Source organism: Robertkochia sediminum, assembly GCF_016786255.1.
GTDB classification, from domain to species: Bacteria; Bacteroidota; Bacteroidia; order Flavobacteriales; family Flavobacteriaceae; genus Robertkochia; species Robertkochia sediminum.
Map to the genome: position 1 here is coordinate 104,511 of NZ_JADMKT010000075.1, position 115,343 is coordinate 219,853.

The window sequence follows — 115,343 nt, forward strand, 5'->3', positions numbered from 1 at the left end:
TGAGGACAATTTTGAATTTCACCGTATAGACGACGGAACAGATTCCCCATTGGCCGGGGCTTGGTTCTTTACCGGAAGAAAACGCAATGGGGAAATACAGACCCGTGATCCCAATCTTCCGAGGAGAACCATGAAGATCCTCTCCAGCACCCGTTTTCAGTGGATCGCCTACAATACCGAAACCAAATCCTTTATGGGTACGGGAGGAGGCACCTATACGGCTAAGGACGGCATATATACCGAAAACATCGAATTCTTTTCCCGTGATGATTCCCGTGTGGGTGCCCAACTGGAATTTCAATACGAGATCAAAGAAGGTAACTGGCACCATTCCGGAAAGAACAGTAAGGGGGAGCCTTTATACGAGATCTGGACACGGGGCAACTAGAGACTAACTGCCCCCTTTACCCCTTTACCCCTTTACCCCTTTACCCCTTTACCCGCTTACCTGCCTACCTAACTACTAACCATTAACCGTTAACCAAAAAATATGTTTCCATCTACATTTAACTACACCGACCTCTACCAGCTCACCATGGGGCAATCGCATTTTCTCAACGGAAACAAGGACAAAACAGTAGTCTTTGATTATTTCTTCCGAAGGCTACCTTTTAAGGGGGGGTATGCCGTATTTGCGGGATTACATGAACTTCTTGAAGAACTACCGTTTATTTCCTTTACAACAGATGACCTGGAGTACCTGGAAGAACAAGGCTTTCACAAGGACTTTCTGGAATACCTCTCCCAGTTTCGCTTTCGCGGTAATATCTACAGTGTGGAAGAGGGCGACCTCATTTTCCCCAACAGTCCGATACTCATGGTCGAGGCCACAGTGATCGAAGCCCACCTTTTAGAAACCATGCTCCTCAACCTCCTCAACTTTCAAAGTCTGGTAGCCACCAAGGCACGACGCATCAGGGATGTGTCCAATGGAAAGACCATTCTTGAACTCGGACTGCGCAGAGCCCAGGGGCTGGGTGGTCATCATGCCGCTAAGGCTGCCTATTTGGGCGGATGTGACGGGACCAGTAATGTGCTGGCTTCCGACCTTTTTAACATCCCCGTTTCAGGCTCCATGGCCCATGCCTATATTCAAAGCTACGAGCAGGAGATCGATGCCTTCAGGGCCTTTGCGAATACCAATCCAAACAATTGCATTTTGCTCATCGATACCTACAATACACTGGAGCAAGGCTTACCGAATGCCATAACAGTAGCCCGGGAATTAGAGGAACATGGCCATCGCCTGCGCGCCATCCGATTAGACAGTGGTGATCTGGGATACCTCTCCAAAGCCTGCCGAAAAATGCTGGACGATGCCGGCCTCCCCTATGTCAAGATCGCGGCCTCCAACCAGATCGATGAGCACATTGTTAAGAGTCTGGAAGAACAAGAAGCGCCTATCGATATATACGGAGTAGGCACATCCCTGGTCACCGGAAAACCGGATGCCGCCCTCGATGGGGTGTATAAGATGAGCGTATTTGAAGGCGCTCCCCGAATGAAACTCTCCGAAACCCTGGTCAAGACCAGTCTACCCTTTAAAAAGCAAGTTTATCGGGCGTTTAAGGACAACCAACAAATGGCGGGTATCGATTGTATAAGCCTTTATGCCGAAGAGGCTCCCGACCGTATGTTCCATCCTTTCGAACCCCATCGCAACCTGGATCTCAGCCCTTACGAGCTCAGGCCCATGTTACATCCGGTAATGATGAAGGGAAAACCGGTGAACCGATCGGGCACCCACCTGGCGGAGATCAGAAACCGCAGTATCGAAATATTTGAGTCACTCCCCCCGGAGTACCGCCGGTTCGATTTTCCGCATGAATATAAAACAGGTATTAGTGCTAAGCTTATGGAGGGACGAGACACCCTGCTCAATCGGGTACGGAAGTAACAGGAATACCTGGCATCGTATAAACCTTAACTTCACGTTATTAAAATTAAGATTATTCGTATTTTTAGTAGTGCAAAGTCATTTGACCTGTGCAACCGTTGTTACAGCCTTTGGGACCTCAACACCTTATCTTTAACACCAACCGCAGATCAGGGGCAAGTGCTCCGGGAATGAATTGCAGTGTATTTAAAATTGATATGGAATCGAAACGAAAACTTCCTGCTACAGACATCCTTGCCCTTGATCGCACGCGCCTGGCCAATGAACGAACCTTTTTAGCGTATTTCAGAACCTTTATCGTATTGCTGAGTTCCGGGCTGGCCGTGATCAAACTCGATGTTTTGAGCGATATCAAATGGATCGGCTGGGCACTGGTCGTTATTGGCCCTGCCATGTTACTTATAGGGATCATTCGCTTTTTCTATGTCAAACGTCATCTGAAAAAAGTTTTCAATTATGAACTCTAAAGGCTTCTTACTCGTCATATTGCTTTTTACACTTAATTCGTGTAAAGAAAATACCGATCCACAGCAAAAAGTGCAACCTGCAGAACAAGCTATAGATACCCGGGAATACCTTAAAAAGGGACAACAGATCGCTATGCAAACCCAGCAAGTCCTGGGTACCACACTGAAGCAAAAGATCGCCGAAGGAGGCCCCGAAAATGCCATTGCCTTTTGTAACCTCCGGGCCCTGCCCATAACAGACAGCCTGGCCAAGGTGCACCATGCAAGAATTCGCCGGGTGACCAATAAAACCCGAAACGGGGTGAATCGTGCAAACAGCGAAGCCCTTTCGATAATGAAACGCTATAAAGATCAACTCGAAAAGGGAGAAACACTGGAGGGAGTGGTGTATGTGAAAAACGATCATATCCAAACCTATTATCCCATCATGACCGCCCACCTGTGTATGCAATGTCATGGCATCCCGGTAACCGATATCAAGGCCGGAACCATGAGTAGCATCCTGGAACGTTATCCTGCCGACAGGGCCAAAGGGTATACCCCCGGGGAACTGAGAGGCCTTTGGAGTATTCAATTTGAAAAACAACCATAATAAGCCGCTTTAGCCTATGAAAACCCTTGGACTCATCGGAGGCACTTCCTGGTACTCCACAGTAGAATACTACAAGCTTATTAACGAGATGGTAGCTGCCGAACTGGGAAGCCAGGCCAATCCCGAACTCATTATTTACAGCATTAATATCGAGATCATGCGTTCCCAGGATTGGGATCGCATTAATGAGAAATACTTGGAAGTGGCCAAACGGTTGCAGGCTGCAGGAGCCGAAGGTATCCTGATCTGCGCCAACACCCCTCATAAGGTATTCAAATACGTGCAACCCAGGATCGATATCCCAATACTTCACATTGCAAGTGCCACCGGAAAAGAAGCCGCCAAACACGGCCTGAAGACCCTGGGCCTTCTCGGCAACAAACCCACCATGACCCTGGGGTATATTCCCGAGGTTCTTGAAGAGGAATTTGGCATCAATACCATCATTCCCGAACACGGCGGCAGCATTGCTAAATCCCACTATTTTATTAGCAAGGAGCTCACCCGCGGGGAATTCACCGAAAAAGCAAAGGCATTCTACCTCGAACAGATCCGGGCGCTAAAAGAACGAGGCGCCGATGGGATCATTCTGGGATGTACTGAGCTCCCCATTTTACTGGAAGATGTAAAGGCCGACATCCCCCTACTAAAGACCACCGACCTGCATGCGCAAATGGCAGCGGAGTTTATTTTGGGAGAATAGGTGAAGCGTCTTTGTTCTTTACTCTTGGTTCTACCGTCTCCTTTAGAATTGGAAATAAATAAACGGCTGGAAGTCTGACGAGAACGCCTGGTAGCACAATACCCCTACCACCGCAACGGCCATGACCTTAACAGGCATCGGACTGCGCCCGTACAAGCCTTCCAATCCGTCTTTGGTTGCTTGTGGCAGCCAGTGGGTGATATACCCAATAAGCATCACCCAGAATACGGCGCTATAGGCAGAGAGTACTTCTCCGGCTCCGGCCCAGTCCATATTGTTCCAGATCTGATCGTAGAGCTTTCCGATCTGCTCCATGCTCTCTCCACGGAAGTAGATACGGGTAAAGGTGATAAAGATAAAGGTCACCAGGATCTTCCAGGCGTGTACAAGCCAACCGGTCTTGTTTTCCCACGGACTCACCTTTCGCCAGAACTTATATACTACGATCCCCAGGCCATTGAGTCCGCCCCAGATCACGAATTTCCAGGATGCCCCGTGCCAGAGTCCGCCAATAAGCATGGTGAGCATGAGGTTGATATTGGTATTGATATGGTTCTTGATGGTGGGCGAATACATGGCTCCGAAGACCGCCGCCCCTACAAGGGATGGGATAATGATGTAGGTATACACACTACCAAAGGCCAGCATGACCCCAAGGAGAATAATCCCCAGGATGATATAGGAGGCCTTGGTTCCCTGCCGGTTCCCTCCCAGTGGGATATACAAGTAATCCCGCAACCAGGTCGAAAGGGAAATGTGCCAGCGTTTCCAGAAATTTCCGCAGTTCTCGGCCTTATAGGGGGAGTTAAAGTTGGTGGGCAGTTTATAGCCCATAAGCAGGGCCAGGCCGATGGCGATATCGGTATACCCCGAGAAATCCCCATAGATCTGCAGGGAGTACCCGATCATAGCCATGATATTGGCAAACCCGGAATACATATCGGGAGCATCGAACACCCGATCCAGGAAATGCATGGCGATAAAATCGGCAAAGATCATTTTCTTGATGAGGCCTTTTAGTATCATAAAGCTTCCCCGGTTAAAATCATCTTTGGTGATCACGGTAGGCTTATCGATCTGGGGCACGAAGTTCTCTGCCCTTACAATAGGTCCCGCCACCAGCTGGGGGAAGAAACTCACATAGAATCCGAAATCGAGGATCGAAGCAAGAGGCTTCACCTTGCGGCGATAGATATCTACACTGTAGCTAATCGTTTGGAAGGTAAAGAAGGAGATCCCCACGGGAAGAATGATCTTATCGACCGTAAAATAGTTCACCGTGGTAAAGCTGTTACTCCATTGAGCCAGCCAGTTAAGCACCTCGTAATCGGTCTTGAACAGGTAATTAAAAGAATCGGTAAAGAAATACGCGTATTTAAAATAGGACAGCGTACTCAGGTTGATGATCACACTTAGTGTAACCAGCACCTTTCGTCTTAGCGGATCATCGCTTCGGTAGATCCCACGGCCTATAAAGAAATCGACCACAGTAGAAAAGATGAGCAAGCCCACGAACATCCCGCTGGTCTTGTAATAGAAGAACAGGGAGATCAGGAAGAGGTAGAGGTTTCGTACCCGTATCTTTTTGTACAGCAGGGAAAATATGAGGTAGATCACCCCGAAGAAGATCCAGAAATTGGCTTGGGTAAAGATGAGGGGGAAATCTTCTGTAAACGTAAAAATATCTTTTATTCTATTCACCGATAGCTTTGAAATAGGTTAGTATACTGTTCACGGGTCTTGAGGCAGATCGTTCCCATTCGGTGATAAGCGCATCGAGCAGGAGATCTGCTTTTACGCTGTATCCGGGTTGGGTAAAGTGTATGCGGTCGGCAGGCATAAGTTCCTGTTCATACCAATGGGCAGAGGCACCATAGCCACCCATCACGCGGTAAAAGTCCCAAACGGCCATTTGGTACTTTTGGCCCAGCCGGTGTATGATCTCCTGCTGTTTGGCCGTATTGCGGTTGGGGTATCTGCGTTTGTAATACGAATCGTTGGGTACGGTAAGGAGGATGGCACAATCAGGGCTGGCACGCTTGATCATAGCCATGAACTCCTCGTATTGGGCCTCGAACTTTTCCGGGTTAAAATTGGGGGTATAAGCATCATTGGTCCCAATGGAAACAATAAAGAGGTCCGGTTCATAGAGGTTGAGCTGCTCTTCAAAAAGCTCACAGCGGAAGTACGAATCGAACTTGGCTCCGTTGGCGCCGATCGATGTGTATTCAATTCCCGGCTCATCGTTCATCATTTCCAATCCCATAAGAAGGAATTCGGTATCTCTCGGGGCATGGAGCTTGCGCTCTACCACCAGGGACACCTCTTCTACATCTTCCTTAAAACGGAGCTCCAGGAATTTCCCCTGGTCGACCACCGTATCGGAAAGCACCAGGGCGGGTTCGGTCACCCTTACCTGGTAAGCATCTTCCCAGGTATTGTAAAACACACGCAGGCGATTAAAGGAATAGCGCGTATTGAGATCGTCATTCTTATAGTTGCTTTTGATCACGATGGTATCTCTCACCTTCCGGAACGCAGCGGTTACCCCCGAAAGTCCCCAGGTGGTCTTGTGGTAGCTCACCGAGCACCGATACCCTTCCCACAGGTCGTTATGGGCTTCTACACGATAATTAAGCGGATTATTGGTATGCGCCAGGTGATACGGAAATACGAATCCGCGCTGACTTGTAGCTACCTCGCTCATGTTTTGGAGGTAGGTACGCAATTTATTCGAGTAGAAATCGGCTTGTATATGCGATCCTCCGATATGCATGATATGGAGTTTAGATCGCTCTCCCTGGTACACACTGTCGAGTTTCGAAAAGAATCGGGAAAAGGCCGGTGATTCTCCGGCATAGTAAAGCATATTGGCCTCGAGATCTACGAGGTCAGGGTGTACGCGAATCAGGCTATCTAACACATAGTTCTGTGCAGCAACCATGGTTCCAAACAGCAGGATACCTGTTTGCAGTAGTTGTAGTAGTCGTTTAGGCATTATTCATCACTCATTTAAGTCCAGCGACAAGGCCGTAAAAAACAGTTCGGAGATCACCTTGGTCCCGGAGGACGAAAAGTGGGTATAATCCGATTTGGCCAGTTCCTGGTCTACCCAATGTTGCATAGCGTTGGCACCTCCCATGGCTTCGAACATGCTCCAATAGGCGATCCCATTGGTCACACATGCTTCGCGGAGCTTGTTATTAAGATAAGGAAGATGTTTATAACTTACATAATTTCCATCTTGAAGTGTCGACATATCCGACGGACCGATAAAGATCACACTGGCATCGGCTCGCATGCGTCGTACCCAGCTCACATTAGACATCACGTACTTTACATAGCGGTCTATAGCCTCTTCGGTCTTCATATAGGGCACTGAATTCCCCCCGTACTGAAATATAAACACCTTGGGATCGAGTTCCCTGATCATGGCATTGAAATTCTCGCGGTCCAGCTTTCTGAACACGGTACCTGAGGCTCCTCTCATGGCCACATTATCCAGGGCGATCCCCTTATCTCCATCAAGGGTGAGTCCGTAAAAATCGGGGCTGATCTTGGAGCGCATGACGATCTTCAGATCTTTTGGGGGTGTTTTAAGATCGATCCTGTATTTGTGGTATGAGAGATCTGCAGGGAAACTGTCCTTTTTGATCAGGCTGTCTTTTTGGTACACCTCGATGCTGAGCGGGGTTTGTGCATGCCCGTAATGCAGATCGACGTGGGTGAATTTTCGCAAACGCTTATATCGGGTAGGTGCCACAGCAACAGCGATCGATGCTTCGGTCACCTCAATGGTATCTAATGAAACGCTGTCTTTGTGTATATAGGGCGTAAATCGGGAAACAGAGGTGAAGGCCCCGTATTTTTTATGATCGAACTTCTCGTGTTTGGGATCAAAGGCAGCAAAACGCAGCCAGTTCTCTGAAGGGGTCACCTTGGCTTTAAGCTGATGATAGAGCTGCTTTACAGGCACGAACCCCGGACCCTCTCCACCGTAGATGCCTTGCAAGCGGTTACGCACATAAGCCGAGATCCTGTCGCCTTCCAACTGGGAATCGCCATAGTGAATAATACGGCAATTTCCGGAACTAAGCTGCTTTTTCAATTTGGCAATGACCTCCTGCTTGTTTGCCGGCCAGTCCATACGTTTTATCCTGGAGGTATCGATCTTGCGGTAGTCTACCACAGGCTCTTTCACCGCTTCTTCCGGTGCCTCCTCCTCGACCACCACCTGGGCGATATTGGCTACGATACTATCAATGCTTTCTGTATTGGGGTGTTCGACCTTTCCGGCCATCATGAAGGTTTCTGTGGTAGGATATTTTACGACCTGGTCAAAGACCATAAATCCGTCCTCTTCTTCACCTTCCTTCACTACATGCCCTTCGCTCAAAAAGGTAATACCGAACATGAGCAACAGGGAGGCAATTAAAAACACACTTATATTTCGGGGATTCATGGACACTCGCTATTAATATTCCGCAATTTAAAAAATTATCCTTCAGATGCCCTGTATGGCAAGGCAATTAACAGCCCGGCTTATAAACAATACGAAGAACGAAATACTTAAAGCGATCGTATACTTAATTGAAGGATCTTTGAGGTGCCCCCCTGCAAAATGATCACTTCCCTAACCATACCCGAAAACAACCTCCCTGTCACGGTAGTCCTGTCATCGCTGATGACATCAGAACACTGGTAAAAATTTCCGCTACTTATGAAACCTTGAGTCCTGATTGCATATGGGTTAGCACAGGCATATCGGCCTCCCCTACCGGAGCTTCAAACACCGGCTCCAGGGTCTCCATATCGTAATGAAACCCATAGCTGCGTTTGAGGTCGTAAAGCACCCAAGCGAGATCACTTCGCTCATTCCTGAGGCGTTTTGCCAACAGGGGTAGCACATTAAAGTCAGGTTGTATCTTGATCCATTTCCCGTGGTTTTCCTGAAAGGCATTGCATACATAGTCATAGCAGCGTTGTTCGGAGCGACTAACCATTTGGGCTGCATAGGCGATCTTCTTTACACAGGCCGCTGAAGAGGTATCGGGCTGAAAATGCTCCTCACCATAGGCGAGGGCCACATATTCCAGGATACCATTCTCTGCTCCCTTCAACTCACTCAAAAAGGCCTTATACAACTGATCACAGGCTCCGGACCCCGCCTTGAGCCGGAGCGAGCGCCAAACCCCTGATGCCTTTAACGGATCGGTCTCTATGTGGAGCGTGCAGGTAAACAACCCCGGATCAGCCTGCTCTTCCCTGGAGATCACCACATTTTGAACATCCTTTTCGAATACCGTGTATACGGCGGTTAGAAGACCTTTAAAGCTTCCGTCATAGATCAATACAGTTTTCATAATTCCGGTTTTTTAGTTTGGCGCCAACATTTTGGAAAATTTCCAACCCATGCTGCGATAATAAGGTCAGGCTTGTTATATTTACCTGATGACAATTCAAAAATAGGATTATTTCCATTAAAAAGGAATAATTCCATATTTTTATTTATATTTACCTTATGAAGTATGACCTGCCCATAGAGGTGATCCGTTTCAAAGAGATCCGGGAATCACACAATATGACCCAACAAGCTTTTGCCGAGGCATTGGGTATTAAGAACTCTACGGCCGATATCGAACGGGGTAAGAGCAAGATCTCCGGAGCCGTGGTCGCCGAGCTCCTGCATCAATTCGGGGTAAATCCGTTATGGCTTTTCGGAAAGAGTCATCGAAAGACCATAGAGCTTACGGTAAACACGGCACCTAAGGTAGTAACCGTAGACAGCACCAATGAAGACAATATCGTATTGGTCAATGTAAAAGCCGCCGCGGGATACCCGCACAATATTCAGGATGTAGACTGGTACGAAGAGTTACCGGCATTTCAATTGCCACTAAACGAATACCGCAATGCCACCTATCGCGGCTTCCAGGTACAGGGCGACAGCATGCTCCCTTCCCTCTATCCGGGTGAATGGGTCATGGGGCGTGCCGTAGAAAGCCTGAGCATGCTCGACAACCATTCCATTTGCGTGATCGTACTGCAAGACAGTGTTTTGGTGAAAAAGGTACAGAAACACCCGGAGAACGACCGTCTGTCACTAATCTCCCTCAATAAGGAATATCCACCCATAACTGTAAACGCCAACGAGATCCAGGAGATATGGAAGGTGAACAGCAAGATCAGTATGGAGATCGACCAGGAGCCCGGAAACGCCTCCCTGGAACAGATCCACCAGGCCATATCGGAGATCAAAAAGGACCTCGAAGACCTTAAAAAGTAATTTCAGATACAGATCGCTGCCACCTGAAGATCTGGGGCAACACTACAACGAACCTGAAGATCAACGGTAGCGCAATTACGAACGGGAATATTATTGTTCGAGACTATCTGCAGTGAAGGAGGCGAGTTCACCCCCTTCAAATACAGTAGTTATGGTGATCGGATTACAACACACCTCACAATCTTCAACGTACGATTCGCTTTGAGACGGATCCAGTAACATAGAGATCGTCTCCCAGCAGTACGGACATTGAAAGAAGTGCTCGATCATGTGTATCCATTTTAGAAATCGGTGTTGAGCAACTGTCCACTCACCTGCAACACGGCAAGTTCTGCAAGTTTGGCCGTATACTTGGCCTGGTTCTTATTGAGAATGGCCTGTAGCAGGTTGATCTGGGCCTGCCTGAACTCCAGAGAGGTTGCCCTTCCCAGCTTATATCGCTCCTCGGTACGGTTAAAGTTGTTCTCTGTGGTCGCCACGTTCTTCTTCTGAGCCTCATAGATGAACAAGGCATTTTTATAGGTCTCCCAGGCATTACGAATATCCCGCTCTACAGAAAGCTCTATTTGCTGTCTAGTCAATTCACGGTTCTCAAAATTGATCTTTGAATTCTTATAACGGGTTATGGTTCCGCCTCCGTCAAAAAGGTTCCACGACAGGTTGACACCTCCTGTAAGTCCTACCGAAGTATTTTCCAACAGGAACGCCAGCGGAGAGTTGTTCTGGCTTTGGTTCCACCCATACGAACCAAAGAGCCCGATGGTAGGCAGAAATCCGCTACGACTCCCCTTGATGCTGTATTCACCGATCCTTTCACCAGACTGGGCCTGTAACAATAACACATTGTTTTGTTGTGCCTCGTTAAGCATACTTTCCATAAGCAATCCGGGCACAAAGGTCACCAGGGTATCTACACGAAATTCGGTATCGAGTTCCCTGTTCATGATCAGGTTCAGGTCGCGCTTGGTATTGGTGAGGATACGCACTGCATTGATCAGGTTAATACTATCCGTATTCACATCGACCTCGGCATTCAACACATCGAGTCCGGTATTTTGACCGTATTCGAATTGGTACCTGGCACGTTCCAGCCTATCTTTTGAAATATCCAGCGCCTGCTGAAGGTTACCGACGTTCTCGGTAAGTCGCGCTACCTCATAATACACTGAAAAGAGTTGCAATACTGTATTCTCTATCGTTTCTCTGGCCTGGAGCTCGGTGAGGTTACGCTCTTCTTTTAAGGAGCGGTAATTGTACAACCTTCCCAATCCGTCAAACAGGGTGTAATTAAGATCTACCGAAGCATTGTACCGCGTGGTCTCAACCCCATCTGCCGAACGCACATCGCCGTTTGCCAGCTGTCCCTCGGTTGAAGTTCGGTTGATATTAGCCCCGGCATTTCCGGTAACTGTAGGCAGAAATCGCGAATTGAGGATGCTGGCATTATTTTCTGCGATCTCGGTATTATTCTCGGCAATAGCGATCCCCAGGTTATTGGTCAGGGTATACGCTACTGCCTCTTTCTTTTCCAGTAATTCCTGGGCTTGTACCGGTGACATCCAACATAGGGCCGGCAAAAACAATAACAGGATATTTCTAAACTTCATGTTCTTCTAACTTTTGTTCTTTAACGGCTCTCTCTACCTCTCTTGGGTTTGGCAACTCTCCCTTCTTCAACCAGAAGGTCCCCTGCTTGATCTGGTTACTCATGGTGAGTAATACAGGCAGCATGAGCAGGGTCAATACCGTAGCAATGGCAATACCAAAGGATATGGAAATAGCCATCGGCTTGAGGAATTGCGCCTGACGGCTTTTTTCAAGAAGCAGCGGAGCCAGACCTGCCACAGTCGTAAGTGACGTGAGGAAGATCGCGCGGAAACGTGACTTCCCGGCCATGAGGATGGCCTCGGCATAACTCACGCCTTCTTTTAGGTAGCTGTTAAATTTCCCTATAAGTACGAGTCCGTCGTTCACCATGATCCCTACCAGGGCAATGATCCCTAACATGGAAAGGATATTGATCGGGAAGCCCATGATCCAGTGTCCCCATGCGATACCGATAACACTGAACGGGATCATGAGGATGAGCAGGAGCGGCTGACTGTAACTTCTGAAGGTAAAGGCGATCACCACATAGATCAGGAATATGACTATAGGCACAACTTTCCATGCCGATTTTGACAACTTCCCTGCCTCACGGCTTTGTCCGCTATCATAACTTACCCTCACTGTAGAATATAGCGACTGCATTTGCGGTACGATCTCTTCCTGTACGGTAGCCAGCACTTCTGTAGCCGAATCGTTAGGATTTGCGAGATCAGCTTCGATCCTGATCTCTCTTACCCCTTCAAGGTGCTGAATGGATTCATCCCCACGTGCGATCTCATAGGTAGCGATCTCCGAAAAAGGCACTCGTTGCCCCGTAGGTGTAAGGATACGCATCTCATCGAGGTCTCGGATCGACTCACGATCGGCAAGGTCATAGCGCACCCATACACGTATCTCATCTTGTCCGCGCTGAAATCGCTGTGCCTGAGTACCGAAGAATCCGCTTCGCACCTGCCCCATGACCGACCTCAGGTCGAGCCCGAGGGCATAGGCATTATCCTTAAGGTTGATGCGGATCTCCTTGATCCCCTCAGGATCGGTATCGACCACATCCTTTACACGGGAATCCTTTTCCAGTTCCTGACGGAAGAAATCCTTGGCTGCCTTTAGTTCGGCAGTGTTATTACTAAGCAGGGAAACTGAAACCGGTTTACCCCCAAAGTTACCTCCGGAACCAAAGGTGAGGCGTTCTACCCCATACACAGGCCCTGTAGTATCGCGAAGGGCATTGGAAATAAGGAACGACTCAAAGTCACGCTCTTCCCCCGGGAGGAGATTGATGTCCAGAGAAGCCTTATTGGTTCCCGGTCCTACACGTTTTACGATATTCTCAATGACTTGTTTATTTCCCGTTTGCTTTTCAGTGAACTTTTCATTCACCTTCCATGCATTTTGCTCCACCAGGGTAATGATCGAATCGGTTACCCTCGGAGCCGTACCTTCCGGCATGAGCAGGTTTACCGATACCCGGTCACTGGCAATACTCGGGAAGAAGGTTACCCGGATAATTCCACCTCCAATAGCTCCGACAGTAAGCACCACGGCCATGATAAAGATCCCCATGGTGAGCACCTGGTGTCGCAAACAGAACTTAAGCGTTGGCCCATAGGTCTTATCGCGCATATACTCCATGATGCGATCGCCATACTTGTTGATGTTACGCATTCCCGCAAAGAACTTTTGCACCAGGGTTACCGGCTCTTTCTTGCGTTCTTCACGTTGATGAAGTGCCTTGGAGTGTGCAATATGCGAAGGAAGAATTATAAGTGCCTCGATCAGGGAGATGGTCAGGGTAATGATCACTACGGTTGAAACCTCCCCAAAGAACTCCCCGATCCTGCTGTCAAGGAAGAGGAAGGTCGAGAATGCCAGTACCGTGGTAATAATGGCAGAAACAATAGCCGGAAGCACTTCCATGGTCCCGTTGATCGCCGCTTGTACCGGACCGGCACCTTTTTCGTAATGCTGATAGATATTCTCTGCGATCACGATCCCGTCATCTACCAGGATCCCGATCACAATGATCATCCCGAAGAGGGACAATACATTGATGGTGATCCCGAACATTCCCGCAAAAACGAATAGCCCCAGAAAGGAGATGGGAAGTCCGAAAGCCACCCAAAAAGCCATTCTGGAATTCAGGAATATAGATAGGAAAAGTAACACCAGGAAGATTCCTTGGAGGGCATTCATCGCCAACAACTCGGTACGCTGATTCAGGGTGATCGACCTGTCGGCAACCACTCCCAACTGCACATTGTTGTATTTTTTATTGAAGTCCTCGATATACTCCTTCACCTTATCGGCAGTAGGGATCAGGTCTTCGCTATTTGTATTGCTTATTGAAATGTTAACTGCGAGATTCCCGTTGAAATACGAAGCATTCGGATTCTCTTCAAAACGGTCACGAACATCGGCTACATCGCGTAATCGCACATTCGACCCGTCAGACAGGGCTCGCACGACCACATTGTTGAGCTGGTCTCCGTAATAATTTCTGTTATTGGCACGGATCAGGTAGTTCTCTGAATCGGTCTTGATATTTCCTCCTGTTACGAGGAGGTTGGTTTCAGATACCGACTGCGCCACCTCGGCAAAGGTCAGGTTATAAGCCTGCAGGTCTTTCTCACGAACGGCGATCTCGATCTCTTCCCTGGGGAATCCGGTGATCTCGATCTGGGAGATCCCATCAAAGCCACGAAGATCGCGCTCTACCTGCCGGGCGATCTGTTTTAAGGTCGCCAGGGAAACATCGTCTCCACTAACGTTAAAGGTAATGGTCTCCCGAACGGCGCGTTGTTTTCCTACCACCAGGGGTTCCATTCCCGTGGGGAATCCGGGCACCTGGTCTACAGCGTTCTTTACCTCGAGCAGCATAAAGTCGATATCGTATCCCTTTACGATCTCTACAGTGATATTCCCGCCATTCTCTCTTGAGGTCGAAGTAACACGGTCGATCCCCTCGATCCCTTTCAGGTTGTCTTCGATCTTAATAATGACTCCTTCCTCGATCTCCTGGGGTGCTGCCCCCGGATAGGTTACGTTAATACTAATGATCTTCGAATCGCTCAGGGGAAAGAAAGAAGAACGAAGCGATAAGGCTCCGATCACTCCAAAAATGAGGAAGGCAAGGATCACCACATTAACCGCAACATCGTATTTAATGAAATAGGCTAATATTTTTTTCATTGTGCCACCGGATTTAAGTCAGTTTCTGCGACCTTGACCACCATCCCCGGATAAGCTCCCGGAACAGCTTTCGCCAGTACATGAGCACCGTCTTTCAGCCCTTTAACGATCACGTGCTTTTCCGAATAGAACACGGGCTTTACAGGCAGCAGTTCCAATACCGTATCCTTAACTGCAAACACGCGGGAGCGGTCTACGAGAAGTGACCTTTCTATCTGGTAGGCATCATCAACATTGCGGGCGTGGATATTAGCCTGCAGATACATACCTTCTTTGATCTCCGGCGCCGCCACCTCTACAAAGGCGGTAATGGTTTGTGTGGCCTGGTCTATTTTTCCATTTACACGAGACACCTTACCATTCCATGAGGCCGTGTTTTCCAGGTTACTGAGTTCCACCTCTTCTCCTGCTTTGAGGTAAGGTGCAAAACTTTTATTCACAGAGACTTCTACCTCATAAACGCTTGGATCGATAAACTCCCCCAAACGCTGACCGGCACGAACAAGGGTTCCCTCGTTCACCTGTACCTCGGTAAGAATACCGTCAAAAGGAGCACGAATAACGTGCTTTGATAAGCGTTGCTCTAAATTCTTCAGGTTGTAATAAGAAGCGTAAACCCCACGGCCTATGAGGAAGTTCTTTACCTGCTGCGATGCAGGCTCCGGCAATTCCGACGTCGCTTTACCCATATCAAAATTCTTGAGGTACTGCTCCCAGGCCGGGAAGGCCTCAGGATAGTCCAGCCTCAGATCAGGCAACACTCCGGTAATAAGATTTACCAGCATACTTTTTTGCGACTGTACAGAGGCTCCGAATTCTTCGTCATTAATTCTAAGAAGCACCTCTCCCTTACGGTATGACTGCCCTTCTCTGAACAATTTTGAACTCGCTACGAACACCCCCTGAACCTCAGAAAAAAGTTCGATTCGCCTTTTGGCTACGATCGTTCCGTTGGCGTTAATGATCACAGGAACTTCCCCATTCTCGACCGTATCCACATAAACGGTCTTGATCACTTTTTGTACAATTGACTTGGGCTTTTTCTTATTTTGTATCAAATAAGAAGCCCCGTATATACCGAGGGCTACCAATATGGCGCCTAACACCCCGGAAACGACTTTATGATTCATATGTAAATTAGTTGATAGTGCTGCAAAGCTATCCATATAGGCCGCTTTAACAGGTTAAAACTTTCTTAAATATGACAGGTGTTCGCAATTAATACGCGAATAAGTGCTAAAGAAAGTTTTTGAAAACAAACAACAGGAAAGCCCCCTTTATAAGACTGAACCTAAGCCTCTCCCAGCTCTTCGTTGTACATAAACCAATCTTCGGTGACGGCTTCCAGCTCCTTTTTAAGAGCATCGTAAGTTTTAAAGAAATCAGGGTCGGCAGAAAGGGCCTCATAATTCTCGGCCAGTTCTTTGTCTTTAGCCTTGATCTCTTTCTCCAGTTGTGCCATGCGACTTTCGGCCTTGCTCACCTTATTCCTGAGGGCCTTTTGTTTTTTCTGTTCCTCATAGCTCAATTTGACGGGCGCTGTTTCCGCCTTTTTTGTCACCTTGACCGGATCTCCTTTTTCTACCTGGCGGAAGTTGGCCGCCTTGCGTTGCTCCAGGAAGTCGTTGATATCGCCAATGTACTCTTTAATGGCCCCATCCTTAAACTCATACACCAGGTTGGTGAGTCCTTGCAGGAAGTCCCTGTCGTGAGACACGAGTAACAAGGTCCCTTCAAAATTATTCAAGGCCTCCTTAAGCACGTTCTTTGACTGTATATCGAGGTGATTCGTGGGCTCATCCATCACGAGCACATTAAAGGGCTCCAGCAACATCTTACATAGGGCGAGTCGGTTGCGCTCTCCCCCTGAAAGTACTTTCACCTTTTTCTCTACTTCATCCCCACGAAACAGAAAGGCACCGAGCATATCACGCACCTTGACCCTGTTCCCGTCGTTAGCAGCATCCAGCATGGTATCCAGAACGGTCTTCTCTCCATCCAGGTATTCGGCCTGGTTCTGGGCAAAATACCCGATCTGTACATTATGCCCCAATTTGAGATCACCCCCATGCTCCAGTTCTCCTACAATGATCTTTGCAAGCGTGGTCTTTCCTTGTCCGTTCTGCCCTACGAACGCCACCTTACGCTCCCGCTCCACCAGGAGATCGATATCGTTAAGCACTTCTTTGGAACCATAGTGCTTTGATACGCCTTCGGCTTCGATCACGACCTTTCCGGGACGAACCGACACCGGGAAACGCACATTCATCACCGCATTGTCTTCTTCATCGACCTCGATACGCTCGGTGCGCTCCAGTTTTTTTATGAGTGACTGCGCCATAGAGGCCTTTGTAGCCTTAGCGCGGAACTTCTCAATGAGCTTTTCGGTTTGCTGGATCTGTTTTTCCTGATTTTTTTGTGCGTTGAGTTGCATTTCGCGCATCTCCTTGCGCAGCTCCAGGTATTCAGAATACGGTTTTTTATAGTCGTAGATCTTCCCAAGAGAGATCTCGATCGTTCTGTTGGTTACATTATCGAGGAACATTTTATCGTGAGAAACAATAACTACAGCCCCCGAATAGGCCACTAAGAACTCTTCCAACCAAATAATAGATTCAATATCGAGGTGGTTGGTAGGCTCATCCAGTAGTAATACATCATTATTCTGCAATAAGAGCTTGGCAAGCTCGATACGCATACGCCAACCTCCGGAAAAGGTATCGGTAAGCTTGTCAAATTCCTCACGTTTAAATCCGAGCCCCTGTAACACCCTTTCGGTATTCCCCTGGTAGTTATACCCTCCCAGCAATTCATAGCGATGGGTATTGTCACTGAGCTCAACCATCAGATCGTGGTAGGCTTCACTCTCATAATCGGTACTTTCAGCCAGGGCTGCATTGATCTCCTCCATACGACGCTCCAGCCCCTTGATCTCTTCAAAGGCCTTATAAGCCTCTTCGAGTACGGTAAATCCTTGTTCGAAGTCGATATCCTGCCTTAGAAATCCTATGCGCACGTCCTTATCGGTTGCCAGGGTGCCCTCGTCGGGCTGCATATCACCGGAGAGCAGTTTGAGCAGGGTCGACTTCCCGGCACCGTTCTTTCCGATGAGTCCGGTGCGATCTCCCGGGCTGAGCTTAAAAGATACCTCTTCAAAAAGATATTCCCCTCCAAAGGATACCGATAGATTATGTACGTTGAGCATTTTTTGTGACTATAGTTACAGGGCACTTAGTGCTAAAGCACTAATTTTACCTAAAATTTCTGCAAATGTTAAAAAAAGGATCAAAACTATACAGCATTTTAACAGGAACTTGCCCCCGGTGCCAGCAAGAGTCCATGTATACGTATAGAAACCCTTACAACCTCATGAACACCCTGAAAATGAATGAGACCTGCTCGCATTGCAACCTGAAGTACAAGATGGAGCCTTCGTTCTTTTACGGTGCCATGTATGTGAGTTACGCTTTGGGGGTAGCCTTTGCTGTGGCTGCTTTTGTAGTTTCCTTCCTTTTTATAGGCACCGATCTGCTAACCGCCTTTATGAGTATTGTAGGTACCCTGGTGGTATTCATGCCGGTGATCATGCGTCTGGCAAGAAATATCTGGATCAATTTCTTCGTAAAGTATGAGCGGGATGCCGGAAAGGCTTAGGCCTTTTTAAACCATCGTTTTTGAAATCGCACCGCATCCATTTCTGACGGGATCTCCCCCTCATTCTCGATGTGCTCCAAAAGGATAGGCGCTGCCCAGGGCCCGATCATCACCCCTCGGCTACCAAGGCCGTTAAACACGTAAATATTCGAATGCTCCGGATGCGACCCTACCAGCGGACGCCTGTCGGCAACCGTTGGCCTGATCCCCGCCAGGTGAGCGGTGACCTTATACGGAATTTTCAGGAAGCGCTCCAGCTTCTCCAATAATTCATCTTTGGCTTCTTGTGTAGGGGCATTGGTCTTATCCTTCCACTTATAGGTTGCACCAACTTTGTATCGACTACCTCCTAAGGGCAAGAGGAACACAGCCGATTTAAGGATGTGGTCGATCTCCAGGCCGGGAATATCCACTTCAAGCACCTCTCCTTTGGTGCCGTTAAGAGGCAGGTAGTTAAAAAAGGGATTTTTATGGAGGCCAAAGCCCTCACAAAACACCACATGCTTGGCATTCAATCCGTCGTAATGCACCCCGTTCTCTGTCCACTCCAGGGCGTCGTAAGCGAAAGCCTCCTTATAGAGCCTGTGCTCCTTGTCGAGCTCCTTCATATAAGCCTCCTGCAGGAGTCCGCTATAGACCCATCCGGCATGTAGCACTTCACCAAAACCGTGATCGGCGTGTACCCCATCGATCTTACGATGGACAATGGTCGTGCACATAAAAGGGGCCAGCAGGGGCTTATCGGCGGCTTCGAACCAGTTGTTCTGCTCTTCAACCGAAACGAAGCGTCTTAGAAGCCTGAGCGGCGTATTCAGGGTTACCCCCAGACGCTTTTCGATGGCACTGTAAAAACCGGGAAGTACATCCAGCTGTTCCTTAGCCCTCCAAACAGGGGTAAAACGCTTTAAAATTACCGGATTGTACATACCGCCTCCCACGCGGGAAGATTGCTGTGAACCGTCGTCAAAGACCACAAAACTGCGTTTTCTTTTTCGCAGTTCCTCGCAGAAAGCGATCCCCGCCAATCCGCTGCCTACTACAATATAATCTACCATAGTGTAAAGTTACGAAGTTATGAGGTTATGAGGTTATGAGGTTATGAAGTTACGGGTTACGGGTTACGAGTTAAGAGTGAAAAGTGAAAAGAGATGAGAGAAGCGAGAAGGGAGATGAGCAAAGAGTAAAGAGGAAAGAAAAAAGGGAAGGCAGGAAGCGAGATGCGAGATGCGGCAAGTGGTGAAGGGTGATGAGGAAAGAAGAAAGAGGAAAGAGGAAAGAGAAAAGAAGAAAGAGAAAGGAGGAAATGGAGATGCGGGAAGAGTTACGAGTTAAGGGTGAAGAGTGAAGAGGAAAGAGAAACTAATAAAATGGACCAAAAAGAAGGAATAAAAAAACGCCCGGGGTTTCCCGGGCGTTCTCTATAATATACTGAATTGGAATCTTGGCAGTTTAGTAACTCCACATATCCTGCTCTTTGTCGCGTATACCTTCTTTGATACGCTGTGCTTCGAGCAGTTGGAAGAGAGCGTTATCAGGGATATAATCCTTGATCTTACGGTCTTCCTGAACATTTTCTTCCTTATAGATATAGGCGTTAAACCTTCTTGCATTCAGCAACTGATCGAAGGAGATCGGCCTGGAAGAGTTCTGATTGTTAAAAGCCTTAGCTTCGTGAAGAATATTTCTCACAGACGGGAACCATACCCAGAAAAGCTCAACGAGGTCGGCGCTTTCACCATCGATAAAGTTCACATCGGGAGCAACAGGTGCTATACCCAGCAGTCTGTATTTAAGTTCTCCCTGACGCTTATCGAAATACCATACCCCCTTGATTCGCCACTCCTCGATATCGGCAGCAGTGAGCTCGCGCTCATTGATGTACTCAGGTGAGATCATCTCCCCTGCGTTTAGCTGCTCGTAACCAAGATCGGTGGTATCTACCTTTTTCAAGGTTGCTTCAAGATCCTTAAGGGTTCGTTTATCTGTGAAATAAGAATCGGCATAAAGGTCAATATTCCCGAGCCTTACATTCTTCATCATTACATCATAGAGTGATCTTCTGTCTTTCCCAATACCCACGGTATCGATAGGATAATAGAATGGGAAGTTCACCCTCTCATCGAGATCTATACGCTCCCAAACGGTCTTAGACCAAAGGATGTCGCGATCGTCGACGTAACCGTATGGCAGCGGTGCGTCGTTATCGGCCTCGATCTGCTCTGCGGTCTTCACCCCAACCATCTCAGGAGTCTTGGCATTAAGCAGGTTGGCCTGCGCCATAGACGTACCCGAAATAAACAGGGCTGAAATCGTTACTATAAATCCTCTCCAATTCATAAAAAATAGTCTTTATTAGTTTGTTAACTCCACAACAACAGGAGATACTTTCTTAAGCTTATACGCTCTGTTATTGGTGATATAGGCTTCGATATCGAAGATCTGAACAGCCTCTCCACGTCCGGCACGCTTAAGCGCTGCCTTGGCACGGGCATCCAGCTTATTCCCTTTAACCTGTACTGTAGGCTGACCGGGAACTTTGAATTTGAATCCGCTAACTGCGATATTCAGGTCAAAGTCAAAATCTTCAAGCATCGCACCGATGGTAGAGATCTCCAGGTTATTACGTGGCATCTTGATCTCTCCGAACTCTCCACGAACAGTTCCTGAAGGTCTTGGAATATCCTTGATACGGAACTCACTGGTTGAAGACACTCGCTGTCCGTCAGGAAGGGTACCACTAGCAGTGATCTTAACCGAACGACCTTTCCCTGGCTTCATAGCGAAGTTACTACCTGAAACTCTTGAAAGTCCGGTTGCACTAGCAGTAACTTTATTATCAGGAATACCAGGAATCGAAATGGTCAAAGGGTTAGTTACACCACGGTAAACCACATTCATCTTATCTGCAGAGATCACAGCCGCATTAGGCTTACTGATCACAGAAAAAGTCTTGTCTACAGGAACTTCGATCTCTTTTCCGTCTTCCTTAAAGATCAACATACCTTCCAGTTTGTGATCTCCGGGACGACCGGCACTAACCATCATTTTTACCTGACCGTTAGCGAATTCGTAGTCCTTACCTTCTTCAAGCTTTCTTCCGTCAAGGGTAAGTTCTGCTCTGTCCGGAACGGTACTTTCATCTACCCTTCCAAGAACGATAGCTCCGTCGAACTTCTCACCGGCATAGTAAGCAGACTTAGGCTGCTCCAAAAGGGTTGAGTAGTTGCTGTAGGATACATCAGAAGCTAACTGACCCTGAACCATTGCAGAAAGAATATCTTCTTCAGTGGTCTTGATATCAGACTGTACATTGGTCAATTTGGTCAATGAAGCGATCAACGGGAAACCTTCGTAGTGGTAGTTCAACCAGTCGGCTTTCTTACCATCGCGCTTACGGGTTACCTTCCCTTCAGCATCTCCGGTGTTAAAACGCTCAGAAATGGTTTCAACCAGGGCAGCTTTTTGATCTGCACCTACTAAAGAATCGTTAATACTATTAACCGTAGCAATAGCCTGCATCTTGTAATTCTTAAGGAAGTCTATGAATTTTTGACCTTCTTCAGAGTAGTTATCTCCCTGGAAGAACAGTTGATCAAGATCATCTGCCTTGTCCATCACTTCATAGTTTCCGCTTTCAAGATCTTCCTCCTTCACCTTAGCAGTGATCTTGGTCTTGATCTCTTCTACGTAGTTGTAGAATTCTCCGGACATCGCATTTACTCCGTTATACTCTTCGAGCATAGCCTTGTATTTTTCCGGCTGGTCGGCAGCCTTCTGCTTTAGTCCGTTATACGCCATCTGATTACTAAGGGTGGCTTTTTCATTAGATACTTCAAGTTTTTCGTTCAAAAGACCGAAAGCCGAGAGTACCTCTTTACTCATGTTTAACGCAAGCATCGCGATGAACACCAGATACATCAGGTTGATCATCTTCTGCCGCGGTGATAGTTTTCCTCCTGCCATAACTAATTAGGATTTAAGGGTTAATAAATTACTAATTAGCTCTTGTTCATTGCAGAAAGCATTCCACCGTAAACTCCGTTCAGAGAAGAAAGGTTTTGGGCAAGAGATTCCATCTGTTCTTTAAGGGCACCGGCGTTGTTAGCCACTTCCTCGTTGATGGCAGCCTGGCGGCTTGCACTTTCGAGTTGCACCTTATAAAGACTGTTAAGCGATTCCATTTGAGCAGCTGCAAGAGATACCTCTTCGCTGTATTTTTTAGTAGAATTAAGCGCTTCAGCAGAAGGAGCAATGCTCTTGGCAGCACCTTCGAAGTTCTTGATGCTCTCACCAAGACTCGCCATAAGCTGAGAATCTACCTTAGCCTCTTTCAACATGTCGTCAAGCTTCTTAGAAAGCATCCCTTCAGCTTCCTGTACTTCAGCTCCTGCAGACTTTTTACCTCCGACTGCCTCTCCTCCGGCAAGTTCCGGGTATACGAGAGACCAATCAAGTTCATCGTCTACCGGTTCGAAGGCAGAGATCGCGAAGATCAGGGCCTCAGTGATAAGTCCGAAAGCAAGAAGAACCGCCCCGTTTACAGGTCCGATCTCCCAGTGAAGGATCTTAAACAATGCACCGAGAATTACTACCGATGCTCCCAGCCCGTAGGCCATGTTGAATAACTTTTTTTGTGATTTTGCTTGTGCCATAGTTACTAATTTTAGTTGAGTTAAGTTATATAATTTGGTGGTTTGGCTATTGGGTAACGTCAGTACCCATGTAATCCTGAACTGTTCTGAAGCCGATATAGCTTCGAGCTGAGTCCTGATACTCGTAATCTCTCGTACTTACCTGAAGGAAGTACGCAACATCCTTCCATGAACCACCGCGAATAACTCTTCGTTTGTTTTCACCATCATAGGTGTTCGGGTTCATGGTCGAAACGTATTCGTAAGAATTGGGGTCGTAAGATGAATTGGTCCACTCCGACACATTACCTGCCATATTGTACAGGTTGTAATCGTTAGGATCATAAGATTTTGCTTCTACAGTATACAATGCCTGGTCTGCAGCATAGTCACCACGAAGCGGCTTGAAGTTGGCCATAAAACATCCTCTGTCATTAAGAATGTAAGGACCTCCCCAAGGGTATGTTCCAGACTCGATACCTCCACGGGCAGCGTATTCCCACTCTGCTTCGGTTGGCAGTCTGAACTGGTTAACCGGTTGCTTACCTTTGCTTTTATTAAAGTCGTTCTTGTATTTCGATCTCCATGCACAGAATGCTTTAGCCTGGTGCCATGAAACACCTACTACAGGATACTCGCTATAAGCCTCACTCCAGAAGTAGTCGTTGTGCATAGGCTCGTTATAAGAGTAAGCGAAGTCTTTGATCCATACAGTAGTATCGGGATACACAAGGGTTTCTTCCTTACGGATAAAATCCTTACGGTTACCCTGTCCTTTTGCACGGGCTGCTGCCTGGATATCCATCCAGTTATATGCATACTTAAGTTTGGTTACATCGATAGTTCTTCTTCCGTTGTAAGTCTCGTCTTCGGGAATGTACATAGAATCCATCACCTCAGCGTAGTACTGATCAGGATAATCGCGGTTATCCCAAACGAGATCAGCCTCCTTATTTAAACGGCGGCCTCTGTAACTTTCTTCACCCATACCACCTCCGTAGTTGAAAAGCATATACTTCTCATATTCAGAAAGGTTTGTGGTATCGGCATCTTTAAAGGCGTACTCTCCGATCCCTCCGTTCCCGGGAACTTCACCTAGTTCTTCAGCGAGAATTGCCAAACGGGTACGTACGATAGAGTCTTTTACCCAATGTACGAACTGACGGTACTCACTGTTCGTGATCTCGGTTTCGTCCATATAGAAAGAACGTACAGTAACGGTTTTGGTAGGAGCATTGAGAACATTGGCTACATCATCATCAGATTTACCCATGATAAATGATCCGCCTGGTACCAGTGACATTCCGTAGGGCTTTTCGGGATGCCAGCTTTTACCGCTTACACCAACTAATTCTCCTCTGTCATTTGACCCACAACTGGCCAATAGAAATGTAACAGATGCTAATAGAAATAGCTTTTTCATATGCATTAATGAGGTTAAATTACATTCATAAATTCAGGATGGTAAACCTATCCAATAAATTCCAAAAAAACAATAATCGTACTTTTTTTGTTGTCAAAAGCCTACAAAACAAAGTGTACAAATCGCAATTTGTTATTATAGAACTTATTACACAATCATTTTCTTACAGGCTTTCCACCACCTTTCAGGGACTACGCCCTCTGTAGCGCGCAGATATTCTTCCTGCGTGCATGGTAATAACGTTTGCCTTTCAGAATTATTATGCGATTCTTGATTTTTAGGCACTTCGATCCACCATCTTCCTGAAATATTACTTTTAAAGAAAAGCATATCCATATCGTCTATGGGGACAATATACTTAGTGAAATTATCTACAGAAGCAAAAGGATAATCATTCTTTCTGATGTTTACCCCTTCTATAAAATACCAAACGAGTTGCGCTGCGAGTTGTGCCCCCTGGGAAGAAGCCTCACACTCGAACAACCCAAAACTGGTTACCTTATCACTGATACCTGCATACCTGGCTATAGCACAGATCTCCCTGCCATCAAATCCGTTCGGATTGTTATGCGGAAGCGAACCCAGGTCTGCAGCGCGTACTGCCGTAAGATCGACACTCACCAGGTCGGCATCGCGAAATACCGGCTCAACGACGGTAACATCGTGGATCACTTCCCCCAAGCGGTAGGCATCAAAGAACAAACGCTCCATAAGATCGATCTCTTCCTGGGCGTTGCAATAGGTCTGATACCCGATGTTTGAAAAGTTAAATAGATTGTTAGGCGGATTCACGATGATCTTATTCATATAGGAATCTGAAGAGATCAACTCATCGGCTTCCCCAAAATCGAATTTACTATCTACTGTAACCAGGTTCACCATTTGCTCCATGGTGTCATATGCCCTGTACATGGCATAGGTAAGATCCTGAGTTCCGCCAAAAACCACCGGAATAACTCCTCTCTTTAAAAGATCGGCAGTAATACTCGAGAGGGCAAAATAGGTATCTTCAACCGTATCTCCGGCACGGAGATCTCCGAGGTCGACGATCTTTTGCGACCAGTTCCCCATAAATAATCGGTAGAACTGCCTTCTGAATTCCTTTAACTTCAGATGATCCTCGCGTTGCACTTTGGCATTTCGAAATTCATCGACGCCTATAAGGGCCATTTTTACACCTTCCAATTCGGGCATACCCTCTTTTTCTGAATGGATCTGGATGCTGTTCCCGATCGCCTGGGGCGGCAACAGCTCATTGTGGGCAAGGACCACGCTCTCTACAGGAGAGAGAAAGTCGGTATTCATAGGTTATTTTTTAGCTTTGGTTTTTCGGGTCTTTTTCTTGGCTGGGGCTTTTTTCTCCAACAACTCCTTAGCCTGGTCAAGGGTGATCTTGGTAGGATCTACATCTTTTGAAAGCTCTACCTTAACCTTTCCTTTTATAATATTAGAACGACCCCAACGTGCCTTTTCGATACGTATCCCTTCATCTTCCCAATGCTGCACGAGCTTATCGCGCTCTTTTTGCAATTTATCTTCGATGAGGGTTTCGATATCTTCCTGGCTCAGGTTGTCGAAATCGTACTTCTTATTCACATTAATGAACATGCCATCCCATTTGATAAAAGGACCAAAACGCCCTTTCCCTTTGGTCACGTCCTTACCTTTATAGGCAGCGATAGGCGCATCGGCCTTTTGCTTGGCCCTGATAAGCTCGGCAGCGCGATCCATATCTACATCGAACACATCTTCTCCTTTATCCAGGGAAACATAACTCTTTCCGAAACGCACATAAGGCCCAAAACGCCCTACATTAACCTCTACTTCCTGCCCTTCGTAAACACCCAGTTTACGCGGCAGCTTGAACAGGTCAAGAGCTTCTTCAAGAGTGATACTATCTAAGGACTGATCGGGCAATAAGCTGGCAAACCTCGGCTTCTCTTCTTCATCAGCCGTTCCGATCTGTGCCATCGGACCAAAACGCCCTAAACGCACGCTAAGCTGACGACCACTTTCAGGGTCTACACCCAGCACGCGCTCCCCGCTCTCGCGGTCGGCATTCTCTTCAACATCCTTAACATGGGGATGGAAATCCTTATAAAAGAGCTTCATCATCTCCGTCCAGTCGGCCTGACCGGAGGCAATGTCATCAAATTGTTCTTCGACCTTAGCCGTAAAGTGATAATCCAGAATTCCGGAGAAATGATTCACCAGGAAGTCGTTCACGATAGCCCCGATATCGGTAGGCACGAGTTTCCCCTTATCAGATCCGACCATTTCGGTAAGCTTCTTCTCTACAAGCTCTCCTTTGGCGAGGGTCAATTCCTGGTATTCACGCTCCGTTCCTTCAACAGTCCCACGCTCTACATAACCACGGTTCTGAATGGTTGAAATGGTAGGCGCATAGGTAGACGGACGACCAATTCCGAGCTCCTCGAGTTTCTTCACCAGGGAAGCTTCCGTATAACGGTATGGTGGTCTTGTAAATCTTTCGGTTGCTGTTATGATGCGATCAAGCACCTTTTGCCCCTCCTTAAGTGGTGGCAGCATTCCGCTTTGCTCCTCATCTTCATCATCGGTTCCTTCGAGGTACACCTTGAGGAATCCGTCAAATTTCAATACCTCTCCATTGGCGAGGAACAATTCTTTATGGGTATTCGATTCGATCTTTACATTGGTGCGCTCCAGGCGGGCTTCACTCATTTGCGACGCAAGCGTACGCTTCCAGATCAACTCGTACAACCTGGCCTGATCGCGTTCCATACTCACTGTATGCTTACTCATATCGGTAGGCCTGATCGCCTCGTGAGCCTCCTGAGCTCCTTTCGACTTACTACTGAAGTTACGCGGATTACTATACTCCTCGCCGTAGTAACTCTCGATCTCCTTCTGTGCTGCCCCTATTGCTTCGGGCGACAGGTTCACACTATCGGTTCTCATATAGGTAATGAGTCCGGCCTCGTAAAGACGCTGTGCAAGATTCATGGTCTTGGCCACTGAGAAATACAACTTACGCGAAGCCTCCTGCTGCAAGGTAGAGGTAGTAAAGGGTGGCGCCGGGGATTTCTTCGCCGGCTTGGTATCGAGGGAAGCCACATTAAAATTGGCCCCTATATTACTTTCCAGGAAAGCCCTGGCCTCTTTGACAGAATCGAAGGTCTTACCCAGTTTTGCTTTAAACGTCTTACCATCTTCTGTAGCAAAAACTGCAGCGATCTTAAACGAAGCTTCAGGCGTAAAATCCTTGATCTCACGCTCGCGTTCCACAATGAGACGAACAGCCACAGACTGCACCCTACCCGCCGAGAGTCCGGTTTTGATCTTTCTCCATAATACCGGCGAAAGCTCATACCCCACCAAACGGTCGAGCACCCTACGGGCCTGCTGGGCATTTACAAGATTATAGTCTATGGTACGCGGATTCTCAATGGCGCGTTGAATAGCATTCTTGGTAATGGAATTAAAAACGATCCTACGGGTCTTGTCCTGCTTGAGCTTGAGCTCTTCCGCCAGGTGCCAGGCAATAGCCTCCCCCTCGCGGTCTTCATCACTTGCTAACCAAACCAGATCGGCTTTCTTCGCAAGGTCTTTTAACTTTTTAACCACCGACTTCTTATCGGAAGACACTACATATTTTGGTTTAAAATCCTTCTCCACATCTACACCCAGTTCCCTTGCCGGAAGATCGGCAATATGGCCAAAGCTCGACTCCACCTGATAGTCTTTTCCTAAAAACTTTTCGATGGTCTTCGCCTTGGCGGGTGACTCCACTATAACCAAATTTTTTGCCATAAATACGCTCTTGTTAGGTTTACAAAAGTATACAGTTTTTTTTACATCCCCGGCTCAAAGCAATTACAACGCCCCTTTCAGAGCCCTCCGGGACCTACGGTCCCGAAAAAAATAAACTTTTTATGACGGGATCTCATCCGGCTCAACAGCCTCCAAATCGTCATTTATCACACCTTTATATATATGGTATACTGTCATATACACAAAGGCACTTGTGAATAAAACACCGACACCGCATGTAAAGAAACTCACCATTTGTGATAACACGTGCGCCAGAATAATAAGGACAAAACTAACAAACCACGTCTTATTTCCTAATTTAAATGCAGCCTGAATAATTTCCGAAGGACGCAAATCCGGGTTAAATGCAAAGATCACCGCTACGAAATACAAGGGCACCCACACATAAAGAATAGGTAAAACACATAGCGCCAGACACAGTAGCGCAATAAGGATCGAAAACAAAGCAAGCACAAAGGTCTTTCTGATATACCGCCATTTCAGAAAATCAAAAAGCATCCCAACACGAAACACATCTCCATGCTCCACTGCATTAAATGAGCGGTAAAGACCGGCTTGCAATGCCATGACCAACGAATGCACCAGCAATACCCCCACCGCAATCAATCCCGCGAAAGGCAGCATCGCCACCCAGCTCATACCGTCCAGCTGAGCCCCCATATCATATCCCTGAGCTTCACCCAAGACGGCAAGGCCCACAACAGGCATATATATAATAAGGACTAAAGGAAGAACAAGTATAAAAGTCAGTAAGATATAAACAAGCCCCTGCAGCCAGGCCTTTTTAAAAAGTTCGAAAGCATTGGTAAGCACATCTCCGGGCTCCGGCACGGGAGCAGACGCAATTTTGTCAATAAGCTGATCGTAAGTCATTTTTGGTTGGTTTTAGTTCTTATAAATGTAGGGAATATTGGGGAATGGGGAATGGGGAATGGGGAATGAGGAATAGAGGGATGTGAGATGAGGGATGAGGGATGTAGGAATAAGAACAAGAAACGAAGCCAAGGTTCGAACAACTGCAATCTCCTATCTACCCGTTTACCCACACATCCCCTCTCGATACGATTGCTGCGCAATCACTCGAGGTGACGGCTTTACCCACCCATTTACCTACCTACCCATTTACCCTCCAAAGCTTTTGCGAAGGAGGGCCTACCTACCTAAAAACCCCTGCCAATTTGTCACTACATCCAAATTAATTTTATCTTTGCACCCTAATTGAACTTAAGGGGTTATGGAGAAGATCATAGACGAGAACAAGCAGGGAGATTCCCTCGTTCTCAACCAGAACAAAGACAATCAACGAAAGTTATACATAGAGAGCTACGGATGTCAGATGAATTTCTCTGATAGCGAGATCGTAGCCTCCATCCTTGCTAAGGAAGGATTTAACACCACCCAACAAATGGAGGAGGCCGACCTGGTACTGGTGAATACCTGCTCCATTCGAGAGAAGGCCGAACAAACCGTGCGCAAGCGCCTCGAACACTTCAACGCCGTTAAAAGGATCAATCCTAAAATGAAGGTTGGGGTACTCGGCTGCATGGCCGAGCGCCTGAAGAGTAAATTCCTCGAAGAAGAAAAGATCGTAGATATGGTCGTGGGACCAGACGCCTATAAGGACCTTCCCAACCTCGTTGCCGAGGTCGATGAAGGCCGCGATGCGGTGAACGTGATCCTTTCCAAGGAAGAAACCTATGGTGACGTTGCTCCCGTTCGCCTCAACAGCAACGGGGTAAGCGCCTTTGTATCGATCACCCGCGGGTGCGATAATATGTGCACCTTCTGCGTCGTACCATTTACCCGTGGCCGTGAGCGTAGTCGCGACCCGCAGAGTATCATCGAGGAGATCAACGACCTTTGGGAGCGCGGCTTCAGAGAAGTGACCCTTCTCGGGCAGAACGTCGACAGCTACCTCTGGTATGGGGGCGGACTCAAAAAGGACTTCGACAAAGCCAGCGACATGCAAAAAGCCACGGCTGTGAACTTTGCAGGACTGCTGGATATGGCCGCAACGGCGCAACCTAAAATGCGCTTCCGCTTCTCTACTTCGAATCCGCAGGACATGACCCTCGATGTGATCGAAGCCATGGCCAAGCACGACAATATTTGCAAGTACATCCACCTGCCGGTGCAGAGCGGTAGCGACCGTATCTTAAAAGCCATGAACAGGCTTCACACCCGCCAGGAGTATTTCGAGCTTATCGATAACATCAAAAGGATCATCCCGGACTGTGCCATCTCCCAGGATATGATCGCCGGTTTCCCTACCGAAACCGAAGAAGATCACCAGGACACCCTATCACTCATGGAGTATGTGAAATACGATTTCGGATTCATGTTCGCCTATTCGGAGCGCCCGGGCACCATGGCCGCAAGAAAGATGGACGACGATGTACCGGAAGATGTCAAGAAACGTCGCCTTACAGAGATCATCAATATGCAGCAAAAGCATAGCCTCTACCGCACCCAACAACACATAGGTAAGGTTGAAGAGGTGCTCATTGAAGGTCCGTCGAAAAAATCAGACGCCCACTGGATGGGCCGAAACACCCAAAACACCGTGGTGGTATTCCCTAAGGAAAACTACAAAGTGGGTGAATTCGTAAATGTAAGGATCGACGAATGCACCTCGGCTACCCTCATCGGGGAGGCTGTAGGATACAGCGACAACAACTAAACACCATACCAACACATGGAATCTGTCCAGGCCATCAAGCAGCGATTTGGCATCATCGGGAACGATATCAAGCTCAACCGCGCCATAGAGAAAGCCATCCAGGTAGCCCCCACCGACATCTCGGTACTGGTTACCGGAGAAAGCGGAGTGGGTAAGGAATCGATCCCCAAGATCATCCACGCCCTCTCCCACCGCAAGCACGGAAAATTCATTGCCGTGAACTGCGGGGCTATTCCGGAAGGAACGATCGACTCTGAGCTTTTTGGTCACGAAAAAGGCGCTTTCACCGGAGCCACACAAACCCGTAGCGGATATTTTGAAGAGGCCGACGGCGGCACCATTTTCCTCGACGAGGTGGGCGAACTCCCCCTTACCACCCAGGTGCGATTACTCAGGGTGCTTGAAAATGGTGAATTCCTGAAAGTAGGATCGTCAAAAGTTCAGCAAACCAATGTGCGTATCGTGGCGGCCACGAACATCAACATGTTCGAAGCGATCAAAAAAGAGAAGTTCAGGGAAGACCTTTACTACCGTCTCAGTACGGTAGAGATCACCCTTCCTCCCCTCAGGGACCGTAAGGACGACATCCACCTGCTCTTCAGAAAATTTGCTGCCGACTTTGCCCAGAAATACAAAATGCCGACCATACGCCTGGATGATGCTGCTGTGAATATGCTCAACGCCTACCGCTGGCCGGGGAATATTCGTCAGCTTCGAAACGTGGCCGAACAGATCTCGGTACTCGAACAAAATCGTAGCATCAACAGCAGCACCCTGGGAGGATATCTGCCCAATGCAGGCAGTAGCAACCTGCCGGCGGTGATCAATAAAGAGCAGAAGGAAAGCGATTTCAGCAGCGAAAGGGAGATCCTCTACAAGGTGCTCTTCGACATGAAAAGCGACCTGAACGACCTGAAAAAGCTCACCATGGAGCTCATGAAGGAAGGCAATAAGGAGAAGGTACAACGCGACAATGAGACCCTGATCAAAAAGATCTACGGCGGAGAAGAGATCACCGAATACCCGGAAGAAGAGACCAATGCCCTGGCCATCCTGGAGCTGGACGAACCCCAATCACAGGCAGCAGAAAGCATTCCTGCAGATACTGAAGACAAATACCATTTTGCGGAAGAGATCGAAGAAGAAGAGACCTTATCGCTACAGGACAAAGAGCTGGAGCTTATTAAAAAGGCCCTGGAACGCAACAAAGGCAAACGCAAGGCAGCAGCCCAGGAGCTAGGCATATCAGAACGTACCTTATACCGCAAGATCAAACAGTACGATTTGTAATTTTTTTTTCGTTCATTTACATCTTATCACAACCCCGATGAAAAGAATTTTTTGTTTATTTATAGTCAGCGTGATCCTCAGTGGTTGCGGCCCGTACTCCTTTACCGGGGTGAATACCACAGCCGAAACCTACCAGGTGAACTTCTTTCAGAATGTTGCTCCCATTGTTGAGCCCCAGCTGGACATCCTGTTCACCAGAACTCTGCAGGACCTGATCCTGGACCAGACCAACCTGCAGCTGGTAACTGCTAACGGCGACCTGGTATACGAGGGAGAGATCACCGAATATCGCGTTTCCCCCATGTCGGCCACAGCCGACCAAAGGGCAGCCCAAAACCGGCTAACTATTGCAGTAAGGGTACGGTTTACGAATACCGACACCCCCGAAGAAGATTTTGAGCGCAATTTCTCATTCTTCTACGACTTCCCTGCAAGCACCCAGTTACCGGCTATCCGGGATACGGCCCACGAGGAGATCTTTGAACGGATCACTCAAGACATTTTTAACGCATCATTGGCTAACTGGTAACTTATGAATATTTCCAGCTTTTCATTCTTATTACACAAACCGTCAAAGGTTACTGCCGAACACGCACAGGATCTGCAAAAGGTGATCGAGGAATTCCCGTATTTCCAGCCTGCCAGAGCCCTGCAACTAAAGGCCTTCAAAGAAGAAAAAAGCTTTAAGTACAATAACGCCCTTAAAGAAGTGGCGGCACACACCAGGGACCGTTCCATTCTTTTCGAATTCATCACTTCTAAAACCTTTATTCAGGACAAGGTAGCCAACAGGATCACTCAAATGGCGCCCGGCATGGACATCACCGAACTCGAGGTGGAGGATCTCGAAGAAGTGATCGTAAAAGACAGCAAAACAACCTTTGACTTTAACGAGGTAGACGCCGAAGCGGTCATGGACCCTGAATTGTTCAGTCCAAAGGAATCGGAGGTGAAAAACATCCAGGAACCCGCCCATGAAAAGGCTTCTGAGGTAGCAGCTATGCCCGTAACACCAGAAGAGCAACAAGAAGCTGCGTCGGTTACAGAACCACCTCAGGAAGAAACACAAGAAACTACTGAAGCAGGTCAGCAAACAACACCTGAAGCGGAGGACAAACAAGTCGAACCATCCCTCCAATTGGGAAGTCCGCTCGAATTCGACCGTTCAGAAACCCATTCCTTCAGCGAATGGCTACAGCTCTCCGGAAAACTAAAACCTATTAATAGAGAAGAAGCGAACCAGCAACCGGAAGCACCAAAAGAAGAGACTCAGGAAAACCCTGATTCCAGGGAGGCGACAACACCGGAACCCAAGGCAGAACCCGAAAAAAAGAAACCAGCCTCTTCGGGCGGCCTCAAAAAAAAACTCAGGCTGATCGATAAGTTTATCGAGAGCAATCCGAAGATCGCTCCGGTAAGCAAAGAATCGACTCCAGTACTCCCTTTGAAAGATAATTCAGCACCTCCGCATCAGCTTATGACCGAAACGCTGGCAAGGGTTTACCTGGAACAGAAGAAATACACAAAAGCGATTCAGGCTTATAAAATTTTAAGTTTGAAATATCCGGAAAAAAGTGGTTTATTTGCAGACCAAATAAAAGCGATCAAGAATTTAAAAGACAGTAATAAATAACACTATGAGTACATTTTATATTTTCATGGCACTGATTATCCTGGTAGCCTTTTTGTTGGTAATTGTGATCATGGTTCAAAACCCTAAAGGAGGCGGACTTTCTTCTTCTTTCGGCGGAGGAACCCAGGTTGTAGGAGGAGTAAAGAAAACAGGAGACTTTCTGGATAAGAGTACCTGGACCCTGGCAACTATTCTTGTTGCCCTGATCCTGCTGTCTAATATCACCCTGGTTTCTGACAATGGTGCTGAAGCTGACTCGAAGCTTCTTGAGAACACGGAGATCGAGAACACCGTACCTGAAGCCATCCCTACTGAAACACCTGCCACCACAACAGGTGAAGACACTACAGGAGGCGAATAAAAAAACACATTACATCTAAAAAATGCCAGCTTGTCATAAAGCTGGCATTTTTTTTTGCATTTTGTCAGCCCTTCGCGCTTGGCATAATTTCTGCCTGAATGGAGGGTGTAAATCACAAATGCATTCATTAACTAAAATAAAGCATATGTCTAAAGTAAACATTCAACCACTGGCAGACAGGGTTCTGGTAGAACCTCTGGAAGCAGAGACCAAAACTGCTTCGGGTATTATTATTCCTGACACCGCAAAAGAAAAACCTCAAAAAGGCGTAGTGGTGGCAGTTGGCCCCGGAACCAAGGATGAAAAAATGACTGTGAAAGTTGGAGATACCGTGCTTTACGGAAAATATTCAGGCACGGAGCTCAAGCTTGAAGGTAACGACTACCTGATGATGCGCGAGAGCGACATCCTTGCTATCGTGTAACGCAGAACCTACCAAAAAACCAAGTGTTTCACTGAAACCACAACACAAAACAAAACTCAAAAAAAATGGCAAAAGACATAAAATTCGACATCGAAGCCCGCGACGGCCTTAAAAAAGGTGTAGACGCTCTGGCTAACGCTGTAAAAGTTACCCTGGGACCAAAGGGAAGAAACGTGATCATTAGCAAATCATTCGGAGCTCCACATGTTACTAAAGACGGAGTATCTGTAGCTAAAGAGATCGAACTCGAAGACGCACTGGAGAACATGGGGGCACAAATGGTTAAGGAGGTTGCCTCTAAAACCAACGACCTAGCAGGTGATGGAACCACTACCGCAACTGTTCTTGCCCAGGCCATCGTTAAGGAAGGACTCAAGAACGTAGCTGCCGGGGCCAATCCAATGGACCTGAAAAGAGGTATCGACAAGGCAGTTGAGGCCATTGTTGCCGACCTCACCAAACAAGCTGCTGCTGTTGGAGATTCATCTGAAAAGATCAAGCAGGTAGCTGCCATCTCTGCCAACAACGATGAGACCATTGGTGACCTGATCGCCCAGGCTTTCGAAAAAGTAGGTAAAGAAGGGGTTATTACCGTAGAAGAAGCTAAAGGAACTGATACTTATGTAGACGTTGTTGAAGGAATGCAGTTTGACCGCGGATACCTTTCTCCATACTTCGTTACCGATTCGGAGAAAATGATCACCTCTTTTGACAATCCGTACATTCTTCTTTTTGACAAGAAGATCTCTAACCTTCAGGAAATTCTTCCTGTACTCGAGCCTGTAGCGCAATCCGGCCGTCCGCTATTGATCATCGCTGAAGATGTAGATGGTCAAGCGCTTGCTACCCTGGTAGTGAACAAGCTTCGCGGAGGACTGAAGATCGCTGCAGTTAAAGCTCCAGGATTCGGAGACCGCAGAAAAGCCATGCTTGAAGATATCGCCATCCTTACCGGAGGTACCGTGATCTCTGAAGAAAGAGGATTCTCCCTGGAGAACGCTTCTCTCGATATGCTGGGTACTGCAGAGACCATCACGATCGACAAGGACAATACGACCATTGTAAACGGAAACGGAGATGCCGATAACATCCAGGCTCGCGTTAACCAGATCAAAGCTCAGATCGAGTCGACCACTTCAGACTACGATCGCGAGAAACTTCAGGAGCGCCTTGCCAAACTGGCCGGAGGTGTAGCAGTACTTTATGTAGGTGCAGCGTCTGAAGTAGAAATGAAAGAAAAGAAAGACCGCGTAGACGATGCCCTTCACGCTACCAGAGCTGCTGTCGAAGAAGGTATCGTTGCAGGAGGTGGTGTTGCCCTGATCAGAGCCAAAAAGGCCTTAGACGGTGTAACCCCTGAGAATGCAGACGAAGCCACCGGAGTTCAGATCGTTGCCCGCGCCATCGAATCTCCGCTGAGAACTATCGTAGAAAACTCAGGAAATGAAGGTTCTGTAGTAGTTGCGAAGGTATACGAAGGAGAAGGTGACTTTGGATATAACGCCAAAACCGACGAGTATGTGAACATGCTTGCAGCCGGTATTATCGACCCAACAAAAGTAACCCGTATCGCTCTGGAGAACGCTGCTTCGGTTTCAGGAATGATCTTGACCACCGAGTGCTCCCTGGTAGATATCAAGGAAGACACCCCTGCTATGCCTCCAATGGGCGGCGGAGGTATGCCGGGGATGATGTAATAAACCATCACCCACATAGTATAAAAGAGCCGCAGATCGCGGCTCTTTTTTTACCCCGTAACAAAAGGGCTTCTAAGGCGTCTATTATACAGATACCAACAACAACTTGAGCCTGAAATTCATTCATATCTGCTGCTTCCTTCTCCTCTTCGGAACTAAAGTTTTCCCCGCAGAGGCCTGGCCTGCGATGATCAATTTCCCCGAAGCCGAGGTACTGTCAGAAAATACCGTACGTATCCCTTTCCATATGGCCGACCACCTCATTCTGGTTCAGGGAAGCATTAACGGAAAACAAGGGCATCTTATAATCGACACCGGCTCAAAACACCTGGTGATCAACAAAAAACACTTTAAAAAACAACCTGCACAACTAGCCAGCGGCGTGGGCTACAGCGTAAATGGCAGCATGGACCAGATCATGGCCCAGCGCATACAAAACTTTTCCTTTTCAACTTTTAAGATCCCCAATCGCATTGCAGACCGCATAGACCTGTCGCATATCGAAAAGAACAAGAAGGAAAGGATTCTGGGCATTATTGGTCATGATGTGCTATACGACTTCGAGATCTACGTCGACTTTTACCTCAACCAGATCACCTTGTTTCGCACAGACCGAAAAGGCAACCGCATAGACGAGCACCTGTTCCTGGACACCCCTGTATCTGAGACCCCCTTCGAAATACGCGGACACAGTATTATCCTGAACACCACCGTCAACAACGCCACACTTGACATGGCATTGGACACCGGTGCCGAGATCAATTTTCTGGACACTAAAGCACCAGAGGAGGTACTGGAGCGCTTCAGAGGGATCAAAAAGATCAAGATCAGAGGCATGGGGCAAAAACGATCGGAAATGATCGCCGGAAAGCTATACGGCCTGCAACTAAATAACGAGCAACCCATAGGGGTCATGCGCACCATCCTGGCAGACCTCAGTGATATGACCGAAGCCTACGGCACCCGGGTAGATGGCGTGTTAGGCTATGACTTCATCGCAATGAAACGATTATTGATCAACTATAAAAAGAAAGCCATTACATTTGTAAAACTACCACTTAGCGCAAAACGACCATGAGAAGCCTTACCCTGTTCATATTCACATGTATCCTGAGCACCTTTGCCGGCCTGGCCCAGCAAAAGGGGTATGAGATCGTGGGCGACTCGGTGATCTTCACCTTCGACCTCAACGATTACGAGCGCTACACCAATGAGACCAATGGCCAAAGAACGAGCCCCGACGACCTGGAGGTCGACGACGTTTACCTGGCCGGAGAGTTTAACGACTGGTCGAGGGAGGGATGGAAGATGACACGGATCTCTGAATCCAGGTTCAGGCTCGCAAAAGCGCTCAGCCAACTCAGCGGACGCGTTGACTGGCAGTTCAAATACCTTGTGAACAGTAGCTTTTGGGCAGAACCCGACACCTCTTTTGAGAACATAACCGCCAGTGAACAGAGTAATTTCTGGAGAAGCGTTTACAACCTCAACCTGCATACTATTGCCCCCGACCCAAACGGAAACACCACCTTCTTCCTTGAAGGCTACCATGATGCCGAACAGGTGATCTTATCAGGGAGCTTTAACAAGTGGCATCCGGAGGCGCTGGAAATGCAGAAAACTAAGGAAGGATGGACCCTAACCCTGAACCTGGCTCCGGGAACATACACCTATAAATACGTAGTAGACGATGAATGGATACACGATCCCGGAAATCCCGAAAAGACCCTTAATGAATACGGCGGAAACAACTCTGTGATCACCATAAAGGCAAGCACCTCGTTTAGTCTTTCCGGTTTCGGGAACGCAAATACGGTCTGCCTGGCCGGCTCCTTTAACAACTGGAACCCCACTTCTATCCCCATGGAAAAGAACGGAGACCAATGGAAGACATGTATTGACCTCAGGGGAGGCAAACACCATTATAAATTCATCGTAGACGGCACCTGGATCACAGACCCCAATAACGACATCAAAGAATACGATGCAGACGGCAATCTCAACTCAGTGATCATGATCAAATAGCACAGCAAGCAATGCTGTAATATCCATAAACATACATCTGTTAGAACCCCTGTCGTTTTTAGTATAATTTTCACAGGGATTTATTCCCTGATCCTGTAAATATTCGTAAATTTTCAACGTGTTTTAAGGAGCTTCAAACCAGCTTATTAACGCAACTCTAAACCTCCATACCCTCCCTATTCATGTAATGCATTTTGTCCATCACAATGTATCCACATGAGCCATAATTACTTCATATCCCTCATCACAAGGATCACCTGCCTGATCCTGATCACCCACATGGCGTTTGCGCAGGAAGAAAAGCTCGGCCACTACATCAAAGACAACCAGGTGATCTTTGTTTTTTCGGCTTCCGACTACATCCAATACCAGCGTCTTCGCAACGGCCGATTTAAATCACCCGACCGTGTACGGGTGAAGGAGGTGAGCATTTCAGGGAACTTCAACAACTGGAGCAAGGACGGCATTCCCATGGACAATATCGGCGGTGGCGTTTTCGTACTTTCCCAGCCCCTGAGCATTTTTAAAGACCAGCTCACCTGGGACTTCAAGTACCTCGTAAACGGCAAGTTCTGGGCAGAACCCGACATCTCATTTCGCGACAAGGTCGTTGCCGGGACCCACAGCAGCGGAGAACCCCGGTATTTCCTTCAACTGAACACCTTTATCCCAAACCCTATGGGCAATACACTTTTCAGGCTACCAGGGCACAAAGACGCAAAAGAGGTGATCCTGACCGGGAGTTTTAACAACTGGAACGATCACGCCCTGCCGATGGAAAACACCCAGAACGGTTGGCGGCTCGCCCTTGACCTGGAACCGGGATACCACCAATACGGCTTCATTGTAGACGGCACCTTTATTGCCGACCCCACCAACGACGAACTCATCAAGAGCGAAACCCTTGGAATGACTTCAGTATTGCGGGTCACCAAAGAAGTACGCCTGTTTCTCAATACCCATCGCAATGCCCGAAAAGTGGCCGTTGCCGGCAGCTTCAATAACTGGCAGTCCGACCTGGATTACCTGGAATGGGCCGAGGATGGCTGGGAGATCAAACTGGAACTCCCCAGCGGGAAGCACCACTATAAATTTGTGGTCGACAACTCCTGGATCACCGATCCTGCCAATCCGATACAGGAATACGACACGCGGGGCAATATCAATTCGGTGATCGTCGTTGATTAATGGTACGGAACCTACCTATACCTCAAGGTTTTTTAGAAGATATGGAGTAACTTCGCAGGCAAAGAATTTTACGCTATGAACTTAACAACACTAAAACCCGAGATCGACCGCATCATTACCGATCAGGATCGCAACACCGACGCCAAACTCACCGGCATTTGCGAGCTACTTCAAAGTAACGTAGACTACTACGACTGGGTAGGCTTTTACTTCAAGAACGGGGACAAACCTGAACTCAAGCTTCGCGCCTATGCCGGAGAACCTACCGACCACACCATCATACCATTCGGCAAGGGTATCTGCGGACAGGTAGCTGTTTCCAATGCCAATTTCGTCGTACCCGATGTAAAGGCACAGGACAACTACATTGCCTGCAGCATCCACGTAAAGGCCGAGGTGGTGATCCCGCTTTTTGTCAATGGCGAGAACATTGGTCAGATCGACATCGATTCACATACTCCAGATCCTTTCACCCCGGAAGACGAGGCGTTTTTAGAATACGTTAACGAACAGGTGGCTACCATTCTTTAATTGGCAAAATAGCCTTAGAAAAATTGCGATTTTTTTATGTCCGCCCCGGGTGGAGTAATCCATAAAAAAAATTATTTTTGCAACCTTAAACAACACCGTTAAAATGAGTGACTTAAAAAGGGCAAAATCGGCCTTAATTTCCGTTTTCAGCAAAGAAGGACTAGAACCCATCGTTAAAAAACTTGACGAACTGGGTGTAACCATTTATTCGACCGGAGGAACTGAGGCGTTCATTCGCGACCTTGGAGTCGATGTGATCGCGGTAGAAGATGTTACCAGCTACCCCTCTATTCTTGGCGGGCGTGTAAAAACACTTCACCCTAAGGTGTTCGGAGGTATCCTGAACAGACAGGACCACGAAGGCGATGTTGCTGAAATGGAGCAGTACGAGATCCCACAACTGGATATCGTCATTGTAGACCTTTACCCTTTTGAAAAGACCGTTGCCAGTGGTGCCGGAGAACAGGACATCATTGAAAAGATCGACATCGGTGGTATTTCACTCATTCGCGCTGCTGCGAAAAACTTTAAGGATGTGCTCTGTGTTTCCTCTATGGAACAATACAGCGAGGTGCTGGAGATGCTTAATGCCGGAGAAGGTAACATCGCTCTTGCAGACCGCAAGCGATTTGCCGCTAAGGCTTTCAATGTATCTTCTCACTACGATACCGCCATCTTTAACTACTTTAACCAAAGCGGTGAAGAAACCGTTCTTAAGGTAAGTCAGGACAAAGGGCAGGTGCTTCGCTACGGAGAGAATCCGCACCAGAAAGGATATTTCTACGGCGACCTGGAAGGCATGTTCGACAAGCTCCACGGAAAGGAACTTTCATACAACAACCTTCTCGATGTAGACGCTGCGGTAAACCTCATTAATGAATTCCGCAATGACGAACCTACCTTCGCTATCCTGAAACACAACAACGCCTGTGGTGTAGCTACAAGACCTACCATCAAAGAGGCTTATGTTGACGCCCTTGCCGGAGACCCTGTGTCGGCTTTTGGAGGGATCCTTATTGCCAACAAGGCCATAGACGAGGCTACGGCCGAAGAGATCCACAAGCTTTTCTGCGAGGTGGTGATCGCCCCGGCTTACGACGCCAAGGCACTGGAGATCCTCAAAGGCAAGAAGAACAGGATCATCCTTGTACAGAAAGACGTTACCCTGCCTGAGCAGTCGGTAAGAACCTGCCTGAACGGATTCCTGGTTCAGGACAAAGACCTGAAAACAGACGCCATGGAAGATCTTAAGCACGTAACCAAAGTGCAGCCGCAAGCCGAAGAGATCGAAGACCTTCTGTTCGCTTCTAAGATCTGTAAGCACACCAAGTCGAATACCATCGTTCTGGCCAAAGGAAAGCAACTCCTTGCCAGTGGTACCGGACAAACCAGCCGGGTAGATGCCCTTAGACAATCTATTGAAAAAGCCGGATCGTTCGAATTCGACCTTAAAGGAGCTGTTATGGCCAGCGACGCCTTCTTCCCTTTCCCTGATTGTGTGGAGATCGCAGACCAGGCCGGTATCACCTCTGTGATCCAACCCGGAGGGTCCATTAAAGACCAGTTGAGCATTGATTATTGCGACGCTCATCAAATGTCAATGGTATTTACGGGAACCCGCCATTTTAAACATTAATTTATTACATTTGGAAGATTAGAACATTTCCAAATTAACACCAGAATCATCCATGGGATTTTTTGATTTCTTAACCGAAGAGATTGCTATCGATCTGGGTACTGCTAATACCCTGATCATCCATAACGATAAGGTAGTAGTGGATAGCCCCTCCATTGTTGCCCGCGATCGTATTTCCGGAAAAATTATTGCTGTTGGTAAAGAAGCCAACATGATGCAGGGTAAGACCCATGAAAATATAAAGACCGTTCGTCCGCTTAAGGATGGCGTTATTGCCGATTTCGACGCTTCAGAAAAAATGATCAATATGTTCATCAAGGGCATTCCAGCCCTGAAGAAGCGCTTTTTACAACCCACTCTCCGCATGGTGATCTGTATCCCTTCAGGGATCACAGAGGTGGAGATGCGAGCGGTAAAAGAATCGGCCGAACGCGTAAACGGTAAAGAAGTATATCTGATCCACGAGCCTATGGCAGCAGCCATAGGTATCGGATTGGATATTATGCAACCCAAAGGGAACATGATCGTTGATATAGGTGGAGGTACCACTGAGATCGCCGTGATCGCCCTGGGAGGGATCGTTTGTGATAAGTCGGTAAAGATCGCGGGAGACGTATTCACCAACGACATTATCTATTACATGCGTACCCAGCACAACCTTTATGTTGGAGAAACCACTGCCGAGAATATCAAGATCGCCATTGGTGCGGCCACCGAAGACCTGGAGGTACCGCCGGAGGAGATGAGCGTTCAGGGTAGAGACCTGCTTACAGGAAAACCTAAACAAGTACAGATCTCTTACCGGGAGATCGCCAAAGCCCTCGACAAATCGATCCTCCGTATCGAAGATGCTGTAATGGAAACCCTTTCACAAACCCCGCCGGAGCTGGCTGCCGACATCTACAACACCGGGATCTACCTGGCAGGTGGAGGATCTATGCTCAGAGGACTGGACAAGCGTATTTCTCAAAAAACAGACCTTCCGGTTTACATTGCCGAAGACCCGCTACGCGCCGTGGTTAGAGGTACCGGGATCGCTCTGAAGAACATTGAAAAATACAAACCCATACTCATCAAATAGGAGAAGGCTGAAATATGCAACAGATCATCAATTTTCTAATAAGGAACAAAACCTTTATTACATATTTGGTGCTTCTGTTCATTGCCCTTGGGCTTACTTTTAACGCACATTCGTACCACAATACCAAGTTCGTAAATTCGGCCAACCGGATCACCGGAGGTGTTTACAATACCACCGATGCCATATCCGATTACTTTCACCTGAAAGAATACAACGAACAACTGGTAAAAGAGAACAGGGAACTGCGAAGCAAGCTATTCAACACCCCCGCGTCAAGCACAGAGAGAGCTCAGCTTCCGCCAGGTGACAGCCTGCAAGAACGCTTCAAGGTGTATCCGGCAACTGTGATCAAGAACTCTTATTCCAAAGAGCGCAACTACCTGCTGGTTGACCGCGGATCGAGAGACAGTGTTGGTCAGGACATGGGAGTGATCACCAGCCAGGGACTGGTAGGGATCATCGAGAACACCTCTTCCGGTTACGCCACGGTACAATCGATACTCAACACCCTTTCTGAGATCAATGCGAGCGTTAAGAACACCAATAACTTTGGCTCCCTGCGTTGGGACGGAAACGCTCCCGATGTCGTACAGCTCGTAGACATTCTAAGGGCAGCTCCAATCAAAGAAGGCGACACCATTATCACCGGCGGTATGTCGAGCATTTTCCCAAAAGGAGTACCTATCGGGACCATTCGCGACTTTACCCTCGACATCTCCGAAAACTACTACATTATTAATGTAGCCCTGTTTAACGATATGACCACCCTGGATCACGTGTATATTATTGAGAATCTCGACCGCGAAGAGATCCTGAACCTCGAAAACACCACCAATGAACAATAGTAGTCTTTCAAACGCCCTATTCTTCATCACACTTGTTTTCCTGCAGGTGACCCTCTTTAATCGCATCGATTTCTTAGGATACCTCAATCCGTTCATATACATTCTCTACCTGGTGTATCACCCATACGACAAGGAAAATCGCATTCCGTTCATCTTTACTGCTTTTCTGCTGGGACTCTGCATCGACATCTTTAGCGACAGTGGTGGCGTACACGCTGCAGCTACCCTTACCACCGCCTTCTTCAGGCCGGTCATTTTACGCTGGGCTTTCGGACTGAGCTTCGACCACCAGACCATCAAGATCGGAAAAACCACCTTCGGGCAGCGCTTTAACTATTTGATCCTTTTAATTTTAACACATCATTTGGTGCTATTCACTCTTGAGATCTTTAGTTTTGCCCACCTGGTCATTCTGCTTAAAAAAACGATCTTTTCGACCATTTTCACCTTATTGTTGTGTTTGATCTTTGTTTCGCTTTTCAGTAAAAAAAGAACATGAAGAAACTGCTGCTATCCTCCATTATCATTCTTACTGCCATTACCTACATTGGCAGGCTATCGTACCTGCAGCTCATAGATAACACCAATCAGAATCCGCTGGAAGACACCGCAATCAAAGCCGTATACGACTATCCGGAACGGGGCCATATCTACGACCGGAACGGAAAACTTTTGGTGGCCAACCAGCCGTCTTATGACGTCATGGTGATCCCCAGGGATGTCAAAACCCTGGACACGACAGAATTCTGCAAACTCCTTCGCATTAACAAGGAAGATTTTAAAAGAAAATTTAAAAAGGCCTACACCTATTCACCGAGACTCCCCTCTGTATTTGTTCCTCAACTGTCGAAACTGGAATACGCCAGACTACAGGAAAAAATGCGCAAGTACGAAGGGTTCTACATTCAGAAACGTTCCCTGAGACACTATCAGACCGATGTGGGATCCAACTTCCTGGGGTACATTAGTGAGGTGAACGACAGAGACCTGAAAAGAAATCCGTATTACCAATCGGGTGAGCTTATTGGTCGCCAGGGGGTAGAGCAACAATACGAAGAAGCGCTTCGCGGACAAAAAGGGGTGAAGTTCATTCAGAAAGACCGCTTTAACCGGGTTATCGGGCCCTACAAGAACGGTACCTTCGACACCCTTCCCGTTCAGGGTAAGGACATATACCTCACCATAGACCAGCAACTACAGGAATACGGTGAGCAACTCATGCGAAACAAACGCGGTGGTATCGTTGCCCTGGAACCGGATTCCGGAGAGATCCTCGCACTGATCTCGGCACCGAGCTACGACCCGGCCCTTTTGGTAGGGCGACAACGCTCCAGGAACTATACCCAGCTCTATTACGACTCTATCGCCAAACCGCTATACGACAGAGGTCTCATTGCGCAGTACCCTCCCGGATCGCCCTTCAAGACCCTCAATGCCCTTATAGGCCTTCAGGAAGGTGTGATCGATGAGAATACCACCTTTACCTGTTACCATGGTTACCGGTATGGAAGAAACTCCTTTATGGGCTGCCATTGTGTTTCGGGAAGCAGAAACAACCTTAACCGTGGGATCTATGAGTCTTGCAACGCCTATTTCGCCAACGTATACCGACGTACTCTGGAAAAGTATCCCGATGCCAAAACGGGATTGGCCAAATGGGAGGAACACGTGCGCAGTTTCGGACTGGGAAATTACCTGGGTTACGACCTGCCTAACGGGAAACCGGGAAAAGTACCTTCACCGGAGCTTTACGACCGGTATTACGGAGAGAACAGATGGTTTTCTACCAACACCCTGTCGAACGCCATCGGACAGGGAGAGGTGCTTACCACCCCGATACAGCTGGCCAATCTAACGGCCATTATTGCTAACAGGGGATATTACTACACACCTCACATCATCAAAGAGATCGAGAACGATACCATTGATAAATCCAAATACCTTACCCCCCATTACACCACCATTGATGCGGAACATTTTGAACCCGTGATCAAAGGAATGAACGATGTGTACAACAAGGGTACGGCCAAATGGATCAAGATCCCCGGGATCGAGATCGCCGGAAAAACAGGTACAGCAGAGAACTTCACCAAGATCGACAGTGTACGCGTACAGCTTACCGACCACTCCATATTTGTGGCCTTCGCTCCTGTTGACGACCCTAAGATCGCCCTGGCCGTATTTGTGGAGAACGGGTATTGGGGAAGTCGTTGGGCAGGAAGGATAGCCGGATTGATGATCGAAAAATACCTTAAGGATACCATAGAGAGTAAACACCTTGAAAAATATGTTCTCGAAGGTAGCCTGGAAGAAGAATATGAAAAGCCCCTGAGCGGGAAGCCCTTTAGCATAAACGACGGTGCAAAGATCATGTATCCTCCGGGATACGGCCCATATAAACCCAAATCGACCCGATCGAATGAGTAACAGACTTGACTGGTTTAGCATAATCCTATACATCCTCCTGGTGGCCATAGGGTGGCTCAATATCTATTCAGCTACCTATAGCGGAGATACCGCCTCCTCTGTGATCGACATGAGTACTATGTACGGTAAGCAAATGATATTTATCGGGGTGAGTATCGTCCTGGCCATAGTGCTGGTATCTGTAGAAGCCAAGTTTTACGAACGCTTTGCAGGGGTGATCTACCTGGTCTCCATGCTTTCTCTGCTGGGACTCTTTCTCTTTGGTAAGAACGTTAACGGTGCTACCTCCTGGTACGCTATAGGCGGCATGACCCTGCAACCCTCGGAGTTCGCTAAAGCGGCTACTGCCCTGGCTCTGGCAAAGTTCCTAAGTGACATACAAACCAATATTACCACCGATAACAAAGACCTGGTAAAGGCCATAGGGATCATGATGTTCCCGGCATTGCTCATCATTCCTCAACCCGACCCCGGAAGTGCCCTGGTATATACATCCCTGTTCTTTGTATTACACCGGGAAGGGGTCTCACCCCTCTACCTATACCTGGGCTTCATGGCCGTGGTACTCTTCGCCCTTACATTGATCTACGGACCCCTGTGGGTGATCCTGGGGATCTGCACGCTATTGGGCTTCCTGTACTATTTTATGAACCGCAAGAAAAAGCGCATTAAGCTCTATCAGCTGGCCGCGGTGATCATGGTTATGGCACTCTATTCCTATTCGGTAAACTTTATCTTTGAGAATGTATTCGAGCAACGTCACCGCGACCGTTTTAGCCTGTGGCTGCGCCTGGAAGACGACCCGGCAAAACTGGACGTGATCAGAAAGACCATTGGCTATAACACCTATCAAAGTGAGGCCGCGATAGGGTCCGGTGGGGTCTACGGAAAAGGGTTCCTTGAGGGCACCCGCACCAAAGGTGATTTCGTACCCGAACAGCACACCGATTATATTTTCAGTACCGTGGGAGAAGAATGGGGCTTTATAGGCTCTGTAGCTGTGGTGATACTTTTCACAGCACTCATCCTGCGGATCATCTTCATCTCCGAAAGACAAAAATCACCCTTCAGCAGAATGTATGGGTATGCGGCGGCAGCGATCCTTTTCTTCCACTTCGCTATCAACATTGGTATGGTGATCGGCCTGCTGCCCACCATCGGAATCCCCCTGCCCTTCTTTAGTTACGGAGGTTCGGGACTCCTCGGATTTACCATGCTGCTCTTTATTCTCCTCAAGCTCGATTCTAACCGGATCAATGAGTGGATATAGGGAGTTATGAATTTATGCGGAATTGCCAAATTGCTGAATTGCGAAATTGCGGAATTGCTGAATTGCAGTTTTGTAGAATTGCGGAATTGCAAAAACGATGGAAATACCTCATAGCCAACACATATGAACCTCTAACTCTCGACGCTCTATATTTGACTTTCAAACGGGCCTTCCAACTCCTGGTAGGGTTATAAGGAGATAAGATTAAATGGTCATGAGGTGGGGGAATTTTAAAATTCACCAATAAGCCTTCATTTATACGCTATATTTCAACCTTCCAACCCCTTCCGCCTTTACCATCTTACGGTATTCCTGCGCATCAGCTGGCACCTCACTATACTCTATTCCCTACTCCCTACTAACCACTCCCTACTAACACTACCCCAAAAAAAACGCCACGGAGGTTTCCGTGGCGTTTTTTTTATCCTTTTTCTCTTTTCTTAATTCTTCATTCCGCTGCGTTCGGCTAGCTTTCCTTGCTTGATATCACTCATTCTAAGATCTTCAAGCACATTGATAGCTTCTTCCATATACACATCGCCGGCGAGGTCTTTATACCACCGCTCGCGCTTTTTCTTCAGTACACTATCCTGCTCCATCAAGGCGATCTCGTAACTAAGAGGCTGGAACTTTAATCCGGTCTCATATTCTCCGATCTTGGTAAAGCGCTTGGCATCTTCCTCGTCTTTCTCCACATCGGCTTCGAAAGCAGCGAGGTTAAGCGGGATCACTTTTTCTTCACGACGATCCCTGATCCATTTCGCATTCTCGTCGATAAGCTTCAATTGTTCATTGGTAGCTATACGGGCTTTAGATCTAGAAACAGCTGCCTGTAGATCAACACTGGGCTCCCACTTCTCGAATGGCACCGGGTCTATCTTATCCCATGGCAGCGGATTCTCCTGATCGCGTTCACCGATAGGGCTGTACGCATACTTATCCGGAACCACCACATCGCTCTTAACGCCCTCCAGTTGGGTTGATCCCCCGTCAATACGATAGAACTTCTGGGTGGTAAGCTTCAATGCTCCTACATCACCAAAATCGTTATCTCCTCTAAGAAACTGGTTAAGGTCTATCAGGTTTTGTACGGTTCCTTTTCCATAGGTTTGACTACTTCCTATCACAATGGCTCTCTCGTAATCCTGCATGGCTGCAGCGAGAATCTCTGATGCCGAAGCAGAGAGCTCGTTCACCAGGATCACCAATGGCCCATCCCACTGAATACGGTCGTCTTCATCGGCGAGCACCTCTTTACCGCGACCTGTTGAGCGCACCTGTACCACAGGCCCCTCTTTAATGAACAATCCGGCAATATCAACAACGGTCTTAAGCGAACCACCACCATTATTTCTTAGGTCAAGCACCAATCCTTCTACCCCGCTTTCCTTGAGTCTTTCGATCTCCAAGGCCACATCGGTAGCTGCATTGCGCTCTTCATAATCGGTAAAGTCAATATAGAATTTAGGAAGATTGATCAATCCGTAACTACGTCCGTTTCTCTCGATCACAGATGACTTGGCATAGGTCTCTTCGATCTCTACCACATCACGGGTAATAGTGATCACTTCAATACTCCCATCAACACCTCTGACGGTCAATTTCACTTCTGAACCTTTTGGGCCTTTGATGAGCTTAACCGCATCGTCAAGACGCATCCCCACAACACTTACCGGTGTTTCATTTCCTTGAGCTACCTTGGTGATCACATCACCCACCTCAAGATCTTCACCTCTCCATGCCGGTCCTCCGGATATAATTTCTGTTACGCGAATATTATCGTTACGCTTTTCAAGGCGGGCACCGATCCCTTCGAACTTACCGGACATACTCATATCAAAACGGTCTTTATCTTCGGGAGCGAAATAGAAGGTATGCGGATCGAACTCCTCTACAACAGCGTTCAGGTAGATCCCGAACCAATCTTTACGTTGCAGGTCGTCGTAGATATCAAAGAACTCTGAAAAGGTCTGCTCCACATTCTCACGGGCAGTCTCTTCCAATTCAGCGATCTCGTAAGCCTCATCGGCCTCTTCTTTTTCTCTTTTAGCAGGCAGCAGTCGCTCCAGGGTGCTCAGCTTTAATTGAAGCTTCCAGCGATCCCAAAGTTCGTCGCGCGTGTTCACATAATCGAGCTTGTCGTAATCGACATCGATCGCTTCATCCTTATTAAAATCGAACGGCTCCTCGAGCACTTTCTTGTACATGACGTTTGCCTCATCCATACGCTTGAGCAAACGCTCATAGGTAAGACTAAAGAAACTCAGATCTGAGGTCTTAAGCTGATCATCGATCGCATTTCTGTACGCTTCGAATTCCTCGATATCCTCCTTGAGGAAGAATCGCTTGAGCGGATCAAGCGCTTCAATGTAACGATCGTAAACACGCGATGAAAAATCATCGTCCAGCTCTTCAGGATTGTAATGTCCTTTTTCGAGCACGTAGGTGATCAGATCAACCAGTAACTTATCCTTATCCGGGTTGTCGAATGTCTTATTGGTAAAACTGCAGGAGGCTGCAGAAATAAGCATCGCTGCCAAGAAATAAACAAACTTCCTTTTCATAGATATCAATTTTATAACCCGACCAGTTGCGGGTGGTGTTTTCCGGAAAACCTCGGGTTTCCGGTATTGGTGATTCTTTCTTTTCCTCTTTTTCCTCTGAAACCTCCCTGTTAGAGAGGTCTCGAAAATTCCGGGAACAACTAAAATAAAGAAAAAATCATGCCATATGATTTGGAGCAAACTAATTTTTTGTTAAATGCCCGCTTCACAGGACTAAAGGCATAAAATGATTAATTTAGCACCTTAAGAGATCAACCTATGGAAAAGAAACCACTCATTCTGGTCACGAACGACGACGGGATCACTGCTCCGGGCCTGAGAACCCTTATTGAGATCATGAAAAAGATCGGAGATGTGGTCGTGGTCGCACCAGATAAACCTCAGAGTGCCATGGGGCATGCCATTACGGTAAACTCTACCCTTTATTGCACCCCATTCAAAAATGGTCAGGAACACGAAGAATACAGCTGTAGCGGCACACCTGCCGATTGTGTGAAACTGGCGGTAAGGGAGATCGTTCCCAGAACCCCGGATATTTGCGTGAGCGGCATCAACCACGGCTCGAACTCGTCTATCAACGTGATCTACTCAGGCACCATGAGTGCTGCAGTAGAAGCAGGGATCGAAGGCATACCTGCCATCGGATTCTCCCTTTGCGATTACTCATGGGACGCCAATTTCGAACCGGTGAGAGAGCATGTAGAGGCCATTACCCGCAAGGCCCTTGAAAATGGCATCCCAAAAGGGGTGGTGCTTAATGTGAATTTTCCCAACCTTCCCGAAGGCGGGATCAAAGGCATACGCGTTTGCAGACAGGCCAAGGCCAATTGGGTAGAAGAGTTCGATAAGCGTACCAACCCTATGGGTAAGGATTATTACTGGCTCACCGGAAAGTTCGTCAACCTGGACGGTGGAGAAGATACCGACGAATGGGCTCTTGAACACGGCTATACCTCTGTGGTTCCCGTGCAATTTGACCTTACGGCCCACCACAGCATACAACACCTAAACACCTGGAAACTTAATGATTAAAAAAGAGATCGCTACCGGATTCGCCGTCGGACTTATTGCCAATGTCTTCGGTGCCGTACTTTACCTGCTTATCTTTTCAGATTACGGACTCGAAGACAGTCTGATGATCGCCCGGGAACAAGGCCACCTCGGAAGTGTGATCGCCCTGGGCGCCCTGCTCAATATGGCAGCATTTTTCGGATTTCTGAAACTCAAGAGAGATCACCGCGCCAAAGGCGTGCTTATCGCCACGCTTTTAAGCGCTTTCGTGATCTTATTGCTTAAAATATTTTAATACGACCCGATGAAGTATTACCTCATAGCCGGAGAAGCCTCAGGAGACCTGCACGGATCTAATCTGATCAAAGGGCTGGCCAAGATAGATGAGCATGCCGCTTTTCGCTGTTGGGGCGGAGACCTTATGGAAGCCGCCGGAGCTACCCTGGTAAGGCACTACAAAGAACAGTCGTTCATGGGCTTTTTTGAAGTGATCAAGAACCTGCCCGCCATTTTCAGAAATATACGCTCCTGCAAGGAAGATATCGAAAGCTACGATCCCGATGTGATCATATTTATTGATTATTCCGGATTTAACCTTCGCATCGCCCAATGGGCCAAAGAAAAGGGGTATAAAACCTTTTACTACGTTTCCCCACAGGTATGGGCTTCAAGGGAAGGACGCATCAAAAGGATCAAGAGAGACATCGATGAGATGTTCGTGATCCTGCCCTTTGAAAAAGACTTCTACGAAAAGAAACACAACTACCCAGTAAATTTTGTGGGACACCCCCTGCTCGATGCCATCGCACAGCAGGAACGCACCCCACCTGAAGATTTTCGCAAAGAGTTCGATCTGGACGAGCGTCCGATCATTGCCCTGCTCCCCGGGAGTCGCAAGCAGGAGATCACCAATATGCTGGAGGTCATGCTTAGTGTAGCTGCATCGTATTCAGAATACCAGTTCGTGATCGCAGGAGCACCCAGCCAGGATTATGAATTTTACCAGCAGTTCATTGGTAAGAGCAACGTTTCTTTTGTTACCGGGAGAACCTACGACCTGCTGCACGCCTCCAAGGCTGCGCTGGTGACCAGTGGTACGGCCACCCTGGAAACGGCATTACTTAAAATACCACAGGTGGTATGCTATAAAGGGAACTGGATAAGCTACCAGATCGCCAAACGCATTATCACCCTCGATTATATTTCTCTGGTGAACCTGATCATGAACAGGGAGGTGGTAAAAGAACTCATCCAGGATGAGTTTAATACTTCCCGATTAAAAGAAGAATTCGACAAGATCCTCGACCCCGAAGTAAGAGCGCGCATTGCCAAAGACTACGACGAGCTGGAACAAAAACTGGGTGGTACAGGCGCCAGTCAGGAGGCCGCCAGACTCATGTTCGAAAAAATTTCATAAATTTCGGCAAGCCCTTTATTGATGAGATCTACATTACTACTTGTTCTAACTACCCTGCTGCTGGCTTCCTGTGGCGGATCTAAAAAAGCGGTCTCTAAGGCCGCACCTACCGTGCGTATTGAAGCCGGAGAAGCACATCTTCCGGAAGAAAGCCCCACCATTGAAGCTAAACTTCCGGAATTCGCCCCCTGGGTGAACACGGTGATCCATACCGCTATGTCCTATCACGGTACCAGGTACAAATATGGCGGAACCACCAGGAAGGGAATGGATTGTTCCGGTTTGATATACACCAGTTTCGGGGAAGCCAATATCGACCTGGAACGCACCTCGGCCGCCATGGCGCAACAAGGGGAGAAAGTAAAACTCAAAGAAGTTCAAAAAGGCGACCTCTTATTCTTTAACACCGGCAGAGGCAAACGCATTAACCACGTTGGCCTGGTGGTAGAAGTTGATTCCGGAGAGATCAGATTCATACACTCCACGACCTCCAGAGGTGTACTGGTATCTTCACTGAGGGAAGGCTATTGGAATCACGCCTTTAACCACGCCAGACGAATAATGTAGATTATTTTCTATATTATCAGTAACTTTGACCATGAAGTTACTGAACGTAGCCATCTTCAAGCTTCTTATTTATCTCATCATCGGTATTTTACTGGGGTATCATTTCCCGGAAGAACTATCGGAAGATACCGTGCATTACATCCTTATCACACTGGGATGCTTCCTTGGGTTATCGATCATTTACAATTCCCGAAAACTTTTTGAGCTCTTCTGTTTCCTGCTTTTTGTCGGAGTGGGGTACACGAGCGCCCAACACCCGGCCTCTGACACCCACAGGGTATTGCAGCATACTTCGAATTCCCACTACCTCCTCGAATTCAAGGTAACCGCCTCCATGAATAAGAGTCGATCCCACTACCGGTATAGGGGTATGGCCAGGCTACCGGGAGCACCACAGTTTTCAGAACAGATCATTGTTCGCACAGACACCCTTCAACCCAATACACTTGCATTACTCCCCGGGGCAACCTATCGCGCTGTTGTGACTACTACCCGCATCAATGGCCCTGCCCAACCCGGTGCTTTTGACTATAAAGCCTACCTGCGAACACGTAATATTTGTGCTGTGGTCGACATCGCACCTAAAACGCTCACCCGGATAAGCCCCCCAAAAGGACTCCTTTATGCGAGTTACAAGAGAACGACACATATACAAGACTCACTTAAAAACTCCGGACTGGACGCATTTACCTCCGGACTGCTACAGGCACTTGTTCTGGGCAACAGGGATAACCTCGATATGGATTTCTACGAAGATCTTAGAATTGCCGGCGGAGCGCATTTGGTTGCCCTCTCCGGACTCCATATTGGGATCTTCACCTCTATACTAGGATTCTTGCTTTGGCCCCTTCGACGATTACCCAAGGGGTCATGGATCCACTTTACCGCCATAGTCATCCTGCTATTCACTTATGTTAGCCTTACGGGCGCCTCCTCCTCTGTGGTTAGGGCAGCCGTCATGTTTTGTTTTTTAGTTTACAGCGTGCTCATCCAACGGCGGGCAAGCTCCCTGAACACCCTTATCCTCTCGGCCTTCATTCTTTTGCTTTTTGATGCGTGGCACCTGTTCGAAGCCGGTTTCCAGTTAAGCTACGCTGCCGTAACGGGGATACTGCTCATTTACAGGCCGGCCTTACGATTCTGGCGTCCACGAAACGCCATTATACGTTGGGCATGGAGCCTTTGTACAGTGAGTATCGGAGCCCAGATATTCACCGCCCCCCTGGTGATCTATTATTTCGGACAACTCCCCGGTGCCTTTCTCCTCACCAACCTCCTCATCACACCCCTCATCACCCTTGCACTCGCACTGGGCTACCTGATCGTAACCCTGGTTATGATCACCGAACTGCCGCAATGGATGGCCTTTACTATCGGTCAGGGTGGTCAATTTCTAAGGACGATCACAGAGAACATCTCCCTCCCCGACCTGCTCATTCGCGACCTTCCGGAGTTGCATATCACAGAAATGCTACTGCTCTATGCCTTGATCTTCTCTGCAACCCTTTGCCTGTATCGTCCAACGCATTTAAGAACGACCTTAGCCCTGATCGCCATCCTGCAGCTGGGCTATGTTCTACTTCCTGATAAAAACCCGGGAAGCCACATTTATATATGTCATGACTATGGTAATACGGTACTGTTAAAGATCAACGGAAAGGAAAAAGATCAACTAAATTCAGGATCGCGCCCCCCACTCCCCCATATTCTTCAACTGGGAAACAAGCACCTCCTGATACTGGACCGCATCCCGGTGCACAAACTACCACCGCTCCCTGAACATACCGCAGTACTGTTGATCAATTCAGCCCCGATCAACCTCGACCGACTCATTGACACGTTACAGCCAGCGGTGGTCATAGCCGATGGCAGTAATTATCCAAATGTGGTCGCACGGTGGAGGGCCACCTGTGAACAAAAAAATATCCCCTTTCACCATACCGGCGAAAAGGGATACTATGTATTAAACGAACAGTAGCGCGACTAGCGTACTTCGTGTATCAATTTTTTCATTAATGTTGGGTAACGTGATTAGCGCACTCCGTGCATCAATTTTTTCATCATCGGCGTAAGTCCCATAACGATCAATCCGGCCGTTACAGGAACGATGGTAAAGATCAGGAAGAAGGTGGTCATGTCATAGGCTGCGGTGATCTTATCGATCATACCACCCATTTCTCCCGCTGCCTTGTTTCCAAGACCAACGGCAATATACCACAATCCGAACATGAGTCCGATCTTCGCTGCAGGCACGAGTTTACTCACATAAGAAAGCCCTACAGGCGAAAGCGAAAGCTCTCCGAGGGTATGCAACAGGTAAGCCAGGATCAACCAGATAATGCTCACAGAAGCCGTCTGAGCCCCCTGTGGAATATTTGTAGATCCATAGGCCAGCACTCCGAATCCTAGTCCGAGAAGCACGAGTCCGATCCCGAACTTAACCGAAGCCGGCGGATTGAATTTACTCTCCCAGATCTTTGACACCAACGGTGCAAAGGCAATGATGTAGAACGAGTTCAGGATAGAGAACCATGAAGCCGGGATCTCTGCCACATCATTAGAGAACTCCACATACAATTTCCAGATAACGATACCCCAGATAATAGCAAAACTCGTTCCGAGGAAAATGTTTGATAAGGCGTACTTTTTAAAAGTGATCTGGAACAATTTGAACAACACGTAGGTAATGATCGCCAAAGGCACTACGGTCAAAAGCGTATTTGCAATACGAAAGGCGAGAGCCGAATTTCCTTCCAGTACACGGTCGGTATAATCGGCGGCGAAGATGGTCATAGAACCACCGGCCTGCTCAAATGCAGCCCAGAAGAATACGGTAAAGAATGCGAGGATACCCACAACGATATAACGGTCGCGTTGCACCTTGGCAGGAACCACTTCTTCTTTTACTTCTTCAGTCACCTCCTCTTTAATATCAGTTTCTTGCAGGGCTTTGGTCTTGGCCGGCGATAACCCCAGGTTTCCAAAGATCCCCTGAGCGAACCAGAATTGCAGCATCCCGAAGAACATAAAGATCCCCGCTAGTCCGAATCCGTAATGCCATCCAACAGTTTCACCGATATACCCGCAAAGGAGGATCCCAAGGAAGGCCCCGGCATTCACCCCCATATAGAAAATGGTAAAGGCACCGTCTTTCTTATCCTGGGCATTCTTATAGATCCCACTGATGATCGAGGTAATATTCGGCTTGAACAATCCGTTACCGGCAACAAGTAATCCGATACCCGCATAGAGTCCGAAAGGCGTATCCAGCGCCATAGCGGCGTGTCCCAGGGTCATAATGAAGGCACCAAGGGCCACCGCCTTGCGGTAACCAAAGAACCTGTCGGCCAGGAATCCACCAATAATGGGTGAAAAATACACGAGCATGGTATAGGTACCGTACAAGCTCAAAGCATCTTCCCGCGACCATTCCCAACCGCCTTCAAGAATAGAACGCGTAAGGAAAAGCACGAGGATGGCGCGCATTCCGTAGTACGAAAAACGCTCCCACATTTCTGTAAAGAAAAGTACAAACAGTCCCGAGGGGTGCCCCATCAGGAGTTTACGGTTCATGTCAGAACCTTCGAATCTGTAGTTAGTAGTTGTATTCAAAATATGATTAGGTTTAGTTTATGCTATTTCCGCTTCCTCAGCACTCATCACACGCTCGTCATCCTCAACCCCATGGGTAAGTTTTTCGAGTCTCTTTCTGAATAGCATCAGGAACAATCCGAAGGCGATACAAAATACCGCGATACCGGTAAATACGGTGAACTCTCCCAGATCTGAAGCCGATTCTCCTAAAAGTCCGGCGACCTTATTTCCGAATCCGGTCATGGCAAAATATACCCCCATCATCAGGGAAGCGTATTTTACCGGAGCGAGCTTGGTAATGTAAGACAGTGCCACCGGTGACAGACAAAGTTCTCCTACCGTATGGAACAGGTAAGCCAGTACCAACCAGTACATAGCAGAAGATCCAACGGCCTCGTATTGTGCAGAGGCAGCCGACATAAAGAAGAATCCGGTTCCCATGATCACGAGCCCGATCATCATCTTAAAGAGTGATGAAGAAACCTTCCCTTTTAATTTTCTGTTTGCCCAATACCCTGCCACAGAAGTACCCAGGAAGATAATGAACATCGCATTGAGCGACTGGAACCAGGAAGCGGGCACTTCCCATCCCATAAGCATTCTGTTGGTATTCTCTTTAGCGTAGATATTCATGAGTCCGCCGGCTTGCTCAAAGGCTCCCCAGAACACGATCACCAAAAGGAAAGAGATGAGCATCACTACGATCCTGTCTTTCTCCACCTTGGTAAGGGGTGCTTTTGCAGCCGCCTTTTCAGCTTCATTCTCTGAAGTCCCGAGATAGTTCCCTACATGTTTCAGGTACTTAAGACCGAACAAGTACTGGAGTAGTCCCAGGGCCATCCCGATCCCTGCGAGTCCGAATCCGTAGTGCCATCCGTAAACCTCTCCCACATAACCAACGATCAAACTGGAAAGGAAAGCACCAACGTTAATCCCGATATAAAAAATGGTAAATCCTTTATCTCTTCGAATATCACCTTGCTTGTAGAGTCCTCCTACCATGGTAGAGATATTAGGCTTAAGCATACCTACCCCTGCAATAATGAGTCCGAGACCGGTATAAAAAGCCCACATTTCTTCGATAGCAAGGATACTGTGCCCTGCAACAAGCAGGATACCTCCAACAAGCACAGAGCGCTTGGCCCCTAAGAACTTATCGGCGATCCACCCTCCGGGAATAGACGACACATAAACCAGCATGGTATACCACCCGTAAAGCGACAGGGCTTCGGCATTGGTCCATCCCAATCCGGCATTGCTACTTTGGGTTTCAGCTACCAGGTAAAGTACCAGGATGGCACGCATTCCGTAGTACGAAAAGCGCTCCCACATTTCTGTAAAGAACAAGATAAAGAGCCCCACCGGGTGCCCGAATAATTCCTTTTGAGTTTTTTGTGCTATCGCAGACATTCGTTTTGTTTTTAGTTAGGATATTAGGTTGCTAAGGAGTGTGATCACCCCCTTGCCTAAGTTTTAGTTTCTTTTATTTATCTCCGAGGTGCTCATCGATAAAACGGGTCATTTTGGTGTAGAGCTGTAGCCTCGTATTACCACCGTAGATCCCGTGATTCTTATCGGGATAGATCGCCCAGTCGAACTGTTTATTGGCCTGTACCAGGGCTTCCACCATTCTCATGGTGTTCTGCACGTGTACATTATCATCGGCAGTACCGTGCACAAGAAGGAAATCCCCCTCTAACTGATCTACAAAGTTGATCGGCGAATTATCGTCGTAACCCGAAGCATTCTCCTGCGGCGTACGCATATAGCGCTCGGTATAAACAGTATCGTAGAATCTCCAGCTGGTAACAGGAGCAACAGCAATGGCCATACTGAATACATCATTCCCTTTGAACAGGGCGTTAGAACTCATAAAGCCACCATAGCTCCACCCCCAGATACCCATGCGTTCTGCATCTATGTATGGGAGCGCTCCGAGTTTTCTCGCAGCTTCGATCTGATCTTCCACCTCGTATTTCCCGAGCTCCCGGTAGGTCACTTTCTTAAAGTCAGCACCTTTGAATCCGGTACCACGCCCATCAACACAGGCAACGACATAGCCTTTTTGGGCCAGCATATGGTACCAATAGTCATTAGCACTGTTCCAGCGGTTGGCCACCGATTGGGATCCCGGACCGGAGTACTGATACATGAGCAGCGGATATTGCTTAGAAGGGTCGAAATCGGCCGGCTTGATCATCCACATGTTCAATTCGTTTCCATTCACCTCGAGGGTCGAAAACTCCTTTTCAGACATATCGTAATTAGCCAGGGCTTTCTTGAGCTGGTCGTTATTTACGATCTCCTTGATCACCTCCCCATTCTTAGCGTCGTTAAGCGTGTAGCGGTAAGGGGTATCCGCACTGGAGAAGGTATTGATGTAATAGGTGAAATCGGCACTGAAGGTCGCATTATGGGTTCCCTCTTCTGCAGAAAGTCGCTTTTTACCTTTACCGTTGAGCTTCACACTGTAGATATCGCGGTTCACAGAACCGTTCTCTACAGACTGATAATAGATGCGTTTTGATTTCGGATCGTAGCCGTAATACGCAGTGACTTCCCAGGGTCCCTGAGTTACCTGCTTTTTAAGTTTACCGTTCTTATCATAATGATAAATGTGGTTATAACCATCTGCCTCACTGGTCCAGATAAAACTATTGTCTTCGAGGAAGGTCAGGTTATCGGTAATATCGACATAAGCCTTATCGGTTTCATGAAGCACAAGGTCAAGCTTACCGGCATCACTGTTGTACAAATACAGTTTCAGGTCGTTCTGATGCCTGTTGAGCACTTGTACGCTTAGCACATCGGCATCCGGTGTCCATTGAATGCGCGGAATGTAATAGGCATCACCAAGATCGATCTGCTTTGTAGCTCCTGAAGACAGGGCATACACATGAAGGCTTACTTCCGAATTCTTTTCTCCGGCCTTAGGGTATTTGAATACCGATTGCCCCGGATACAGGCTTTGCCCGAAAACATCCATAGAGAACTCGGGCACTTCGGTTTCATCAAAGCGAATGAACGCTATCTCCGAACCATCGGCACTCCATTCAAAGGCGCGCACAAAGGCAAATTCTTCTTCGTATACCCAATCGGTGATCCCGTTGATAATGGCATTCTTTTCACCATCGTTGGTTACCTGGGTAGTCTCACCACCGGTGAGATCTTTAACGTAGATGTTGTTCTCATAAACATAGGCTACCTTATCGCCGGCTGGAGAAAATGCAGGCTCCTGGATCAGGTGCTCTGAAACCAGGGTAAGACTTTTATCGGCAGTATCGTAAACAAAATATTTTCCCAGGGTCGAGTGGCGGTAGATAGGCTGCACATCGGTAGCAAGGAGTAATTTAGACTCGTCACCGCTAAAAGTATAGGAAGTAAAATAATCAATAGCATCAAGATCGGCAGACGACACCACGGTAGCCACCTTTTCGAGGGTAGCGTAATCGTACTTATCGACATTACTGCTACGGGTGCTGCGGTCGAAATTAAGTACTGTATACTGCTTTCCGTTATCCATGGAGTGGAGGGCATCCATTCCCTCGGTGCGGAAAGCACCTCCCCATATTTCTTCTAGTGAAAATTTTTGATCCTGAGCAAAGACAAGGGTCGACAGCCCTAAAAATACGAATAAGGTTAAGCTCAATTTTTTCATTAAACAGATTTTAAATGAAGCGGCCCAAGTTTACAAAAATATGACCAAAATTTAATGGAATTTCTGTTAAACCTTGGGCTCAAAAACCTCTAAAATACACAAATATTGCAGGATGACAACCGACCCGGGTTAATTATTATCTTTGCTTAAAATATCAGATCACCAACGAACATGAGTAAACCCGTAAAAGGATTTTCAAAACTCACCAAGGAGGAAAAGATCTCCTGGTTATCCGAACACTATTTCAACGATAAAGAAAAAGGAATTGACGTTCTCAAGAAGTACTGGAACAAGGACGAGCGCCTGCAGCAGTTACACGATGAATTCATCGAGAACACCATCTCCAACTATTACCTGCCTTTAGGTATTGCCCCCAACTTCCTGATCAACGACAAACTCTACACCATCCCAATGGCCATCGAAGAAAGCTCTGTGGTGGCTGCCGCCAGCCGGGCTGCGAAATTCTGGATGGATCGCGGCGGATTTAAGACCGAGGTGATCGCTACCGAAAAGATCGGACAGGTACATTTTCGCTATGAGGGTGATCCTGAAAAACTACAACAGTTCTTCACCAAGATAAAACCGGCACTTTTTGCTTCTCTGGAAGACCTCACAGCTAATATGCGTAAACGAGGGGGCGGGATCACCGGGATCTCCCTGGTCGATAAGACCGACGCACTTGACTATTACTACCAACTGCACTGCACCTTTGAAACGCTTGATGCCATGGGTGCCAACTTCATAAACTCCTGCCTGGAGCGCTTGGCCGATGTCCTGCAGAAGGAAGCCGACAACCACCGTGATTTTAACGACACCGAGAGAGATATCGAGGTGGTCATGAGCATACTCTCCAATTACGTTCCCAACTGTCGCGTTCGCGCCGAGGTAAGATGCCCGATAAGCAGTCTGAACGAAGATCCGGAACTCACTCCTGCCAGCTTTGCTAAAAAGTTCGTGCAGGCCGTTAAGATCGCCCAGGTGGAACCCTATCGCGCCGTAACCCACAACAAGGGGATCATGAACGGTATCGACGCCGTAGTTCTCGCCACAGGAAACGACTTCAGGGCTGTAGAAGCAGGCATTCACGCCTACGCAGCCCGCGACGGACAATACCGCAGTCTGAGCCACGCTGAGATCGATGGTGACGACTTCGTGTTTAGCCTGGAGATCCCCCTGGCACTGGGTACCGTTGGCGGACTCACCAACCTGCACCCCCTGGTAAAACTGTCTTTGGAGATACTCGATTTCCCAAAGGCCACCGAACTCATGCAGATCGTAGCAGTAGCGGGACTCGCCCAGAACTTCGCTGCAGTACGTTCCCTCGTTACCACCGGAATACAGAAAGGACATATGAAAATGCACCTGCTCAATATTCTCAATCAGCTGGAAGCTACCCCCGAAGAAAAGGAACACTTCACCTCCCTTTTCCAGGACAAGGTGGTTACCCACAGAGACGTGACCCAGGCAGTTGAAGACTACAGAAAAAACAAGGCCTGATGCAAAACAATGCCACCCGGTACTACAGCCACGGCAAACTTTTACTATCCGGAGAATACCTTATTCTGGATGGCGCAACCGGCCTGGCCCTGCCCACGAAGGCCGGACAGCACCTGGAAGCAATCCCTAATTCCGACCGGGTATTCCGCTTTACAAGCACGAACGAAAAAGGCGATACATGGTTCAGAGCCTCTATTTCCCCTCAAAGGATCCTGGAAGGGGTTGAGAGCGGCCAAAACAAGTATTCGGAGGCCATCGAAGACACCACAGATACCGGTGTAGCCAAAACCCTTGTAAAAATGCTTATGGCCATTTGCGAAGTACAACCGGGTCTTTTTGATAAAGCTCCAGGCCTGGACCTTAACTCCCACCTCGAATTCCCGAGAGACTGGGGATTGGGTTCCAGCTCTACCTTTATCAACAACCTGGCGCAATGGAGCCAAACAGACCCGTACGCCATTCTCAAAAAGAGCCTTGGAGGCAGCGGGTACGATATTGCCTGCGCAGCCTCAGAAACACCTCTTACCTATCGCCTGAACAAGGGAGTACCGGTGATCACAGAGGCCATCTTCGACAAGCCATTCAAGGACCAATTGTACTTTATTCACCTGAATAAAAAGCAAAACAGCAGGCAGGGTATCGCCAGCTACCGCGCCTTGGCACAACGCCCGGAAAAAGCGATCGCAGAGGCAAGCGAGATCACCAAGGCTATGCTCAGCTCTGAAGACCTCGCAGCCTTCGGAGAGCTTCTCGACAGGCACGAGACCCTTATCGGAAAACTACTGGATATCAAAACGGTTAAAGAAGAGCACTTCCCCGACTTTGAAGGACACCTCAAAAGCCTTGGCGCCTGGGGTGGCGACTTTATCATGGCCGCAACAGAAAAAGACCCTTCGTCCTACTTTAAAGACAGGGGTTATCATACCATTGTTCCTTACCGCGACATGATACTTTAACCCAAAGATCAAGACATAAAAAAAGGCCTCCGTTTGGAGGCCTTTTTTAGTATCGTATCATATACTTCTTAGTACATGGTAGGTCTTTCATCAACGATTTCCGCCTGATCTTTCAATGCATTGTAAACAGCAGAGAACACACGGTTTCGGTTAAGCGTTTTCTGTGTATTGGCGTAAGTCGTGTAGTTATCAAGAGAAGGAGCAATAGCCTTCTTAACCACTTCGATCTTGAATACTCCGTTGTCTCCCTGGATAAGGTCAGACACCTGTCCTTCGCTCATACCTAAAGCGGTTCCAACTACCATTGGCTCACGACCGGCTCCGATAATGGTAGGGTTCTTCATGTTCAATCCGCTGGCATTCTTAACAGCCACTCCGTATTGCGAAGCGATATCGGCCATAGCCTTTCCTGCGTTAGCCTCCATGATCATAGCCGCTTTTTTCTCTTTGATGATAAACGGAAGCACTCTGGCTTTTACATCTTGCGCCTTGGCAAGACCTGCTTTGCGCTTCGCAGTAAGTTGTGCCACAACATATCCGTTAGGTGTATCGAAACGTTTGATATCACCAAGATCAGTATCGGAATTAAATGCCCACTGAACCATAGCGCGTTGATTTCCTACACCGGGAATGTTCTCGTCCATAGCCTCCAGTCTGTTCACAGGACGAACAACATATTCTGAGGTCTTAGCCACTTCAGCGAAGTCACCTTCACCTGCAGCCATTTCAAACTTGGTCGTTTCAGTGAACACATCGGCGATGGTTTTCTCTGAAGCCTCGATCTTTCTGGCGATGGTAGCCAATTGAACCGCATCGTACTTATCATCTACTTTGATCACGTGGTATCCGAAGTCGGTTTCTACAACTCCTACAGATCCGATAGCGTTATCAAAGATATAGTCGTTAAATGGCTGAACCATTTGACCGGGAGTAATATTATCGTAAGTACCTCCTCTGGTAGCAGAACCCGGATCTTCAGAATGCTCTAAAGCAAGAGCAGCGAATTTCGAAGGATCGTTCTTCACCTGGGCAAGAAGCTCATCGGCCTTAGCCTTAGCCGCTTCTTTGGTACGCGCTTCCTTAGCTTGAGCCTGAGCCCCGTCATAAGCGATAAGGATGTGGCTTGCTTTAACAGCTCCGCCGGCCTTCTTATCCATCATACGAGTGATCTTGAAGTATCCGGCATCCTCGTAAGGTCCGTATACAGCTCCCTCTTCAAGGTTGAAAAGTTCTTCGGCCGCAACGGCAGGAAGATCTTTCTTTGCAACATAAGTACTGTCGAAATTCACATCAGAGTATTCGTTAACGAATGCTGCAACATCTGCAACCTCACCGAATCCGTCAAGCACTTCTTTGGCACCAATAGCCTCATTGTAAACTTCTCTTGAAGAAAGAAGACCTGTAAGCTCTGCTTTAATAGCAGCGATATCTTCTTCTGAAGCCTGCTCAGAAAAATATACATAACGAAGACTTCTTGAGGCCTCCTGAGTAAATTCTTCTTTACGCCCATTGATATAGTCGGTGATCTCTCCTTCAGTAACAGAGATCAGACTGTCTGCGATGGCAGTGTAAGGTACGCTAACATACTTTACGTCTACCTTATCGTTCTCGATATGATAGTTAAGCTCTCCTTCTTTAAGCGTGCTTCCCACACCGGCCTTCACCAGGTTGAAATAGCTCGCTTCTTCAGCAGAACGAATAAGCGCATCTTCCTGAGCTTGCCACTGCTGGTAAGCTCCCGGGTTATTCGTTTTTAACTGATAGATAAAATCAACGAATTTCTGCTCGTCAAATACTCCGGCTTCGTTCTGAAAGTTCGGATCGTTAACAAAGGCAGGGTTCGACTTGATCACTTCGAGGATCTGGTCTTTCTCGATGGTAATACCCAACTCATCAAATTCCTGTGTAAGGATCATGTTACGTACCTCCTGGTTCCAAACCTGGTTTACCACCTGTACCGTAGTTGCTCCACCCCCAAAGCGACGGGAAGCATTCTCTACCTTAAGTGCGAAATCAGTTCTTGAAATCGGTTCTCCGTTAACTTCTCCTACTACAGACTTTCCAGCTCCTGTATCATTGGTAAAAACTCCGGAAATAACAAATGCAAACAGCGCGAGCCCAATTACCAAAATCAGGAAAAGGGAACGGCTTCTTATTTTCTCTAGAATAGCCATCTATCAATCAAATTTATCAAATTAGTGGAGGCGAAAATACCATTTTTTTACAATAAACAAAACCCGTAAATCCAATATTTACACCCTTTTTACAAGTCTTCCAGGACTTTGAGATGAAGGATCTCGATCTTGGTATTCGACACTTCGAGAATGGTGAACTCATAGGTTTCGATACGAAGCACTTCGCCTTTTTCAGGAATGTCTCCTAAGTGACTCACAATGAGACCCCCAAGGGTTTCGTAGTTCTCACTTTCGGGAAGATCAAGGCGGTATTCTTCGTTAACATGGTCTACCTCAAGGCGGGCAGAAAAGCGGAATTCATTTTCTGAAAGCTGTTCTTCTTCCAACTCCACACTATCATGCTCGTCTTCGATCTCTCCGAACAACTCTTCGACGATATCTTCAACCGTAATGATCCCGGAAGTCCCCCCGTACTCATCAAGGACAACAGCAATACTCTTGCGTTTTTTGGTCAGGGATTCCAGCACATCGTTAATGAGCATGGTCTCCGGAACATACTCTACAGGAAGCATAACGCTTTTAACCGTTTTTGGCTTTTTGAACATCTCGAACGAATGCACATAGCCAATGATATCATCAATGGTATCTTTATAAATAAGCACCTTAGAATAACCGGTTTCACTAAAGAGGCGGGAAAGGGCCCGCGGACTCTCATGCAATTCTACAGCAGTGATCTCGGTTCGGGGAACCATAACCTCCCTGGCCTTTACCGCGGCAAATTCAAGGGCATTCTGAAAGATCTGGATCTCTGTATCCAATTCTTCCTCTTCATCGGCGGCCTCCATTTGCTCGGAGATATAATCACCTAGCTCTACTTTCGAAAACGCCAGCTGTACCTTATCTCCGGTCGTATTGAGGAGGTATTTAAGGATCATATCAGAGATCCACATCACAAAGGAGGAGATGAGCGAAAATAGCTTGTAAAAAAAATAGGCTGGCACAGCGAAAACCTTCACCATGTTATTGGCATAGATCTGAAAGAAGACTTTAGGAAGAAACTCTGCAGTGAGAAGAATAACCAGGGTAGACACCACGGTTTGCACCAGGATCACCCTGAAAGGAAGGATCACGGCATCTACATATTCCGGGTACCAGATATCAACGATGAGATCTCCCATGAAGATCCCATACACCACCAGAGCGATATTATTACCCACCAACATGGTAGCAATAAATTTGGACGGCTTTTCCGTTAATCGGGTAAGCACCCCCGCAAGAATCCCATCCTGCTTCTTTTCGATCTCGATATGGATCTTATTCGCCGATACATAGGCGATCTCCATGCCCGAAAAAAAAGCAGACAGTAAGAGGGATACCAGAATGATGATAATACTCAGGGTCATACTTATTTCTTGTTCCGCTCCTCGAGTTTTTTACGAAATTTTCTTCGGAAGAAGAACATAAACACAGACACTACTGCAAACAGAATAAACAGGTAAGCACGGTTGCGGTCTACATTCCATTGCGCAAATACTTCGTAAGCAGAAACTACAGCGATCACCAGGTAGGCGATCTCAAAGATCTTATATCTCATTATATTATATTCAAGATTACCCTTCAAAAATAAGGAAAAGATAATAGCGTCCTACCCGGAACCCCTATTAATAAAAAAAGCCTCTCTAAGAGGCTTGAATTTCAACTGATTTTATGTAGCAGATCATTCCTTTAACACCGCACTTCCTTTTCTTCCGCGAAAACGAAGCTGTGTAAAGTCTTTATTGAATCCGATACCCACCCCACTCATATCGTAATCTTCACTCAGGAACTCAAATTCCTTTTCGGTAAAGATCCAGTTATTCACCTGATCGAAATAGAGCTGCGGAGCTTTCAAATGCTTACCATCGGAGGTGATCACATTCACATCTCCCTGCAGATCGATAAGCTTGGTTTGAGGATAGATCACCCCATAATGTGCGGTAACAGTACTGGTATCGCCCCGATCGCCGAAGAAATCGACCCTAAGTCCGTCGGGAAACTCCTGGTACGGAAAATCCTGGTTGGTAAAGTCCTTATACACCTTACCCTGAACAATAGCTTTCAGCACCAGTGAATCGGTGTAGCGCAATTCAAAATTGGTAGCTTCACCCACGGGGATCTGCTGATATTCTGACATGCGACGCACCTCTTCGAGGTTGTCCCCGCCACATGAAAAAAACATTGTCACAGCGCAGGCTGTGACAATGTTCAAAAAGATGTATTTCGAGAATACTTTCATGCTGTTATAAGCTCGGAACCTTCACACTTCCGCCTACCCAACAATTGAATTTAATAGACTGTCCTTGCATTCCTGAGTTAAAGATCTCAGATCTGCTGGGCGCTCTACCTTCATAGGCTGCAGCAGCCTTGGAAGCACTGCTACCCATAGAAGGGTCTACCTGCCCGGCCTTTCTGGCCATAGCTGCAGCTCTCCAGTATACTGCCTTCTTCTCAAAGGTATTCGTTCCACATTCGTTAGCACTATCGGCGTAAAGCGAAGCGATAAGCATATACGCTCTACCCTCTGAAGGATTCACAGAAAGACTTTGCTTAGCATATTTATAAGCAGTGGTTTTCTGTCCGCGCTTCTTAGCTTTAGATGCGATGCTTAGCAGCTTGGTGGCTTTTTTGTATTTATCGGTTTCCAGCTCTACAGATTGGTTAAAGAAATCCAATGCTTTAGACCTATCTCCTTGCTCTTCATAAAGCGATCCAAGGAAGTACTTAGACTGAGCAGAAGGCTCAAGGGCATCAAGGGCTTCTACGAGCTTCACGAACATCGGGTCTCCGGTACATCCTTTATCGTCCATACGACCGGCAGCACTTCTTAACCACTTCGCATCGTTCTTATGTGAATCAAAGTTTTTCTGGTAAAGTGGGATCAGGTTCTCACAGTCTGCCAGTCCACCCAGCTTGCTGTCGATACTAGAACTGATCTTCTCATAAGACTCTCCGTTGATACGAGCATTCTTAAGTCTGGTCTTTTCTTTAGACGTAAGGGTTCCGGCAGAATCCTTTTCCACATACTTCATGATGATCTCCGCCAGGTCACGATTCTCCTCAGAGATCTTCCCGGTAACAGCATCATAGGTATCGAATACTTCCTGAAGGTCTTTCTTCCCGGCCTTATGCAGGTCTACCAGGGTAGAGAAATACAGGTAAAGCGCCTTAGGATTCTTAAAGTGCTCTGCATCCTCTTTAAAAGCCTCGTCAAGAAGACTAAATAATTCTTCATCGTTAGCCATATCGTTATCGAACTTCAGCAGTGCGATATCGATCATACTTCCCGCTTTGGTATATCGCTTAGGGAAATACTCAGGACCTTTTTTGTACACCTCCATCAGGGTATTGATGTAGGCCGGCTTATTCGCCTCATCGTTCTTGATACGATCCTTTAAAATTTTCTCTCCATATGCGTAGGTGGCAAAATGAAGTTCCGGACAGGTCTCAAAGACCATCTTCCAAGGCTCGAATGCAGCCTCGTAGTTCTTAACTTTTGCGTGCTCGGCGAAAATAGACAGGTTTTGCATACACTCAGGGTTTTGCGCCTGACCATAAGCAAAGGACACTGCCGCTAAAAGGCCTAACATCATTGAAAGTCTCTTTCTCATCTTTTGGGTTTTTGTGGTTATCTAATTAAGCTTTTTATGAACCATCTGTCATTAAGTGACAAACTTATAAAAACATTTACATAATTTTCCTGAACTCCTATAGTAGAAATATCTCCTCTTTTACCATATTCCACTCCTATATTAGCATTGGAGAAATTTCCTAATGGCAATCCTACCCCAAGAGTCATGCCAAAATCTTTTAATCCGTTATCATTTACCATGAGTCCGCTCTCCTCAAAACGCACTCCGGCACGGTAAGTCATTCGTTTCCAGTAAGATGTAAGCGAGCCGTAATCCGGAATGAAAAATCCACCCACAGAAATACGATTACCATCCTGATAAGACCCCAGCGTATTGGTCGGAAAGTCGATATTGAATTCACTCCCTTTAGTAAACTCGTACTGTCCGCCTAAAAACCATTTCAGGGGCTTACCCAATCCAAGCGCAGCAGAATACGAATACGGCCTGCTCACCACAGTAGATGCGAGTCCGTTAGCTTCAAGGTCGACCTCCACTACATCCTGAGGTATATCTGCACCATTCGCATTTGCAAAGATAGTAGATATTTCCAAGAAGTTCTCTGAGGTTATTTCCGCCTCAGGAGCATAGGTAAACGCTGTTTGCAGCTCAAGGTTCTCTGAGAGTTTCCCCTGGTAGTGCAGGGCGAAGTTAAAATCCCAACCGCTAAAATTGGAACTGCTTCGCTCTCTACTTCCAAATTGCACCCCATCGACCTGATAGATCGCAGAACGGTCTATCGATCCGAAGTTGAAATTTGCGGTAGCTCCCAAACTAATATTCTTCGTTATACCCCACCCAGCAGAGAAGAACACCTTATTGGTACCTCCTGTACCGGTATAGCGGTACAATGCTGCAGGCTCTATTTCTTCATTAAAGTTTTGCAGGTTGTAATCGACAGCCGTAAAGGGCATCACTCCAAACTGCACGGCCAAACGTCTGGCCAGCGGAAACCCGAGTGTAACGTAATCAAAGTTCACCTGTCCGGCGTTCTCGCTCGAACCATCGGTCTTCAACGTAAGCGATCGGTTAGATCCACCTACAGCAAAGTTTGTCAACCTCAATTTAGAAAGGGCAGCCGGGTTCTTGATGTTCATATGAATACTGTCTGCAAAGACACTCACACCTCCCATGAGCCTGTTCTCCACCATTCCGTTAAAGCGAAGGTCTCCGATACCGAAGTAAGAAAAGGGCGAAACACTTGCATCCTGAGCAAAACCGGCAGAAACAGCCAGCATTGCTACCACAACAAAAATCTTTTTAATCATTACGCTTATTAAGTTCCAATATGTAATTAAGTCCCTCGAGCAGGAAATTAGAATGGGCAAATATGGTACTTTTTAATCTTTTTGACAAAAATAGACCATCGCCCCCTGTTAAAATAACTGTTAAAACTTTGAATTCTTTAAGATATTCTTTTATGATCCCGTCGATCTCATTAACTGTTCCGTGCACAACCCCACTGATCATTGAATTCCGGGTCGAATCCCCAATAAGCGCATCGCAGTCCCGATCCTCGATCAATGGGAGCTTTTGCGTGAAGTGATGCATCGCCTTAAAACGCATATCGATACCCGGAGAAATAGCTCCCCCCAGATAAGCTCCTTCCCGGGTGATCAAGTCATAGGTGATGCAACTCCCGGCATCGATCACCAGGCAATTTTCCCTGGGGTATTTCGAAAAGGCAGCGGTAACCAGGGCGATACGATCTACCCCCAAGGTATTAGGAGTAGCATAGCGATTGGTGAACGGAAGTACCGACTCGTGGGAAAGCTCGTGCACGGGTGCAAAAATACGCAGGGCAGCGATCTCCTTTTCACCCAAAGCACCTACCGAAGACACAATGGAACGACGAATATCGGGGTACTCTGAAAAAAAATTTTCCACTGCATCAATAAAGTCTTCCAAAGGCTTTTTGCGCAACTCTAAAAGCCGACTTCCCTTAAACACAGCTAGTTTAACCAAAGAATTTCCTACGTCAATTACCAGATTCATGAGTGAAAGTTTAAAACGTAAATTTACAAAAGCGATTTTTTTCAAGATTCCTTTTGCAAATATTAAATTTGCCTTTATATTTGCACCCGCAATCGCAGTAATACTGCAAGCAACTGGTGCCTTAGCTCAGTTGGTAGAGCAAAGGACTGAAAATCCTTGTGTCCCTGGTTCGATTCCTGGAGGCACCACCAGAAAAACCCGAACAGCAATGTTCGGGTTTTTTGTTTTATATCGTTTGGTGATACGGTTACACAGTTATTCGGTTAAACGATCGCGAGGTCATGAATTTAGAAAGACCACAAAACCTTAAGCTTCGTTCAATCGCTTTAAAAAGGCAAGACTCTCTTCATTAAATGCAGTATACCGTTGCACGTTGACCACATGTCCGCAATCGGGAACCACAAGAAGCGAAGCCAAACGGTGCTCTTGGACTACCTTCCTCACATTAGGCAAGAACAGGTGATCCTGGTCGCCCATGATATAGAATGTAGGAATGGATATATCTTTATCCCGGAAGAAGCTCAGGAGCGGATTGATCTCTGAGGTGAGCTTGAACCACCTTTTGAATTCTTTCTGATAGAGCTTTTTGGCCTCGTTCACAAAAAGAAGGCGGGATGCCTTATGTGCTTTTCGTGGCATGATAATAAAGGCGAAAAGCTTATAAAGGTACATATACGGAATAACCGATTTGAACACATTCCCAAAGCGCATCAGGACCTGAGATCTGAAATTGAGCTTAAGGATCGCGCCACCCATGATCATACTAAGTACACGTTCCGGATACTTTTCTGCCAGATTTCGAATAAGAATGGTCCCTAAAGAGATCCCCACAAAGTGGGATGACCGGATCTCAAGATGATCCAGGACCTCAATGATATCGGCAGTAATAGCGTCAAAGGTATAATTGTGGTTTAAAGCATCGCTTAGCTTGGGCTTACTGCGCCCATGCCCTCTAAGGTCAAGCACCAATACATTGTAGTGCTCCCTGAATGCACGCACCTGTTTGAACCAGATACTCGAGCTTCCGCCTGCCCCGTGAACAAAGGTTACCCAGGCATTATGCTCCTCTTTTTTATAGGTGTAATAGTTAAGCATAGCATACGAAGATAAAGATCACGGAGATAAACTACCGCAACTTTAACAGTTCCCCACCATAAATTCCAAAAAACAAAGGAACTCCGGCACTTCCTGCATAAAACGGTCACCATTTTTCTACCCGTTGTTTATGTAAAGAGAGCTGTTCCGTCGATTACTTCACTATTTCCACCTCGGGTATCTCAAATTCGCCTCCCAGCACTTCCTCACCAGGTCGGTAGATCCGGAACAGAAAATTCCACCCTTCCGGCGCATCCAAACGATTAGGCACATCCCCACAGGCTTCTGCCGATCCGAAGTAAGCGGTAAAGGTACCGTCGTCATTGAGCACCACATTATTCTGATTCAAAAGGGCGTTCTCTGTCTTAATGTACCCATCGTCGCCATACACCGTGATCGACCAGAATCCGTCGTTATCCGGTACCTTATAGGTCGCCTTATAACAGGCGTCAGGGTCGGCATCTTTTGGCTTGTAATTGAGGTAGGTTGCCGCGTCTTCAGGGAAGAGTCCCCAGGCAGCCGCAGCAGCGATATGACGGGTCTCTTCATTGACCGAACCGCGTTTTCCCATCATCCCTTCCCAACTGGCATAATTCGCACTTTCTTCATTATATTCGGCACGAAGAGAATCCAGGGAAGCCTTATCCCAGGTAAAGCCCGGAAATTCCTCTCCCGAGGCAGAGACCACAGAAAAGCGATCCTGCAGGCCGTTCACCATTTTCACTTCCTCTTCATTCCCGGCGTCCAACACCTGTATCCTGATGATCACGTACAAGAAACGGGTATTCCCCTGAATTTCATACACCCCGGGTGTATAGATGATCTCCTGAACATAGTGGTCATTATCGATCACATAGATGGAAGCGTAACGATCATCAGGCATTTCCGGGAAGGTGATCTCCAATCCATCCTTTGCATCAAACACGCCCCCGGAATACAACACATCCCGGTTCATGCGAATTACCGTCTGGTTATCGAGAGGGGTAGGCGTTCTGAAGTGAAAGAATGTATTGGTACCACCCGCATTCGTGATCATCTGGGCGTACATATTATCGGTCTCTGCCCTGATAAAATTTTCGGCCGTTACGACATTATCGCGTTCGGTGACCATCTCTTCCTTCATCCCCTTCATTTCCTCTGTCCTCTTTTCGCTCTGCTTACACCCTTGAAATCCAGCCACAAAAAGAGCGAAAATGGCCAATAAAATTCTCGACTTCATATCACATCTATTTTGTAATTCGATGCAATTTAGTGACATACAATTAGTTAGCAGGCAAGGAATATAAAAAAACACCTCTGATCCTTATCACAATGCGATTCGCTCCCCCATTTCGGGTATTGCGACCTCAACCCCGTAACGCGCGGTTATCGCTTCCCCAAGTTGGGAGGAAGCATCAGGCTCACCATGCACCAGGAATATCTTTTGAGGTGGCTTCTCAAGCTGCCCGAGCCAATCGAGCAGTTCGTCCTTTCCTGCATGGGCCGAAAGGCTGTCCAGACATTCCACCCGGGCTCTTACCGGATATTCTTTCCCAAAGAACCTGAGAGTACTTGCTCCTTCAAGGAGATCTCTGCCACGGGTGCCTTCTGCCTGAAATCCTGCAAGCAGTACAATGGTTTCAGGTTCATCGATAAGTTGCTGTAGATAGGTAAGCACCCTTCCCCCTGTGATCATACCGCTACCGGCAATGACCACTTTGGGCTGCTTGCGGTCGATGACCCGCCAGGTATCGCGATACGAATCGACTACTTCCACGTAGTTCAACATCTCTCCCAGGGTAGCAATATCCAACCGGTGCCATTCGGGGTATTTAAAGAAACTGTCTAGCACCTTGTTACTCATGGGACTGTCTATAACCACGGAAATACCGGGGATGCTATTTTTTTTATAAAGGGTCCAGAAATAGTAAAGCAACAATTGCGCCCGCTCGACTGCAAAACTCGGCACAATAAGATTCCCCCTGTTCCTGATGGCATCTGTCACGAGATCGGAGAGAATGGTTTCCACATCTTCTTCAGGATGTGACCGATCACCGTAGGTGGATTCCATGATCACAACATCGGCCTTCTGCGGCAGTTCCGGATCAAACAAGAGGTGATCATTTTTTCTACCCAGATCTCCTGAGAACACGATCGTTTTTCCGTACACCTCAAATTCCAGCCATGTTGCCCCTAAAATATGCCCTGCATAATGGTGCTGATATCGTATTCCCGGAGCAAGGTCAATAAAGACCCCTTTCGGCTGGGGCTCGAACTTTTCAAAGGTACGTTCCACATCCCTAGAATCATAGAGTGGCAGGGCGGGATCATGTTTCGAAAACCCTTCCCGATTGGCCTGATCTGCATCTTCTTCCTGGATCTTAGCACTATCTTCAAGAATGATCCTGGCGATACTAAGGGTAGGCACGGTCGCATAGATACTTCCCTGAAATCCCGATCGCACCAGGCGGGGCAGATATCCCACATGATCTAAATGACCATGGGTAAGCACCACGAGATCTATTTCGCGGGCATCGACCTCCAGCGGCTCCCAATTCTTCTCCCGCAAGGCCTTTTCCCCCTGAAAGAGTCCGCAATCTAACAACACCTTCAAGTCGGGTGTTTCCAGTAAAAACTTTGATCCGGTGACCGTTCCTGCAGCACCGAGAAAACGTATGTAACATGACTTTTCCATAACTAACAGCGACAAAGGTTTTTCATCTCTTCCACGATCCTTATCTGCCGCTTTTCAGAGACCCCGGCATGATCTAAAAAGAAGGTTTCCTTTAGCAAGGTTCTGCACAACACCACGCCCTTATCGAGTAGAAAGTTCTTTTCACGGGCTGTGAGCAAGGCAGAGACCGTAATAGGATACAATGCCAGCCGATCTATACGCTCCTTAAGACTATCGCCTTCCGGATGATCCCAGCTCAACAGATACATCCCCATACAGTTTCCGTATTTACGCGCATCCAGGGTAAACCGGGTATTGGTGGCCACCCATACGGGCTTAAGCACTTCATCTCTTTGCCAGTTTTCGGCAATATCCCGGTATCGGGACCAGATATACAGTGGGATCTTCACATTGCATTTGATACCCTGCTGTCCGTGAAACTTGCACTCCACCAGGATCACCTCCCCGTTCTTTTTAGCCTCCACGTCGACCTCGTGATGCACACATTTTCCGCTGATCATGACCCCGGTTTGCGTACTAAACCCTGAATACTCCAATACCGCTGCAACAAAACGCTCGAAGGGAAACCCGGTAGGCCCCAGTTCATAGATCGCCTTTTTGAGTTTGTATCGGGAAGCATATGCTGCACCGGATTGATGCAACATGGCATATGCCCGGTTGTAGACCTCCCGGGTCGTGATGCCCTCATAGACCTCTTCGGCCAGGGTATCGAGGATCTTTTGAATAAGTGGCTCATCGGCCCCGGTGCGACGCAGGGACGCTTTGATCTTGTCGAGAGAAAAGACCACCTTTTCTCCCGACGATTTCGTGATCAATATATGGCCCGAATCCAATATGAAATGGTTTTGTGCTAGGCGTTATAAAAATCTCTCACCAGGGCTTTCACCTGATTATCGGTCATGCTGTCGGCCTTTTCGACCCCCTTCACCTTATCGGCAAGATCCTTTTTATGATCCTTCAGGTAGCTGTTAAATTTGGCATTGGTATCGGCAGGACCAAAGATCACCAGCTGTTCGGCTTCTTTAAGCGCTTCGGCAAGGTTATCAAAATACCTTTTCATCTGGTGCTTTTCCCTTTCGGTGTATTTACTATCCTGAACCACGTCTTGTGGGCCCCACTTAGTCTTTGACCGTGACCCTCCCGTAGGATTGAACGCTTCGATCTCACTCTCGAGTACGTTCATTCGTTCTCCTGAGGCATCTGTTTCAATGATCAATGCCTTTTCCTTATCCATCCATACTCCTACATTCTTCATAATCTCAAGGTTTAATTAATTATTGATGATGCATTACAAACAGCGGTATTTTACTGTGGTAACCCAGATCCTTCAATACCGATTTTTTAAGCAGGCTCTTAAAGAAACTGTGCTTTCTGCTTATCAGGGCAAGAATATCGGTATTGGTACTCTCAATATATTCTGCAACCGCCTTATCGACCTTTTTATGGGCCAGGGTATACAGGGCGGGATCGTATTTACTCAGGTTTTCCTGCATACGATCGCGAAACTTCTTTTGTTTATCAGACAGGTGTACCTCTTCTGAAATATGGATCATGGTGATCTCTGCATCGAACCGGTCGGCCATAGCCGTAAGCACATCCAATTGGGAGTGCACGGGCAGATCGGTATAGGTAGTTGCAAGAGCAATTTTTCTGGGCACCACTGCAGGCGATCTTTCCGGTATGGCCAGGATGGGCACCTGGGTAACCACTTCCATAACACGCACTGCATTACTCCCAAAAAAAAGCTCCTTGGCACCGGTAGCTCCCTGGGTTCCCATGGCCACCAGATACACCGGCTTTTGAGCGATCAGGAAATTGATGGCATCGGGAAGAAAATCGTATCGGGATACGAGGTCATAGGTAAACCCCTCCTGCCTGTATTCCTCCTGCAGCTGTTCTCTTAACTTTTGAAGTTTCCCCATGGACATTTCGTGATACTCGTCCATAACAGCACTGTCTGCCCTTAACCCCATGGTTGCGGCAGAGGTGTACAGGTCGGCTCCAAAGGTATTGAGTAACACCCATTCTACCTGTTCTCCTGTAAAGATCTCATGACAATAACGAATGGCATGCAGGGCATTTTCCGAAAAATCTGTTGGTAATATAATACGATTCATCATACTCTAGATTTAAAGTACCTCCGGCATCACCAAAAAGGGAATGCTGGTTTTAAAAGCGATCTTTTTTACCACGGGCTCATTTAAAAGCTGATAGAGATTGCTGTGTTTATTTCTTATCATTGCCAACATATTGGCATTACGGCTCTTACTGTAGTCTTCGATGATGTCGGCAAGAAAACCATCCATGGGCATCTGTTCTTCCTCGATCCTTATCCCGTCCATCAATTCCATGAACACCTTGCGGTTGTACTCCTGGGTTTCGGTAAAAGGCTCCCCGTTATTCACATAAAGCACCACTACCCCCGAGTTGGTGAGTCGTGCCATGGCCATTAACGGCCTGAGCTCTTCAGGCTCGAAATTCCTCCTGAAGTCATTCACGAAAAGGATATTCTTTACCGGCTGAAACTCAAAATCGGCAGGCACCAACAGGATAGGACAATCCTTGAGGCGTTTGATCATATGCACCGCATTACTCCCCAGGAAGACCTCCTTGAGTCCGCTCGCCCCGGTGGTTGCCATCACCACCAGATCGGCCTGTAATTCGCGAACACTATTCAGAACACCTGTGGGTAGCCCCCTGGCCGTAATGTAGCCCTTGTAGAGATGAGGGTCATTCTCATGCCTTTGTTTCAGCTTCTTTAACAACTCCTGCATTTCTTCCCTGGCTACCGATTCGGATTTTCGATATTCCTTGGTCTCCTTGTAATGCTTTCTGAGCGACGATAATCCCGATTTACTAAGCTCATAGGAATGAACTACCATAAAATGGCAGGGGTTATCATCGAAAAGCGCCGATGCATACTCTATAGCTCCAATGGAGACCTCTGAATAATCTGTGGGTAATAAGATCTTGTTCATCTGTGTTTCTTCTATTTATTCCCGCAACACCAAGAATGGGATCTTCACTTCAAATCCGAGCGTATCCACATTTTGCCTCAACAACAGGCGTTCCAGGAAAGAATGTTTTCTATTCATCATAACCAGCAGGTCGTAAGAACCCTGATCGACCAGTTCCTTAATGGCCGTGGGCATTACCCCGTCTTTAAGGTCCTTAAAATCATAGTTGATCTTGACAAGACGTTCGTGCAGCAGATACTTGTTGTGCTCCTGCTTAGGACTCAGGTCTCTTTGGTCTTCGACGTGTACTACATCGAGGTGGGCGTCAAAATCTTTCACCAGCGTGATAAGGGGTGCTAACTTTTCAGGCTCAGGAACCACCATAAAATCACTGGGGAAGAGCACACTTTTTGGCTTTTCATATTCATAGTCTCCGGGCACCACAATAAGTGGGGTATCCACCTTTCGCATCATGAATACGGCATTGGATCCAAAAAGGATCTTTTCGGCCCCGGTGGCTCCTTTGGTACCCATAATGATCAGGTCAACATCCATCTTTTCACACAATTCTTTAACCTCATCGGTGAGCAGGTTGAACGAATAGTGCTTGTGATAGGTGTGATTCGCATTTGGGAACTCGCTAACCACCCTTTCTTCGGTTGCATCGAGACCGCTAATGGTAGCTTGGATCATGGCATCGTCTATACCGCTGTAAGCAGGACCTCCAATGGCGTAATCTACACGGTAAAAGGCCGGCACATAGGTATGAACGAAATAGAATTCGCACTGCTCATCTGCAAAGAGCTGTACGGCATAGGCAATGGCATTCCAGGCATTGTCTGAGAAATCGGTTGGCAATACGATCCTTTTCATCTTTTTATTGGTTTATGGTTTCTTTGAAGATAACACAATACACATTCAAAATCGATGATATTCGTCACTCAAATCCCTTTTGATCAGACGGTTAAAGCGAATCGATCGTAGCCCTGAGCATCCCGGCAACCTCACCGGCGATCTCTCCAAGTGCCTCATTCCTTACCGAGGCCATAGAGGCGATGGGATCTACCGCCGACACCTCCACAACGCCCCCCTCCTTTTCCTGCACGATCACATTACAGGGCAGCATGGTTCCTATCTTATCTTCATGGGTAAGGGCCTTGTAGGCGAAGGTCGGATTACAGGCTCCGAGGATCCGGTATTTAGGCATATCGGCCCCGATCTTTTTCTTCATGGTTTCCTGAATATCGATCTCGGTCAAAACGCCGAATCCCTGTTCTTTCAATGCCTGAGTAACTTTCGCAACAGCATCGTCAAAAGCGACTCCTTCAAGACTTGTACTGAAGTAATACATGAGCAAATGGGTTTAAACGATTCTTTCTTAAAGTTATGAAATTCAAAACCAACTCCTTGTATACGAAGCCATTAAACCCGTCAAAAAATCGTTAAATAACGAAACTATACACCCTTTAATACTTTTAACTGAACCGTGTATTGATTACATTTACATCACTAAAAAAGAGGGAGTTATGAAAAGTAGCTTTAGTGAGATCATAAAAGCCCCCCATCCGGTATTGGTAGACTTCTATGCCGATTGGTGCGGCCCATGTAAAATGCTGGCGCCCATTCTCAAGGAAGTAAAACAAGAGATGGGCGACAACATAAAGATCGTAAAGATCGATGTGGATAAGAACACGGAACTCGCCGCCAAATACCAGGTACGCGGAGTTCCGACCATGATCCTTTTCAAAGATGGATCGCAGGTATGGCGGCAGTCGGGCGTTTTACCTAAACAACAGCTCCTGCAGATCATTGATCAACATCGTTAATACGGTCAGATCTTAAAGGTAAGTACAGGCAATTCTGACCTGTTAGCCAGATCTTCACCGATACTTCCCATAAAGAAGTGAGAGAGTCCGCGACGGCCATGGGTAGGTATGGCAATAAGGTCGGCCCCTATCTTCTGGCTGAAATTATAGATCCCATTCTCAATGGTATATCCGCTGTAATACGTTACCTTATCCATGTTTGAAAGGTCTCCTTCATCGGCTTCAGCAATAAAATCTTTGATCCGTTCCTCCATTTCTGGAGTATTCAGGAAGTTCTGATTCGGAAGGTTTACATAAAGCAGGTGCACCTCACTTTCGAACTTTTTAAACAAATGCATCGCCTTGCGATAGGCGTGAATGTTCTCCTTGTCGAAGTCACAGGCAAAAACCACCTTGTCCATCTTGAAATCCGGACGGTCTTTTTTGATCACCAATACCGGAAAATCTGATGTTCTTACCACCTTCTCGGTATTAGATCCCACAAAGAAATCGTTCACCATTCCTGTACCGTGAGATCCCATGACCACCAGGTCTATCCCTTTTTCGTGGGCCACGTTGTTCACCTCAGAAAAGATCTTGTAATTCTGAACCATTTCTTCTACTTCAATGCCTTGCATGAAATCCATACTGCGCAGCTCATCGAACCGCCGTTTTACGAGTTTCATGTAGTAAATGGCTTCGGCGCCCTCATTGGTCTCCTCACGACCAATAATGGTCTGAGAGATCCCAAGCATATGCAAAAGGTAAAGTTTTGCGTTATACTTGTTGGCTAACTTGGCAGCTACCTTCAGCGCGTGAAGGGAATTATCGGAAAAATCGGTAGGTACTAAAATTTTTTTCATGATCAAGTTCAAATAATTGGTTTAGGACTAATTTAATCGTTATTAAGGGTTTAAGTTATGATAATTATCATTACCCACCTCCCCCTAATGCCTGTAATTTAAGGTTTTAAAGCCAATATCCATGAAATACGGTGTAGCTTTTTTCTTAATCATACTGATCATTTTCTCCTGTAAGGATCAAAATGAAGGGATACTTCCGCGATCCGGCCCGATAACCGAATCGGTATATGCAACCGTTACCATAAAACCAGACAGCCTTTACCAGGTCTATGCGGCCGTAGCCGGAATTTTGCAAGAGAACCTGGTACGGGAAGGTGATGCCGTGGCTAAAGGGCAACCCCTCTTCCAGATCGATAACAACACCCCCCTGCTGCAGGTGGAGAATGCCCGCCTTAACCTGGAACTGGCCAGAAAAAATCTTCAGGGCAAGAACAATGTGCTTCAGGAACTGAAAAATCAGATCGCTACCGCAAAACTGCAATACCACAACGATTCGCTTAATTACTTTCGCCAGAAGAACCTTTGGGAGCAAAATATAGGCAGTAAGAACGCCTACGATCAAAAAAAACTGGCCTATGAAGTAAGCAGGAATCGCCTTGCCCTGTTACAGCAGCAATACGAAAGAACCGAAAGGGAGTTGGTCACCGGGTTACAACAGGCCGAGAACAACTACCAAACCTCCAGGATCACCAAAGACGAATACACGGTGAGCTCGGTCCTTCACGGAACGGTCTACGCCGTATACAAAGAACCCGGAGAACTCATCACCCAGCAAACCGCCCTGGGGGAAGTAGGCAGTAATAAGAATTTCATAATCGAGCTTATGGTCGACGAAAAGGATATTGTCAAGGTGCAAGCAGGGCAGCAGGTGGTTATCGCTCTCGATGCCTACCAGGGGCAAACCTTTACGGCTACGGTCTATCGCATACTCCCCGAAAAGAACGAACGCAACCAAAGTTTTATGGTTGAAGCACAATTCGTAGAAACGCCTCACAAATTATATTCAGGCCTGGCGGGAGAAGCAAATATTATCACCGCCCAAAAAACCCAAGTACTCTCCATTCCCCGGTCGTACCTGGTTAACGATACCACCCTTAGAACCGAAGACGGATTGATCACCATACAAACAGGGCTTCAGAGTCTGGACCGCGTAGAGATCATATCCGGAATAGACCCTACGACCAAAGTTCTAAAACCGGGATCATGATCAACTGGAAAGTCATATTAGGCATCGCCAGGAAGCACCTGCTATCCAAACTGAAAAGTACGGTTACTGCTACCCTGGGCGTTACCTTTGGAATTATGGCCTATATCACCCTGGTGAGTTTTATGACCGGCCTCAACCAGATGCTCGACGACCTGATCCTGAATCAGACACCCCACGTTCACCTTTACAATGAGATACGTCCCAGCGATGAACAACCCATTGCCCTAAACAAAACCTTTAGTCCCGGGGAACATATTATTCACAACATCAAACCCAAATACGAAGACCGCAAGATCTACAATGGCCTACCGTTACTCAACTATCTTAAAACACTTCCGGAAGTCAAGGGAGCCACTCCCAGGCTGGGAGCACAGATCTTTTACCTCTCAGGATCTATAGAGCTTGGAGGCACCCTTACCGGGATCGACATACAGGAAGAGGTGCGCCTGTCGAGCTTTGGCGATTATATCGTATCAGGCACTCCCGATGCCCTCAAGAATACCGAGAACGGCATCCTTCTGGGGGCCGGATTGGCCAAAAAGATGTCCCTCTCACCCGGTGACCGCCTCCAGATAAGCACGGTCAAGGGAGACGTATACCCCCTGAAGGTTGTTGGGTACTACCAGAGTGGTATTGCCGATATCGATAATATCCAGAGCTATGTGAACCTGAAAACCGCCCAGCGCATTCTGGGAGAGAACAACAATTACATCACCGATATCAACGTTAAGCTCTACGACCTCGCAAAAGCCCCTGCCATGGCTGCAGATATCGAAAGGCTTTTTGATGTGGAGGCCAGAGATATTCAGGAAGCCAATGCACAATTTGAAACGGGGACTTCCATAAGAAACCTGATCACCTATGCCGTATCCATCACCCTGCTTATCGTTGCCGGCTTCGGGATCTACAATATCCTGAACATGCTCATTTACGAAAAGATGAACGACATTGCCATCTTAAAGGCCATCGGATTTACAGGGAAGGACGTACAAATGATCTTTATGAGCCAGGCAATGATCATAGGTTTCATTGGCGGGGTTAGCGGACTCCTCATCGGATGGATATTTTCTTTACTCATCGATCAGGTGCCATTCAATACCGAAGCCCTGCCCACCATAACCACCTACCCCATCAATTTTAACCCCTGGTACTATGCTATCGGGATCACCTTTGCCCTGGTATCGACCTTTGTTGCGGGATACCTGCCGGCGAAGAAGGCCAAAAAGATCGATGCCGTACAGATCATCAGAGGAAATTAAACAGCCATGGAACACGTTCTGAAGACACATAAGGTAAACAAACACTTCCGGAAACCGGTAGACTTCCACGTGCTTAAAGATATCGATATCTCAGTGCAAAAAGGGGAATTCGTTAGTATCATGGGGAAATCGGGATGTGGTAAAAGTACCTTGCTGTATATTCTCTCGACCATGGACACCGACTACGAGGGAGACCTCTACCTGAACGGAGAAAATATTTCGGGATTACCGGCAGAACGACTGGCCTTTATACGCAATAAACATATTGGCTTTGTATTTCAGTTTCACTACCTCCTCGGAGAATTCACAGTGCTTGAAAACGTCATGCTACCTGCACAAAAGCTGGGAGAACGCACCCATGATGAGATCGTAGCCAGAGCCATGGAGATCCTCGAAATGCTTCATATCGCCCATCTGGCCCCAAAACTTGCGCGGCGTATCTCGGGGGGAGAAAAACAGCGGGTGGCCATTGCCAGGGCACTTATCAACGATCCCGACATCCTTATGGGAGATGAACCTACGGGAAACCTCGACAGCCATAATTCGGCCAATGTACTACAGATCTTTAAAAGACTTAAAAAGGAAAAAGGACTCTCCCTGCTTATTGTTACCCACGATGAAGATTTTGCCCGTCAGACAGATCGCACTATCCATATGGAAGACGGTAAAATTGCGCAACAATGACAAACATCATTACATAATTAGCTGACCTTCTTTACCTTAACTGAATAAAACCACAAAACGATGGATACTTTAGTGACCAATGCCAACCTGCATTTCGAGCATAAGAGTTGGCTCAACGAAATAGCATTCTGGATGGACGAGATCAGGTCCTTCCAAAACAGGATGGAAGAGATCGAAGAGCGGTGGACCGACAATATGGTGTTGGCCGAGTTAGGGCAGTTTCAAAACCAGATGATCATTCACAAGAATCGCATCGAAAAGCTCAGGGAAGAGATCGAAGCCCATGAACATTCGATCGCAGAGACCATTGATAAGGTAAATGAAGCTGTAGACCGGATAGGCTTTCGCTACCATCTGGATATGCGGGAAAAAATAGAAACGGAACGGGTCATGTTTCACGACCTGAAGAAGCGTTTCTTTTCGTTTTTATCCAAGTACATGTAACCCGGATAAAACGATGCCACGCACCACCCTTGTAAGGGACGAACAGCGATTTCTGGAGGGGCCGAAAGACCGCCTCAGGGAACTTATATTCTCTTTTAAGGCGCAATATTATTTTATCAAGGCTTTCCGTAAAATGCATTTTTTAGGGCCCTGTGTAACCGTGTTCGGCTCTGCTCGTTTTGACGAGACACATACCGTGTATGAAGATGCCAAAAGCATCGGTGCTGCCCTGGCCGGAATGGGCTTTGCGGTAATGACCGGAGGTGGCCCGGGACTTATGGAAGCCGCCAACCGGGGAGCCTATGAAGCCGGAGGGTATTCTGTGGGCTGTAACATCGTGCTCCCTGAAGAACAGGCGCCCAACCGCTACCTCCATAAATGGATCGATATCCCCTATTTTTTTATCCGTAAGGTAATGCTCATGAAGTATTCCTATGCCTTTGTGGTATTGCCGGGAGGCCTGGGCACACTCGACGAACTGTTCGAGGCCCTAACCCTTATCCAGAACAAGGTGATCGAACACTTTCCGGTGATCCTTTTCGGCAGCGACTACCACAGGGAGTTGTACGAACATATCCAGCATATGGCACGTGAGGAAAGTATTGCTGAAGAAGACCTCGACCTGCTTTTTCTCACCGATTCTGTGGAGGAAATGAAGGCTCACCTCAACCGGTTCGCCATTAAGAAGTTCGGCCTGGTGAAGAGAGCCTATAAAAAACATTGGTGGCTGGCAGAGTAGCCCCTGAACCTACCAGTCTTCGTATCTGCTCAGGCGGTTTCTAAGCTGCCTGATCTCTTCCTGCATGCCTTCCATACGCTCCAGCATATGATGGATGGTATGCAGTCCTTCATGATTGATCCCGAGGTCCTGATGCAGTCGCATCATACGTTCTACAAGGGGTAACTCATCTTCTGCAATGTACTGCTCTGCGTCTTCTTCGTAAACCGTAATAAGATCCATCTCTGATATCGACAGTAAAAAACCACGATCAACCTCGTAGCGTTCACAAATACGTTGTATACTTATTTTACTTTTCACATTCATGATCCCGGATTTAAAGTGATGTTTTCTGCAGGTCTTTAAATAACCTTTCCTGCTCTGGGGTCAACTTTTGGGGTAAATTCACCTTGTAGGTAAGGTAGAGATCTCCGAACTGCCCCGAACGCTTGTACACCGGAAAACCTTTTCCCTTTAGTTTCACCTTCTCCCCGTTCTGGGTGCCCGGCTTCACCGTAAGCTTTACCTTCCCGTCAAAGGTCTCTGTAGTGATCTCCCCTCCCAGTACTGCAGTAGTGAGCGGGATCTCCACCTCCTTGTACAGGTTGGCTCCCTCTCTTTTAAATGGGGTGGTATTTACAATGCGGAACGTAAGGTAGAGGTCTCCCGTCGGCCCGCCTTGTACTCCCGGTCCGCCATGACCTTTGATCTTTATGGTTTGCTGATCTTCTATCCCGGCCGGAACGGTGATCCTGATATTCTTGTCATTAACGGTCAGGGTACGCTTATGTGTGGTGAAGGCATCTCTGAGGTGAATTTCTAGATCGGCATTGTAATCCTGTCCGCGATACCGCGCCTGTTGTCTGCCTCCAAATCCGCCACGGCTATAACCTCCACCACCGAACATGGCTTCAAAGAAATCTGAAAAATCTCCTGCGTCCTCGCTGCTTCCCGAATAGGTAAAGGGACCACCACCGGAAGTATAGGAACGTTGCTGTTGTTGCTGTGCCCTGGCCTTTTCAAAGGCTTCGGCATGCTCCCAATCCTTGCCGTATTGATCGTACTTTTTACGCTTTTCAGGGTCGCTCAAGACCGCATTGGCCTCATTGAGCTGTTTGAACTTTTTCTCGGCTTCCTTATCGTTCGGATTCACATCCGGATGGTACTTTCGCGCCAATTTGCGATACGCCTTTTTAATGTCGGATGCCGAAGCCGACTTGTCCAATCCCAATACTTTGTAATAATCTATAAACTCCATAGTTCATCCCTTTCAAGACTACAATTCATCCATTTGATAACTGTTGAAAAGTGAAATACATCACCACCAAAGGACTCCTCTTCAAGGCCCCAGCAAATGGTCCCTGCGAATTTCCTTAATAATAGAACCCACCAGGTCGAAGGTATGCGTCTTTAACTCCCGAAAACGCAGGTAATGTTGCTGCATTTGCTCTTCGAGGGTTCGGTGTTCTTCCTTAACCCGATCTTCTTTATCAAATTCATTCTTCCCGTCGAGCAGTACAATGAGATGATTGTTGTGTTTGGTAACCTCTTCGAGCAGTTCGTGGTTTTTTTCGCGGTTACCCACCAATTCCTTTACCAATTGTTTTCCCTGTCCGTAGTGATCTTCTTCTGAGAGCCGGAGGAAGTATTTGGCCAACAGATCCTCAAAAAAATGGTGCTCACTGGTTATGAACTCCAATTCAGAGATCCACTGGTTTGCATCTTCATGCATTTCAGCTCCGCTCTTCCATTCCCTCATGATATAATTCTTGTTGGCTGCCATGATCAGACGATTTTAAGGTTTAGCACCCCTTAAAATACGAACAAGACCACTATAAAACCATGATAGTCATCAATTTAACGCTCTCAAAGGGGAGGTTGGGTACCGAAGGTATCCCAATAGCACTGACGGTAAGTTTCGGGATCGTCGATATCGATCAGGGAACGCTCCGGCACATAGCGTTCGAGCTGCCCTGGAAAGTTGCGAAATAGTTCACTGGCGCCACGATCACCCTGAAGTTGCTGCAATGCGCTAAGGTGTTCGCCCGAAATAATGGCCGGCACTCCGGTTTTGGTTCCGTAATCACAGGCGAGGAGCGATCTTTGAGATTCCCGGTGAATACTGAGCATATCTTCGAGCTGGACGGTATCGACCATGGGTTGGTCGGCAAGGGTTACCATGACCCCCTGAAGTTCGGGCAGGTCATTGATCATATTATTTATGGCATAGGCAATTCCAGCCCCCATCCCTTCTTCCCAGCCTGCAAAGACCATGGGAATAAAGCCGGTGATATCCACTTCTTCCAGGATCTGCTCGGCCCGGGAGCCTAAAAGGAGGTACTTTCTTCTTACCCGTACCTGTCTTACCTGCTCAAGGGCATGCCCCAGGAGGGTATTATCGCCCCATGGTAAAAGTTGCTTGGCCCTTCCCATACGGTTTGAAGCTCCTGCTGCCAGGGTAAGCAGTGCATAGTTCGTCATATGCTTTACCGGTCTTACCATTTTACATTCTCGTGAATTCGTCCCTTTTTATCCTTCAACGGCATAACGGTTTGTTGCCTCACCACCGATAAGATCTCGGCTACCACCGAAATGGCGATCTCCTCCGGGGTTTCGGCTCCCAGGTGTAATCCTGCCGGACCGTGAATCTTTTCCAGAAAGGCCGGATCCAGGTCATCGCATTGGTCCATAAGATCTCCGAATAAGCGCTCTCTTCTTCGCACCGGACCAAGGATCCCCAGGTAGGTGAGCTCGGACGAGTGAAGTCTTAAAAGGTATTTGAAGTCGGTCACATAGGAATGCGTCATAAGCAGTACCGCGGTATGTTTATCGATAAGGGTCATATCAAAATGCTCCGGAGTGGTATTGATCACCTTGAAGGCTACCGGAAAATTATCGGCTGAGCGGGCATCATCTGCCGGGGCTACGATCACCGGCTGCCACCCTGCAAAACGGGCTGCCCTGCTCATTTTCTCGGCATCGTGCTCGGCCCCGACAATAAGAAGTCGCAGTGAAGGTGCCAGTTCCTGTGAAAAGCTTTCGGCAGGGGTTCCTGCTGCCACCCGCTCCCGTAGCGCCATGATCTTACCATCATTAAATTCCACCCTTGTTGCCGCGGTCTCCAGCGCTGTTACTTTTTTTTCATATCCCGAGCGTAAAACCAGGTGCTCACGTCTTTCAACAGCCAGGTCGAAACGTTCGATAAAAGCCTGTGAAAGTTGCAAGGGTTCGATGAGAATGTACAGGATACCTTCACACCCCAGGCGAAAACGGCCATCGTAGGTCATGATCTTCGGAATACCCGTTTCGAAAACACTTTGTGCCTGGCGAAAGACCTCCCGCTCTACACAACCACCGCTAACCGCTCCTTCCATAACCCCGTCTTCCCGAAGTAACATACGAACGCCGGGACGTCGGTAAGAAGACCCTTCGAGGGCTACCACGCTGGCCATAACGACTTTTTGATGGTTCTCTACAGCTGTCAGGCAGCCTTTGATAATGTTTTCGAATTCGTAGATCATAATAGCTTCAAGTTACATGAAATATCAGGAACCGCCTGCCTCGTGCAATACACCCTGCCCTCATTGAGATTTATTTGAAATCGGTTTCGTCTGTGCCTACTTTACTTTGGTAGTTATCGAGTCCGCCCTCCAGTTCATACACTTCTGAGGAGTGACCTTCCAGTATCACAGCAGCACTTCGGGTGCGCACGGCTTGTTTACACACCAGACATACCGGCTTATTTCCCGCCACTTCATCAAGACGGTCTTTGAGTTCTTCCAAAGGGATATTTAAAGAACCCTTGATATGCCAGGCGGTAAATTCAGTCTCCGTTCGCACATCGAGCACAACATAATCTTCGGCAGCTTCGGCCAGCACTTCAGGGCTTATGGTTTGTGAGTTTCGGCATCCGGGAGTTTCATACCGGGTCTTCAGGGCATCGATGGTTTTGTTTTCTTCCTTAGCACTAACGCGCATTTTAAACACCTGCATGCTCAGGGTATCTATAAGCAAAAGGGTACCGCTAAGCACACCTCCTATTCCGGTGATGACCTTGACGGCCTCCAGGGCCTGTAAGTTCCCAATGATCCCGGGAACCACTCCCAGTACGCCATGGGTGTTGCAATCGGCAACCACCCCATCAGACATTTCCGGATAGAGACACCGGTAAGTTGGCCCATCCTCGAAATTAAACACGCTCACCTGCCCTTCAAATCCGAAGAGTCCGCCGTAAACAAAAGGTTTCCCCAGGATCACACAGGCATCATTCACCAGGTACCTGGTTGCAAAATTGTCACTGGCATCAACCACAACATCGTATTGAGAAATAAGTTCAAGTGCATTCTCAGACGTCAGATACCGGGTATATACCTCCTTTTGGTTTTCGCTGTTCTGTTGTTTGAGAAAGTTGGCTACCACCATGGCTTTTTCTTTTCCCACATCGGCCTCGGTATACAAGGGTTGCCGATGCAGGTTGGTCACCGAAACCGTATCGGCATCGACGATCCCGATGCGACCTACGCCCATAGCATTGAGGTACTGTAAGACCGGAACTCCGAGTCCGCCGGCACCCACCACGAGTACCGAGGCGGCTTCCAGTTTTTGCTGGGCTTCATCGCCAAATCCGGAGAGGGTTCTATGTCTTAGATAGCGGTCGTTCATGATCTGGCATGCTTTGAAAGAATGGCCCTGTACTCGTCCGGGGCATTAACATTGATCAATATGCGGTCGTTTTCAGGTTCGAGCATGGCCGTATGGGCATCGAGAAGAAACTTCTGAGGCCCACGAACCCTGCCTTCTTCCAGCCATTTTATGGCTCTCTCCAATCCGGAAGGCTCCCAGATAGCACACAAAGGCTCGGGAACATTACGGTGCTTTAACGTATATGAAGTAGCGTCCTTCTCCGGGCATCTGGCCGTAATCAGCTCACTCAGGGCTTGCTTATTAAGCAGGGGCATATCGCAGGCAACCACCAGCCAGGCCACTTCCGGGTGTTCAAGGTGAGCCGAAAGGATCCCGTTAAAGGGACCATCGTACCGATCGCGATCGGTGATGCATTTGAACGCAGACAGCTCATCGGTGTCCTGATCCTTACGAACACTCATATAGACCGATTCACAGAGTTCTTCCAGCAGCTTATACATATATGTTCTTTGAGGCATACCGTGATAATCGATCGATCCCTTATCGTGCCCCATACGCGCACTCTTACCACCTGCGAGTACCAATCCGTATAACTTTGCTGTAGAAGTCATTATTTCCTGTATCTTTCCTTCTGTTATTGATTAGTGATCAACTGCCGATCACCCTCCGCTTACCGGGGGGATCAGCGCCACCTCATCTGTAGGGCGTATCACTGTATGATCTTCGGCAAAATCATTATTTACCGCTACTTTTAATGATGCTATCGCCTTTAATTCGGGGTAACGTACTAACAGTAATTCCCGGAGTTCTTCGACATTTTTGGGATACTCCGCCTCCGAAAGTTTTAGTGTAGCGCTTCCTATGATCTCTCTGGTAACACCAAATAATAATATCTCGCTCATAACTTCTTTTACCTCTTAATTCTTACTCAGATCATCCTGAAGATCTTCCGTCCTTAAATCCTCTTCAGAAACCTTCAGGAACACTGACTGAATTTAATTAAAATTTGCCCCTTACCATCGAATTTCTCCATTTTTTAACACTCCTTCCTACATAAAAAACAACCCTCTTCACAAGTTCAGGAAAGTGCTTATTTCTCCCAGAGATAGCCTGCATACCTCAGTAAAGAAGGGAAGAGATTTTTACGGTTCATCGCCTTTGCCTCAAATTCTGAGAGGAGATCTCTATTGAGCTTACGCCCACCTACCATGACCCACCGGGCATGTTGCAGGGTTTCGGGATGGATCAACGGATTCTCATCTAACAACAGCAGATCGGCTCGTTTTCCCTGCTGTACCGTCCCGGTTTCCCTTAGAAAATCATGAACCTGAGACGGATTCGCCGTGGCTGTGCGTAACACCTCATAAGGCGAAAGTCCGGCCTCGCGGTAAAAAGCCAATTCGTCGTGAATGGCCTCCCCCGGGGCGGTTATCCCAATACCGGCATCAGAACCGCATACAATATTCACCCCTGCATCATGAAGGGCCTTTACCGCCATAAGATGAAATTCATGCTGAACCTTGATCTTTTCGGTGATTCCCGGGTCCGCTCGTTTTGTATTCGCCCATCGGTCGTACTGCGCCTTGCTATCGACTTTACGGATCATGGGATTCATAAGGCCCACAGCTGACGAATCTAATATGCCTTCCTGTGTAAGCATGTTGTAAATATTGTAATAGACAATGAGCGTCGGACAAAATGAGGTGCCTTCGGCTTCAGCAAACCCGGCAACCAGTTCCTTGAGCTTTACGGTATCTAAGGTGTAGTTAAGTCCCTGCTGGACGATATCCTCGGCGTGTTCGATGGTCTTAATTTGCGGATTAAAGTGGTATGCATAATCCACCTTGTTCGACGTATGGGCAGCAATATCAAGATCGTACACCTGCGATTCCTCCAGGATGGCATCAAAATAGGCCTCGGGTAATCCGTAGTAGGTTTTTATCAAGTCATATCCTTGCTCATAAGTCTTCTTTACGATCTCCCTGGCCTCTTCCGGACTGTGTAAATTGGTATTGTCATCACCTATGAACTCCGGCCCGGTAAGCTTGGGGCCGCTGGTAAAGAACTGCGGACTCAACAACTTGCCTTCTCCGATCTGCTTTTTTAGCTTCAAATGAAAAGGACGCCCCCAGAGGTTTCGCACGGTAGTGACCCCATTTGCAAGATATAACCCCAATTCGTATTGATCCCAAACATGAACATGCATGTCGGTAAGTCCGGGCATCAAATAGGCGTTCTCCCCGTCAATTACAGGGTAATTTGCCGTGGTAATGTCGGGTGCCACCTGAGCAATCCTACCGTTTTTGATCAGGACCGAATGATCGGTCAATACGGTATCACGGTCCATAGGGATCACGTTTACATGGGTAATAAGCCAGGAAGTCTCTTCCACTTCAGGATGCCCTTCGGGTTCCAGATAGCTCGTGCGCCGATCATCTAACACCAAGATAACGCCTGCAAAGACCATCAGGATCAATAGGAGGGTTAAAACAGACTTGAGGAGGATGTTCAAAAATTTTCTCATACCGTAATTCGAAATTATACTGGCGAGCTTTAGAGGGCTCTTTGCATTTACAAGGATACCTTAAAGGCTTTCGTTTCCTTTCCAAAATAAGGGAATAATTATCAGATAAATAGGAAGGGCTTGGTATTATTTACTACGAACAGGAATGATTCAGGCATGGCGTGTTATGCTCGACCCTACCAGACCCTGCCTATACCGTAAAAAGAAGGCTGCAGACCTTCTCCGTTCCCGTAAACCGATAGTTTCGTAAAGGGTTGTTCGGGAAACACCAGGGAGGTCATGGTGTACTGCCCTTCATTAAGAAAGAGCTCGACAGAACAGGCATCCAGGATCATTCGTACTTCGAAAGGTTCTTCCGGAAGGTGAGGTATCTCTGCTATTTGCACAGCCTGTGTAAAGGAAGGATCAAAATGGGTCACCCCACTATTGCTGCGGTCCAGGGTAAGCGTCTTCGTTTTAGCATATAGCGCGATCACCAGACTATTCCCGGCGGCATTTGAAAACACCCATTTCTGGTCTGTAAGGGTCGTTTTAAAAACGATCTCCGCAGCATTGAAGTTCGAGGTTTGGAACCGGGATTCTCCGGGAAGGTCTTCCCTCCTTACCCGAATGGTATTTCTCAATTTGCTAAAAGCGTTTACGGGATAACTTTTGAGCTCATAACTGGTATTACTTCGGCATAAACTCAATGTCCTGGGGAGGGTCATGGCACCCCGCCAGCCTTGGGTTGGGGTTTTGGGCGCATAATCCCAATTACCCATCCAGGCAATGAACACGCGTTCACCGTCCGGGGTGTGATTATAGGTGACTCCGGCATAATTATCGGTACCCCAATCTACCCATTTCACTTCCACCTGATCGGAGGTAAAGGCAATCCCATCAAAATCTCCCACAAAATATTGGGTAGCCGAACCTCCATTTGGCCCTCCGGGATTAATAGAGATGAGCAACACCCATTTCTCCTCGCCTTCCGGGGTGGTCAACCTGAACATATCCGGACATTCCCAGACACCACCGTGAGCGCCCTGATCCCTCCCGAATTCACTGAGCCAGGTCCATTCGATCAGGTTTGGAGAGCTGTAAATTCGCAAATGGTCACCGGCCACGAGCAACATGATCCATTGCGACTGCTCTTCATCCCAAAACACTTTGGGGTCTCTGAAATCGGCAAACTCCTTGTTATCGATCACTGGATTCCCGGAATATTTTTCCCAGGTCAGCCCCCCATCAAGACTATAAGCAATACCCTGGGTTTGGTGATCATTGTTTCCAAGCGGTTCCTTTTCCGGATCGTGATAGGTGAAGATCGCTACCAGAGGAGGGTGTTCTGACGTACCCAGCTTACTGGTATTGTTTTTATCGAAAACTGCACTCCCCGAAAAGATGTACCCCAGGGCATCGGGATACAATGCCACCGGCTTATGCCCCCAATGCAACAGATCGGAACTTACGGCGTGACCCCAATGCATGGGACCCCAAACCACATCGTCGGGGTAGTATTGGTAAAACAAATGATATACTCCCTGATGATAGACCAATCCGTTGGGATCATTCATCCATTTTTCGGGCGGACTGAAATGAAATTGCGGTCGGTATTTTTCGCGGTAATACTCCTCAGGAAGCTCGGTCATAAATCCGATGGTTTCTTTTGGTTTATTTGTTTTTTCTTGCAATTCCGGCAGTTACACCTCCTATGATCAGGAACGAATGCCGGTTAAAGGGCGCTAATATTTCATAGGTCTGCCCAGCTCCATTGCCTTATGAATATCGAGATCGGCAACAGAATCAATAATGAGTTCCGGCTTAAAAGCAAAATCGTTCAAATGTTCCTCTTTGGTCACTCCGCTCAGGGTAAGTATCGTGGTATATCCCAACTGTACCCCTCCCAGGATATCGGTACCCATGGTATCGCCTATAATGATGGTCTCTGCAGATTCCAGGCCGAGATACTTTCTGGCCGCCCGCATCATCACCGGACTCGGTTTCCCAACAGAGAAGGCTTGCTTTCCGGTGGCCTCTTCGATCATCGCCACCACTGCTTTGATCCCCAGGTTAGACCATCCTTTTTTCTTAGGCGACGGATCCAGGTTCGTAGCGATAAATTTGGCCCCATTAAGGATCATTTCCACAGCCGAATTAACCATTTCCAGGGTGAAATTCCTCCCTTCTCCTACCACGACAAAATCGGGATTCTGATTTACCAGGGTATAGCCATGCTGATGCAAACTGGTAATGAGTCCGCCTTCTCCCAGGACATATGCAGTACCATTAGGATTCATAAAAGACAAGAAATAGGCTGTAGCCATAGCACTGGTATACACATTTTTCTCTTCGACAGCTATCCCCATTTTTGCCAGTTTATTCACCGCGTCCAAAGGGGTGCGCTGGCTGTTGTTGGTCATAAAAAGAAAAGGGATATTCTCATCCTGCAAGGTTTTGATAAACGTGTCTGCACCGGGGATCATATCATCTCCAGAATAGATCACCCCATCCATATCTATTAAAAATCCGCGTTTCATAGTAATTCGTTTTGTTTCTTCTACTTTTGCTGTGAAAACTTCTAATTTACGATAATAAATCAGTTCATTTCGTAAAGAAAGTGCATTAAAAACGTTCTAAGCCAAAGACCACTTTATAAAATCAACAAGAAAACATGAGTAAATCATATTACGATCCTGCAGACCTGAGAAAGTTTGGATCAATCACCGAATGGAGTGAAGAGCTGGGAGAGAAATTCTTCGAGTATTACAACAAAGTATTTGAAGAAGGCGCATTAAGCCCAAGGGAGAAGTCGCTTATTGCCCTTGCCGTGGCACATGTGCGTCAATGTCCTTACTGCATCGACGCCTATACCAAAGACGGGTTACAGCGTGGTATCACTAAAGAAGAGATGATGGAAGCCGTTCATGTGGGTGCCGCCATTGAAAGTGGGGCGACCCTGGTACACGGGGTACAGATGATGAACAAGTACAAGAAACTTTCCATGTAGTCCCTAAACCACGAACCATGAGCGCACAATCGCTAAGAAAAAGAAAAAGCGCACTGGCCGATCCGGTGCGACAACTCGAATACCTCGCCGGCGGGATGTTTGCCGATGGCGAACTGCCCACCTTTAAAGAAAAGCTCAAGAAGCATGGCATGGACCACTTGAGACCGGGAACTCTGGAGATCCTGCAGATCAACCTGGGGTATATGTGCAACCAGGTATGTGAACACTGTCATGTAGATGCAGGTCCCGACCGCAAGGAGATCATGACCCGCGAGACCATGGAGCAATGCCTGGAAGTACTGCGAACCACGGGAGCGCACACCCTGGACCTCACCGGGGGAGCACCGGAGATGAACCCCGATTTTAGGTGGTTCGTAGAGCAGGCATATGCGATAGGGGTTAAGGACCTCATCGTTCGCAGTAACCTCACCATTCTCAATGCCAATAAAAAGTATTACGACCTTCCGGAATTCTTCAAGGCGCATAACGTGCATGTGGTATCTTCCATGCCACACTGGACCCGTGGAAAAACCGATCGCCAGCGCGGAAGCGGCGTTTTTGACCGCAGTATCCAGGCGTTAAAGGTCCTTAATTCGGTAGGCTATGGTGTGCCCGACAGTGACCTTCAGCTGGACCTCGTATACAATCCTGCGGGAGCCTTCCTCCCTGCTGGTCAGCAGGACCTCGAAAAAGAATTCAAAAAAGCCCTGCTGGAAGACTTCGGCATACACTTCAACCAGTTGTTCACCATAACCAACCTTCCGATATCCCGCTTCCTGGAGTACTTGATCGCTTCGGAAAACTACGAAGACTATATGTACAGTCTTGTCGAAGCCTTTAATCCGGCTGCGGCCACAAATGTGATGTGTACCAACACCATTTCGGTAGGCTGGGATGGTTACCTATACGACTGTGACTTCAACCAAATGCTCGACCTAAAAGTAGATCACTCCCTGAAACACATTAGCGAGTATCGTGAAGACCTGCTGGCAGACCGCAATATCATTATTTCACAACACTGCTATGGCTGTACGGCCGGAGCAGGAAGCAGTTGCCAGGGAACGTTAGCCTGATCCGGATCGCATGGAAAGAGAATTACTGGTATTTGTTAAAAATCCTATTGCGGGTAAGGTTAAAACAAGACTCGCTGCAACCATTGGCAAGGAGAAGGCCCTGCAGGTGTATAACCACCTCCTGGAGCATACCGCCAAGGTCTGCGGTGAGGTCAACGCCAGGGTAAGCATATACTTTTCAGATGAAGTACCGGATCGCGTTTCCTGGCATCGCGATCACTTTAACTACTACCCCCAAAAAGGCCACCATCTGGGGGAACGCATGGAGAATGCTTTCCGGGAAGCTTTCGCACGTGGCAGTCGTGAAGTGGTTATTATAGGCAGCGACCTCTACGACCTCAGCGAGGCCATTATTGAGGAAGCTTTCTCCCTCCTGCAACACCATGATGCAGTGATAGGACCTGCGAAAGATGGAGGGTACTACCTCATCGGACTCCATGAAATTCCGAAGGAGGTATTCGGTCAAAAAAAATGGGGAAGCGATACAATTTTAGCCGCTACTTTAACTGATTTAGCCCCGTATGATGTAGTTTTGTTAAGGGAGCTGAATGACATTGATAATTTTGACGATCTGAAGGCATACCCCGATCTATTACAACTTCTAAACACCACAGATCATGGTACAGCAACTTGAAGAAACCAAAGAATATTTACAGCAAAGAGGATTTGATAAACCGGAGATCGGAATCGTTCTGGGTACCGGACTCGGACAATTAGTAGACCTTATAGAAGACCCTATCGTTGCTCATTACAACCACATACCTCACTTCCCGATATCAACGGTCGAATTTCACAAAGGAAAGCTCATCTACGGTAACCTCTTCGGAAAAAAGGCCGTGGTGATGCAAGGCCGTTTTCACTACTACGAAGGGTACAACCTTTATGAGATCACCTATGGGATCCGAGCCATGCATGCCCTGGGGATAAAGAACCTGTTCGTTTCGAATGCTGCGGGAGCCCTTAACAGTGACTACAGCAAAGGTGAGATCATGCTCTTAGATGACCACATCAACCTGCAAGGCGGTTCGCCCCTGGCCTTTAAAGAAGTTAGCGCTTTCGGAGAACGCTTTGTAGACATGTATCAACCCTACGACCCGAAACTCAATGGCCTTGCTGAAGCGATAGGTAAAGAGGAAGGGTTAAAACTCAGAAAGGGTGTGTATGCTGCGGTAATGGGACCACAGCTGGAAACCCGGGCAGAATACCGTTACCTCAGGATCATTGGGGCCGATGCCGTAGGGATGAGTACCGTTCCTGAAGTGATCGTAGCCAACCAGCTCAAGGTGCCGGTAATGGCTATTTCTGTGCTTACCGATGAATGCGATCCGGACAATCTCCAACCGGTAAGTGTCGATGAGATGATCGGTATTGCAGAGCGAACCGAACCCCAAATGATCACCCTGTTTAAAAAACTTATAGAGCGCATTTAATGAGTTACCTCAATACGACCAAAGACCTCTATCGCGAGGCAGCCCTTACACCCGATGTTGGATTGTGTTGCACTACGAATCCGGTTTGGGAACTTCCGGGACTTAAGATCCCAAAGATCATGCAAGAGATGAATTACGGCTGCGGGAGCACTGTGAATGCCCGCGACCTGGTAAATAATCCGAAGATCTTATACGTAGGCGTTGGCGGAGGCATGGAACTGCTGCAATTCGCCTATTTCTCACGCCAGAAAGGCGGTGTGACCGGGGTAGACGTGGTCGATGAGATGCTGGAGGCTTCGCGAAGGAACTTTAAAGAAGCAGAAGCGCAGAACCCCTGGTTTAGCAGAGATTTCGTAGACCTTAAAAAAGGTGATGCCCTGAACCTGCCCCTTGAAGATGCTTCTGTGGATGTGGCTGCCCAAAATTGCCTGTTCAATATTTTTAAGGAAAAAGAACTGCGCCAGGCCATTGCCGAGATGTACCGTGTGCTTAAACCTCACGGCAGACTGGTCATGAGCGACCCTGTTTGTGAACAGGAAATGAATACTACCCTAAGGGAAGATGAGCGCCTGAGAGCCTTATGCCTCAGTGGAAGTCTGCCCCTTCAGGAATACATAAAAATGCTCACCGATGCCGGGTTCGGAACTATCGAGATCAGGGCTAAACGTCCTTATCGCGTGTTGGCACCGGGCCAATACCCCACAGACGAATTGATCTATATTGAATCTGTTGAGGTTTGCGCGATCAAAGATCCGATGCCCGAAGACGGGCCTTGCGTGTTTACCGGAAAGGCAGCGATCTATTTTGGTGATGATGAATATTTTGACGACGGACAGGGTCACGTATTACTACAAAACCAGCCACTGGCTGTATGCGATAAAACCGCTGCTGCCCTTGAAGCGTTAGGGCGAAAAGATATCTTTATTTCACCTTCCACGTATCACTACGACGGAGGCGGATGCTGTTAAAACTGTAAGAAGATAAGCCTGTTCACGACTATAACACTGGAAAAGACCTTAAGCATGAATGAGTATTTAGAGATCATAAGAAACTCCTATACCGGATATTTCGGATACCTCCTCGATGAGATCACCCGATTTCACTGGTCCAATTATTTTTACGGACTCATTGTGATCTCCCTTGTCGTATGGGGACTGGAGCTGTTATTCCCCTGGCGTAAGGATCAAAAGATGTTCCGCAAGGATTTCTTTCTGGACACCTTTTATATGTTCTTTAACTTTTTCCTGCTCAACCTCATCGTGCTTATCGCCCTGAGCGAGGTGGCCGCGAAATTCCTGGATGATGTCCTAAGGGTTATCGGACTTGAACTAACCGATATTCAACTTTTCGATGTAAGTGCCATGCCTATGTGGGCAGGGCTCCTCACCTTTTTCCTTATCACCGATTTCGTACAATGGAATACCCACCGCCTGCTGCACCGGGTGCCTTTCCTTTGGAATTTTCACAAGGTACACCATTCGGTAAAAGAAATGGGGTTTGCCGCCCATCTGCGCTATCACTGGATGGAGCCGGTAGTTTATAAGAGCTTATTGTATATTCCACTCGCGCTTATCGGCGGATTCAATGTGGATCAGGTGGCTATTGTACACTTTACGGCCATTACCATCGGGCACCTCAATCACGCTAATATTGGTTGGGACTACGGCCCGTTCAAATACCTCCTCAACAACCCGAAGATGCATATCTGGCATCACGGAAAAGAACTTCCCAACCGATACGGAGTGAACTTCGGGATCAGTCTGAGCCTTTGGGATTACCTCTTTAAAACCGACTATATTCCACATAGTGGTCGGGACCTTGAACTGGGATTTGAAGGCGATGAGGACTTTCCGGAGGATTTTATCGGACAAGAACTCTATCCCCTCGAACTCAAAAAAGAACGCACCGATACAGCTTCGTAATTTCTTAAAGAAATTGTTGGTTCATCTCAACTGGAACATCCTTGGTTTTTAGTAATTTTAGGGAGACTAAACTTCTGCCTGTCATTAAGTTACACCACCAAACAACCGCTTCCTAATGAGATCATTACTAATAACAGTTCCTTTCGTGGCATTTTTCATCATGGGCTGTAAAGAGAAACCCCGAACAGACCACAAAGAACAGGCACAAACCGAGCAGGCATTACCCTCTAATAATTCTGCCTCCCTCCTTGGGGAAACATGGTGTTTTGCAGAAAGAACCCCTTCGTCTATCACCGAAGGAGCATACAACTACCACCTGGTAAGGCTTCAGCAACAACCCGCTGAAGCTATAGCCGGAGTTGTCTATCATTATCCTTATGGCACCGACAGTTTTCGCGCCTCTGTAAAAGGGATCCTGTCACCGGAGGACCAAACCATTAATGCCACCCTGCACGGCTATGCGGAGGGAGAACACTATACCCAGCAAGCCAAATATCGATTAACATCAAAAGCCCTGGAGCTAAACTACAAGACTCCTCAGGGTGAGATGGCGACCCTGCCACGGGTTTCCTGTGCAGCTTTTGACTCCCTTTTAACCGAGTACCGACAAGGGGTATTTAAGAACCTGATCAATACCACCGACCGAACGCGGTTAAAACAACTCGATAGTCTGAAGGCTTACGGGTTTACCGAAGACGACCTGGAGAAGGTGAAATTCATGGAAAGGGCGATAGACCTGGACAGAGACCCTGCCACCATGGAATACCTTATTTACCTGATGGACCCTTCGCTTTGTGGCACCGGAGGATGTAATCTGCTTGTGGTTGATAGCGAAAACAACATCGTAGCCGATATTACCGTAACCAAACTCCCCATCTATACCGTGATCGAGGATGTTGAAAAAACCATGAACAGCAAAGGTCAATGGAAGGATCTTTTTGTTTACAGTAAAGGCATGCGAAGGTTGTCACCAGAGAACGGCGTGTACCCGACTAATCCGAGTGTAGAAGAAGAGATCATGATGGAGCAGCTTACGGCCTTCCCCGAAAATTACTTGCTTTTAATGGATCATTTTGATTAATTCGAAGCCTTTTGATCGGCATACCACTGACATCTTCGTAAGTCGCCACCAACTAATCTTCAACAAATCCTTTCCAGCGCTGCATGTATTTAATAAAGCTTTCACCCAGGCCTTCTGACCGCAGGTAGTCTGAGGCAACCGGTATTTCTGTCGACTTGAAGCCGGGATTGGTCATGACCTTTTCAGGAAAGTCGTGATGCAAAATACCTGATCGGCCTACGGTCACAAAATCAACACCGGCGTCGAGGACCTTGTGTACTTCCTTTCCCCCGTAGATCTTTCCGGCAACGGTAAGCTTCACCCCCTTGCGATCCATTTCGGTAAAATGGTCCAGGAGTAGCTTACCGTCTTCCTCACTTCCCTCCGGGGTTTTAAACACATCCCACAGGGAGATGTCCAGGAAATCAACCTGTCCTTTTGCAACGAGTATCCCACAAAGCTCTTTAACCTCTGCCAACTCCATCCCGAAGCGCTCAGGAGAAAGTCGCACCCCTAACAAAAAGTCACTTCCACACGCCTCACGAATGCCATCGATGATCTCGAAAAGCAACCGCGAACGGTTCTCAAGGTTTCCCCCATAGCGATCGGTGCGTTGATTGGTTTCTGCACTTAAGAACTGGGCGACCAGGTAGCCATGCGCCCCATGTACTTCTACCCCATCAAATCCGCTGTTCTTTGCCCTTACGGCGGCTGCGATAAAATGATCGCGGGTCTCCTCCACTTCTTCCAGGGTCATGGCGCGGGCATCGTGTTCAACATTCTCCGAAGGACACACCGACATTTCCCCGGCGAGCGCTGCATAGCTGCGCATACCTCCGTGGTGTAGCTGCACAACAGACAAACTCCCTTCATTCCTAAGATCATTGGCGAGTGAACGGAGGCCTTCGATATGGCCATCACTGTAGATCCCCAATTGCCCCGACCAGCATTTTCCGTTGAATTGCACCAGGGCAGCACAGGTCATGACCAGTCCAAACTGGCCCTTAGCCCTCATGGTAAGCCAGTGCTTCTCATCGCCAGAGAGGGTGCCGTCCTCATGGCTTTGCATATTGGTGAGTGGCGCCAGCATAAAGCGGTTCTTCATGATTTTACCGCAGGGGAAAACGAGTTGACTATCAGGGTAAGCTGCTACATTGTGTCTTTGCATTTGTTTGGTATTCTGTAAAGCACTTCAAAGCTAAGCAAGCATGTGATCAATAACAAGGATCAACAACCTGTAACAAGCTCTTATTTTTTTTCTTTAATACAACTCACCAATGTCAAATCAATGCGGTAAATGCTGATTTCGTGGATTTTACCTGAATTATTGACAGTATTTTTATAATTTAATGAAATGTTCTCTCCAGATCACGCGGTTTGACCTTGCGCTTATGCCATGATAAGGGTATTCATTATAAAATAACTCAAGATACCCTGAAGACTGCAGGTATGTAAACACGGCTATGGATAAGCAAATTTTTCAAGCGAGGTTATTCAGTCCAACACTTCCATCCGATTTTATTCACAGAGAAAGGTTAGAGAAGCGACTCAATCTTATAGATGATATTCGTTTGGTATTAATTTCTGCGCCTTCCGGATATGGAAAATGCCTGTTAACTTCGGGGTGGCTGGAACAATCCGAACATTCCTGGTGCTGGATCAACCTGAACAGTATGGATGGTGACCTGAATGAATTTTCCCTGTACCTGATCCATGCGATCAGAAGCCTGATCCCGGATTTTGGCACAAACACACTTGAGATCCTCAGCACCTTAAACAACCTCACTAAAAATGAAAAAGCTCATACACATTTTAAGCATAAGTCTGCTGATACTTCAATGCTCCTATGGACAGGATAAAACGTTCGGAGCCACTACCTTTAATTTTGGCGGCTACATTAAGACTGATTTTCTGAATACCTGGTATCGAAATGGCGATGTCGGAGCTACGAGTCCGTTGCGCGAGTTCCATCTTCCCGGGCAGATACCGGTGGGGCCTGCAGACAGAAACTTTGACCTGGATTATCACGCTAAGGGATCCCGGTTTAGTTTTGATGTGGGTACCACCATCCTCGGACAAGAGATCCATGGATTCTTAGAATTTGACTTTCTGCTTTCAGGGGTCGGAGATGAACGGGTGAGCAACTCCTATAACCCCAGGATAAGGCATGCGTATTTTGAATGGGACCGATTACTTATCGGACAGACATGGTCTAGTTTTATGATCGTGGTGGTCCCTGATGAATTGGATTTTGCAGGTGCCATGGACGGACTGGTTTTTATAAGGCAGCCCCAGGTAAGGTATAAGGCCGGCAGTTGGTGGTTTGCTATTGAAAATCCGGAAACTACCGTTGCGCCTCTCGATGAAGCCGGGATTGTCGTAACCGATTCTGAAGTCTTTCCCGATGTGATAGTACGTAAGAACTTTAATGGGCAATGGGGTTCCTGGTCTGTTGCTGCGATCGGAAGAACCCTCCATAAGCGCGACTCTGTAGAGACTACGGCCATGGGGTATGGAATAACTACAGGGGGAAAACTATTCACCGGAAAACGGGGGGACGATGTCAGGATCATTGCTACCTATGGGAATGGCCTGGGGCGGTATTTAGCGGCAGGATTCACCCCTTCAGGTGTTCTGGACCGGAACGGGAAGATCAAACCCATACAGACCCTAAACGGCTACGTGGCCTATAATCATTATTGGGTACCTCAAAAATGGAGTTCCAGTTTTAGTGTGGCGGCCTACCGGGCATTTCACGACACCGATCTGGCAGCCGCAACGATCAATGAATTAAGTTATAGCCTGTCGGGGAATATCAAATGGGACCTCGTACCGCAACTCAGGTTTGGAATGGAATACATGTACGCCTACAGAGGATTGCTCAACAACACCAGCGGGGCCTTTCATCGGCTACAGTTTTCTGCCAAATACAGCTTTAACTACCGCAACTCCGTACTCAACGAAAAACAATAACCGCTCATAAGTATTAGCGTAGGAGTAACCTCAGAAAACCTCTTCGCTATAGACCCCAAACTATTTCAGGTGCTTTTTAAAGAATTCCATGGTGCGCCCCCAGGCCAGTTCGGCAGCTGCCTCATCGTACCTTGGGGTCGACGTATTGTGAAAACCGTGATTCACATCGGGATAGGTGAAGGCTTCATACTGCTTCCCGTTTTCCTTCAAGGCTAGCTCATAGTCCGGCCATCCGGCGTTAACCCTTTCGTCAAGTCCTGCAAAATGCAGCATTAAAGGTGCATTGATCTTATCGACATCTTCCTTGGGTTGTCCGCCGTAAAAAGGAACTGCAGCTGCAAGATCGGAAACCTTAACGGCCATCATATTAGAGATCCATCCGCCAAAACAGAAACCTACCACTCCGATCTTGCCATTGCAATCGGGATGGCTTTTGAGATATTCAAAGGCAGCGATAAAATCCTCCAGCATTTCCATGCGGTCGCGCTTGCGTTGCATGGTCCGACCCTCATCGTCGTTCCCGGGATACCCGCCAAGAGGCGACAAGGCATCGGGAGCGAGGGTAATGAACCCGTCTAAGGCAGCCCTCCTGGCCGTATCTTCTACATAAGGATTGAGTCCGCGGTTCTCATGGACCACCACGATACCTCCAAGTTTTCCCTCAAAGGACGAAGGTTTAGACAGCAAGCCTTTGATCTCTCCTCCCCCCTTTTCAGAAGTATAGGTAATGAATTTGGAATCCAGCTTGAGATCCTGGGCATCGGTGAGTTGGGTGTTGACATAATCCGGCAATAAAAAGCTCATGAGCGACGCAACGGTGAGTCCGCCAACAGCGTACAGTCCCAGCTTTTCAACAAAGTCCCTGCGGGATAACCGGTTATGGGCATAGGCGTCATAGAGGTCAAAAACCTCCTGTTTGATGTCTTCTTTTCGCAGTTTATTCTTCATGATCTTTGATGGTTAAATGTTCTTAACAATGTGAGCTTTCCAGGGGAATTATCAAACCCCGCCGTGGCGGGGTCTGATACGTAACTTTTCCAGTCTCCAGGCTTTCTTGCCGGATTCCTGATGCATTCCTTTAATTAACTACCCTTTCAGGATGCGCTCCTTACTAAACGGCTGATGGTAATGCCGCTTCCCGGTAGCCCTGTACAAAGCGTTAGCAACGGCCCCCATGATAGGCGGGAACGGTGGTTCTCCTAATCCTGTAGGATCGATCTTATTATCAACAAAATGTACATCGATCTCTTTCGGAGCCTCACTATTGCGAATAAGTCGGTAGCGGTCAAAATTGGTTTGATCGGGCTTCCCTTCGCTAAAGGTCATTTCGCTATACATAGCATGTCCGATACCATCGACGATACCCCCTTCGGCCATATTAGTTGCTGCATCGGGATTAACCACGATACCGCAGTCGATAGCACAGGTTACCTTATCAACAGAAGGCGCCCCGTTCTCAACTTTCATATCCAGGATCTGGGCTACATACGAATTATGACAGTAATAGGCCGATACCCCACGATGGGTTCCGGGCACCTCGGTATTCCAATTGGCCTTATCGCGAACCAGTTCCAATACCCCGGCATAACGGGCAGCTTCATAATCGTTGTTTTCACCTACAGGGTTTTGTTCTGCTTTTCTAAGCCATTCAAGGCGCATTTCAATAGGATCTTTCCCCATTTCTTCAGCCACCTCATCGAGGAACGACTGCTCGGCCCCGGCGATAAAATTAGATCGCGGTGCACGAAATGCTCCTACACTAATATTCGATGCTACCGCCCATCCTTCGGCCAGGTAGTTGTCAATGGCTCCTGCAGGGAAGCGATTGGCGAACAGCGGACTCTCAGGAATACCTCCTGCCCGCACGTGAAAGGCGGTAAGGTTATTGTCTTTATCAAAGGCCGCCCGGTAGGTGGCGTAATAGGCCGGACGGTAAATTCCGTAGGACATATCATCCTCCCTGCTGTAGACCAGTTTGACAGGGGCATTAATTTTTTTGGAGATCAAGGCAGCCTCAACGAGGAAGTGCCCGTATAATCTGCGTCCGAATCCACCCCCTTGTCGGGTCATCTGGATATCGATCTTCTCCAGGGGGAGCCCTAAAACACCGGCAACCGATTTCTCCATATATTCCGGTGTTTGTATCGGACCAACCAGCTTAGCCTCATCTGCCGTCACATGGGCAAAAAAGTTCATCGGCTCCATGGTATTATGGGCAAGGAACGGACAAGAATAACTGCGTTCCAGGATCTTGTGTGCCTTTTTAAATGCTGCCTCCGGATCACCATCCTTACGCACAGTTTGCGCCAATTCGGCACCCATGGTCATTAGTTTTTCATAGTGCCCCGAAGTACTTTCGAGTCCGCCGGGAACAGTTCTGGCAGCTCCCTGGTAAGCATCCTCATAGGCTTCAAATGGCTCCCACTGCGCCTTGAGGGCTTCCTTGGCTTTCATCACCTCCCATGTGGAATTTCCCACTACGACTACCAATTCGTCGTAAACAGTAGTATCAGACCACTGCTTTTCATAATCTTTGGGATAAACCTCGATAGAGAAAACATCTTTGATACCGGGCATGGCCTTAACGCCATCGGCATCGAAAGACTTCAGTTTCATTCCAAAGGCCGGCGGATGGGCAACCATGGCAATAAGCATCCCATCAACCTGATAATCGATACCATAAAGGGGTTTTCCCGTTACGATCTTAGAACCGTCTACATTCTTTCGCGACGTTCCAATAATGCTATAATCTGCAATTTCTTTAAGTTCCACTTCTTCAGGCACCTCGATCTGCACTGCGGCAGAAGCCATTTCTCCATATCCGGCCGATTTGCCACTTGCCTCGTGAAGTAGCATTCCTTCCTTGGTCGTGATCTCTGCCACGGGCACGCCCCAGGCAGCGGCTGCCGCTTCTTTAAGCATTTCGCGTGCTGTAGCTCCGGCCATTCTAAGACTATCCCACCCCTGACGTATGGACTGACTTCCTCCTGCCAGCTGACGGGTAAATATATCGGTATTCAACGGCGCCTGCTCCACAACCACCTTATTCCAGTCTACATCGAGCTCCTCAGCCACGATCATAGGCATGGAAGTCTTCACATTCTGACCGATCTCCGGGTTTGGCGACATGATGGTAACCACCCCGTTATCTCCGATCTTCAGGAATCCGTTGATCTCGAACCATTCCTCGGGCATCTCAAGTACAGCCACAGCTTCTTCGGTACGCTTACAGGAAGCCAGCCAGCTAAACCCAAGCATGAGTCCGCCACCCGCGAGGGCCGAACTCTTTATGAATGATCGTCTGCCTATTGTTGTTTTTATACGTGTCATTGTAATGTACTTTAAAGGTTAGTGAAACAAGGAATTCCTATGCGTTCTGCGCTTTTTCTGCAGCCAGCTTTATGGCCTTTCGAATACGCGTGTACGTCCCGCAACGGCAAATATTACCGTTCATTGCAGCCTGGATCTCCTCATCACTTGGATCGGGATTATTCTTCAATAAGGCCGATGCCTGCATGATCTGCCCGGCCTGGCAATACCCACATTGGTATACATCTACTTCTAACCACGCCTGCTGTACCGGGTGGTCGCCATGCTCAGAAAGTCCTTCTATGGTGGTTACCTCCTGGCTTCCCACTGCCGAAACAGGCACCTGGCAGGATCGCACTGCCCCATCGCCAATATGTACGGTACATGCCCCGCACTGGGAAATACCGCATCCGAATTTTGTTCCAACCAATTTTAGGTGGTCCCTAAGCACCCAGAGTAATGGAGTGGCCGGATCGACATCGACTTCCGCCGATCTGCCATTAATGTTCAGGTTATAAATTGCCATGATTATTTAAATTTTCCTGAATTTACAAAAATCTGAGGTACAATACCCTACCTTCTTTCGGGGAATACCCTACAAGCCATCCTCATCGTGTTTAACCTTAACCCCTAAAGGCCTTTCACAATTTGCTAATTATGTGTTAATTATTTTTGAGCATCGGTGTTGTGATCGACCAATCTGATCATACCAACATCACAGACCGGCAGCACTTTAACCACTAAAGCAACTGATAATCAAAAGTTTGAACTTAAAAGCGCAAATTGTTTAATATCTTTAGTAGTACCTCATAGGTTTCAACATTTCGAACCACTGTAAAAGTTTAGAATTATGCCGACCGTAAGAAGAGTTCTTTTCCTATTTGCCCTGCTGCTCATGATATCTTCTGTTGGGTTCGCACAGGAAAAGGAAAAAGAAAAAGTGAAGAAAGAAGTTCGCAAGAACGAAGGCCGTTCAAATGAAGTGGCCGATTACGAAAAACAACGCAAAAAGGCAGATAAGGAACGTGCCAGGGAGCGCCGTGAATACGAAAGGGAACGCGCCAAAGAACGGGATGAATTTTACAGAGAGCAGGCTATGGCTGAAGCTGAATGGCATCGGGAACGCGCCAAGGAAATGGCCGAACTTCAGCGGCAACGAAGTAAAGGCCAGGAAGAGCAGTATCGCAAAATGATGAAAAAGGAGGAGGAATTTTATCGGGAAAGGGCTAAAGCAGCTGAAGCCTATCACCGGGAAATGATGAAACAAAATGACGAACGCAAGCGCGAAAATGCCAGGGAAATGGCCGAACTCGCGAGGGAACGTCAGAAAGCCGCTGAAGAACGCGCAAAGAAATACGAAAAGGGCGATAGCAAATGGAGACGCGGGCAAATGAAAAAAGATGAAGAACGCTACAGGAAACAAGCAAAAAAAGCAGAAAAACGTATGAAGGAAGGGAAAAAGAAAAACGATTCGAGGGATTACGAGCATGATCGCTAAACCTTTTATTTGAAATAAGATGCGATCTGGCGCTCCTGTACTCCCCTGCCTCTTGAATACAACACCATAGACTCCTCTACTCATTATCGTAAATAGCTATCGTAACATATAATTTTAACCTTCATGAATTGGATCTTATTGATCATCGCGGGCCTTTTTGAAGTAGCCTTTGCCAGCTGCCTTGGGAAAGCCAAAGAAACTACAGGAACTACCGCCCTTTGGTGGTATGGAGGCTTCCTCCTTAGTCTGACCATCAGTATGGTGCTGCTGGTAAAGGTTACGCGGGTATTGCCCATTGGTACCGCCTATGCCGTATGGACCGGTATCGGGGCCGTAGGAACTGTACTCGTGGGGATCATCTTTTTTAAAGAACCGGCGAACTTCTGGAGGGTCTTTTTTATCTCCACGCTCATTGCCTCGATCATCGGACTCAAACTGGTGTCGAAGTATTGATGGTGACCCGGTGACACGGTGACGCAGTGATATCCACCTTCGCCATTGCTTCGGTAAATGAAACGGTAATGCAGTGACACGGTGACCCAGTGACCCAGATCTGCAACTTTGCAATTTCGCAGTTTTGCAATTTCACAGTTTTGCAACTTTTCGGTTATACGGTTATGCGGTGACGCAGTTACCCAGTGACACGGTGAGGCGGTGATGCGGATTTTAAATAATCCTAAGTTGCTCTCTTTACTCTTTAATCTTTACTCTTTAATCTTTGTTCTTGACTCTTGATTCTTTTCTCTTTTTCTCTTCACTCTTCACTCTTAGCCCTTAACCCGTCATAAAAATTCAAAAACCAAAATCCATCATCTATAATTCACCATTTATAATCCGCCGTCAATCGGATGATACCTCCTTTCTGCCTGTTGCAGTAGTACCTCCTTATCAAAGGGCACATTCCTTAATTCCTGGTTCACGAACTTCTCCATCTGGTCATTATAGTGCTCAGAGCCTTCCCTGTTGGTTGCTGCCCCGTACTGGTGTATGGCCTTACTGGTTTTTAGTCCGGTGCTGTCCCAAGCCACCAGCATGGTAAAGCCGTCACCTGCGCGTGCGACCATCTTTCCTTCGGCATTAAGGCCATCGGTGTAAATGGCTCTAAGTACATCGGGGCCACCTCCAACGGGCAATTGCTTTTGACCCCTTTGCAGTTTCTGAACCTCTCCTAAGGGGATACGCGTAGTATTGTAAAAGCGGTATAATTGATCTACCGCCTGCTTAAAGGCTTCTGTGATCTCCAGGTCGGTGATCTCATGATCGCCCAGCAGCGGATTCAGGGTTAGAATAGCCAATGCAGCGGTTTCGTTATCCGTTTTCGTTTCCAGGTTCCATTGACGCAACTGCATCAGGGCTTCCCGATACACCGGATCCATCATATTGTCCAGATCGGGCGTAGCGATCCAATTGAGGAGCCTTTTTACAGGAGTGTATTCGGAATGGTACCGCGAATCGTATTTCATTTTATAAAAATCTTCCGCCCCTATCAAGGTGTCGGCCTGTGCCATGCGTTCGATCTGTAAAGAGCGGTTGGTTTCCCGCTTTTCGATCCCCATATATCCCGGATAATCTGCAGCTGCAGCATCATCATCTCCATCGGTTGCCGAAAAGGGGGTGTTATTGGCATTGTAAACAAATCCGCTTTCCGGATTTACGGTTTTAGGCATCAGTTCAAAAGGCAGGTAATCTTCCCAGACCAGGGCCGACCGGTCTCCCGGAAGCACCTCATGCCAGGCATAGCCATCCTGTCGTTTCGGGAACATAGCATTGTAGTAATGACCAATATTCCCCTGATGATCTGCATAGATATAATTGATACTGGGCATGGCATTCATGGCAAGGGCATCTTCAAATTGCGCCTTGTTTTCAGCCTTATTCAGTTTATAAAGAAATTCCAGGGTTTGCACCTCTCCCATTCCTGCCCATCGTACCGCATACCAGCCGTGATCGGTTTCCAGCACGGGACCATGCTCAGAAATGCGAATTGGCTTCTCGAAGGTCCATCGTACCGGTCCCAGAAAACTCACGAGGATCTCTGCTGTTTTCACTTCAAAATCGACCCATTCACCATCGAGAAGATACTTACCTTCATCTTGCGGATTCACCTCTAATTGATAAAAATCGACCAGGTCCGGTTTGTTTACGGTATTGGCCCATCCGAGCTTATCGTTATGACCGTGGATCACCACAGGTGAACCCGGAAAGGTACCTCCGGCCATATTCCACCCTTCTTCCGAATGCAGGCGTACCTCGTACCAGGACACAGGCCCTTCAAGCGGTTGGTGCGAATTCACCAGCAGGCGGGTGAGACCGCCTTCAGAGCGGGAAGGTGCCACGGCAATTCCCTGACTCCCCAGGGGTGCCTTTTCATCGGAATTCCACAGAAAGGCCACTTCCCCATCGGTATCCATACTTTCCGGTTCACGCGGAGCCATCATAGCGCCCAGGGCCTTATCAAAACCGTAGAACATGGGGGTCTTGAACGTAAATCCGGCGATAACATCCTTTCCCGTCACAGGAAAAAGGTAGGGTGACCATTCACCCGGATGCTTTACAGCGTAAAGGTTAACTCCATCGGCATAGGCTTCTGCAATTTCTCTGACACCTTCAGGAATTTCTGAAGTATACTTGGCATTTACCGCATCCCACACCCCCATAAGATTGACCACATAATCGGTCTTGGCTGCAGTATAGCCATACTTAGAAGCCATCATCCCGCGGGTTGCAAGGAGCACGTCATGGAGCGTATTAAAATCGTCTTCACTCTGCGCATACCCCAATCCGAAGGCCACATCGGCATCGGTCTTTCCGTATACATGAGGCACCCCGAGGCTATCCCTGATCACTTCTACCTGATACTGTTGTGCCTTCTCCACATAGTCTTTCAGGTCAGGACTTCCGGGAGCAGTGATCCATGCGGTCAGGTAGATCGCCAAAAAAATAACAAGTATCGCAAGGAAAGGGTAACGCAGTTTTTTCATTGCAGTGTTTAGTTTGAAGGAAATTTAACAATTAATTCCCGTTCACAAATACTTGGCGGGGAGATGATGAGATCCCAAAACCCTATATAAGATCACCTTCAACCTCAACAAAGGCGCTTTCCTGAAACATTTTAAACTCATATAAACCTGATTTTCATTAACTTTAGAAGGAACCAACCATAAGTAATAAAACGACCGAAATAATGGACAAGGCGCTGCAAACCATGATCGACAATATGCCTGAGAAAACAGGACGATCGTTAGAAGAATGGAAAAAACTACTCAAGGAACACACCTTTGAAAAACACTCCCATGCGGTAAAATTCCTCAAACAGGAACATGGGGTCACCCACGGATTTGCCAATACTATAGTCTCTCTTTTTAACCAGGAACCGGGCAACCAGATCGACCTTATCGCCAAACAATACGAGGGGAGGGAATCCCTCTACCCCATTTACCAGGACCTGATCGAATACGTTACGGGGCTGGGTGAAGACGTCACCATTAGTGCAAAAAAAACCAGCGTTAGTATCATCAGAAAGCATCAGTTCATATTGATCAAGCCGGCTACCAAAACGCGTATCGACCTCGGATTTAAACTCAAAGACGTTGCAGTGGGAGAACGTCTGGAAGACTCCGGACCCTTTGGCACCATGTGTACCCATCGGGTACGCCTAACCTCCAGGGCAGACGTAGATGAAGAACTTAAAACCTGGATCAAACAAGCCTACGACATGTCGGTTTAATCGCCTTCCATGACCATCACCTGAGCGCCAAGCCTGAAACCTGATGACGTAATTATGCGCAACCTATTTATGCACTGCCTTAAAAAATACCCACGAATACGATGATGAAATTCTTCAATCGCCTGAGAAGGCAACTCCTGGAAAAGAACAACCTGAAAAAATACCTCCTTTATGCACTGGGCGAGATCGTCCTTGTGGTGATCGGGATCCTGATCGCTTTAGCCATAAACAATGCCCAACAGGAAAATGAGATCAAAAGAAAAGAGATCACCTACCTAAGCGGACTCCAAAAGGAGTTTGAGATCAGCAAAAAAAAGCTCGCTACGCTCATTGAGGTGAACAGAGCGAATTATAAGGGAGCTACCCAGGTGGTAAGCCTGCTTGCTGATCCCGGCAGCAACCCCGATGAAAAAGAATTGTCGCAACTCATCTTCCGGTCTCTATACAATGACATTGCCTTTAACCCCAATAACGCATTGCTCAATGAGATGATCCATTCAGGAAGTCTGAAAGACCTATCCAGTACAACCCTTCGCAAAAATTTGACCAACTGGCTCTCTACCCTGGAAGACATCGCAAAGCAAGAGGCAGACCTTATGTCACACCGGGATCATGTACTGGATATGATGCGTACCAACGACGGCCATTTACGGAGCATTCTGCACTATGCCGATACGAGCCAAAGCCTTTTCTCCCTTCCTGCCGATGCCTCACCGGAGAGCAATATGACCTTGTTCCGTTCCCCGGCATTCGAGAACAACCTGTTGCTATTCATACTTTCCGGGCAATCCACAGAAAAAGCCCACTACCTTCCGCTTATGACAGACCTCGAACAAATTCTGAACCTTATTGAAAATTCGATTGCAGACCAATAGCAGATAAATAACAGGCCTATTATATTGAACACCTTTGGAAACAGGAGATAGACCAACGCCATGAATTCACTACCTTTGTTGGCTATAGCTGAATAAATTCTCCGATCATGTCTGACGAAATGAAACCCTGCCCTCAATGCGAATCTCCATACGGATATCTGAAAACAGAAAATATCTATGCCTGTCCGGAATGTGGCCATGAATGGGATCCAAACGACATCCCGGATGAAGACGCGCTGGTGGTGATCGATTCAAACGGAAACACACTTCAGGATGGCGATTCGGTGATCGTGATCAAGGATCTGCCTGTTAAAGGGGCAAAAGGCCCCGTCAAAGCCGGAACAAAGGTGAAGAATATCAGGCTGGTTGAAGGCGACCACAACATTAGCTGCAAGATCGACGGCTTCGGAGCTATGGGATTAAAATCAGAATTTGTCAGAAAGGCTTAAAGGCTTTTGCATTTCTTCCTGCATCAGAGAGTCTTTGGGCCATAAGAAATCTGCAGCAGGATTTATATAGTCGTAATGAAGCAGTCGCAGGTATTTCAACACCTTACTACGCTCCGGATGTTCTATACCCAAAGCATCGCGACCATATGCGTCGGCTGCGGTCAGGGCAATATACAAATAGCCCTGTTCGTAATCGTCAAAAAGGGCATTGTCTTCTTCGATGAGCAGTTCGGCAAATTCAAAATCCGATTCGTCATCACTACCCCAGATCAGATCGTCTACGATTCCTGAAAACAGGTTAATTGCCCTGTCGTAGCGCATACATTCATGAACAGAAAGCAGGTAGCGCTGTTCATTAATTACGATAGGAAACTCAGCAGGGATCACACCTCCATCCCATTGAAATCTTTGTCGCAAAAAATCATTGAAGCGCTCTACGCCATAAGGGTTTTCAAAAACCAGGGCATAGACATCTGGGAGGTCGCTCTTAAAATCACGGGCCTGGATCAGGCGGGTACCCTCGATATCCGGTGCCTTACTGTAGGGGATACACGAGCATATGAGCATGAATACCAAAAAGAAAACGAACTTTTTCATGGCTACCAGCTTTAACGGTTGATCATGTAGCAGGGTACCGATCAACGACCTCTATAAATTACAACTTAAGGATCATCTTTTTGCTGACGGCGATCAGTAAAACCATAGCAAGACTCTTATTATCAATCACATAAACGAAAAATAATAAGTAAATTGTAGTTAGAACCACGTACCGTTAAGCGGCAATGCAGCAACCTTCAAAACACGGCCAATTCGGCACCATCCAGGGTGTTTTTATACCCACGGTGCTTACCATTCTCGGGATCATACTCTTTTTGAGGTTACCCTGGGTCGTAGGTAATGCCGGTATTCTGGGTGCAGGCCTTATCATTGTCCTTTCCATATCGATCACCCTGCTCACCAGTTTATCGTTGTCTTCGGTGATCTCCAATATTCGCATTGGTTTTGGCGGGGCATTTGCTATCATCTCCCGTTCCCTGGGACTGGAGATCGGAGGCAGTATTGGCATTCCCCTGTATCTATCACAGGCCATTGCTGTGGCCATGTATATTTTTGGTTTCCGCGAAGGGTGGATCTGGATATTTCCCGACCACCACCCTTTCCTGGTCGATCTGACCGTTTTTGCGATAGTTTTCGCAATTGCCTATGCCAGCACCAGCCTGGCCTTTAAGATCCAATACGTTATTCTCGCAGTGATCGTTCTGGCCATATCGTCTATCGCCGTAGGTTTTGCCCAAACAGAAACCTTCGAAACCCCAAAGCTCATGGGTGAATTTGTGCAGGCCAGGGAGGGCGAACTCATCGGAGCTAATTTCTGGATGGTTTTTGCGGTATTCTTCCCTGCTGTAACCGGGATCATGGCCGGCCTGAACATGTCGGGCGACCTTAAAAACCCCAGGAAAAGCATCCCAAAAGGAACGTTGTGGGCCGTAGTGCTTACAGCGATCGTCTACCTGGCCCTTGCTTTTATGGCTGCCTATATGGGCAATGCCCGGGAGCTGGTAGAAAATTACACCTTTTTTATCGATCATGCCTATATCCCCGTACTTGTATTGATCGGCCTGGCAGGAGCCACTTTTTCCTCAGCCCTGACCTCCTTTGTGGGAGCTCCCCGGATTCTTGAAGCTATTGCAAAAAAGAACATCCTCCCCTTTTCAGAACGCATTCGGAAAAGAAACAAAAGAGGTGAGCCTGCCGCAGCTATATCGGTCACCGGAGTCATCGTTTTTCTTGCCCTTTTACTTCGTGAATTGAACCAGATCGCCCCGCTCATTACCCTTTTCTTTTTGATCACCTATGTCATGATCAACCTGGTGGTACTTATCGAACAAAGCCTTTCCCTACCCAGTTTCAGGCCAACATTTAGCATACCTCTTGTAATTCCCCTGGCTGGTACAGTGCTCAGCCTGTTTACCATGTTTGTGGTTAATCCGGTCTTCTCCCTGGCTTCTGTGATCACAGTATTCTTTATCTACGCCTATCTCATGCGCAAACACCTTAATTACTCTGGCGGTTACGCCCGAAGCGGACTCTTCTCTGCACTCGCTAAATGGGCCACCGAAAGATCGGTATCCCTGTCAGGAGAGAACGAACCCCGCTCCTGGCAGCCCGACCTCCTGGTACCCATCCAGGAACCCCGCGACCTGCGATCGTCATTTCGATTGCTTTACGCCATTATTCACCCCAAGGGATCCCTTAAGATCCTCGGGATAGCGACCGGTAAAAATCTTGTACGACTTAAGACGGAAGTACCCCCTGTGGTGGCACAGATCAAAAGAACGGGAGACTCCATTAACTATTCCTTTATAGAAAGTGACCAGTTTCAGAAGAGCATACGCATAAGCGTCCAGGCACTTGATGCTTCCTATTTTAATCCGAACTCCATCTTCCTGCGCCTCGATTCGAGAACCAAAGACCTTGAAGCGTATGAAAGGTTGATCAGGGATCAGATAGGAAGTGAGCGGGGAGCCCTGCTATATGTTCCCTTTGCCCAGGTGGGCCTGGGCCTGGAAAAGACCATTAACCTATGGCTGCATGACATTCCCGATAACTGGGAATACCAACGTGAGCTGGGCAATAACGACCTCGCTGTGCTCATAGCTTTACTGCTGCAGGAAAACTGGGATGCAAAGCTTCGGGTGATCGTAGAGCTGGAACCCGGAACCCCGATCGAAAAAGGAGCGACATTACTTAGAA

The 115,343-nt window shown here is 47.5% G+C and carries 107 protein-coding genes and 1 tRNA gene (2 of these 108 cut by a window edge); 53 read left to right on the top strand and 55 right to left on the bottom strand.

The window, feature by feature from the left end; translation table 11 throughout:
• The 5 genes from IS446_RS09100 to IS446_RS09120 form a co-directional block, all read left to right on the top strand.
• Positions 1-388 carry the 3' portion of a membrane or secreted protein gene (locus IS446_RS09100; RefSeq protein WP_203060015.1) on the top strand. The gene continues 326 nt to the left of window position 1, outside the view, so only the last 388 of its 714 coding nucleotides appear in the window; its start codon lies off the left edge, out of view; its stop codon occupies positions 386-388.
• A 102-nt stretch (positions 389-490) separates the two neighbouring features.
• On the top strand, positions 491-1,897 hold the full coding sequence (locus IS446_RS09105) for a nicotinate phosphoribosyltransferase (RefSeq protein ID WP_203060017.1): 1,407 nt from the start codon (positions 491-493) through the stop codon (positions 1,895-1,897).
• 89 nt (positions 1,898-1,986) lie between these two features.
• Positions 1,987-2,364 carry a DUF202 domain-containing protein gene (locus tag IS446_RS09110; protein WP_317192192.1) on the top strand — a complete coding sequence of 126 codons (378 nt, stop codon included), beginning with the start codon at positions 1,987-1,989 and terminating at the stop codon, positions 2,362-2,364.
• Complete coding sequence (locus tag IS446_RS09115) at positions 2,354-2,956, top strand: Tll0287-like domain-containing protein (protein ID WP_203060020.1); 603 nt, start codon at positions 2,354-2,356, stop codon at positions 2,954-2,956. Before IS446_RS09110 ends, IS446_RS09115 begins: the two co-directional genes overlap by 11 nt.
• 16 nt (positions 2,957-2,972) lie before the next feature.
• Positions 2,973-3,659, top strand: coding sequence for an aspartate/glutamate racemase family protein (locus IS446_RS09120; protein WP_203060022.1), 687 nt, complete (start codon positions 2,973-2,975; stop codon positions 3,657-3,659).
• A gap of 42 nt (positions 3,660-3,701) precedes the next feature.
• On the opposite strand, the gene IS446_RS09125 is transcribed toward IS446_RS09120, so the two are convergent.
• The 4 genes from IS446_RS09125 to IS446_RS09140 form a co-directional block, all read right to left on the bottom strand.
• Complete coding sequence (locus IS446_RS09125; protein WP_203060023.1) at positions 3,702-5,360, bottom strand: MBOAT family O-acyltransferase; 1,659 nt, start codon at positions 5,358-5,360, stop codon at positions 3,702-3,704.
• Positions 5,353-6,657: a GDSL-type esterase/lipase family protein gene (locus IS446_RS09130; RefSeq protein ID WP_203060025.1), complete on the bottom strand. Its 1,305-nt coding sequence runs from the start codon at positions 6,655-6,657 to the stop codon at positions 5,353-5,355. The genes IS446_RS09125 and IS446_RS09130 overlap by 8 nt, the downstream gene beginning before the upstream one ends.
• A gap of 6 nt (positions 6,658-6,663) precedes the next feature.
• A complete protein-coding gene (locus tag IS446_RS09135) occupies positions 6,664-8,121 on the bottom strand; it encodes an SGNH/GDSL hydrolase family protein (protein ID WP_203060027.1) in 1,458 nt (485 codons plus the stop codon).
• A gap of 256 nt (positions 8,122-8,377) precedes the next feature.
• On the bottom strand, positions 8,378-9,022 hold the full coding sequence (locus tag IS446_RS09140) for a DUF4130 domain-containing protein (RefSeq protein ID WP_203060029.1): 645 nt from the start codon (positions 9,020-9,022) through the stop codon (positions 8,378-8,380).
• Positions 9,023-9,180: 158 nt separating this feature from the next.
• On the opposite strand from IS446_RS09140, the gene IS446_RS09145 reads away from it, so the two are divergent.
• On the top strand, positions 9,181-9,945 hold the full coding sequence (locus IS446_RS09145) for a LexA family transcriptional regulator (protein ID WP_203060031.1): 765 nt from the start codon (positions 9,181-9,183) through the stop codon (positions 9,943-9,945).
• A gap of 90 nt (positions 9,946-10,035) precedes the next feature.
• Here the strand turns inward: IS446_RS09145 and IS446_RS09150 are convergent, their stop codons facing one another.
• From IS446_RS09150 to IS446_RS09170, 5 genes are all read right to left on the bottom strand, one after another.
• Positions 10,036-10,215, bottom strand: coding sequence for a CPXCG motif-containing cysteine-rich protein (locus tag IS446_RS09150; RefSeq protein ID WP_203060033.1), 180 nt, complete (start codon positions 10,213-10,215; stop codon positions 10,036-10,038).
• Positions 10,216-10,226: 11 nt separating this feature from the next.
• The gene (locus tag IS446_RS09155) at positions 10,227-11,552 is read right to left on the bottom strand and encodes a TolC family protein (protein ID WP_203060035.1); all 1,326 of its coding nucleotides are present in this window, start codon (positions 11,550-11,552) and stop codon (positions 10,227-10,229) included.
• Positions 11,542-14,742 (bottom strand): efflux RND transporter permease subunit, encoded by a 3,201-nt coding sequence (locus tag IS446_RS09160; RefSeq protein ID WP_203060037.1) that lies wholly within the window; start codon positions 14,740-14,742, stop codon positions 11,542-11,544. Before IS446_RS09160 ends, IS446_RS09155 begins: the two co-directional genes overlap by 11 nt.
• Positions 14,739-15,872, bottom strand: a complete 1,134-nt coding sequence (locus tag IS446_RS09165) for an efflux RND transporter periplasmic adaptor subunit (protein WP_203060039.1) — start codon at positions 15,870-15,872, stop codon at positions 14,739-14,741. The genes IS446_RS09160 and IS446_RS09165 overlap by 4 nt, the downstream gene beginning before the upstream one ends.
• Before the next feature lie 161 nt (positions 15,873-16,033).
• Positions 16,034-17,947, bottom strand: coding sequence for an ABC-F family ATP-binding cassette domain-containing protein (locus IS446_RS09170; RefSeq protein WP_203060041.1), 1,914 nt, complete (start codon positions 17,945-17,947; stop codon positions 16,034-16,036).
• Between the two features lie 65 nt (positions 17,948-18,012).
• Between IS446_RS09170 and IS446_RS09175 the strand changes: the two genes are divergently transcribed.
• Positions 18,013-18,396 (top strand): DUF983 domain-containing protein, encoded by a 384-nt coding sequence (locus IS446_RS09175; RefSeq protein ID WP_203060043.1) that lies wholly within the window; start codon positions 18,013-18,015, stop codon positions 18,394-18,396.
• Here the strand turns inward: IS446_RS09175 and IS446_RS09180 are convergent.
• The 8 genes from IS446_RS09180 to IS446_RS09215 all read right to left on the bottom strand — a co-directional run bounded on the left by IS446_RS09180 (position 18,393) and on the right by IS446_RS09215 (position 29,136).
• A complete protein-coding gene (locus tag IS446_RS09180) occupies positions 18,393-19,451 on the bottom strand; it encodes an NAD(P)/FAD-dependent oxidoreductase (RefSeq protein WP_203060045.1) in 1,059 nt (352 codons plus the stop codon). The two genes, IS446_RS09175 and IS446_RS09180, sit on opposite strands and share 4 nt — an antisense overlap.
• 394 nt (positions 19,452-19,845) lie before the next feature.
• Positions 19,846-20,733: a type IX secretion system ring subunit PorN/GldN gene (gene porN, locus IS446_RS09185; RefSeq protein WP_203060046.1), complete on the bottom strand. Its 888-nt coding sequence runs from the start codon at positions 20,731-20,733 to the stop codon at positions 19,846-19,848.
• Between the two features lie 15 nt (positions 20,734-20,748).
• Entirely contained in the window at positions 20,749-22,359 is a 1,611-nt protein-coding gene (porM, locus tag IS446_RS09190; RefSeq protein WP_203060048.1) for a type IX secretion system motor protein PorM/GldM, read from the bottom strand.
• Between the two features lie 35 nt (positions 22,360-22,394).
• Positions 22,395-23,048: a type IX secretion system motor protein PorL/GldL gene (gene porL / locus IS446_RS09195; protein ID WP_203060049.1), complete on the bottom strand. Its 654-nt coding sequence runs from the start codon at positions 23,046-23,048 to the stop codon at positions 22,395-22,397.
• 46 nt (positions 23,049-23,094) lie between these two features.
• Positions 23,095-24,450 carry a T9SS ring complex lipoprotein PorK/GldK gene (gene porK, locus IS446_RS09200; protein WP_203060051.1) on the bottom strand — a complete coding sequence of 452 codons (1,356 nt, stop codon included), beginning with the start codon at positions 24,448-24,450 and terminating at the stop codon, positions 23,095-23,097.
• A 147-nt stretch (positions 24,451-24,597) separates the two neighbouring features.
• Positions 24,598-25,755 carry a formimidoylglutamase gene (locus IS446_RS09205; RefSeq protein ID WP_203060052.1) on the bottom strand — a complete coding sequence of 386 codons (1,158 nt, stop codon included), beginning with the start codon at positions 25,753-25,755 and terminating at the stop codon, positions 24,598-24,600.
• Between the two features lie 3 nt (positions 25,756-25,758).
• Complete coding sequence (gene topA, locus IS446_RS09210; RefSeq protein WP_203060054.1) at positions 25,759-28,242, bottom strand: type I DNA topoisomerase; 2,484 nt, start codon at positions 28,240-28,242, stop codon at positions 25,759-25,761.
• Between the two features lie 120 nt (positions 28,243-28,362).
• A complete protein-coding gene (locus tag IS446_RS09215; protein ID WP_203060056.1) occupies positions 28,363-29,136 on the bottom strand; it encodes a hypothetical protein in 774 nt (257 codons plus the stop codon).
• 361 nt (positions 29,137-29,497) lie between these two features.
• Between IS446_RS09215 and miaB the strand changes: the two genes are divergently transcribed.
• From miaB to rodA, 17 genes are all read left to right on the top strand, one after another.
• Positions 29,498-30,943 (top strand): tRNA (N6-isopentenyl adenosine(37)-C2)-methylthiotransferase MiaB, encoded by a 1,446-nt coding sequence (gene miaB, locus IS446_RS09220; RefSeq protein ID WP_203060057.1) that lies wholly within the window; start codon positions 29,498-29,500, stop codon positions 30,941-30,943.
• 15 nt (positions 30,944-30,958) lie between these two features.
• On the top strand, positions 30,959-32,233 hold the full coding sequence (locus IS446_RS09225; protein WP_203060059.1) for a sigma-54 interaction domain-containing protein: 1,275 nt from the start codon (positions 30,959-30,961) through the stop codon (positions 32,231-32,233).
• Between the two features lie 37 nt (positions 32,234-32,270).
• Positions 32,271-32,762: an LPS assembly lipoprotein LptE gene (lptE, locus tag IS446_RS09230; protein WP_203060060.1), complete on the top strand. Its 492-nt coding sequence runs from the start codon at positions 32,271-32,273 to the stop codon at positions 32,760-32,762.
• 3 nt (positions 32,763-32,765) lie between these two features.
• On the top strand, positions 32,766-33,866 hold the full coding sequence (locus IS446_RS09235; RefSeq protein ID WP_203060062.1) for a prolipoprotein diacylglyceryl transferase: 1,101 nt from the start codon (positions 32,766-32,768) through the stop codon (positions 33,864-33,866).
• A gap of 4 nt (positions 33,867-33,870) precedes the next feature.
• Positions 33,871-34,227, top strand: a complete 357-nt coding sequence (secG, locus tag IS446_RS09240) for a preprotein translocase subunit SecG (RefSeq protein WP_203060063.1) — start codon at positions 33,871-33,873, stop codon at positions 34,225-34,227.
• A gap of 145 nt (positions 34,228-34,372) precedes the next feature.
• Positions 34,373-34,651: a co-chaperone GroES gene (locus tag IS446_RS09245; RefSeq protein WP_203060065.1), complete on the top strand. Its 279-nt coding sequence runs from the start codon at positions 34,373-34,375 to the stop codon at positions 34,649-34,651.
• Between the two features lie 65 nt (positions 34,652-34,716).
• Complete coding sequence (gene groL, locus IS446_RS09250) at positions 34,717-36,348, top strand: chaperonin GroEL (RefSeq protein WP_203060066.1); 1,632 nt, start codon at positions 34,717-34,719, stop codon at positions 36,346-36,348.
• A 106-nt stretch (positions 36,349-36,454) separates the two neighbouring features.
• Positions 36,455-37,426, top strand: a complete 972-nt coding sequence (locus tag IS446_RS09255; protein WP_203060068.1) for a pepsin/retropepsin-like aspartic protease family protein — start codon at positions 36,455-36,457, stop codon at positions 37,424-37,426.
• A complete protein-coding gene (locus tag IS446_RS09260) occupies positions 37,423-38,373 on the top strand; it encodes a hypothetical protein (RefSeq protein WP_203060070.1) in 951 nt (316 codons plus the stop codon). The genes IS446_RS09255 and IS446_RS09260 overlap by 4 nt, the downstream gene beginning before the upstream one ends.
• A gap of 216 nt (positions 38,374-38,589) precedes the next feature.
• The gene (locus tag IS446_RS09265; RefSeq protein ID WP_203060072.1) at positions 38,590-39,561 is read left to right on the top strand and encodes a hypothetical protein; all 972 of its coding nucleotides are present in this window, start codon (positions 38,590-38,592) and stop codon (positions 39,559-39,561) included.
• A gap of 75 nt (positions 39,562-39,636) precedes the next feature.
• Positions 39,637-40,092, top strand: coding sequence for a GAF domain-containing protein (locus tag IS446_RS09270; protein ID WP_203060073.1), 456 nt, complete (start codon positions 39,637-39,639; stop codon positions 40,090-40,092).
• 103 nt (positions 40,093-40,195) lie between these two features.
• On the top strand, positions 40,196-41,728 hold the full coding sequence (purH, locus tag IS446_RS09275) for a bifunctional phosphoribosylaminoimidazolecarboxamide formyltransferase/IMP cyclohydrolase (RefSeq protein WP_203060075.1): 1,533 nt from the start codon (positions 40,196-40,198) through the stop codon (positions 41,726-41,728).
• Between the two features lie 52 nt (positions 41,729-41,780).
• Positions 41,781-42,809, top strand: coding sequence for a rod shape-determining protein (locus IS446_RS09280; RefSeq protein WP_203060076.1), 1,029 nt, complete (start codon positions 41,781-41,783; stop codon positions 42,807-42,809).
• Between the two features lie 68 nt (positions 42,810-42,877).
• The gene (mreC, locus tag IS446_RS09285; RefSeq protein ID WP_317192193.1) at positions 42,878-43,654 is read left to right on the top strand and encodes a rod shape-determining protein MreC; all 777 of its coding nucleotides are present in this window, start codon (positions 42,878-42,880) and stop codon (positions 43,652-43,654) included.
• The gene (gene mreD / locus IS446_RS09290; RefSeq protein ID WP_203060080.1) at positions 43,644-44,153 is read left to right on the top strand and encodes a rod shape-determining protein MreD; all 510 of its coding nucleotides are present in this window, start codon (positions 43,644-43,646) and stop codon (positions 44,151-44,153) included. Before mreC ends, mreD begins: the two co-directional genes overlap by 11 nt.
• The gene (mrdA, locus tag IS446_RS09295) at positions 44,150-46,081 is read left to right on the top strand and encodes a penicillin-binding protein 2 (RefSeq protein WP_203060081.1); all 1,932 of its coding nucleotides are present in this window, start codon (positions 44,150-44,152) and stop codon (positions 46,079-46,081) included. Before mreD ends, mrdA begins: the two co-directional genes overlap by 4 nt.
• Positions 46,074-47,351, top strand: coding sequence for a rod shape-determining protein RodA (gene rodA / locus IS446_RS09300; RefSeq protein WP_203060083.1), 1,278 nt, complete (start codon positions 46,074-46,076; stop codon positions 47,349-47,351). Before mrdA ends, rodA begins: the two co-directional genes overlap by 8 nt.
• 440 nt (positions 47,352-47,791) lie before the next feature.
• On the opposite strand, the gene IS446_RS09305 is transcribed toward rodA, so the two are convergent.
• Positions 47,792-49,915: a carboxy terminal-processing peptidase gene (locus tag IS446_RS09305; RefSeq protein WP_203060085.1), complete on the bottom strand. Its 2,124-nt coding sequence runs from the start codon at positions 49,913-49,915 to the stop codon at positions 47,792-47,794.
• Between the two features lie 258 nt (positions 49,916-50,173).
• Between IS446_RS09305 and surE the strand changes: the two genes are divergently transcribed.
• From surE to IS446_RS09330, 5 genes are read left to right on the top strand one after another with little or no spacing between them, the layout of a single operon-like run.
• On the top strand, positions 50,174-50,947 hold the full coding sequence (gene surE, locus IS446_RS09310) for a 5'/3'-nucleotidase SurE (protein WP_203060087.1): 774 nt from the start codon (positions 50,174-50,176) through the stop codon (positions 50,945-50,947).
• A complete protein-coding gene (locus IS446_RS09315) occupies positions 50,940-51,221 on the top strand; it encodes a hypothetical protein (protein ID WP_203060089.1) in 282 nt (93 codons plus the stop codon). Before surE ends, IS446_RS09315 begins: the two co-directional genes overlap by 8 nt.
• A 9-nt stretch (positions 51,222-51,230) precedes the next feature.
• Entirely contained in the window at positions 51,231-52,343 is a 1,113-nt protein-coding gene (gene lpxB, locus IS446_RS09320; RefSeq protein ID WP_203060090.1) for a lipid-A-disaccharide synthase, read from the top strand.
• A gap of 21 nt (positions 52,344-52,364) precedes the next feature.
• Positions 52,365-52,910, top strand: a complete 546-nt coding sequence (locus IS446_RS09325) for a C40 family peptidase (protein ID WP_203060092.1) — start codon at positions 52,365-52,367, stop codon at positions 52,908-52,910.
• A gap of 31 nt (positions 52,911-52,941) precedes the next feature.
• Complete coding sequence (locus IS446_RS09330; protein ID WP_203060093.1) at positions 52,942-54,888, top strand: ComEC/Rec2 family competence protein; 1,947 nt, start codon at positions 52,942-52,944, stop codon at positions 54,886-54,888.
• Between the two features lie 53 nt (positions 54,889-54,941).
• Here IS446_RS09330 and IS446_RS09335 read toward each other — a convergent pair whose 3' ends face one another.
• From IS446_RS09335 to IS446_RS09345, 3 genes are all read right to left on the bottom strand, one after another.
• Positions 54,942-56,483 carry a peptide MFS transporter gene (locus tag IS446_RS09335; RefSeq protein ID WP_203060224.1) on the bottom strand — a complete coding sequence of 514 codons (1,542 nt, stop codon included), beginning with the start codon at positions 56,481-56,483 and terminating at the stop codon, positions 54,942-54,944.
• Positions 56,484-56,540: 57 nt separating this feature from the next.
• On the bottom strand, positions 56,541-57,914 hold the full coding sequence (locus IS446_RS09340; protein WP_203060095.1) for a peptide MFS transporter: 1,374 nt from the start codon (positions 57,912-57,914) through the stop codon (positions 56,541-56,543).
• 73 nt (positions 57,915-57,987) lie between these two features.
• Positions 57,988-60,162, bottom strand: a complete 2,175-nt coding sequence (locus IS446_RS09345; RefSeq protein ID WP_203060097.1) for a S9 family peptidase — start codon at positions 60,160-60,162, stop codon at positions 57,988-57,990.
• A gap of 171 nt (positions 60,163-60,333) precedes the next feature.
• On the opposite strand from IS446_RS09345, the gene IS446_RS09350 reads away from it, so the two are divergent.
• Both IS446_RS09350 and IS446_RS09355 read left to right on the top strand, forming a co-directional pair.
• Positions 60,334-61,659: a hydroxymethylglutaryl-CoA reductase, degradative gene (locus IS446_RS09350; RefSeq protein WP_203060099.1), complete on the top strand. Its 1,326-nt coding sequence runs from the start codon at positions 60,334-60,336 to the stop codon at positions 61,657-61,659.
• Positions 61,659-62,615 carry a GYDIA family GHMP kinase gene (locus IS446_RS09355; protein ID WP_203060101.1) on the top strand — a complete coding sequence of 319 codons (957 nt, stop codon included), beginning with the start codon at positions 61,659-61,661 and terminating at the stop codon, positions 62,613-62,615. Before IS446_RS09350 ends, IS446_RS09355 begins: the two co-directional genes overlap by 1 nt.
• A 68-nt stretch (positions 62,616-62,683) precedes the next feature.
• Here IS446_RS09355 and IS446_RS09360 read toward each other — a convergent pair whose 3' ends face one another.
• The 7 genes from IS446_RS09360 to IS446_RS09390 all read right to left on the bottom strand — a co-directional run bounded on the left by IS446_RS09360 (position 62,684) and on the right by IS446_RS09390 (position 70,410).
• Positions 62,684-64,789 carry a peptidylprolyl isomerase gene (locus IS446_RS09360; protein ID WP_203060103.1) on the bottom strand — a complete coding sequence of 702 codons (2,106 nt, stop codon included), beginning with the start codon at positions 64,787-64,789 and terminating at the stop codon, positions 62,684-62,686.
• 89 nt (positions 64,790-64,878) lie between these two features.
• Positions 64,879-66,153 carry a hemolysin family protein gene (locus IS446_RS09365; RefSeq protein WP_203060104.1) on the bottom strand — a complete coding sequence of 425 codons (1,275 nt, stop codon included), beginning with the start codon at positions 66,151-66,153 and terminating at the stop codon, positions 64,879-64,881.
• Positions 66,154-66,155: 2 nt separating this feature from the next.
• Complete coding sequence (locus tag IS446_RS09370; protein WP_203060106.1) at positions 66,156-66,344, bottom strand: hypothetical protein; 189 nt, start codon at positions 66,342-66,344, stop codon at positions 66,156-66,158.
• Positions 66,345-66,467: 123 nt separating this feature from the next.
• A complete protein-coding gene (lptC, locus tag IS446_RS09375; RefSeq protein ID WP_235996456.1) occupies positions 66,468-67,025 on the bottom strand; it encodes an LPS export ABC transporter periplasmic protein LptC in 558 nt (185 codons plus the stop codon).
• A 4-nt stretch (positions 67,026-67,029) separates the two neighbouring features.
• The gene (locus tag IS446_RS09380; protein ID WP_203060110.1) at positions 67,030-68,397 is read right to left on the bottom strand and encodes a tetratricopeptide repeat protein; all 1,368 of its coding nucleotides are present in this window, start codon (positions 68,395-68,397) and stop codon (positions 67,030-67,032) included.
• Between the two features lie 17 nt (positions 68,398-68,414).
• On the bottom strand, positions 68,415-69,683 hold the full coding sequence (locus IS446_RS09385) for a hypothetical protein (protein ID WP_203060111.1): 1,269 nt from the start codon (positions 69,681-69,683) through the stop codon (positions 68,415-68,417).
• Positions 69,676-70,410 (bottom strand): type III pantothenate kinase, encoded by a 735-nt coding sequence (locus tag IS446_RS09390; protein ID WP_203060113.1) that lies wholly within the window; start codon positions 70,408-70,410, stop codon positions 69,676-69,678. Before IS446_RS09390 ends, IS446_RS09385 begins: the two co-directional genes overlap by 8 nt.
• Positions 70,411-70,525: 115 nt before the next feature.
• Between IS446_RS09390 and IS446_RS09395 the strand changes: the two genes are divergently transcribed.
• A tRNA-Phe gene (locus IS446_RS09395) sits at positions 70,526-70,601 on the top strand.
• Between the two features lie 115 nt (positions 70,602-70,716).
• Here IS446_RS09395 and IS446_RS09400 read toward each other — a convergent pair.
• The 9 genes from IS446_RS09400 to IS446_RS09440 all read right to left on the bottom strand — a co-directional run bounded on the left by IS446_RS09400 (position 70,717) and on the right by IS446_RS09440 (position 78,487).
• Entirely contained in the window at positions 70,717-71,505 is a 789-nt protein-coding gene (locus IS446_RS09400; RefSeq protein WP_203060115.1) for an alpha/beta fold hydrolase, read from the bottom strand.
• Positions 71,506-71,659: 154 nt separating this feature from the next.
• Positions 71,660-72,724 carry a DUF1214 domain-containing protein gene (locus IS446_RS09405; protein WP_203060116.1) on the bottom strand — a complete coding sequence of 355 codons (1,065 nt, stop codon included), beginning with the start codon at positions 72,722-72,724 and terminating at the stop codon, positions 71,660-71,662.
• A gap of 87 nt (positions 72,725-72,811) precedes the next feature.
• A complete protein-coding gene (locus IS446_RS09410) occupies positions 72,812-74,179 on the bottom strand; it encodes an MBL fold metallo-hydrolase RNA specificity domain-containing protein (protein ID WP_203060118.1) in 1,368 nt (455 codons plus the stop codon).
• A 2-nt stretch (positions 74,180-74,181) separates the two neighbouring features.
• Positions 74,182-75,012 carry an ATPase gene (locus tag IS446_RS09415; RefSeq protein WP_203060120.1) on the bottom strand — a complete coding sequence of 277 codons (831 nt, stop codon included), beginning with the start codon at positions 75,010-75,012 and terminating at the stop codon, positions 74,182-74,184.
• A 17-nt stretch (positions 75,013-75,029) separates the two neighbouring features.
• Positions 75,030-75,434 (bottom strand): hypothetical protein, encoded by a 405-nt coding sequence (locus IS446_RS09420; protein WP_203060122.1) that lies wholly within the window; start codon positions 75,432-75,434, stop codon positions 75,030-75,032.
• Between the two features lie 19 nt (positions 75,435-75,453).
• A complete protein-coding gene (locus IS446_RS09425; protein WP_203060124.1) occupies positions 75,454-76,299 on the bottom strand; it encodes a universal stress protein in 846 nt (281 codons plus the stop codon).
• 9 nt (positions 76,300-76,308) lie between these two features.
• On the bottom strand, positions 76,309-77,157 hold the full coding sequence (locus IS446_RS09430; RefSeq protein ID WP_203060125.1) for a universal stress protein: 849 nt from the start codon (positions 77,155-77,157) through the stop codon (positions 76,309-76,311).
• 15 nt (positions 77,158-77,172) lie between these two features.
• The gene (locus IS446_RS09435) at positions 77,173-78,009 is read right to left on the bottom strand and encodes a universal stress protein (protein WP_203060127.1); all 837 of its coding nucleotides are present in this window, start codon (positions 78,007-78,009) and stop codon (positions 77,173-77,175) included.
• A gap of 91 nt (positions 78,010-78,100) precedes the next feature.
• Entirely contained in the window at positions 78,101-78,487 is a 387-nt protein-coding gene (locus IS446_RS09440; protein ID WP_203060128.1) for a DUF302 domain-containing protein, read from the bottom strand.
• Between the two features lie 175 nt (positions 78,488-78,662).
• On the opposite strand from IS446_RS09440, the gene trxA reads away from it, so the two are divergent.
• A complete protein-coding gene (trxA, locus tag IS446_RS09445) occupies positions 78,663-78,962 on the top strand; it encodes a thioredoxin (RefSeq protein WP_203060129.1) in 300 nt (99 codons plus the stop codon).
• A 5-nt stretch (positions 78,963-78,967) separates the two neighbouring features.
• Here the strand turns inward: trxA and IS446_RS09450 are convergent, their stop codons facing one another.
• Positions 78,968-79,804, bottom strand: coding sequence for a universal stress protein (locus IS446_RS09450; RefSeq protein ID WP_203060131.1), 837 nt, complete (start codon positions 79,802-79,804; stop codon positions 78,968-78,970).
• A 121-nt stretch (positions 79,805-79,925) separates the two neighbouring features.
• On the opposite strand from IS446_RS09450, the gene IS446_RS09455 reads away from it, so the two are divergent.
• From IS446_RS09455 to IS446_RS09475, 5 genes are read left to right on the top strand one after another with little or no spacing between them, the layout of a single operon-like run.
• The gene (locus IS446_RS09455; RefSeq protein WP_203060133.1) at positions 79,926-81,011 is read left to right on the top strand and encodes an efflux RND transporter periplasmic adaptor subunit; all 1,086 of its coding nucleotides are present in this window, start codon (positions 79,926-79,928) and stop codon (positions 81,009-81,011) included.
• Complete coding sequence (locus tag IS446_RS09460) at positions 81,008-82,270, top strand: ABC transporter permease (protein WP_203060135.1); 1,263 nt, start codon at positions 81,008-81,010, stop codon at positions 82,268-82,270. Before IS446_RS09455 ends, IS446_RS09460 begins: the two co-directional genes overlap by 4 nt.
• 6 nt (positions 82,271-82,276) lie before the next feature.
• Positions 82,277-82,954: an ABC transporter ATP-binding protein gene (locus IS446_RS09465; RefSeq protein ID WP_203060137.1), complete on the top strand. Its 678-nt coding sequence runs from the start codon at positions 82,277-82,279 to the stop codon at positions 82,952-82,954.
• A gap of 60 nt (positions 82,955-83,014) precedes the next feature.
• Complete coding sequence (locus IS446_RS09470; RefSeq protein ID WP_203060139.1) at positions 83,015-83,398, top strand: hypothetical protein; 384 nt, start codon at positions 83,015-83,017, stop codon at positions 83,396-83,398.
• A gap of 13 nt (positions 83,399-83,411) precedes the next feature.
• The gene (locus tag IS446_RS09475) at positions 83,412-84,137 is read left to right on the top strand and encodes an LOG family protein (RefSeq protein ID WP_203060141.1); all 726 of its coding nucleotides are present in this window, start codon (positions 83,412-83,414) and stop codon (positions 84,135-84,137) included.
• Positions 84,138-84,146: 9 nt separating this feature from the next.
• Here the strand turns inward: IS446_RS09475 and IS446_RS09480 are convergent, their stop codons facing one another.
• From IS446_RS09480 to IS446_RS09530, 11 genes are all read right to left on the bottom strand, one after another.
• Positions 84,147-84,443, bottom strand: coding sequence for a chaperone modulator CbpM (locus IS446_RS09480; protein ID WP_203060142.1), 297 nt, complete (start codon positions 84,441-84,443; stop codon positions 84,147-84,149).
• A 10-nt stretch (positions 84,444-84,453) separates the two neighbouring features.
• Entirely contained in the window at positions 84,454-85,374 is a 921-nt protein-coding gene (locus tag IS446_RS09485; protein WP_203060144.1) for a DnaJ C-terminal domain-containing protein, read from the bottom strand.
• 81 nt (positions 85,375-85,455) lie between these two features.
• Entirely contained in the window at positions 85,456-85,899 is a 444-nt protein-coding gene (locus IS446_RS09490; protein WP_203060146.1) for a hypothetical protein, read from the bottom strand.
• An 83-nt stretch (positions 85,900-85,982) separates the two neighbouring features.
• Positions 85,983-86,597, bottom strand: coding sequence for a nucleotidyltransferase family protein (locus IS446_RS09495; RefSeq protein ID WP_203060148.1), 615 nt, complete (start codon positions 86,595-86,597; stop codon positions 85,983-85,985).
• Positions 86,598-86,611: 14 nt separating this feature from the next.
• Positions 86,612-87,637 carry an XdhC family protein gene (locus tag IS446_RS09500; RefSeq protein ID WP_203060150.1) on the bottom strand — a complete coding sequence of 342 codons (1,026 nt, stop codon included), beginning with the start codon at positions 87,635-87,637 and terminating at the stop codon, positions 86,612-86,614.
• Positions 87,638-87,707: 70 nt separating this feature from the next.
• Positions 87,708-88,778 carry a HesA/MoeB/ThiF family protein gene (locus tag IS446_RS09505; RefSeq protein WP_203060152.1) on the bottom strand — a complete coding sequence of 357 codons (1,071 nt, stop codon included), beginning with the start codon at positions 88,776-88,778 and terminating at the stop codon, positions 87,708-87,710.
• Entirely contained in the window at positions 88,775-89,371 is a 597-nt protein-coding gene (gene mobA / locus IS446_RS09510) for a molybdenum cofactor guanylyltransferase (RefSeq protein WP_203060154.1), read from the bottom strand. The genes IS446_RS09505 and mobA overlap by 4 nt, the downstream gene beginning before the upstream one ends.
• A gap of 48 nt (positions 89,372-89,419) precedes the next feature.
• Positions 89,420-89,662 carry a molybdopterin converting factor subunit 1 gene (gene moaD, locus IS446_RS09515; protein ID WP_203060156.1) on the bottom strand — a complete coding sequence of 81 codons (243 nt, stop codon included), beginning with the start codon at positions 89,660-89,662 and terminating at the stop codon, positions 89,420-89,422.
• A 188-nt stretch (positions 89,663-89,850) separates the two neighbouring features.
• A complete protein-coding gene (locus IS446_RS09520; RefSeq protein WP_203060158.1) occupies positions 89,851-91,284 on the bottom strand; it encodes an amidohydrolase family protein in 1,434 nt (477 codons plus the stop codon).
• 176 nt (positions 91,285-91,460) lie between these two features.
• Positions 91,461-92,915 (bottom strand): glycoside hydrolase family 32 protein, encoded by a 1,455-nt coding sequence (locus IS446_RS09525; protein WP_203060160.1) that lies wholly within the window; start codon positions 92,913-92,915, stop codon positions 91,461-91,463.
• Between the two features lie 93 nt (positions 92,916-93,008).
• Entirely contained in the window at positions 93,009-93,803 is a 795-nt protein-coding gene (locus IS446_RS09530) for an HAD-IIA family hydrolase (RefSeq protein ID WP_203060162.1), read from the bottom strand.
• Between the two features lie 134 nt (positions 93,804-93,937).
• Between IS446_RS09530 and IS446_RS09535 the strand changes: the two genes are divergently transcribed.
• The 7 genes from IS446_RS09535 (at position 93,938) to IS446_RS09565 (ending at position 99,779) form a co-directional block, all read left to right on the top strand.
• A complete protein-coding gene (locus IS446_RS09535) occupies positions 93,938-94,273 on the top strand; it encodes an arsenosugar biosynthesis-associated peroxidase-like protein (RefSeq protein WP_203060164.1) in 336 nt (111 codons plus the stop codon).
• A gap of 17 nt (positions 94,274-94,290) precedes the next feature.
• On the top strand, positions 94,291-95,346 hold the full coding sequence (arsS, locus tag IS446_RS09540) for an arsenosugar biosynthesis radical SAM (seleno)protein ArsS (protein WP_203060166.1): 1,056 nt from the start codon (positions 94,291-94,293) through the stop codon (positions 95,344-95,346).
• Positions 95,347-95,356: 10 nt separating this feature from the next.
• Positions 95,357-95,980 (top strand): TIGR04282 family arsenosugar biosynthesis glycosyltransferase, encoded by a 624-nt coding sequence (locus tag IS446_RS09545; RefSeq protein WP_203060168.1) that lies wholly within the window; start codon positions 95,357-95,359, stop codon positions 95,978-95,980.
• A complete protein-coding gene (locus tag IS446_RS09550) occupies positions 95,964-96,776 on the top strand; it encodes a purine-nucleoside phosphorylase (RefSeq protein ID WP_203060170.1) in 813 nt (270 codons plus the stop codon). Before IS446_RS09545 ends, IS446_RS09550 begins: the two co-directional genes overlap by 17 nt.
• Positions 96,776-97,744 (top strand): arsenosugar biosynthesis arsenite methyltransferase ArsM, encoded by a 969-nt coding sequence (gene arsM / locus IS446_RS09555; RefSeq protein WP_203060171.1) that lies wholly within the window; start codon positions 96,776-96,778, stop codon positions 97,742-97,744. Before IS446_RS09550 ends, arsM begins: the two co-directional genes overlap by 1 nt.
• Before the next feature lie 54 nt (positions 97,745-97,798).
• Entirely contained in the window at positions 97,799-98,698 is a 900-nt protein-coding gene (locus IS446_RS09560; protein ID WP_203060173.1) for a sterol desaturase family protein, read from the top strand.
• Between the two features lie 115 nt (positions 98,699-98,813).
• The gene (locus IS446_RS09565) at positions 98,814-99,779 is read left to right on the top strand and encodes a hypothetical protein (RefSeq protein ID WP_203060174.1); all 966 of its coding nucleotides are present in this window, start codon (positions 98,814-98,816) and stop codon (positions 99,777-99,779) included.
• A gap of 52 nt (positions 99,780-99,831) precedes the next feature.
• On the opposite strand, the gene IS446_RS09570 is transcribed toward IS446_RS09565, so the two are convergent.
• Complete coding sequence (locus tag IS446_RS09570) at positions 99,832-100,863, bottom strand: NADH:flavin oxidoreductase (RefSeq protein ID WP_235996457.1); 1,032 nt, start codon at positions 100,861-100,863, stop codon at positions 99,832-99,834.
• Between the two features lie 358 nt (positions 100,864-101,221).
• Here IS446_RS09570 and IS446_RS09575 point away from each other — a divergent pair, with 358 nt between their 5' ends.
• Positions 101,222-101,617: a hypothetical protein gene (locus tag IS446_RS09575; protein ID WP_203060177.1), complete on the top strand. Its 396-nt coding sequence runs from the start codon at positions 101,222-101,224 to the stop codon at positions 101,615-101,617.
• Complete coding sequence (locus IS446_RS09580; protein ID WP_203060179.1) at positions 101,550-102,731, top strand: DcaP family trimeric outer membrane transporter; 1,182 nt, start codon at positions 101,550-101,552, stop codon at positions 102,729-102,731. Before IS446_RS09575 ends, IS446_RS09580 begins: the two co-directional genes overlap by 68 nt.
• Positions 102,732-102,791: 60 nt before the next feature.
• On the opposite strand, the gene IS446_RS09585 is transcribed toward IS446_RS09580, so the two are convergent.
• From IS446_RS09585 to IS446_RS09595, 3 genes are all read right to left on the bottom strand, one after another.
• Positions 102,792-103,679 (bottom strand): dienelactone hydrolase family protein, encoded by an 888-nt coding sequence (locus tag IS446_RS09585; RefSeq protein ID WP_203060181.1) that lies wholly within the window; start codon positions 103,677-103,679, stop codon positions 102,792-102,794.
• A gap of 138 nt (positions 103,680-103,817) precedes the next feature.
• Positions 103,818-106,061, bottom strand: a complete 2,244-nt coding sequence (locus IS446_RS09590; protein WP_203060182.1) for a xanthine dehydrogenase family protein molybdopterin-binding subunit — start codon at positions 106,059-106,061, stop codon at positions 103,818-103,820.
• A gap of 37 nt (positions 106,062-106,098) precedes the next feature.
• Positions 106,099-106,566 (bottom strand): (2Fe-2S)-binding protein, encoded by a 468-nt coding sequence (locus IS446_RS09595; protein ID WP_235996458.1) that lies wholly within the window; start codon positions 106,564-106,566, stop codon positions 106,099-106,101.
• A 324-nt stretch (positions 106,567-106,890) separates the two neighbouring features.
• Here IS446_RS09595 and IS446_RS09600 point away from each other — a divergent pair, with 324 nt between their 5' ends.
• Complete coding sequence (locus IS446_RS09600; protein ID WP_203060184.1) at positions 106,891-107,538, top strand: hypothetical protein; 648 nt, start codon at positions 106,891-106,893, stop codon at positions 107,536-107,538.
• 123 nt (positions 107,539-107,661) lie between these two features.
• Positions 107,662-107,991 carry a DMT family transporter gene (locus tag IS446_RS09605; protein ID WP_203060186.1) on the top strand — a complete coding sequence of 110 codons (330 nt, stop codon included), beginning with the start codon at positions 107,662-107,664 and terminating at the stop codon, positions 107,989-107,991.
• Positions 107,992-108,365: 374 nt separating this feature from the next.
• Here the strand turns inward: IS446_RS09605 and IS446_RS09610 are convergent, their stop codons facing one another.
• The gene (locus IS446_RS09610) at positions 108,366-110,519 is read right to left on the bottom strand and encodes a penicillin acylase family protein (RefSeq protein ID WP_203060188.1); all 2,154 of its coding nucleotides are present in this window, start codon (positions 110,517-110,519) and stop codon (positions 108,366-108,368) included.
• A 203-nt stretch (positions 110,520-110,722) separates the two neighbouring features.
• On the opposite strand from IS446_RS09610, the gene IS446_RS09615 reads away from it, so the two are divergent.
• From IS446_RS09615 to IS446_RS09625, 3 genes are all read left to right on the top strand, one after another.
• Positions 110,723-111,265 carry a DUF4287 domain-containing protein gene (locus IS446_RS09615; protein WP_203060189.1) on the top strand — a complete coding sequence of 181 codons (543 nt, stop codon included), beginning with the start codon at positions 110,723-110,725 and terminating at the stop codon, positions 111,263-111,265.
• Between the two features lie 101 nt (positions 111,266-111,366).
• Entirely contained in the window at positions 111,367-112,140 is a 774-nt protein-coding gene (locus tag IS446_RS09620) for a DUF6090 family protein (protein ID WP_235996459.1), read from the top strand.
• Between the two features lie 107 nt (positions 112,141-112,247).
• Positions 112,248-112,589: a zinc ribbon domain-containing protein YjdM gene (locus IS446_RS09625; RefSeq protein WP_203060191.1), complete on the top strand. Its 342-nt coding sequence runs from the start codon at positions 112,248-112,250 to the stop codon at positions 112,587-112,589.
• On the opposite strand, the gene IS446_RS09630 is transcribed toward IS446_RS09625, so the two are convergent.
• Positions 112,566-113,186 (bottom strand): hypothetical protein, encoded by a 621-nt coding sequence (locus IS446_RS09630; RefSeq protein ID WP_203060192.1) that lies wholly within the window; start codon positions 113,184-113,186, stop codon positions 112,566-112,568. The genes IS446_RS09625 and IS446_RS09630 overlap by 24 nt on opposite strands.
• Positions 113,187-113,371: 185 nt before the next feature.
• Between IS446_RS09630 and IS446_RS09635 the strand changes: the two genes are divergently transcribed.
• Positions 113,372-115,343 carry the 5' portion of an amino acid permease gene (locus tag IS446_RS09635; protein WP_203060194.1) on the top strand. Its footprint extends 215 nt past the window's final position, so 1,972 of the gene's 2,187 nt are visible here — the first part of the coding sequence; the start codon lies at positions 113,372-113,374; its stop codon lies off the right edge, out of view.

Coding starts and splice junctions, on each gene's coding strand:
- IS446_RS09315 (WP_203060089.1), top strand. CDS start 50,940: ATGATTAAAAAAGAGATCGCTACCGGATTCGCCGTCGGACTTATTGCC.
- IS446_RS09545 (WP_203060168.1), top strand. CDS start 95,357: ATGGAAAGAGAATTACTGGTATTTGTTAAAAATCCTATTGCGGGTAAG.
- IS446_RS09140 (WP_203060029.1), bottom strand. CDS start 9,022: ATGAAAACTGTATTGATCTATGACGGAAGCTTTAAAGGTCTTCTAACC.
- lpxB (WP_203060090.1), top strand. CDS start 51,231: ATGAAGTATTACCTCATAGCCGGAGAAGCCTCAGGAGACCTGCACGGA.
- arsM (WP_203060171.1), top strand. CDS start 96,776: ATGAGTTACCTCAATACGACCAAAGACCTCTATCGCGAGGCAGCCCTT.
- IS446_RS09585 (WP_203060181.1), bottom strand. CDS start 103,679: ATGAAGAATAAACTGCGAAAAGAAGACATCAAACAGGAGGTTTTTGAC.
- IS446_RS09135 (WP_203060027.1), bottom strand. CDS start 8,121: ATGAATCCCCGAAATATAAGTGTGTTTTTAATTGCCTCCCTGTTGCTC.
- moaD (WP_203060156.1), bottom strand. CDS start 89,662: ATGAGCGAGATATTATTATTTGGTGTTACCAGAGAGATCATAGGAAGC.
- IS446_RS09495 (WP_203060148.1), bottom strand. CDS start 86,597: ATGACGAACTATGCACTGCTTACCCTGGCAGCAGGAGCTTCAAACCGT.
- miaB (WP_203060057.1), top strand. CDS start 29,498: ATGGAGAAGATCATAGACGAGAACAAGCAGGGAGATTCCCTCGTTCTC.
- IS446_RS09535 (WP_203060164.1), top strand. CDS start 93,938: ATGAGTAAATCATATTACGATCCTGCAGACCTGAGAAAGTTTGGATCA.
- IS446_RS09410 (WP_203060118.1), bottom strand. CDS start 74,179: ATGGAAAAGTCATGTTACATACGTTTTCTCGGTGCTGCAGGAACGGTC.
- IS446_RS09335 (WP_203060224.1), bottom strand. CDS start 56,483: ATGAACCGTAAACTCCTGATGGGGCACCCCTCGGGACTGTTTGTACTT.
- IS446_RS09130 (WP_203060025.1), bottom strand. CDS start 6,657: ATGCCTAAACGACTACTACAACTACTGCAAACAGGTATCCTGCTGTTT.
- lptE (WP_203060060.1), top strand. CDS start 32,271: ATGAAAAGAATTTTTTGTTTATTTATAGTCAGCGTGATCCTCAGTGGT.
- topA (WP_203060054.1), bottom strand. CDS start 28,242: ATGGCAAAAAATTTGGTTATAGTGGAGTCACCCGCCAAGGCGAAGACC.
- IS446_RS09600 (WP_203060184.1), top strand. CDS start 106,891: ATGCCGACCGTAAGAAGAGTTCTTTTCCTATTTGCCCTGCTGCTCATG.
- IS446_RS09625 (WP_203060191.1), top strand. CDS start 112,248: ATGTCTGACGAAATGAAACCCTGCCCTCAATGCGAATCTCCATACGGA.
- IS446_RS09435 (WP_203060127.1), bottom strand. CDS start 78,009: ATGAAAAGGATCGTATTGCCAACCGATTTCTCAGACAATGCCTGGAAT.
- IS446_RS09630 (WP_203060192.1), bottom strand. CDS start 113,186: ATGAAAAAGTTCGTTTTCTTTTTGGTATTCATGCTCATATGCTCGTGT.
- IS446_RS09235 (WP_203060062.1), top strand. CDS start 32,766: ATGAATATTTCCAGCTTTTCATTCTTATTACACAAACCGTCAAAGGTT.
- IS446_RS09615 (WP_203060189.1), top strand. CDS start 110,723: ATGGACAAGGCGCTGCAAACCATGATCGACAATATGCCTGAGAAAACA.
- mrdA (WP_203060081.1), top strand. CDS start 44,150: ATGAAGAAACTGCTGCTATCCTCCATTATCATTCTTACTGCCATTACC.
- IS446_RS09175 (WP_203060043.1), top strand. CDS start 18,013: ATGTTAAAAAAAGGATCAAAACTATACAGCATTTTAACAGGAACTTGC.
- porN (WP_203060046.1), bottom strand. CDS start 20,733: ATGAATTGGAGAGGATTTATAGTAACGATTTCAGCCCTGTTTATTTCG.
- IS446_RS09550 (WP_203060170.1), top strand. CDS start 95,964: ATGGTACAGCAACTTGAAGAAACCAAAGAATATTTACAGCAAAGAGGA.
- IS446_RS09170 (WP_203060041.1), bottom strand. CDS start 17,947: ATGCTCAACGTACATAATCTATCGGTATCCTTTGGAGGGGAATATCTT.
- IS446_RS09160 (WP_203060037.1), bottom strand. CDS start 14,742: ATGAAAAAAATATTAGCCTATTTCATTAAATACGATGTTGCGGTTAAT.
- IS446_RS09565 (WP_203060174.1), top strand. CDS start 98,814: ATGAGATCATTACTAATAACAGTTCCTTTCGTGGCATTTTTCATCATG.
- IS446_RS09355 (WP_203060101.1), top strand. CDS start 61,659: ATGCAAAACAATGCCACCCGGTACTACAGCCACGGCAAACTTTTACTA.
- IS446_RS09420 (WP_203060122.1), bottom strand. CDS start 75,434: ATGAAGAATGTAGGAGTATGGATGGATAAGGAAAAGGCATTGATCATT.
- mobA (WP_203060154.1), bottom strand. CDS start 89,371: ATGACTTCTACAGCAAAGTTATACGGATTGGTACTCGCAGGTGGTAAG.
- IS446_RS09365 (WP_203060104.1), bottom strand. CDS start 66,153: ATGACCCTGAGTATTATCATCATTCTGGTATCCCTCTTACTGTCTGCT.
- IS446_RS09360 (WP_203060103.1), bottom strand. CDS start 64,789: ATGGCTATTCTAGAGAAAATAAGAAGCCGTTCCCTTTTCCTGATTTTG.
- mreD (WP_203060080.1), top strand. CDS start 43,644: ATGAACAATAGTAGTCTTTCAAACGCCCTATTCTTCATCACACTTGTT.
- IS446_RS09530 (WP_203060162.1), bottom strand. CDS start 93,803: ATGAAACGCGGATTTTTAATAGATATGGATGGGGTGATCTATTCTGGA.
- surE (WP_203060087.1), top strand. CDS start 50,174: ATGGAAAAGAAACCACTCATTCTGGTCACGAACGACGACGGGATCACT.
- arsS (WP_203060166.1), top strand. CDS start 94,291: ATGAGCGCACAATCGCTAAGAAAAAGAAAAAGCGCACTGGCCGATCCG.
- IS446_RS09280 (WP_203060076.1), top strand. CDS start 41,781: ATGGGATTTTTTGATTTCTTAACCGAAGAGATTGCTATCGATCTGGGT.
- IS446_RS09620 (WP_235996459.1), top strand. CDS start 111,367: ATGATGAAATTCTTCAATCGCCTGAGAAGGCAACTCCTGGAAAAGAAC.
- IS446_RS09525 (WP_203060160.1), bottom strand. CDS start 92,915: ATGACCGAGCTTCCTGAGGAGTATTACCGCGAAAAATACCGACCGCAA.
- trxA (WP_203060129.1), top strand. CDS start 78,663: ATGAAAAGTAGCTTTAGTGAGATCATAAAAGCCCCCCATCCGGTATTG.
- IS446_RS09105 (WP_203060017.1), top strand. CDS start 491: ATGTTTCCATCTACATTTAACTACACCGACCTCTACCAGCTCACCATG.
- IS446_RS09485 (WP_203060144.1), bottom strand. CDS start 85,374: ATGGAGTTTATAGATTATTACAAAGTATTGGGATTGGACAAGTCGGCT.
- IS446_RS09380 (WP_203060110.1), bottom strand. CDS start 68,397: ATGAGAAAGAGACTTTCAATGATGTTAGGCCTTTTAGCGGCAGTGTCC.
- IS446_RS09405 (WP_203060116.1), bottom strand. CDS start 72,724: ATGAAGTCGAGAATTTTATTGGCCATTTTCGCTCTTTTTGTGGCTGGA.
- IS446_RS09610 (WP_203060188.1), bottom strand. CDS start 110,519: ATGAAAAAACTGCGTTACCCTTTCCTTGCGATACTTGTTATTTTTTTG.
- IS446_RS09155 (WP_203060035.1), bottom strand. CDS start 11,552: ATGAAGTTTAGAAATATCCTGTTATTGTTTTTGCCGGCCCTATGTTGG.
- IS446_RS09145 (WP_203060031.1), top strand. CDS start 9,181: ATGAAGTATGACCTGCCCATAGAGGTGATCCGTTTCAAAGAGATCCGG.
- IS446_RS09480 (WP_203060142.1), bottom strand. CDS start 84,443: ATGAATGTGAAAAGTAAAATAAGTATACAACGTATTTGTGAACGCTAC.
- IS446_RS09465 (WP_203060137.1), top strand. CDS start 82,277: ATGGAACACGTTCTGAAGACACATAAGGTAAACAAACACTTCCGGAAA.
- IS446_RS09215 (WP_203060056.1), bottom strand. CDS start 29,136: ATGACTTACGATCAGCTTATTGACAAAATTGCGTCTGCTCCCGTGCCG.
- IS446_RS09490 (WP_203060146.1), bottom strand. CDS start 85,899: ATGGCAGCCAACAAGAATTATATCATGAGGGAATGGAAGAGCGGAGCT.
- IS446_RS09425 (WP_203060124.1), bottom strand. CDS start 76,299: ATGATGAATCGTATTATATTACCAACAGATTTTTCGGAAAATGCCCTG.
- IS446_RS09260 (WP_203060070.1), top strand. CDS start 37,423: ATGAGAAGCCTTACCCTGTTCATATTCACATGTATCCTGAGCACCTTT.
- IS446_RS09270 (WP_203060073.1), top strand. CDS start 39,637: ATGAACTTAACAACACTAAAACCCGAGATCGACCGCATCATTACCGAT.
- IS446_RS09470 (WP_203060139.1), top strand. CDS start 83,015: ATGGATACTTTAGTGACCAATGCCAACCTGCATTTCGAGCATAAGAGT.
- IS446_RS09595 (WP_235996458.1), bottom strand. CDS start 106,566: ATGGCAATTTATAACCTGAACATTAATGGCAGATCGGCGGAAGTCGAT.
- porM (WP_203060048.1), bottom strand. CDS start 22,359: ATGGCAGGAGGAAAACTATCACCGCGGCAGAAGATGATCAACCTGATG.
- IS446_RS09180 (WP_203060045.1), bottom strand. CDS start 19,451: ATGGTAGATTATATTGTAGTAGGCAGCGGATTGGCGGGGATCGCTTTC.
- IS446_RS09265 (WP_203060072.1), top strand. CDS start 38,590: ATGAGCCATAATTACTTCATATCCCTCATCACAAGGATCACCTGCCTG.
- IS446_RS09475 (WP_203060141.1), top strand. CDS start 83,412: ATGCCACGCACCACCCTTGTAAGGGACGAACAGCGATTTCTGGAGGGG.
- IS446_RS09520 (WP_203060158.1), bottom strand. CDS start 91,284: ATGAGAAAATTTTTGAACATCCTCCTCAAGTCTGTTTTAACCCTCCTA.
- IS446_RS09370 (WP_203060106.1), bottom strand. CDS start 66,344: ATGAGATATAAGATCTTTGAGATCGCCTACCTGGTGATCGCTGTAGTT.
- purH (WP_203060075.1), top strand. CDS start 40,196: ATGAGTGACTTAAAAAGGGCAAAATCGGCCTTAATTTCCGTTTTCAGC.
- IS446_RS09385 (WP_203060111.1), bottom strand. CDS start 69,683: ATGATTAAAAAGATTTTTGTTGTGGTAGCAATGCTGGCTGTTTCTGCC.
- IS446_RS09350 (WP_203060099.1), top strand. CDS start 60,334: ATGAGTAAACCCGTAAAAGGATTTTCAAAACTCACCAAGGAGGAAAAG.
- secG (WP_203060063.1), top strand. CDS start 33,871: ATGAGTACATTTTATATTTTCATGGCACTGATTATCCTGGTAGCCTTT.
- IS446_RS09605 (WP_203060186.1), top strand. CDS start 107,662: ATGAATTGGATCTTATTGATCATCGCGGGCCTTTTTGAAGTAGCCTTT.
- IS446_RS09430 (WP_203060125.1), bottom strand. CDS start 77,157: ATGAACAAGATCTTATTACCCACAGATTATTCAGAGGTCTCCATTGGA.
- groL (WP_203060066.1), top strand. CDS start 34,717: ATGGCAAAAGACATAAAATTCGACATCGAAGCCCGCGACGGCCTTAAA.
- IS446_RS09165 (WP_203060039.1), bottom strand. CDS start 15,872: ATGAATCATAAAGTCGTTTCCGGGGTGTTAGGCGCCATATTGGTAGCC.
- porL (WP_203060049.1), bottom strand. CDS start 23,048: ATGGCACAAGCAAAATCACAAAAAAAGTTATTCAACATGGCCTACGGG.
- IS446_RS09560 (WP_203060173.1), top strand. CDS start 97,799: ATGAATGAGTATTTAGAGATCATAAGAAACTCCTATACCGGATATTTC.
- lptC (WP_235996456.1), bottom strand. CDS start 67,025: ATGAAAGTATTCTCGAAATACATCTTTTTGAACATTGTCACAGCCTGC.
- IS446_RS09455 (WP_203060133.1), top strand. CDS start 79,926: ATGAAATACGGTGTAGCTTTTTTCTTAATCATACTGATCATTTTCTCC.
- IS446_RS09115 (WP_203060020.1), top strand. CDS start 2,354: ATGAACTCTAAAGGCTTCTTACTCGTCATATTGCTTTTTACACTTAAT.
- IS446_RS09575 (WP_203060177.1), top strand. CDS start 101,222: ATGGATAAGCAAATTTTTCAAGCGAGGTTATTCAGTCCAACACTTCCA.
- IS446_RS09340 (WP_203060095.1), bottom strand. CDS start 57,914: ATGTCTGCGATAGCACAAAAAACTCAAAAGGAATTATTCGGGCACCCG.
- IS446_RS09120 (WP_203060022.1), top strand. CDS start 2,973: ATGAAAACCCTTGGACTCATCGGAGGCACTTCCTGGTACTCCACAGTA.
- IS446_RS09225 (WP_203060059.1), top strand. CDS start 30,959: ATGGAATCTGTCCAGGCCATCAAGCAGCGATTTGGCATCATCGGGAAC.
- IS446_RS09590 (WP_203060182.1), bottom strand. CDS start 106,061: ATGACACGTATAAAAACAACAATAGGCAGACGATCATTCATAAAGAGT.
- IS446_RS09570 (WP_235996457.1), bottom strand. CDS start 100,863: ATGAAGAACCGCTTTATGCTGGCGCCACTCACCAATATGCAAAGCCAT.
- porK (WP_203060051.1), bottom strand. CDS start 24,450: ATGAAAAAGCTATTTCTATTAGCATCTGTTACATTTCTATTGGCCAGT.
- IS446_RS09245 (WP_203060065.1), top strand. CDS start 34,373: ATGTCTAAAGTAAACATTCAACCACTGGCAGACAGGGTTCTGGTAGAA.
- IS446_RS09400 (WP_203060115.1), bottom strand. CDS start 71,505: ATGCTTAACTATTACACCTATAAAAAAGAGGAGCATAATGCCTGGGTA.
- IS446_RS09580 (WP_203060179.1), top strand. CDS start 101,550: ATGAAAAAGCTCATACACATTTTAAGCATAAGTCTGCTGATACTTCAA.
- rodA (WP_203060083.1), top strand. CDS start 46,074: ATGAGTAACAGACTTGACTGGTTTAGCATAATCCTATACATCCTCCTG.
- IS446_RS09150 (WP_203060033.1), bottom strand. CDS start 10,215: ATGATCGAGCACTTCTTTCAATGTCCGTACTGCTGGGAGACGATCTCT.
- IS446_RS09325 (WP_203060092.1), top strand. CDS start 52,365: ATGAGATCTACATTACTACTTGTTCTAACTACCCTGCTGCTGGCTTCC.
- IS446_RS09205 (WP_203060052.1), bottom strand. CDS start 25,755: ATGAATACCGACTTTCTCTCTCCTGTAGAGAGCGTGGTCCTTGCCCAC.
- IS446_RS09345 (WP_203060097.1), bottom strand. CDS start 60,162: ATGAAAAAATTGAGCTTAACCTTATTCGTATTTTTAGGGCTGTCGACC.
- IS446_RS09305 (WP_203060085.1), bottom strand. CDS start 49,915: ATGAAAAGGAAGTTTGTTTATTTCTTGGCAGCGATGCTTATTTCTGCA.
- IS446_RS09450 (WP_203060131.1), bottom strand. CDS start 79,804: ATGAAAAAAATTTTAGTACCTACCGATTTTTCCGATAATTCCCTTCAC.
- IS446_RS09440 (WP_203060128.1), bottom strand. CDS start 78,487: ATGTATTACTTCAGTACAAGTCTTGAAGGAGTCGCTTTTGACGATGCT.
- IS446_RS09330 (WP_203060093.1), top strand. CDS start 52,942: ATGAAGTTACTGAACGTAGCCATCTTCAAGCTTCTTATTTATCTCATC.
- IS446_RS09390 (WP_203060113.1), bottom strand. CDS start 70,410: ATGAATCTGGTAATTGACGTAGGAAATTCTTTGGTTAAACTAGCTGTG.
- IS446_RS09505 (WP_203060152.1), bottom strand. CDS start 88,778: ATGAACGACCGCTATCTAAGACATAGAACCCTCTCCGGATTTGGCGAT.
- IS446_RS09460 (WP_203060135.1), top strand. CDS start 81,008: ATGATCAACTGGAAAGTCATATTAGGCATCGCCAGGAAGCACCTGCTA.
- IS446_RS09500 (WP_203060150.1), bottom strand. CDS start 87,637: ATGATCTACGAATTCGAAAACATTATCAAAGGCTGCCTGACAGCTGTA.